The sequence below is a fragment of the Mesorhizobium sp. CNPSo 4688 genome, assembly GCF_057784295.1.
Genome location: NZ_JBWLUY010000003.1, coordinates 280334 through 389455, shown reverse-complemented (window position 1 = coordinate 389455; position 109122 = coordinate 280334). Strand labels below are relative to the sequence as shown.

At 63.2% G+C, this 109122-nt stretch carries 117 protein-coding genes, 1 tRNA gene and 3 pseudogenes (1 of these 121 running past the window's edge); 55 read left to right on the top strand and 66 right to left on the bottom strand.

Annotated elements, in window-relative coordinates; genetic code table 11:
• Positions 1-60 precede the first annotated feature (60 nt).
• Both AC04SH_RS07565 and AC04SH_RS07560 read right to left on the bottom strand, forming a co-directional pair.
• Positions 61-435 (bottom strand): GtrA family protein, encoded by a 375-nt coding sequence (locus tag AC04SH_RS07565; RefSeq protein WP_488574535.1) that lies wholly within the window; start codon positions 433-435, stop codon positions 61-63.
• A 4-nt stretch (positions 436-439) separates the two neighbouring features.
• On the bottom strand, positions 440-1444 hold the full coding sequence (locus tag AC04SH_RS07560) for a glycosyltransferase (RefSeq protein WP_488574534.1): 1005 nt from the start codon (positions 1442-1444) through the stop codon (positions 440-442).
• A gap of 130 nt (positions 1445-1574) precedes the next feature.
• On the opposite strand from AC04SH_RS07560, the gene AC04SH_RS07555 reads away from it, so the two are divergent.
• The 7 genes from AC04SH_RS07555 (at position 1575) to AC04SH_RS07525 (ending at position 9382) form a co-directional block, all read left to right on the top strand.
• Positions 1575-3362, top strand: coding sequence for a GtrA family protein (locus AC04SH_RS07555; RefSeq protein ID WP_488574533.1), 1788 nt, complete (start codon positions 1575-1577; stop codon positions 3360-3362).
• Between the two features lie 100 nt (positions 3363-3462).
• Positions 3463-4812 (top strand): putative bifunctional diguanylate cyclase/phosphodiesterase, encoded by a 1350-nt coding sequence (locus AC04SH_RS07550; protein WP_181059875.1) that lies wholly within the window; start codon positions 3463-3465, stop codon positions 4810-4812.
• Positions 4813-4958: 146 nt separating this feature from the next.
• Positions 4959-5726 (top strand): SDR family NAD(P)-dependent oxidoreductase, encoded by a 768-nt coding sequence (locus AC04SH_RS07545; protein ID WP_352557803.1) that lies wholly within the window; start codon positions 4959-4961, stop codon positions 5724-5726.
• A gap of 68 nt (positions 5727-5794) precedes the next feature.
• Positions 5795-6682 carry a 2-dehydro-3-deoxygalactonokinase gene (locus tag AC04SH_RS07540; protein WP_488574636.1) on the top strand — a complete coding sequence of 296 codons (888 nt, stop codon included), beginning with the start codon at positions 5795-5797 and terminating at the stop codon, positions 6680-6682.
• A gap of 4 nt (positions 6683-6686) precedes the next feature.
• Positions 6687-7328: a 2-dehydro-3-deoxy-6-phosphogalactonate aldolase gene (locus tag AC04SH_RS07535; protein ID WP_488574532.1), complete on the top strand. Its 642-nt coding sequence runs from the start codon at positions 6687-6689 to the stop codon at positions 7326-7328.
• On the top strand, positions 7328-8203 hold the full coding sequence (locus tag AC04SH_RS07530; protein WP_488574531.1) for an SMP-30/gluconolactonase/LRE family protein: 876 nt from the start codon (positions 7328-7330) through the stop codon (positions 8201-8203). Before AC04SH_RS07535 ends, AC04SH_RS07530 begins: the two co-directional genes overlap by 1 nt.
• Before the next feature lie 120 nt (positions 8204-8323).
• Positions 8324-9382 carry a D-alanine--D-alanine ligase family protein gene (locus AC04SH_RS07525; RefSeq protein WP_488574530.1) on the top strand — a complete coding sequence of 353 codons (1059 nt, stop codon included), beginning with the start codon at positions 8324-8326 and terminating at the stop codon, positions 9380-9382.
• 97 nt (positions 9383-9479) lie between these two features.
• Here the strand turns inward: AC04SH_RS07525 and AC04SH_RS07520 are convergent, their stop codons facing one another.
• From AC04SH_RS07520 to dnaK, 6 genes are all read right to left on the bottom strand, one after another.
• Entirely contained in the window at positions 9480-9767 is a 288-nt protein-coding gene (locus AC04SH_RS07520) for a DUF1330 domain-containing protein (RefSeq protein WP_112559048.1), read from the bottom strand.
• 25 nt (positions 9768-9792) lie between these two features.
• Positions 9793-10509: an orotidine-5'-phosphate decarboxylase gene (gene pyrF, locus AC04SH_RS07515; RefSeq protein ID WP_477232247.1), complete on the bottom strand. Its 717-nt coding sequence runs from the start codon at positions 10507-10509 to the stop codon at positions 9793-9795.
• Positions 10506-11096: an NADPH-dependent FMN reductase gene (locus tag AC04SH_RS07510; protein WP_488574529.1), complete on the bottom strand. Its 591-nt coding sequence runs from the start codon at positions 11094-11096 to the stop codon at positions 10506-10508. Before AC04SH_RS07510 ends, pyrF begins: the two co-directional genes overlap by 4 nt.
• Before the next feature lie 45 nt (positions 11097-11141).
• Positions 11142-11747: a phospholipid N-methyltransferase PmtA gene (pmtA, locus tag AC04SH_RS07505; protein WP_488574528.1), complete on the bottom strand. Its 606-nt coding sequence runs from the start codon at positions 11745-11747 to the stop codon at positions 11142-11144.
• A 139-nt stretch (positions 11748-11886) separates the two neighbouring features.
• The gene (gene dnaJ, locus AC04SH_RS07500) at positions 11887-13017 is read right to left on the bottom strand and encodes a molecular chaperone DnaJ (RefSeq protein ID WP_488574527.1); all 1131 of its coding nucleotides are present in this window, start codon (positions 13015-13017) and stop codon (positions 11887-11889) included.
• Positions 13018-13337: 320 nt separating this feature from the next.
• A complete protein-coding gene (gene dnaK / locus AC04SH_RS07495; protein WP_477232243.1) occupies positions 13338-15254 on the bottom strand; it encodes a molecular chaperone DnaK in 1917 nt (638 codons plus the stop codon).
• A gap of 301 nt (positions 15255-15555) precedes the next feature.
• Between dnaK and AC04SH_RS07490 the strand changes: the two genes are divergently transcribed.
• Positions 15556-16545, top strand: a complete 990-nt coding sequence (locus AC04SH_RS07490; RefSeq protein ID WP_488574526.1) for a Bug family tripartite tricarboxylate transporter substrate binding protein — start codon at positions 15556-15558, stop codon at positions 16543-16545.
• A 7-nt stretch (positions 16546-16552) separates the two neighbouring features.
• Positions 16553-18523: a tripartite tricarboxylate transporter permease gene (locus AC04SH_RS07485; protein ID WP_488574525.1), complete on the top strand. Its 1971-nt coding sequence runs from the start codon at positions 16553-16555 to the stop codon at positions 18521-18523.
• Positions 18524-18656: 133 nt separating this feature from the next.
• On the opposite strand, the gene AC04SH_RS07480 is transcribed toward AC04SH_RS07485, so the two are convergent.
• The 7 genes from AC04SH_RS07480 to AC04SH_RS07450 form a co-directional block, all read right to left on the bottom strand.
• Positions 18657-20129, bottom strand: a complete 1473-nt coding sequence (locus AC04SH_RS07480; protein ID WP_488574524.1) for a class I adenylate-forming enzyme family protein — start codon at positions 20127-20129, stop codon at positions 18657-18659.
• Entirely contained in the window at positions 20130-21182 is a 1053-nt protein-coding gene (locus AC04SH_RS07475) for a thioesterase domain-containing protein (protein WP_488574523.1), read from the bottom strand.
• Between the two features lie 100 nt (positions 21183-21282).
• Positions 21283-22098, bottom strand: coding sequence for an inositol monophosphatase family protein (locus AC04SH_RS07470; protein WP_488574522.1), 816 nt, complete (start codon positions 22096-22098; stop codon positions 21283-21285).
• A gap of 73 nt (positions 22099-22171) precedes the next feature.
• Entirely contained in the window at positions 22172-23170 is a 999-nt protein-coding gene (locus tag AC04SH_RS07465) for an LLM class flavin-dependent oxidoreductase (protein WP_488574521.1), read from the bottom strand.
• A 5-nt stretch (positions 23171-23175) separates the two neighbouring features.
• Entirely contained in the window at positions 23176-24003 is an 828-nt protein-coding gene (locus tag AC04SH_RS07460) for an arylamine N-acetyltransferase family protein (protein ID WP_488574520.1), read from the bottom strand.
• Between the two features lie 80 nt (positions 24004-24083).
• A complete protein-coding gene (locus AC04SH_RS07455) occupies positions 24084-25256 on the bottom strand; it encodes an AI-2E family transporter (protein WP_488574519.1) in 1173 nt (390 codons plus the stop codon).
• 290 nt (positions 25257-25546) lie between these two features.
• Positions 25547-26608: an LLM class flavin-dependent oxidoreductase gene (locus tag AC04SH_RS07450; RefSeq protein ID WP_488574518.1), complete on the bottom strand. Its 1062-nt coding sequence runs from the start codon at positions 26606-26608 to the stop codon at positions 25547-25549.
• Between the two features lie 322 nt (positions 26609-26930).
• On the opposite strand from AC04SH_RS07450, the gene AC04SH_RS07445 reads away from it, so the two are divergent.
• Complete coding sequence (locus tag AC04SH_RS07445; RefSeq protein ID WP_112559037.1) at positions 26931-27359, top strand: DUF6481 family protein; 429 nt, start codon at positions 26931-26933, stop codon at positions 27357-27359.
• A 77-nt stretch (positions 27360-27436) separates the two neighbouring features.
• On the opposite strand, the gene sugE is transcribed toward AC04SH_RS07445, so the two are convergent.
• Both sugE and AC04SH_RS07435 read right to left on the bottom strand, forming a co-directional pair.
• Positions 27437-27751 (bottom strand): quaternary ammonium compound efflux SMR transporter SugE, encoded by a 315-nt coding sequence (gene sugE, locus AC04SH_RS07440; protein ID WP_181059856.1) that lies wholly within the window; start codon positions 27749-27751, stop codon positions 27437-27439.
• A 193-nt stretch (positions 27752-27944) separates the two neighbouring features.
• The gene (locus AC04SH_RS07435; protein WP_112559036.1) at positions 27945-28070 is read right to left on the bottom strand and encodes a hypothetical protein; all 126 of its coding nucleotides are present in this window, start codon (positions 28068-28070) and stop codon (positions 27945-27947) included.
• A 215-nt stretch (positions 28071-28285) separates the two neighbouring features.
• Between AC04SH_RS07435 and AC04SH_RS07430 the strand changes: the two genes are divergently transcribed.
• The 4 genes from AC04SH_RS07430 (at position 28286) to AC04SH_RS07415 (ending at position 31538) form a co-directional block, all read left to right on the top strand.
• Positions 28286-29095 carry a transglutaminase-like domain-containing protein gene (locus tag AC04SH_RS07430; RefSeq protein ID WP_488574517.1) on the top strand — a complete coding sequence of 270 codons (810 nt, stop codon included), beginning with the start codon at positions 28286-28288 and terminating at the stop codon, positions 29093-29095.
• A 118-nt stretch (positions 29096-29213) separates the two neighbouring features.
• Complete coding sequence (locus AC04SH_RS07425) at positions 29214-30179, top strand: cation diffusion facilitator family transporter (RefSeq protein WP_488574516.1); 966 nt, start codon at positions 29214-29216, stop codon at positions 30177-30179.
• A 62-nt stretch (positions 30180-30241) separates the two neighbouring features.
• Positions 30242-30646 (top strand): GFA family protein, encoded by a 405-nt coding sequence (locus AC04SH_RS07420; RefSeq protein ID WP_488574515.1) that lies wholly within the window; start codon positions 30242-30244, stop codon positions 30644-30646.
• A 79-nt stretch (positions 30647-30725) separates the two neighbouring features.
• Positions 30726-31538, top strand: coding sequence for a class I SAM-dependent methyltransferase (locus AC04SH_RS07415; protein WP_488574514.1), 813 nt, complete (start codon positions 30726-30728; stop codon positions 31536-31538).
• On the opposite strand, the gene AC04SH_RS07410 is transcribed toward AC04SH_RS07415, so the two are convergent.
• The gene (locus tag AC04SH_RS07410; protein WP_488574513.1) at positions 31535-32788 is read right to left on the bottom strand and encodes a DNA recombination protein RmuC; all 1254 of its coding nucleotides are present in this window, start codon (positions 32786-32788) and stop codon (positions 31535-31537) included. The genes AC04SH_RS07415 and AC04SH_RS07410 overlap by 4 nt on opposite strands.
• A 102-nt stretch (positions 32789-32890) precedes the next feature.
• On the opposite strand from AC04SH_RS07410, the gene def reads away from it, so the two are divergent.
• The 4 genes from def (at position 32891) to truA (ending at position 35765) form a co-directional block, all read left to right on the top strand.
• Positions 32891-33421, top strand: coding sequence for a peptide deformylase (gene def, locus AC04SH_RS07405; protein WP_477232227.1), 531 nt, complete (start codon positions 32891-32893; stop codon positions 33419-33421).
• Positions 33422-33425: 4 nt separating this feature from the next.
• A complete protein-coding gene (fmt, locus tag AC04SH_RS07400; RefSeq protein ID WP_488574512.1) occupies positions 33426-34376 on the top strand; it encodes a methionyl-tRNA formyltransferase in 951 nt (316 codons plus the stop codon).
• Entirely contained in the window at positions 34373-34879 is a 507-nt protein-coding gene (locus tag AC04SH_RS07395) for a GNAT family N-acetyltransferase (protein ID WP_488574511.1), read from the top strand. Before fmt ends, AC04SH_RS07395 begins: the two co-directional genes overlap by 4 nt.
• 130 nt (positions 34880-35009) lie before the next feature.
• Complete coding sequence (gene truA / locus AC04SH_RS07390; protein WP_488574510.1) at positions 35010-35765, top strand: tRNA pseudouridine(38-40) synthase TruA; 756 nt, start codon at positions 35010-35012, stop codon at positions 35763-35765.
• Here the strand turns inward: truA and AC04SH_RS07385 are convergent.
• Positions 35762-36367: a transporter gene (locus tag AC04SH_RS07385; protein ID WP_488574509.1), complete on the bottom strand. Its 606-nt coding sequence runs from the start codon at positions 36365-36367 to the stop codon at positions 35762-35764. The genes truA and AC04SH_RS07385 overlap by 4 nt on opposite strands.
• A 2-nt stretch (positions 36368-36369) precedes the next feature.
• On the bottom strand, positions 36370-37563 hold the full coding sequence (gene dapE / locus AC04SH_RS07380; protein WP_488574508.1) for a succinyl-diaminopimelate desuccinylase: 1194 nt from the start codon (positions 37561-37563) through the stop codon (positions 36370-36372).
• Positions 37564-37677: 114 nt separating this feature from the next.
• On the opposite strand from dapE, the gene AC04SH_RS07375 reads away from it, so the two are divergent.
• Entirely contained in the window at positions 37678-38691 is a 1014-nt protein-coding gene (locus AC04SH_RS07375) for a 2-dehydropantoate 2-reductase (RefSeq protein ID WP_488574507.1), read from the top strand.
• A gap of 72 nt (positions 38692-38763) precedes the next feature.
• On the opposite strand, the gene AC04SH_RS07370 is transcribed toward AC04SH_RS07375, so the two are convergent.
• The 4 genes from AC04SH_RS07370 to dapD all read right to left on the bottom strand — a co-directional run bounded on the left by AC04SH_RS07370 (position 38764) and on the right by dapD (position 41200).
• Positions 38764-39534 carry a hypothetical protein gene (locus tag AC04SH_RS07370; protein ID WP_477232220.1) on the bottom strand — a complete coding sequence of 257 codons (771 nt, stop codon included), beginning with the start codon at positions 39532-39534 and terminating at the stop codon, positions 38764-38766.
• 21 nt (positions 39535-39555) lie between these two features.
• Positions 39556-39927, bottom strand: coding sequence for a DUF805 domain-containing protein (locus tag AC04SH_RS07365; RefSeq protein ID WP_477232219.1), 372 nt, complete (start codon positions 39925-39927; stop codon positions 39556-39558).
• A complete protein-coding gene (locus tag AC04SH_RS07360; protein ID WP_477232218.1) occupies positions 39920-40273 on the bottom strand; it encodes a DUF805 domain-containing protein in 354 nt (117 codons plus the stop codon). The genes AC04SH_RS07365 and AC04SH_RS07360 overlap by 8 nt, the downstream gene beginning before the upstream one ends.
• 72 nt (positions 40274-40345) lie before the next feature.
• On the bottom strand, positions 40346-41200 hold the full coding sequence (gene dapD, locus AC04SH_RS07355) for a 2,3,4,5-tetrahydropyridine-2,6-dicarboxylate N-succinyltransferase (protein ID WP_488574506.1): 855 nt from the start codon (positions 41198-41200) through the stop codon (positions 40346-40348).
• A 225-nt stretch (positions 41201-41425) separates the two neighbouring features.
• Between dapD and AC04SH_RS07350 the strand changes: the two genes are divergently transcribed.
• Entirely contained in the window at positions 41426-42271 is an 846-nt protein-coding gene (locus AC04SH_RS07350; protein WP_477232216.1) for an LOG family protein, read from the top strand.
• Between the two features lie 91 nt (positions 42272-42362).
• Here the strand turns inward: AC04SH_RS07350 and AC04SH_RS07345 are convergent, their stop codons facing one another.
• Complete coding sequence (locus AC04SH_RS07345; RefSeq protein ID WP_477342636.1) at positions 42363-43082, bottom strand: pyrimidine 5'-nucleotidase; 720 nt, start codon at positions 43080-43082, stop codon at positions 42363-42365.
• A 175-nt stretch (positions 43083-43257) separates the two neighbouring features.
• On the opposite strand from AC04SH_RS07345, the gene AC04SH_RS07340 reads away from it, so the two are divergent.
• The 3 genes from AC04SH_RS07340 to AC04SH_RS07330 all read left to right on the top strand — a co-directional run bounded on the left by AC04SH_RS07340 (position 43258) and on the right by AC04SH_RS07330 (position 45803).
• Positions 43258-44019: a GGDEF domain-containing protein gene (locus AC04SH_RS07340; RefSeq protein WP_112559018.1), complete on the top strand. Its 762-nt coding sequence runs from the start codon at positions 43258-43260 to the stop codon at positions 44017-44019.
• A gap of 177 nt (positions 44020-44196) precedes the next feature.
• Positions 44197-44367, top strand: a complete 171-nt coding sequence (locus tag AC04SH_RS07335) for a hypothetical protein (RefSeq protein ID WP_477232215.1) — start codon at positions 44197-44199, stop codon at positions 44365-44367.
• Positions 44364-45803, top strand: a complete 1440-nt coding sequence (locus tag AC04SH_RS07330; RefSeq protein WP_488574505.1) for a GMC oxidoreductase — start codon at positions 44364-44366, stop codon at positions 45801-45803. Before AC04SH_RS07335 ends, AC04SH_RS07330 begins: the two co-directional genes overlap by 4 nt.
• Positions 45804-45961: 158 nt before the next feature.
• Here the strand turns inward: AC04SH_RS07330 and AC04SH_RS07325 are convergent, their stop codons facing one another.
• Positions 45962-46129, bottom strand: a complete 168-nt coding sequence (locus AC04SH_RS07325) for a hypothetical protein (RefSeq protein WP_181059834.1) — start codon at positions 46127-46129, stop codon at positions 45962-45964.
• A gap of 95 nt (positions 46130-46224) precedes the next feature.
• Here AC04SH_RS07325 and AC04SH_RS07320 point away from each other — a divergent pair, with 95 nt between their 5' ends.
• Positions 46225-46719, top strand: a complete 495-nt coding sequence (locus AC04SH_RS07320; RefSeq protein WP_488574504.1) for a MarR family winged helix-turn-helix transcriptional regulator — start codon at positions 46225-46227, stop codon at positions 46717-46719.
• Positions 46720-46767: 48 nt separating this feature from the next.
• On the opposite strand, the gene AC04SH_RS07315 is transcribed toward AC04SH_RS07320, so the two are convergent.
• The gene (locus AC04SH_RS07315) at positions 46768-47400 is read right to left on the bottom strand and encodes a TetR/AcrR family transcriptional regulator (protein ID WP_477232212.1); all 633 of its coding nucleotides are present in this window, start codon (positions 47398-47400) and stop codon (positions 46768-46770) included.
• A 104-nt stretch (positions 47401-47504) separates the two neighbouring features.
• Here AC04SH_RS07315 and AC04SH_RS07310 point away from each other — a divergent pair, with 104 nt between their 5' ends.
• Positions 47505-47909 carry a VOC family protein gene (locus AC04SH_RS07310; RefSeq protein ID WP_488574503.1) on the top strand — a complete coding sequence of 135 codons (405 nt, stop codon included), beginning with the start codon at positions 47505-47507 and terminating at the stop codon, positions 47907-47909.
• Between the two features lie 73 nt (positions 47910-47982).
• On the opposite strand, the gene phhA is transcribed toward AC04SH_RS07310, so the two are convergent.
• A complete protein-coding gene (gene phhA, locus AC04SH_RS07305) occupies positions 47983-48819 on the bottom strand; it encodes a phenylalanine 4-monooxygenase (protein ID WP_488574502.1) in 837 nt (278 codons plus the stop codon).
• A gap of 140 nt (positions 48820-48959) precedes the next feature.
• Here phhA and AC04SH_RS07300 point away from each other — a divergent pair, with 140 nt between their 5' ends.
• From AC04SH_RS07300 to AC04SH_RS07290, 3 genes are all read left to right on the top strand, one after another.
• Complete coding sequence (locus AC04SH_RS07300) at positions 48960-49436, top strand: Lrp/AsnC family transcriptional regulator (protein WP_477232210.1); 477 nt, start codon at positions 48960-48962, stop codon at positions 49434-49436.
• A 112-nt stretch (positions 49437-49548) separates the two neighbouring features.
• Complete coding sequence (gene bchE / locus AC04SH_RS07295) at positions 49549-51096, top strand: magnesium-protoporphyrin IX monomethyl ester anaerobic oxidative cyclase (RefSeq protein ID WP_488574501.1); 1548 nt, start codon at positions 49549-49551, stop codon at positions 51094-51096.
• Positions 51097-51246: 150 nt separating this feature from the next.
• Positions 51247-51645 carry a RidA family protein gene (locus AC04SH_RS07290; protein ID WP_477232208.1) on the top strand — a complete coding sequence of 133 codons (399 nt, stop codon included), beginning with the start codon at positions 51247-51249 and terminating at the stop codon, positions 51643-51645.
• A 25-nt stretch (positions 51646-51670) separates the two neighbouring features.
• On the opposite strand, the gene argB is transcribed toward AC04SH_RS07290, so the two are convergent.
• On the bottom strand, positions 51671-52564 hold the full coding sequence (argB, locus tag AC04SH_RS07285; RefSeq protein ID WP_488574500.1) for an acetylglutamate kinase: 894 nt from the start codon (positions 52562-52564) through the stop codon (positions 51671-51673).
• Positions 52565-52673: 109 nt separating this feature from the next.
• Positions 52674-54170, bottom strand: coding sequence for an amidase (locus tag AC04SH_RS07280; protein WP_488574499.1), 1497 nt, complete (start codon positions 54168-54170; stop codon positions 52674-52676).
• A gap of 147 nt (positions 54171-54317) precedes the next feature.
• Here AC04SH_RS07280 and AC04SH_RS07275 point away from each other — a divergent pair, with 147 nt between their 5' ends.
• The 5 genes from AC04SH_RS07275 (at position 54318) to AC04SH_RS07255 (ending at position 58770) form a co-directional block, all read left to right on the top strand.
• Positions 54318-54857: a sigma-70 family RNA polymerase sigma factor gene (locus AC04SH_RS07275; protein WP_112559010.1), complete on the top strand. Its 540-nt coding sequence runs from the start codon at positions 54318-54320 to the stop codon at positions 54855-54857.
• The gene (locus AC04SH_RS07270; RefSeq protein WP_488574498.1) at positions 54854-55579 is read left to right on the top strand and encodes an anti-sigma factor; all 726 of its coding nucleotides are present in this window, start codon (positions 54854-54856) and stop codon (positions 55577-55579) included. Before AC04SH_RS07275 ends, AC04SH_RS07270 begins: the two co-directional genes overlap by 4 nt.
• Before the next feature lie 226 nt (positions 55580-55805).
• Positions 55806-56363, top strand: a complete 558-nt coding sequence (locus AC04SH_RS07265) for a fasciclin domain-containing protein (protein ID WP_488574497.1) — start codon at positions 55806-55808, stop codon at positions 56361-56363.
• A gap of 215 nt (positions 56364-56578) precedes the next feature.
• Entirely contained in the window at positions 56579-57079 is a 501-nt protein-coding gene (gene msrB / locus AC04SH_RS07260; RefSeq protein WP_477232203.1) for a peptide-methionine (R)-S-oxide reductase MsrB, read from the top strand.
• A 155-nt stretch (positions 57080-57234) separates the two neighbouring features.
• Positions 57235-58770, top strand: coding sequence for an FAD-dependent monooxygenase (locus tag AC04SH_RS07255; RefSeq protein ID WP_488574496.1), 1536 nt, complete (start codon positions 57235-57237; stop codon positions 58768-58770).
• Between the two features lie 99 nt (positions 58771-58869).
• Here the strand turns inward: AC04SH_RS07255 and AC04SH_RS07250 are convergent, their stop codons facing one another.
• Together AC04SH_RS07250 and AC04SH_RS07245 are read right to left on the bottom strand one after the other, a co-directional pair.
• The gene (locus AC04SH_RS07250; protein ID WP_488574495.1) at positions 58870-60471 is read right to left on the bottom strand and encodes a DHA2 family efflux MFS transporter permease subunit; all 1602 of its coding nucleotides are present in this window, start codon (positions 60469-60471) and stop codon (positions 58870-58872) included.
• 22 nt (positions 60472-60493) lie between these two features.
• Positions 60494-61678 (bottom strand): HlyD family secretion protein, encoded by a 1185-nt coding sequence (locus AC04SH_RS07245; RefSeq protein WP_488574494.1) that lies wholly within the window; start codon positions 61676-61678, stop codon positions 60494-60496.
• A gap of 146 nt (positions 61679-61824) precedes the next feature.
• On the opposite strand from AC04SH_RS07245, the gene AC04SH_RS07240 reads away from it, so the two are divergent.
• Positions 61825-62568, top strand: a complete 744-nt coding sequence (locus AC04SH_RS07240) for a TetR/AcrR family transcriptional regulator (RefSeq protein WP_488574493.1) — start codon at positions 61825-61827, stop codon at positions 62566-62568.
• A gap of 9 nt (positions 62569-62577) precedes the next feature.
• Here the strand turns inward: AC04SH_RS07240 and yihA are convergent, their stop codons facing one another.
• The gene (gene yihA, locus AC04SH_RS07235; RefSeq protein ID WP_203277501.1) at positions 62578-63237 is read right to left on the bottom strand and encodes a ribosome biogenesis GTP-binding protein YihA/YsxC; all 660 of its coding nucleotides are present in this window, start codon (positions 63235-63237) and stop codon (positions 62578-62580) included.
• A complete protein-coding gene (locus tag AC04SH_RS07230; RefSeq protein WP_192256958.1) occupies positions 63234-63872 on the bottom strand; it encodes a CatB-related O-acetyltransferase in 639 nt (212 codons plus the stop codon). Before AC04SH_RS07230 ends, yihA begins: the two co-directional genes overlap by 4 nt.
• A 236-nt stretch (positions 63873-64108) precedes the next feature.
• On the opposite strand from AC04SH_RS07230, the pseudogene AC04SH_RS07225 reads away from it, so the two are divergent.
• Positions 64109-64297: pseudogene (locus tag AC04SH_RS07225) on the top strand (EmrB/QacA family drug resistance transporter); the annotation flags it as partial.
• A gap of 133 nt (positions 64298-64430) precedes the next feature.
• Here the strand turns inward: AC04SH_RS07225 and AC04SH_RS07220 are convergent.
• The 4 genes from AC04SH_RS07220 to rpmH form a co-directional block, all read right to left on the bottom strand.
• Positions 64431-64997 (bottom strand): fasciclin domain-containing protein, encoded by a 567-nt coding sequence (locus AC04SH_RS07220; protein WP_477232198.1) that lies wholly within the window; start codon positions 64995-64997, stop codon positions 64431-64433.
• A 379-nt stretch (positions 64998-65376) separates the two neighbouring features.
• A complete protein-coding gene (gene yidC / locus AC04SH_RS07215; RefSeq protein WP_352582845.1) occupies positions 65377-67191 on the bottom strand; it encodes a membrane protein insertase YidC in 1815 nt (604 codons plus the stop codon).
• Between the two features lie 14 nt (positions 67192-67205).
• Positions 67206-67559, bottom strand: a complete 354-nt coding sequence (gene rnpA, locus AC04SH_RS07210; protein WP_488574492.1) for a ribonuclease P protein component — start codon at positions 67557-67559, stop codon at positions 67206-67208.
• A 16-nt stretch (positions 67560-67575) separates the two neighbouring features.
• Positions 67576-67710, bottom strand: coding sequence for a 50S ribosomal protein L34 (gene rpmH / locus AC04SH_RS07205; protein ID WP_008833937.1), 135 nt, complete (start codon positions 67708-67710; stop codon positions 67576-67578).
• 321 nt (positions 67711-68031) lie between these two features.
• On the opposite strand from rpmH, the gene AC04SH_RS07200 reads away from it, so the two are divergent.
• Both AC04SH_RS07200 and AC04SH_RS07195 read left to right on the top strand, forming a co-directional pair.
• Complete coding sequence (locus tag AC04SH_RS07200; protein ID WP_477346962.1) at positions 68032-69549, top strand: ATP-binding protein; 1518 nt, start codon at positions 68032-68034, stop codon at positions 69547-69549.
• A gap of 194 nt (positions 69550-69743) precedes the next feature.
• A tRNA-Arg gene (locus AC04SH_RS07195) sits at positions 69744-69820 on the top strand.
• An 81-nt stretch (positions 69821-69901) separates the two neighbouring features.
• Here the strand turns inward: AC04SH_RS07195 and AC04SH_RS07190 are convergent.
• Both AC04SH_RS07190 and AC04SH_RS07185 read right to left on the bottom strand, forming a co-directional pair.
• Positions 69902-71086 carry an MFS transporter gene (locus AC04SH_RS07190; RefSeq protein ID WP_488574491.1) on the bottom strand — a complete coding sequence of 395 codons (1185 nt, stop codon included), beginning with the start codon at positions 71084-71086 and terminating at the stop codon, positions 69902-69904.
• Positions 71087-71107: 21 nt separating this feature from the next.
• Positions 71108-72406, bottom strand: a complete 1299-nt coding sequence (locus AC04SH_RS07185) for an FAD-binding oxidoreductase (RefSeq protein ID WP_488574490.1) — start codon at positions 72404-72406, stop codon at positions 71108-71110.
• Positions 72407-72610: 204 nt separating this feature from the next.
• Between AC04SH_RS07185 and AC04SH_RS07180 the strand changes: the two genes are divergently transcribed.
• Positions 72611-73516, top strand: coding sequence for a LysR substrate-binding domain-containing protein (locus AC04SH_RS07180; RefSeq protein WP_477232192.1), 906 nt, complete (start codon positions 72611-72613; stop codon positions 73514-73516).
• 201 nt (positions 73517-73717) lie between these two features.
• On the opposite strand, the gene AC04SH_RS07175 is transcribed toward AC04SH_RS07180, so the two are convergent.
• Together AC04SH_RS07175 and AC04SH_RS07170 are read right to left on the bottom strand one after the other, a co-directional pair.
• The gene (locus AC04SH_RS07175; RefSeq protein WP_488574489.1) at positions 73718-74428 is read right to left on the bottom strand and encodes a methyltransferase family protein; all 711 of its coding nucleotides are present in this window, start codon (positions 74426-74428) and stop codon (positions 73718-73720) included.
• Between the two features lie 49 nt (positions 74429-74477).
• Entirely contained in the window at positions 74478-74894 is a 417-nt protein-coding gene (locus AC04SH_RS07170; protein WP_246749729.1) for a GbsR/MarR family transcriptional regulator, read from the bottom strand.
• 119 nt (positions 74895-75013) lie between these two features.
• On the opposite strand from AC04SH_RS07170, the gene AC04SH_RS07165 reads away from it, so the two are divergent.
• Genes AC04SH_RS07165 through AC04SH_RS07150 form a run of 4 tightly spaced genes read left to right on the top strand, consistent with a single transcriptional unit; the run spans position 75014 to position 77160 of the window.
• On the top strand, positions 75014-75295 hold the full coding sequence (locus AC04SH_RS07165) for a hypothetical protein (protein ID WP_488574488.1): 282 nt from the start codon (positions 75014-75016) through the stop codon (positions 75293-75295).
• Positions 75292-75654, top strand: coding sequence for an alpha/beta hydrolase (locus AC04SH_RS07160; protein WP_488574635.1), 363 nt, complete (start codon positions 75292-75294; stop codon positions 75652-75654). The genes AC04SH_RS07165 and AC04SH_RS07160 overlap by 4 nt, the downstream gene beginning before the upstream one ends.
• A 2-nt stretch (positions 75655-75656) precedes the next feature.
• Positions 75657-76076, top strand: a complete 420-nt coding sequence (locus AC04SH_RS07155; RefSeq protein ID WP_488574487.1) for a pyridoxamine 5'-phosphate oxidase family protein — start codon at positions 75657-75659, stop codon at positions 76074-76076.
• A 46-nt stretch (positions 76077-76122) separates the two neighbouring features.
• Positions 76123-77160, top strand: a complete 1038-nt coding sequence (locus tag AC04SH_RS07150) for a YihY/virulence factor BrkB family protein (protein WP_488574486.1) — start codon at positions 76123-76125, stop codon at positions 77158-77160.
• 141 nt (positions 77161-77301) lie between these two features.
• On the opposite strand, the gene AC04SH_RS07145 is transcribed toward AC04SH_RS07150, so the two are convergent.
• The 5 genes and pseudogenes from AC04SH_RS07145 to AC04SH_RS07125 all read right to left on the bottom strand — a co-directional run bounded on the left by AC04SH_RS07145 (position 77302) and on the right by AC04SH_RS07125 (position 80419).
• Positions 77302-77667: a VOC family protein gene (locus AC04SH_RS07145; RefSeq protein WP_488574485.1), complete on the bottom strand. Its 366-nt coding sequence runs from the start codon at positions 77665-77667 to the stop codon at positions 77302-77304.
• A gap of 159 nt (positions 77668-77826) precedes the next feature.
• Positions 77827-78062, bottom strand: a pseudogene (locus AC04SH_RS07140) (DUF899 family protein); the annotation flags it as partial.
• Between the two features lie 12 nt (positions 78063-78074).
• Positions 78075-78851 (bottom strand): C39 family peptidase, encoded by a 777-nt coding sequence (locus AC04SH_RS07135; RefSeq protein ID WP_488574634.1) that lies wholly within the window; start codon positions 78849-78851, stop codon positions 78075-78077.
• Positions 78852-78894: 43 nt separating this feature from the next.
• The gene (locus tag AC04SH_RS07130; protein ID WP_488574633.1) at positions 78895-79584 is read right to left on the bottom strand and encodes a DUF4019 domain-containing protein; all 690 of its coding nucleotides are present in this window, start codon (positions 79582-79584) and stop codon (positions 78895-78897) included.
• Between the two features lie 295 nt (positions 79585-79879).
• Positions 79880-80419: an autotransporter gene (locus tag AC04SH_RS07125; protein ID WP_488574484.1), complete on the bottom strand. Its 540-nt coding sequence runs from the start codon at positions 80417-80419 to the stop codon at positions 79880-79882.
• Positions 80420-80515: 96 nt separating this feature from the next.
• On the opposite strand from AC04SH_RS07125, the gene AC04SH_RS07120 reads away from it, so the two are divergent.
• The gene (locus AC04SH_RS07120) at positions 80516-81232 is read left to right on the top strand and encodes a GntR family transcriptional regulator (RefSeq protein WP_488574483.1); all 717 of its coding nucleotides are present in this window, start codon (positions 80516-80518) and stop codon (positions 81230-81232) included.
• A 26-nt stretch (positions 81233-81258) separates the two neighbouring features.
• Here the strand turns inward: AC04SH_RS07120 and AC04SH_RS07115 are convergent, their stop codons facing one another.
• Positions 81259-82149, bottom strand: coding sequence for a sigma-70 family RNA polymerase sigma factor (locus AC04SH_RS07115; protein WP_488574482.1), 891 nt, complete (start codon positions 82147-82149; stop codon positions 81259-81261).
• A 32-nt stretch (positions 82150-82181) separates the two neighbouring features.
• Positions 82182-82490: a hypothetical protein gene (locus AC04SH_RS07110; protein ID WP_488574481.1), complete on the bottom strand. Its 309-nt coding sequence runs from the start codon at positions 82488-82490 to the stop codon at positions 82182-82184.
• Positions 82491-82640: 150 nt separating this feature from the next.
• Here AC04SH_RS07110 and AC04SH_RS07105 point away from each other — a divergent pair, with 150 nt between their 5' ends.
• A complete protein-coding gene (locus AC04SH_RS07105; protein WP_488574480.1) occupies positions 82641-83006 on the top strand; it encodes a VOC family protein in 366 nt (121 codons plus the stop codon).
• A gap of 98 nt (positions 83007-83104) precedes the next feature.
• On the opposite strand, the gene AC04SH_RS07100 is transcribed toward AC04SH_RS07105, so the two are convergent.
• The 4 genes from AC04SH_RS07100 to AC04SH_RS07085 all read right to left on the bottom strand — a co-directional run bounded on the left by AC04SH_RS07100 (position 83105) and on the right by AC04SH_RS07085 (position 86550).
• Positions 83105-84091 carry a Gfo/Idh/MocA family protein gene (locus AC04SH_RS07100; RefSeq protein ID WP_488574479.1) on the bottom strand — a complete coding sequence of 329 codons (987 nt, stop codon included), beginning with the start codon at positions 84089-84091 and terminating at the stop codon, positions 83105-83107.
• A gap of 81 nt (positions 84092-84172) precedes the next feature.
• Positions 84173-84748, bottom strand: coding sequence for a YceI family protein (locus AC04SH_RS07095; protein ID WP_488574478.1), 576 nt, complete (start codon positions 84746-84748; stop codon positions 84173-84175).
• Positions 84749-84816: 68 nt separating this feature from the next.
• Entirely contained in the window at positions 84817-85395 is a 579-nt protein-coding gene (locus AC04SH_RS07090; protein WP_488574477.1) for a cytochrome b, read from the bottom strand.
• 264 nt (positions 85396-85659) lie between these two features.
• Positions 85660-86550 carry a LysR family transcriptional regulator gene (locus AC04SH_RS07085; protein ID WP_488574476.1) on the bottom strand — a complete coding sequence of 297 codons (891 nt, stop codon included), beginning with the start codon at positions 86548-86550 and terminating at the stop codon, positions 85660-85662.
• Between the two features lie 96 nt (positions 86551-86646).
• Here AC04SH_RS07085 and AC04SH_RS07080 point away from each other — a divergent pair, with 96 nt between their 5' ends.
• The gene (locus AC04SH_RS07080; protein ID WP_488574475.1) at positions 86647-87642 is read left to right on the top strand and encodes an aldo/keto reductase; all 996 of its coding nucleotides are present in this window, start codon (positions 86647-86649) and stop codon (positions 87640-87642) included.
• Positions 87643-87891: 249 nt separating this feature from the next.
• Here the strand turns inward: AC04SH_RS07080 and AC04SH_RS07075 are convergent, their stop codons facing one another.
• The 8 genes from AC04SH_RS07075 to infC all read right to left on the bottom strand — a co-directional run bounded on the left by AC04SH_RS07075 (position 87892) and on the right by infC (position 95021).
• Positions 87892-88494, bottom strand: a complete 603-nt coding sequence (locus AC04SH_RS07075; RefSeq protein WP_488574474.1) for a nucleotidyltransferase family protein — start codon at positions 88492-88494, stop codon at positions 87892-87894.
• A gap of 73 nt (positions 88495-88567) precedes the next feature.
• Complete coding sequence (gene pheT, locus AC04SH_RS07070) at positions 88568-90976, bottom strand: phenylalanine--tRNA ligase subunit beta (protein WP_488574473.1); 2409 nt, start codon at positions 90974-90976, stop codon at positions 88568-88570.
• A complete protein-coding gene (locus tag AC04SH_RS07065) occupies positions 90976-91410 on the bottom strand; it encodes a GFA family protein (protein WP_488574472.1) in 435 nt (144 codons plus the stop codon). Before AC04SH_RS07065 ends, pheT begins: the two co-directional genes overlap by 1 nt.
• Positions 91407-92459, bottom strand: coding sequence for a phenylalanine--tRNA ligase subunit alpha (gene pheS / locus AC04SH_RS07060; protein ID WP_488574471.1), 1053 nt, complete (start codon positions 92457-92459; stop codon positions 91407-91409). The genes AC04SH_RS07065 and pheS overlap by 4 nt, the downstream gene beginning before the upstream one ends.
• Positions 92460-92646: 187 nt before the next feature.
• The gene (gene rplT, locus AC04SH_RS07055) at positions 92647-93048 is read right to left on the bottom strand and encodes a 50S ribosomal protein L20 (protein WP_006201247.1); all 402 of its coding nucleotides are present in this window, start codon (positions 93046-93048) and stop codon (positions 92647-92649) included.
• A gap of 38 nt (positions 93049-93086) precedes the next feature.
• Positions 93087-93290, bottom strand: coding sequence for a 50S ribosomal protein L35 (gene rpmI / locus AC04SH_RS07050; protein ID WP_006201248.1), 204 nt, complete (start codon positions 93288-93290; stop codon positions 93087-93089).
• A gap of 347 nt (positions 93291-93637) precedes the next feature.
• Positions 93638-94276: a methyltransferase family protein gene (locus tag AC04SH_RS07045; RefSeq protein WP_488574470.1), complete on the bottom strand. Its 639-nt coding sequence runs from the start codon at positions 94274-94276 to the stop codon at positions 93638-93640.
• Positions 94277-94484: 208 nt separating this feature from the next.
• Complete coding sequence (gene infC, locus AC04SH_RS07040; RefSeq protein ID WP_112559872.1) at positions 94485-95021, bottom strand: translation initiation factor IF-3; 537 nt, start codon at positions 95019-95021, stop codon at positions 94485-94487.
• A gap of 221 nt (positions 95022-95242) precedes the next feature.
• Between infC and AC04SH_RS07035 the strand changes: the two genes are divergently transcribed.
• The 4 genes from AC04SH_RS07035 (at position 95243) to AC04SH_RS07020 (ending at position 98643) form a co-directional block, all read left to right on the top strand.
• Positions 95243-96013 carry an alpha/beta hydrolase gene (locus AC04SH_RS07035; protein ID WP_488574469.1) on the top strand — a complete coding sequence of 257 codons (771 nt, stop codon included), beginning with the start codon at positions 95243-95245 and terminating at the stop codon, positions 96011-96013.
• 6 nt (positions 96014-96019) lie between these two features.
• Positions 96020-97162: a benzoate/H(+) symporter BenE family transporter gene (locus tag AC04SH_RS07030; protein WP_488574468.1), complete on the top strand. Its 1143-nt coding sequence runs from the start codon at positions 96020-96022 to the stop codon at positions 97160-97162.
• Positions 97163-97279: 117 nt separating this feature from the next.
• On the top strand, positions 97280-97765 hold the full coding sequence (locus AC04SH_RS07025) for a DUF2852 domain-containing protein (protein WP_488574467.1): 486 nt from the start codon (positions 97280-97282) through the stop codon (positions 97763-97765).
• A 119-nt stretch (positions 97766-97884) separates the two neighbouring features.
• Positions 97885-98643, top strand: coding sequence for a M48 family metallopeptidase (locus AC04SH_RS07020; protein ID WP_488574466.1), 759 nt, complete (start codon positions 97885-97887; stop codon positions 98641-98643).
• Positions 98644-98708: 65 nt separating this feature from the next.
• Here the strand turns inward: AC04SH_RS07020 and AC04SH_RS07015 are convergent.
• Together AC04SH_RS07015 and AC04SH_RS07010 are read right to left on the bottom strand one after the other, a co-directional pair.
• Positions 98709-98995: pseudogene (locus AC04SH_RS07015) on the bottom strand (GIY-YIG nuclease family protein).
• An 18-nt stretch (positions 98996-99013) separates the two neighbouring features.
• Positions 99014-99421, bottom strand: a complete 408-nt coding sequence (locus tag AC04SH_RS07010) for a hypothetical protein (protein ID WP_488574639.1) — start codon at positions 99419-99421, stop codon at positions 99014-99016.
• On the opposite strand from AC04SH_RS07010, the gene AC04SH_RS07005 reads away from it, so the two are divergent.
• The 6 genes from AC04SH_RS07005 to AC04SH_RS06980 all read left to right on the top strand — a co-directional run bounded on the left by AC04SH_RS07005 (position 99344) and on the right by AC04SH_RS06980 (position 104988).
• A complete protein-coding gene (locus AC04SH_RS07005; RefSeq protein ID WP_477232168.1) occupies positions 99344-100003 on the top strand; it encodes a phosphoribosylanthranilate isomerase in 660 nt (219 codons plus the stop codon). The two genes, AC04SH_RS07010 and AC04SH_RS07005, sit on opposite strands and share 78 nt — an antisense overlap.
• A 28-nt stretch (positions 100004-100031) precedes the next feature.
• Positions 100032-101282, top strand: coding sequence for a tryptophan synthase subunit beta (trpB, locus tag AC04SH_RS07000; protein WP_488574465.1), 1251 nt, complete (start codon positions 100032-100034; stop codon positions 101280-101282).
• A 2-nt stretch (positions 101283-101284) separates the two neighbouring features.
• The gene (gene trpA / locus AC04SH_RS06995) at positions 101285-102124 is read left to right on the top strand and encodes a tryptophan synthase subunit alpha (RefSeq protein ID WP_488574464.1); all 840 of its coding nucleotides are present in this window, start codon (positions 101285-101287) and stop codon (positions 102122-102124) included.
• Between the two features lie 48 nt (positions 102125-102172).
• On the top strand, positions 102173-103096 hold the full coding sequence (gene accD, locus AC04SH_RS06990) for an acetyl-CoA carboxylase, carboxyltransferase subunit beta (RefSeq protein ID WP_488574463.1): 924 nt from the start codon (positions 102173-102175) through the stop codon (positions 103094-103096).
• Positions 103097-103217: 121 nt separating this feature from the next.
• The gene (locus AC04SH_RS06985) at positions 103218-104543 is read left to right on the top strand and encodes a bifunctional folylpolyglutamate synthase/dihydrofolate synthase (RefSeq protein WP_488574462.1); all 1326 of its coding nucleotides are present in this window, start codon (positions 103218-103220) and stop codon (positions 104541-104543) included.
• Positions 104544-104568: 25 nt separating this feature from the next.
• Positions 104569-104988, top strand: coding sequence for a VOC family protein (locus AC04SH_RS06980; RefSeq protein WP_488574461.1), 420 nt, complete (start codon positions 104569-104571; stop codon positions 104986-104988).
• 17 nt (positions 104989-105005) lie between these two features.
• On the opposite strand, the gene AC04SH_RS06975 is transcribed toward AC04SH_RS06980, so the two are convergent.
• From AC04SH_RS06975 to addA, 3 genes are all read right to left on the bottom strand, one after another.
• Positions 105006-105287 (bottom strand): cupin domain-containing protein, encoded by a 282-nt coding sequence (locus AC04SH_RS06975; RefSeq protein WP_488574460.1) that lies wholly within the window; start codon positions 105285-105287, stop codon positions 105006-105008.
• Between the two features lie 130 nt (positions 105288-105417).
• The gene (gene trxA, locus AC04SH_RS06970; protein WP_023672297.1) at positions 105418-105741 is read right to left on the bottom strand and encodes a thioredoxin; all 324 of its coding nucleotides are present in this window, start codon (positions 105739-105741) and stop codon (positions 105418-105420) included.
• A 73-nt stretch (positions 105742-105814) separates the two neighbouring features.
• A protein-coding gene (addA, locus tag AC04SH_RS06965) for a double-strand break repair helicase AddA (protein ID WP_488574459.1) crosses the window boundary here: on the bottom strand, positions 105815-109122 show its 3' portion. Its footprint extends 214 nt past the window's final position; the window shows 3308 of its 3522 coding nt (coding positions 215-3522); the start codon falls outside the window, past its right edge — the gene reads right to left on this strand; its stop codon occupies positions 105815-105817.

The window sequence follows — 109122 nt, the reverse complement described above, 5'->3', positions numbered from 1 at the left end:
ATGCCGCCGATATACGGAACTCCACGGCTTCTGCCAATCGCGCTTGCTTGGCCCAGACCCTCAGCGGTCGAAGACCAGCCGGGAGTAACCGAGGAAGGACAGCGCCATGGCCACCAGCGAGGCGATCGCAAGTGCCACCAGCGGCGGCATTGCCGGCAGCGCGAACAGGATGGCGCAATAGACGAGATAGTTGACGATGCTGGTGGCGATGCCGACGCCACCATAGCGCGCACCCTCCTGCGTTAGGCCGCGGCTCGACGGCGAAAAGGTCAAATGCCGGTTGATCTGCCAGGTGACGCAGAGCGCAAAGCCGATCGACAGCAAGCGCGCGACGAAGGGGCCGAGCGGCGTTACCGCCAAAAGCAGCCAGAGAGCCGCGGCATCGGCGACGAAGCCGACGGCGCCGGCAAAGACGAAGCGGGCGAGCCTGCCCACGGCCTCAGGCGGCCCGGGGCGTCTTGCCCGGCTCGGCTTTCGGGGTTTCGCTCGTGCGCTCGCGCCGTTCGACCCGGCCCGACGGGACCGAGAGATAAAAAATGCGCTTCTGTTCGGCGCGCCCGCGCGATACCGAATCCAGGATCAGTCCGGTCATCATCGCAAGCATCGACAACAGCAGCAGGCCGACCGACAGCACCCAGGTCGGCATGCGCGGCACGAGGCCGGTCTGGGCGAACTCGATCAGCACCGGCGTCATCAGGGTCAGGCTCGATGCCAGGAAGAAAATGGCGAAGACGCCGAAGAAGCGCAGCGGCTGCGTCTCCTTCATCAGCATGGCGAACATCCAGAGGATCCTGGCGCCGTCGCGATAGGTCGACAGCTTCGACGACGATCCCTCAGGCCGGCGGCCATAGTCGAGCGCGATTTCGCTGACAGGCAGCTTGAGCTGCGAGGCATGCACCGACATTTCGGTCTCGATCTCGAAGCCGCCGGAAACGGCGGGGAAGCTCTTGACGAAACGCCTGGAGAAGGCGCGGTAGCCGGAGAAGATGTCGGTGAAGTCGGTGCCGAACAGCCGCTTGTAGAGGCTGTTGAAGATGCGGTTGCCGAACGCATGGCCGGAACGGCCGGCATCGTCGGCGACGCCGCGCCTGGTGCCCACCACCATGTCGCAGCGCTCGGTCTGAAGGATGTTGATCAGCTGCGGTGCATCTTCCGGCGCATAGGTGCCGTCGCCATCGGCCATCAGATAGATATCGGCATCGATGTCGGCGAACATGCGCCGCACGACATTGCCCTTGCCCTGGCGCGGCTCGCGGATGACGATGGCGCCGGCGGCACGTGCCTTGAGCGCGGTCAAATCCCTGGAATTGTTGTCATAAACATAGATCGCGGCCGACGGCAGCGTCTCGCGAAACCGCCGCACCACCTCGGCGATGGTGAGCTCCTCATTGTAGCAGGGCAGGAGCACGGCAATGGCCGGCTCGTGGCGAACTTCGTGCGGCATTTCCGTCTCCCGATGCCCGGCGGAGCCTCCGGCCGCGCTCAAATGCGGCCTCGCTCAGGCGACTTTACTATTTATTGAAGCTGTTAAGGCTAGGTTTAAGCCGAGCTTCTTTCCGACAAAGGCCGTGATGATGAACGCAGCCAAGGCGGGTGCTTCCTCCTGGAAGTCCGATATGACGCTGGCGCTGCTTGCTATGCTGGTGGCGCTGGCCGTCAATGCCACCACGGGCTTTCGCGAATTGAGCAATGCCGGCGGCGACAATGACAGCCTGCTGCGGCTGGTCGAGGTTCGCGATATGCTGGCCGGCCAGGGCTGGTTCGACCTGCATCAGTACCGGATGGGGCCGGAAGGCGGCTTCGTCATGCACTGGTCGCGGCTGGTCGATGCGCCGCTCGCCGCCATCATCCTCGCCGCTTCGGCGCTGACCGGCAGCATGGCCATGGCCGAGGCGATCGCACAGGTGCTGTGGCCGGCGCTGCTGTTTTTCCTGGCGGTGTTCTTCCTCGCCCGCGCGGCGCGCAGCTTTGCCGGCGCCGGCGCCGTGCTGCCCGCAATCGTCATCGGCGCGGCGGCGCTGCATTTCATCGGCATCTTCTTGCCGGGTGCGCTCGATCATCACAATGTCCAGCTGACGCTGACCCTGGCCAGCCTCAGCCTGCTGCTCGAGGCGCCTACGCACCGCTGGGCGGCGCTGATTTCGGGTCTGTGCGCGGCGCTGACGCTGGCTGTCGGCATGGAAACCGCGCCCTATGTCGCCACCATCGGCGCCTGCATCGCCTTGCTGTTTGTCGTCGATCCCGGCGGCGAGCACCGGATCGCAAGGGACTTCGGTCTCGGCTTTGCCGGGGTTTCGGCGCTCGTCTTCGTCACCACCATCCCGCCATCGGCCTGGGGCCAGGCGCAGTGCGATGCCTTTTCGGCCGTGCAATTCGTGGTGGCGGCAATCGCCGGACTGGGCCTTGCCGTCGTGACGTCGCTCAAGGTGTCCAATGGCACGGCCGGCCGCCGGCTGATCTCGCTCGGCCTGCTCGCGCTTATGCTGGGCGCCGTTGTCGTGGCGCTGTTTCCGCAATGCCTTGCGCCGCCCTACGCAAATCTCGATCCGCGCCTCAAGGAATTGTGGCTCGACCACATCGATGAGGCACAGTCGCTGTTCCATATCGCCGTCAACGAACCGGCCTCGCTGGCGGCGCGCTATGTTACGCCGCTGGTGGCAATCCTGCTGATGGCGCTTCGCCTGCGCGGACCGTGGCGCCGCCAGGACAGCCTCGTTGGCGCCTTGCTGGTTGCCGCCTTCATCGTCAGCGCCTGGCAGGTCCGCGGCTCGACATTCTCGATCACCTTGGCCGTCATACCGCTGTCGGCCTGGATCGCAAGCTGGCGCGAACGGGCGAGCATCAGCCCTTCGCGCAGCGTGTCGCTGCGTATGGCGGCAGTCTGGGTGGTGTCGGTGAATGCCGTCTGGGCCGGCGCTGCCGCCGCCACCTCGAGCGCATTCGAGGCCGACAAGGTCTCCGCCGAGGCCAAGGATGCCGATCCGGCCTGCACGCGCAAGGCCTCCTTCGCGACGCTGGCCGGGCTGCCGGACACCACGGTGCTTGCCATTTCCAATCTCGGCTCGCCCATCCTGGCCTATTCCGGCCACCGTGTCTTTGCCGGCCCCTATCATCGCAACATCGCCGGCGACCTGCTAGCGCTCGATGCCTTCCTCGGATCGGCGGACCAGGCCAAAGCGATCGTGGCGCAGCACCATGTCGGCCTGGTGGCTCTCTGCCGCGGCAGCGCCGAAAGCAAGGTGCTCGCCGCCAAGGCGCCGCAAGGCTTCCTGGCCGGGATGATGCAGGGAAGCGTCCCCGATTGGCTCGAACCGCTGGCCGAAACACGGAGAAACCCGGTCGAACTCTACCGCGTCCGCTAAACCACCATTCGCCAGCGAAAAATCGATTTCGCGATACGGTTCCTAAACGCTTTGCTGCCAGTCTCAGCGTAAATTTCGGACGTCAAAAACAGGGATACCGATGCAAACGACGTTTGGCACCGGGCAGGCAAGCAGGGAAAACACGGATCTGGCGTTCACCGACACGCTGACCGGGCTTGGCAACCATCGCCGCTTCTTCGACAAGGTCGATCGCCTGATCAGCGACCGCGCCGACGATCCCGCGCCGTTCACCGTCGGCATTCTCGACCTCGACGGTTTCAAGCCGATCAACGACCTGTTCGGCCACAAGGCCGGCGACGACATATTGATCCAGGTGGCGATGCGGCTGCGCGCCTCGATGGACAGCCATTCCACCGTCTGCCGCATCGGCGCCGACGAATTCGCCTTCCTCTATCCGATGGTGTTCTCGGAGGAAGCCGCGGCAGAGAAGTCGCGCATGATGATCGAAATCCTGTCGGCGCCTTACGATGTCGGCGAACGCACCGCCAGGCTTTCGGCCTCGGTCGGCTGCTCGCTGTTCTATTCCGGCGACGAAACCACCGAAATCCTCGTCAACAAGGCCGAAACGGCGCTCTACCATGCCAAGCGCTCGGGCCGTGGCCGCGTCGTCGTCTACACACGCGAGATGGAGGAGGCGGCCAAGCGCGTCACCCGCATCGAACAGGCGCTGCGCCGCGCCGTCTCGGCCGGCGAGGTGGAACCGCATTTCCAGCCCATCGTCGATTTGAACACTCGCCGCACCATCGGCTTCGAGACGCTGGCGCGCTGGACCGATCGTGACCTCGGCGTCGTCCCGCCGACCGTGTTCATCCCCATCGCCGAGGAGCGCGGCATCATTGGTCCGCTGTCTCAACTGGTGCTGCGCAAGGCGACCGAAGCGGCGCGCAGCTGGCCGAAGGACCTGTTCCTGTCCTTCAACCTGTCGCCCTCGCAGCTCGTCGACCAGAACACCGGCCTGCACATATTGTCGATCCTCGACCGCACCGGCTTCGATCCGCGCCGGCTCGAGATCGAGATCACCGAAACCGGCCTGATGAACGATCCGGCCTCGGCCGAGAAGATCGTCGAGGACCTGCGCCGGGTCGGCATCCGCGTCTCGCTCGACGATTTCGGCACCGGCCAGTCCTCTCTCGGCCGCTTGCGCGAATTCCACTTCGACAAGCTCAAGATCGACCGCGCCTTCGTCTCCTCCATCCTCGACGACCGTCCGTCGGAACACATCATCCGCGCCATTCTCGCCATGTGCGAAGGGCTCGGCATGGATGTCGTGGCCGAAGGCATAGAGGAGGAGGCGCAGGCCGACCGCCTCGTCCAGTTCGGCTGCGCCGGCGGCCAGGGCTATCTGTTCGGCAAGCCGGTCGATGCCGACGCCACGCTCGGCTATCTCCGCGATTCCTATCGCGGCGCCCTCTACGCCAAGGCCATCTGATCTCCGGTCTGCCGTGCGCCGAGCGGGTTTTGCCCATCGGCTTGCGTCTTTTTGTCTGACATAAGGCGAACAAATCGCCGGTTTCGCCCTTGCTCCCCGGACTTGGCTGGCTAGGATGCGCGCCGACCGGATCGGAGTAAGAAAATATGATGCCATCGGCGGATTTTGCCGACCTCAGGGGAGCCTCGGTGCTGATCACCGGTGGCGGTTCGGGCATCGGTGCAGCGCTGACCGAGGGTTTTGTTCGCCAGGGCGCCAATGTCGCCTTTATCGACATCGCCGATGGCCCAAGCACGCTGCTTGCCGACCGCGTCGAAAAGGAACTTGGCCGGCGGCCGCTCTACCTCAAGACCGATTTGCGCGATGTCGAGGCGTTGCGCGCCTCTGCTGCCCGGGCGGCAGAAGTGCATGGCGACGTCACCGTGCTGGTCAACAATGCGGCGTGGGACGAGCGCCACGATGTCGCTGAAGTCACCGTCGAGTTCTGGGACAACAATCTCGCCGTCAATCTGCGCCCGCATTTTTTCACCGCGCAGGCGGTGGCGCCGGGCATGAAGCGGGCCGGCGGCGGCTCGATCATCAACTTCACCTCGACCTCCTATCTCATCAACCATCCTGACATGCCGGCCTACACCGCCGCCAAGGCCGGCATCCTCGGTCTCACCAAAGGCCTCGCCGGCAAGCTCGGCGTCGATGGCATCCGCGTCAACGCGATTGCGCCGGGCTGGGTGATCACCGAGCGGCAAAGGGAACTGTGGGTCACCGAACAGGGGCTCGCCGCCCATGTCGCCAAGCAATGCATCAAGCAGGTGATGCAGCCCGACGACATTGTCGGCACCGTGCTGTTCCTGGCTTCCGACGCCTCGCGCATGCTGACGGCGCAAATGCTGATCGTCGACGGAGGTTTCCTGTGAGCCCGGCAAGCCAGGCAGCAGCGGGCAAAGGCCCGGCAGTCGCCGCCGTCGACTGGGGCACGACCCGTATGCGGGTCTGGCTGATCGACGAGGCGGGTGGGGTGCTTGCCGAACGTCGCGGCGATGACGGCCTGATCACCGCGCAGCAAAAGGGTTTTGCCACCATCCTTGAGGGACATCTGGCGGCGCTTGGCGCACCTGACACACTGCCGGTCATCATCTGCGGCATGGCCGGTTCGCGCCAGGGCTGGCTGGAAGCCCCCTACGTCACCGTGCCGACGCCGATCGGAGCCATTCTCGCGGGTGCCGCCCGCATTCCTGGCCTCAGCCGCGACATCCGCATCGTGCCTGGCCTGGCGCAGCGCATGGAAGACGCGCCGGATGTGATGCGCGGTGAGGAAACCCAGCTTGCCGGTGCCGGTTTGCCGGCTAATGGCCGCCATCTTGTCTGCATGCCCGGCACCCATTCGAAATGGGTTCTGGTCGAGGACGGCGCGGTCGATGGCTTCTGCACCTGGCCGACCGGCGAGCTGTTCTCGGTGCTGGCCACTCACTCGATCCTGCGCCATTCGCTGGGCGAGACCCCGAAGCCAGTGACCTCGGACAATCCATTCTTCCAGGACTGGTGCCGTAAGGCGCTGGCCGAGGGCGGCGATGTCACCTCGCGGCTGTTCTCGATCCGCGCCGCCGGGCTGCTGCAGGCCTTGAACGCCGATGACGCCGCCGCGTGCCTGTCCGGCCTGCTGATCGGCGGCGAGATCGCTTCAGCGGGTCGCCGTTATGGCGAAAGCGCCACCGCAATCGTGCTGGTCGCCTCGGGTTCGCTGGCGGCGCTCTACAGGCAGGCGCTCGACCTTGCCGGACTTGCCGTACGGACGGTCGACGCCGACGAGGCGGTGCGAGCCGGCCTGATCGAGGCCGCGCGGGAAAATGGCATGATGCCAGAAATGGAGTGAGCGCGTGATCCAGACCGCACCTTTCCCGAAGCTCAAGCGGGGTCTCGTTGCCATTCTGCGCGGGCTGAAGCCCGGCGAGGCTGTCGCCATCGGCCAGGCGCTGTTTGATGCCGGCATCGAAGCCATCGAAGTGCCGCTCAATTCGCCGGAGCCGTTTATGTCGATCGCCAGCATTGTCGCGGCGCTGCCCAAGACGGCACTGGTCGGCGCCGGCACCGTGCTGACGGCAGGCGACGTCGATGCCTTGGCCAAGGCCGGCGGCAGGCTGCTGGTCAGCCCCAACATCGATGTCGAGGTCATGGCCCGCGCCATGCACCATGGCATGGTGACGATGCCCGGCGTGTTCACGCCCACCGAGGCTTTTCTGGCGATCCGGCTTGGCGCCTCGGCGCTGAAATTCTTCCCGGCAAGCGTGCTCGGCGCTGGCGGCATCTCGGCGATGCGCGCCGTGCTGCCGGCCGATACGGTGGTCGGCGCCGTTGGCGGCGTTTCGGAGAAAGACTTTGCCGGCTACAAGTCGGCTGGGGTAACCGCTTTCGGCCTCGGTTCCAGCCTGTTCAAGCCGGGCATGAGCGTCGACGAGGTGGCCACGCGCGCCCGGGCGGCGGTGACGGCCTGGGATGCGGCGTTCGGCGGAGAGGCATGATGGACAAGGTTTCGGTCTTCTCGGATCATATCTGCGAACTCGGCGAGGGCCCGAGCTACGATCCCGCCACCGATACGCTGTTCTGGTTCGACATCGTCAACGGGCTGTTGCTGGAGCAGGGCGTCACCTCAGGTGTGCTGAAAGTCCATGAGCTCGGCCAGATGGCCAGCGCCATCGCCATCATCGACGACAAGCGCCAGTTGATCGCCACCGAGACCGGCCTGCATGTCCGCGATGTCTCGACCGGGAAGCTGACGCTGCACACGCCGATCGAAGCCGACAATGCGCTGACGCGCTCCAACGATTCGCGCGTCCACCCTTGCGGCGCCTTCTGGGTCGGCACCATGGCCAAAAACGAGGGCAAGGGCGCCGGCTCGATCTACTGGTTCTTCAAAGGCGAGCTGCGTACACTTTACACGGGCATCACCGTGTCGAACTCGATCTGTTTCTCGCAGGATGGGACGATCGCCTACTACACCGACACCGCGACCGGCCTTTTGATGCGCGTCGCGTGCGACCCCGCGACCGGCCTGCCGGTTGGCGAATCGAAAGTGTTCGTCGACCACCGCTCCTCGAAGGGCTATGTCGACGGCTCGGTCGTCGACCGCGACGGCGTGTTGTGGAACGCCGTCTGGGGCGGCAAGGCGGTCAAGGCTTATGCGCCCGACGGCACGCTGCTGCGCGAAATCCCGATGCCGGCGACGCAGTCCTCTTGCCCGGCCTTTGTCGGTTTCAAGGCCGACCGGTTGGCGGTGACCTCGGCCTGGAAGGGCAAGGACGACAAGCAACGCAAGCTCGACCCGCAGGCCGGCATGACCTTCCTGCTCGACATCCCCGTCAACGGCCGCTTCGAGCCGCGCGTGCTGATCGCCTGAGAGGCGCCAGTGCTTCGTTGACGGTTGTCACGCAACCGCCCGGCCCGGTCGGTTTCACGCAAGCCGATGGTGCCTGCCGTGCGATGGTAATAGCCTCTATCGCCGGGAGCCGACCATCCGATGCCGCAAAACACGCCGACCCTGATCCTCGTCCATGAGCCGGAAAAGGCCTGTTTCGACCGGCTGGTCGCCGACGGGTTTCCTGCCGAGCGTGCGCTCGAAATTTCGTCCTATCTGGCGCAGTCGACCGACCTTGCGCCCGAATTCGATGAGCTTGCCGCAGCTTGCGAGCGACGCAGCCTCGCCTTCCTGCCGGTCGAGCTAGACGACGCGGCAGCAGCGCTGGCGAAAGCCGATCCGAAAACGGCGCTGGTCTGGACGCTGACCGACGGCATAGCCTATTTCCGCGGCGCCGCTGCGCCCGCGCTTGCCCGTCTGAACGGGCTCAAAACCGTCGGCGCCGACGATGCGCTGTTCGCGCTCTGCCAGGACAAGTTCCGTTCCGGCGCCGTGCTCGGCGCGCTCGGCCTGCCGGTGCCGCAGGCCGGCCTTGCCCGCGACGGCCGCTGGCTGGCCGAGCCGCCGCCATCAGCCGCCGGCTGGTTCGTCAAGCCGAACCGGCTCGGCTCCAAGGTCGGCATCTGGCCGGATTCGCGCTGCCACGAGCTGCAGCACGCGTTGGAGCTTAGCCGGCGTGTCTATGCCGCCTATCGTGACGATGTCGTCGTCCAGCCCTATGTCACCGGCCGCAATGTGCGCGCCAGTTTTCTCGGCCTCGAGCCGGACACCGGCGCCGAAGCACTCGGCATCGCCTTTGTCGATTCCGGCGGCGATTTCCAGACCATGGCTGACTCGATGGCGCTTTACGGCGACACCGGCGAGGCCGCCAAGGCAGCCGGGCTCTACAGCGAACCGGTGCTGGAGCCGGTCGTCGACGCCCAGCCGGCTGCCGCGGCAACCATCCGTCGTATTGCCGAGCGACTAATGAGCGGGCTTGGCCTGCGCGACGTGTTCTCTATCGATTTCCGGGTCGAGGCCGACGATCACGTCCACCTCATCGAGTTCGAGGTCTGCCCCGGTCTACCCTGCTTCGATTTCCGTGCCTATTGCCGAACACAGTGGGGCATGACACTGACCGATGCGATGGCCGCAACCGCCACTAACCGGTTCAAGCGCTAGAGCAATTCCAGGAAAAGTGTGAGCGGTTTTCGTACGGAATTGCGTCAAAACAAGGAGATAGAGCGGTTCGCCGTTTCCCGTGAAACGGTGAAATGCTCTAGACCCCCTCGACCAGCACGATCTCGCCGTCGGCCACCTTCTGGCGGATGGCGACGGCGCGCTGGTATTCCGGCGAGTGGTAGCAATCATGGGCCACGCTGAGCGATTCGAATTCGATAATGACATTGCGGGCCCGGCCCTGGCCCTCAGCCTTTTCGTGCTCGCCGCCGCGCGCCAGGAATTTCGCGCCAAAGCGGTCGAAGGCGAGCTTCGACGCCGCGACATAGTCCTTGTAGCCTTCAGCATCGCGCACATCGACGCGGGCGATCCAATATCCCTTTGGCATGCTTCTTCTCCTGGTTCGAAAAATGTCAGGCGGCGCGCATCTCTTCCAGTATGGCCTCCGCTGCTGCACGCCTGTCGCTTGCAGCGACGATCGGGCGGCCCACAACAAGATGGCTGGAGCCGTTGCGGATTGCCTGGCCGGGCGTCACCACGCGCTTCTGGTCGCCATGGTCGCTGCCCTTGGGCCGGATGCCGGGCGTCACCACCGCCAGGTCGGGTCCGACGATGCGGCGCACCGCTTCCGCCTCCTCGGCCGAGCAGACGACGCCGCCCATGCCGGCATGCAGCGCCTGTTCGGCTCGCCTCAGCACCAGCGTGTGCGGATCGTATTCATAGCCGGCGTCGATCACGTCCTGCTCGTCCATCGAGGTCAGCACGCTGACCGCCAGCAGGCAGAGATCGCTGCCCTTGGCGGCTTCCACCGCGGCACGCATCGCCTTGGGATAGGCATGGATGGTGAGCATGGTCATGCCCATGCGCACGATGTTCTCGACACCCTTGGCCACCGTGTGGTCGATGTCGAGCAGCTTCATGTCGAGAAAGATCTTGGTGCCGCCGCTGGCCAGCTCCCTGGCGAAGTCTAGCCCGCCGGCGAAGGCCAGTTGATAGCCGATCTTGTAGAAGGAGACGACGCCGTCGAGCGCGCGCACCGCCTCTTCGGCCTCCTTCACCGTCGGCACATCGAGGCCGACGATCAGCCTTTCCTGCATGGATTGGGCATGCATGGTCGGCGCGTGGGTCATGCCCGGGTCGACAGCAAATGCGAGGTTTCGATCAGCGTGCGGCATAGATGCTCCATCGATTTGTTCAGTCTCTCATCCCTGAAATTGCCGTCGGCGTCGAAGGCACTGCCGCCATCGGCTACCGAGCATTCCGGCGTCACCACTTCCATCTGGCAGCGCACCAGCACGGCGCGCAGATGGTTGATGCAGCGTATCCCTGCGAAATGTCCGTTCGAAGACGAGCACAGGCCCGCGACCTTGCCGGCAAACGGCCTGAAATTGCGGCCACTATCCGTGCGCACCCGGCTTACCCAGTCGATCGTGTTCTTGAGCAGTGGCGGGATCGAGCCGTTATATTCGGGCGTCGCAATCAGCAGCCCGTCATGGGCGGCGATCAGCCGGCCGAGCTTCACGGCATTGTCGGGGACGCCTTTTTCCTTTTCGAGATCTTCGTCCAGGATCGGCAGCGGATAGTCGGCCAGCGAGATGCGGGTCACCTCGGCGCCCTGCATGGCCAGCTCCTTCTGCGCCACATCGGCGGTCCTGCCGCTGAAGGCGCCGCTGCGCACCGAGCCGGCAAAGACGAGGATTTTCGGAATCACTGCCATTGGCCAACCTTGTCCCGGGACAGGTACAGCCAAGGATCACTCAAATCAATGCGCCTCGCGGCGGTAGATCCACAGCTGCGTCGGCGGGATGTTGCGGAAGATGAAATCGAAATGCTTGACCGTGTAGTCGCCGCGGCCGGGCGGGATCGGCGACAGCGGCCCGTAGGTCAGCTGTACGATCGGCCGTCCCACCGGGATGCGGTCGAGCAGGCTCTCGATATAGGCGATGCGCTGGGGGACCGGGAAGTTGAGCAGCGGCACGCCCGAGACGACGGAATCGAACACCATGTCCCGCTTGTCGCCGAGCGTCGCATTGAGATTGAAGGCGTCGCCCTCGATGACGTTGACACCGGGATAGAGCTGGCGCAGGTGGCGCACGAACTCGGTGGAGTATTCCACCGCATAGAGATTTTCGGGCTTCACGCCCTGGGCGAGGATGGCGCGGGTGATGACGCCTGTGCCCGGGCCGACTTCAAGCACCGGCAGGCCGGACTTCGGATTGACGATCGAAGCCATCTTGCGGGCGGTGATGGAGCTTGTCGGCACGATCGAGCCGACCGTCTTCGGCTTGTCGATCCAGCCTTTGAAGAATTTGAGCTCGTCGTCGAACTTTTCCGCCAGCGCTTTCCGCAATCCCGGACCACGTGCCATGCAAGTTCTCCTCAACCACCCCCCTGCACGCTACTTAGCAGCTAACAGGTCCAAGGCAAGGCGCGATCTGCCATAAGATGTTGATGACGTTCGGGAAGCGCCCGGGCGCGGTCACCCGCACCGGCTGCATACGAGACACTCAGCGCTCGCTGAAGGATTCGAAAAAGTCCTTCATGCGGGCGAAGAAACCGCTCGACTGGGGCGAGTTTTCCTTTGACGACAGCTGTTCGAACTCTTCCAGCAGCTCCCGCTGGCGCCGCGACAGGTTCTGCGGCGTCTCGACCACGGTCTGGATGTAGAGGTCGCCGACATTGGGCTGGCGCAGCACCGGCATGCCCTTGCCCTTGAGACGGAACTGGCGGCCGTTCTGGGTGCCCTCGGTCACTTTCACCTTGGTCTGGCTGCCGTCCAGCGTGGTTACCTCGAAGGAGCCGCCGAGCGCTGCCGTGGTCATCGAGATCGGCACCTTGCAGTAAAGGTCGGCGCCGTCGCGCTGGAAGAATTCGTGCGGCTTCACCGCCAGGAAAATATAGAGGTCGCCCGAGGGGCCGCTGCGCAAACCGGCCTCGCCCTCGTTGGCAAGCCGGATGCGGGTGCCGTCCTCTATGCCGGCCGGGATGTTGACCGACAGCGAGCGTTCCTCGGTGACGCGGCCCTGGCCGGCGCATTTCGGGCACGGGTCCTTGATCGTCTGGCCGCGGCCCTGGCATTGTGGGCAGGTGCGCTCGATCGAGAAGAAACCCTGCGTTGCCCGCACCTTGCCGTGGCCATGGCACATCGAGCAGGTGACCGGCTGGGTACCGGGCTTGGCGCCGGTCCCGGAACATTCCGTGCATGAGATCGAGGCCGGCACGCGAATCTGCGCGGTCTTGCCGGCAAACGCCTCTTCCAGCGTGATTTCCATATTGTAGCGCAAATCGGCGCCGCGCTCGCGGCCGCCGGACGAGCGGCGCTGGCGCCCGCCCATCATGTCGCCGAAAATGTCTTCGAAAATGTCGGCGAAGCCGCCGGCGCCAAAGCCTTGCGCCCCACCATTCATGCCGCCCTGCTCGAAGGCGGCGTGACCGAAACGATCGTAGGCCGCGCGCTTCTGCGGGTCCTTCAGCGTCTCGTAGGCTTCGTTGATTTCCTTGAATTTGTGCTCGCAGGAATGATCGCCGGGGTTGCGGTCGGGATGGAACTGCATGGCGAGCTTGCGGAAAGCGCTCTTGAGCTCCCTGTCGTCCGCGCCCTTTTGTACGCCCAGCGTTTCGTAGAAATCAGCTTTCATCTTTTCCCGCAGTCCGGATGCTCAACGTCTTGATGCATGTCGCGTCGTTTGCCGGCACGTTGTCTCGATTTAGGAGCGGTGCTGCCCGGATGCTAGGGCCGGCGCGGACTTGTCTGTGTTTTTCGGCTACTTTTTCGGCAGGACCCGCACTTTTTTCAGCGAGGGTTGCAAAAAAGCCCGGCTTTGCGCCGGGCTTCCTACAGCGCCGCGCGTCCTCTCGGACGCGCAAAGGACGCTGTAGCACTTTTGATTGGCGCATGATCCTTTCCAAAATCGATTCCGATTTTGGGGTCATGCGCTTTATCTTGCCGTCAACCGGTTCAGGCCGACTTCTTCTTGTCGTCGTCTTCGTCGATTTCTTCGAAATCGGCGTCCACCACGTCGCTATCCTTGGCGGCGTCCGCCTTGGCGTCGGCTTCCGCCGCTTCCTTCTGCGAGGCTTCGTACATGGCCTGGCCAAGCTTCATCGAAGCTTCGGCAAGCGTCTGCGACTTGGCCTCGATATCGGCCGCGTCGTCGCCCTCCGCGGCGGTCTTCAGCGCCGCGATCGCATCCGATATCGCCGTGCGCTCGGTTTCCGAAACCTTGTCGCCATATTCCTTCAGCGACTTCTCGGACGAATGCACCAGCGCCTCGGCCTGGTTGCGGGCCTCGACCACGGCGCGACGCTTCTTGTCGGTCTCGGCATTGGCCTCGGCGTCCTTGACCATCTTCTCGATGTCGGCGTCCGAAAGACCACCCGATGCCTGGATGCGGATCTGGTGCTCCTTGCCGGTGCCCTTGTCCTTGGCGGAGACGTTGACGATGCCGTTGGCGTCGATGTCGAAGGTGACCTCGATCTGCGGCACGCCGCGCGGGGCCGGCGGGATGCCGACCAGGTCGAACTGGCCGAGCGCCTTGTTGTCGGCGGCCATCTCGCGCTCACCCTGGAAGACCCGGATGGTCACGGCCGACTGCGAATCCTCGGCCGTCGAGAACACCTGGCTTTTCTTGGTCGGGATCGTCGTGTTGCGCTCGATCAGCCGCGTGAACACGCCACCCAGCGTCTCGATGCCGAGCGACAGAGGCGTCACGTCGAGCAGAAGCACGTCCTTGACGTCGCCCTGCAGCACGCCGGCCTGAATTGCGGCGCCGAGTGCGACGACCTCATCCGGGTTGACGCCCTTGTGGGGCTCCTTGCCGAAGAACTGCTTCACGATCTCCTGGATCTTGGGCATGCGGGTCATGCCGCCGACCAGGACGACCTCGTCGATCTCGCCGGCCTTCAGGCCGGCATCCTTGAGCGCCGCCTTGCAGGGATCGATGGTGCGCTGGACGAGATCCTCGACCAGGCTTTCGAACTTGGCGCGGGTCAGCTTCAGCGTCAGGTGCTTGGGCCCGGTCGCGTCGGCGGTGATGAAGGGCAGGTTGATCTCGGTCTGCGTCGTCGACGACAGCTCGATCTTGGCCTTTTCAGCTGCCTCCTTGAGGCGCTGCAAGGCAAGCTTGTCGTTCTTCAGGTCGATGCCCTGTTCCTTCTTGAACTCGGCCGCCAGATATTCGACGAGACGCATGTCGAAATCCTCGCCGCCGAGGAAGGTGTCGCCATTGGTCGACTTCACCTCAAACACGCCGTCGCCGATCTCAAGCACCGAAATGTCGAACGTACCGCCGCCAAGGTCGTAGACGGCAATGGTCTTGCCATCCTTCTTGTCGAGGCCGTAGGCGAGCGCGGCTGCCGTCGGCTCGTTGATGATGCGCAGCACTTCCAGGCCGGCGATCTTGCCGGCGTCCTTGGTGGCCTGGCGCTGGGCGTCGTTGAAATAGGCCGGAACGGTGATGACCGCCTTCTCGACCTTCTCGCCGAGATAGGCTTCCGCCGTTTCTTTCATCTTCTGCAGGATCATGGCCGAGATCTGCGAGGGCGACTGCTTCTTGCCGCCGGCTTCGACCCAGGCATCGCCATTGTCGCCCTTGACGATCTTGTAGGGGACAAGCTTCTTGTCCTTCTCCGTCACCGGATCGTCATAGCGGCGGCCGATCAGGCGCTTGACCGCGAAGATGGTGTTTTCAGGATTGGTGACCGCCTGGCGCTTGGCCGGCTGGCCGACGAGACGTTCGCCGTCGCCCGAGATGGCGACGATGGAAGGCGTCGTGCGCGCGCCTTCCGCATTCTCAATCACCTTGGGCTCCTTGCCATCCATGATGGCGATGCAGGAGTTGGTTGTGCCGAGATCGATACCGATTACTTTTGCCATTTTTCTAGTCTCTCCTCTAAGCAGGCTCTCAGGACCCGTAAGGCGTTCCGACGAAAGCCCCTGTTCACAAGAAATTCCGCCCCGGCTACCGGCATTCCGGCGCTGGGCGGCTTGGCGCGTATATAAGAACAGGCGGCATCGGGCGCAAGCATTCTGCGCAAGGCGTCCACGATGCGTCTCCTTGCGCCAAATCGACCCTCCGTCGGGCGGAGGCGGTCGAGCGGGCAGCATTATGGACGAAAAGGCCGCTTCTCATCGTTTTTGCCGCAGCTATAGTGCCGTATCATTTGGGGATTGGATAATGCGTTGGATTTTTGCGCGATTGCTCGCCCTTTTTGCCGTTGCCAGCCTTTCATGGGTCACTTGCCCGCCGGCCCAGGCAGTGGAATTCCAGACAATCACCATCAAGGTCGGTTATGGCGCGGGTGGCGGCTATGACCAGACTTCGAGGCTGATTGCGCGCCATCTCGGCCGGTTTCTGCCCGGGCAGCCCAACATCATTGTGCAGAATGTGCCGGGCGGCGGCAGCCTCAAGCTCACCAAGATGCTCGTGGGCAGCGAACCGGCCGACGGCAGCGTCATCGCCTCGATCAGCGAGGCGATGTTCTACGCCCCGATCCTTGATCCCGAAAACGCGAATTTCGACCCGCTTGCCTTGCAGTGGATCGGTTCGCTGGTCGATGATCCAGCCTATTGCCTGACCAGCAAGCAATCCGGCATCGACACGATGGAAAAGTTCCTGCAGTCGGATTTCCTGATCGGAGCGACAGGCAAGAACAGCACGACCTACATCTTCGCCGCACTGGCCAAGAATGGCATGAAGGCCAGATACAAGATCGTCACCGGTTTCGACGGCACCGCCGATATCGAACTCGCCATGCAACGCGGCGAGATCGCCGGCATGTGCGGGGTATCGAGCTCCCTGCTCAGGAGCGATCGCGCCGCGATCAACATTATAGGCACGTTCGGGCAGGGCGGTTCCGGCGCGACGCCGAGCATTTCGGCAACCATCGCCGACCCGACGGCACGTCAGGCGGCCGATCTCATCGAATCGGCGCTGCACATCCACCATCCGCTCGTCGCCCCGCCCGGCGTGCCGAAAGAGACCGTCGACGCGCTGCGCAAGGCCTATTCCGCGATGGTCGTGGACGCCGATTTTCTCGCCGATGCCACGAAGCTTGGCGACCTCACCCTCACCCCGACATCCGGCGAAGCGATCAGCCAGCTGGTCGCGCAAGAGCTGAAAGCCACGCCTGCGGTCTTCGCAGCTGCCCGGGAACTCGTGAAATAGGCCCAATGTGGATCTGATCCTTACCGCCATTGCGGAGATGGCGCAGCCATTTCGCATGCTCATGCTGGTCACCGGCGTGTTCGCCGGCCTCGTCGTCGGTGTCGTGCCGGGCGTTGGCGGCCTGTTCGCCATGGCCCTGCTGATCCCGATGACCTACAATATGGACCCCTTTGCCGCCTTCGCGCTGCTGCTCGGCATGGGTTCGGTCACCACCACGTCGGACACCATTCCGGCCATCCTGTTCGGCGTTCCGGGCTCGGTCGGTGCCGCGGCAACTGTGCTTGACGGCCATGCCATGGCCAAGAAGGGCGAAGCGGCACGCGCCTTCGGCGCCTCCTATTCGGCCTCGATGATCGGCGGCGTGTTCGGCGCGCTGGTGCTGGCGGCGGCAATTCCCGTCATGCGGCCGCTGGTGCTCTACCTCAAGACGCCGGATTTCTTCGCCATTTGCGCCTTCGGCCTCTCCATCGTCGCCATCCTCGCCGGCAGCCAACCCTTGAAGGGGCTAGCGGCGGCGATGCTCGGCATGCTCGCCTCCTTCATCGGCATCGACAGCATTGCCGGCGTCGAACGCTGGAGTTTCGGCCAGATCTACCTCTGGGACGGCTTGCCGATCTCGTTGGTCTTCCTCGGACTGTTCGGCCTGCCCGAACTGGCCTCGCTGCTCATGCGCGGCTCGATCCAGGGCAACACCGAGCGGCCGACCTATGCCGGCATGTGGCAAGGCATCAGGGATACGCTGCGTGAATGGCCGCTGGTGCTGCGTTGTAGCGCCATCGGCTCGCTGCTCGGCGCCGTGCCCGGCATCGGCATCGCCGTGCTTGACTGGATCGCCTATGGCCATGCCTCGCGCCGGCCGGGTCCCGGGCCGAAATTCGGCCAGGGCAATGTGCGTGGCGTCATCGCGCCGGAAAGCGCCAACAACGCCAAGGAGGGTGGCTCGCTCATCCCGACCATCGCCTTCGGCGTGCCGGGATCGGCTTCGATGAGCATCCTGCTCGGCGCCTTCGTCATCCACGGCCTTGTCCCCGGCCCCGACATGCTGGGCAAGAACGCCGCGATCACCGTTTCGATGGTGCTGTCGATCGCCGTCGCCAACATCGTCGGCGCCGTCACCTGCCTGCTTCTGACCAGGCAACTGGCGCGCATCGCGCAAGTGTCGGCAGCGATCCTGGTGCCGCTGGTGGTCACCTTCATCGTCGTCGGCGCCTACCAGACCAATATGAGTGCCTTCGACTTCCTGCTGGTGATGCTGGTCGGCGCGGTCGGCATGGCAATGAAGGAGCTCAACTGGCCGCGCTCGGCCTTTTCGCTCGGCTTCGTGCTCGGCCCCAGCCTCGAAAACTATTTCTTCCTCGCCTACCAGATTTCCGGCTGGGCCTGGCTGAAACAGCCGCTGGTGCTCATCCTGCTCGGCCTCGCCATTGCCGGCGTGGTCAGGCAGACCGTGTCCTGGATCAAGGCCCGGGGCAATGCCGACGCCTTGCCGCCGGCGTTGCCCGATATCGCCGCCAGCGGTGCGCTGACGCTGCTTGGCGTCGCGGCTCTGGTCACGGCATTGCTCGATTTCCCTTTCGAGGCCGCCATCTTCCCGGCCATCACGGCCGGCCTTCTGGCGCTGTTTTCGTTGTTGACGACTATCCAGACCGTGCTGCGCTGGCGAAAGCCGGTGCCTGCCAGCGGCGCAGATGTAAAGCCGGCCGGCGAATGGCAGCCTTCCGACGGTCCGGCGATGAAGGGCAATCTCACCGTGCTTGGCCTCTGCCTGGCGCTCGCCTTTCTGGTCCTGTTGGCAGGCCACCTCACCGCCACCTTCGTCTTTGTTGCCGGCGGTATCTGTATGCTCGGATCGCGGTCACTGCATGTGGCGCTGGCTGTCGCCGCGGGCACGACGCTTTGCATCTATGCGGTGTTCGATCTGCTGGCGTCGCAGCCCTGGCCGGCGCCCTGGCTGACCGGTCTTTTCAAAGCCTTCTAAGGAACAACCGCCGCTCGTGCAGGTGGCAAGCGACGAGCCTTATTTCGTACGGGCGCTTCCCATAGCTCAAGGCGGATCCGGCGGTCTTTGAAGCTGCCAGAAACCTGTTGAAGTAACCTGTTGAGGTAAAAGCCTACGGTTTGGCGGCAGCCGGCGACAGCGTTTCGACAAGGCGGCGGCGCAGCAGCTTGCCATTGTCGCTGTACGGCAGCGAATTCACCAGCCTGACCTCGCGCGGTCGCCGGTCGGGCGAGATGTTGGCGCGCAGGAAGGCCTCGAATTCGGCCACGCTTGCCTGGTCGGCGACGATGAAGGCGGCGATCTCCTGGCCCATCGTCGCGTCGGGAAAGCCGGCGACCGCAACATCCCTGACCTTGGGATGGGCGCGGATCAGCTTTTCCAGTTCCTGCGGCGCGACATTGACGCCGCCGCGCACGATCATGTCGGCCTCACGGTCGACAATGGTCAGGAAGCCGTCCTCGTCGAGGAAGCCGATGTCGCCGGGAATGCCCCAGCCGGCGCCCATCACCTTGGGGTCGACAAACGGCTTGTTGCCTGCCGACACCACCGCCGAAACCATGGTCGGTGTCCAGGCCTTGATCAGTCCGCTCTCGCCCTTGCCGAGCATGCGCCCGTCCGCATCGAGAATTTCGACACGCACATCCGCGAACGGACGCCCGGCGGTGCTGGGCTTGGCCAGCACGTCGGCGCCGGACAGGGTGGTGATGCCGCCGGTCAGGCTTGACGCATAATTGATGCGATATCCCGGTGAAAGGTTGCGGTAGGCGGCCAGCTTGTCTTCGACGGTTGCCGGTCCGCCGATGCTGAAAAGCACCGCCAGGTCCGGCAGCAGCCGGGTCGAGCGTTCGCCCACTTCGCGCACCAGCCGCGTAATCACCGGCGGCGGCAATGCCGAGCCGCTGGCCTGGAACGACAGCAGTCCCTCGATCAACTCGGACGGCGTGAATAGCGGCGGAAAGAAATTGATCGTCCCGCCATGGCGCAGATAGCTGAACACTTGATGGCGCGTCGCCGAATAGGACATCACCATCGGGGTCAAAAGGCGCATGACCGTCCCGTTCAGCCCGCGCCGGTGCGACGTCACGCGTCCGGCAAGCGCCTCATGCGACTGCAAATAGCCTTTCGGGTCGCCGGTGGTGCCGGACGAGAACATCAGGAAGGCCGGATTGGTGTCGTCGCCGGCCTGGCTGGCATAAGGCGCAGGCGAGGCGTGTTTCCAGTCATCCTGGAAAGCGACGCCTGGATAGACATCGTCCCCGGGTGGGCTGCGGCTTTCGAGGATCAGCGTCAGGACGAAATCGCGCGCAAACTGCGCCCGCTGGCTGCGCGGCGCGCGAAAGTCGGTAATCGAAACCGTGGCGCCGAGCTTCCAGCAGGCCAGGATCGACAGCACGACGTCGATGTTGCCGATCATGGCCAGGCCGACGCGATCGCCTGAACGAATACCGAGCGCGCTGAAATTGGCGGCGAGATGGTCGATCTGGGTCAGCGCTTGCGCATAGGTGATCTGGTCGCGGCCACTGACCATTGCCACGCGGTCGCCATGGCCGGCGAAGGCAGCCAGTACGTCGCGGCCGAAACCCATCTAGCGGACCGGCATTCCGGCCGGCGCGCGCCTGGCGTCGAGGAAGGCCATGATCGCAGCGTCGATCGCGTCCATGTTGGCGGCCCGGAACTTGTCATGGGTGCCCGGCATGACGACCGTTTCCACCCGCGTGTTCTCGCTCGCCCAGTCTTTGTACTGCTCGACCGTGGTGGCGCTCCATTCCGAGCTGGCGACGACGAGTATGTCGCAAGGGTAGGAAGACGGTGAAAAACCCGCGGCAGCGCGCACCAGCATGCTCTTGAAGGCCTTCTGCCTGGTGTGACGCCCAAGCCTGGACTGCCCAAGCCCGACCGCTGCCAGCGTGTCGCGCAGCAGTCGCCAATAGACGACCTTGCGGGTGATCTGGCGCCGCCTTTGTGCGGTCATGCGGTTGTCCGCCATCGGCTTCAGCCAGGCCGAACCCAGCGGCGGCGGGTCGATCAGCAGCAAAGCCGGCCGCTCGCCGGTCGCCTTGAAGGTCAGCCGCCCGACTTCGATCGCCAGCAGCCCGCCAAGGCAGATGCCGCCGATGACACGCGGATGCTGGCCGGTGGCCGAGCTCAACCCGTCGAAATAATTGGCACTGATCTCCTCGACGCTGTCATAGGGTGTCTCGCCGGGCTCGAGGCCCATGCCGCGCACGGCGATGACGGAATAGCGCTGCTTCAGCGCCTTGCCGAAACGGTTGGCAAACAGCGCCGAACCGGAAATGCCATGGATCATGGCGATCGGCTCCTGGCCGTGGCTGCCGGAAACCTGCACCGCCAGCCGCCGCGCCGGGTGCTCGGGCAATTGCAACGCGACCAGCCTGCCGAATTCGCGCGGCGTCGGCGCTTCGAGCAGCGCCGAGGTCTGCAGCTTCACGCCGAACCGGCTCTGCACCGCAAGCACAAGAGTTTCGGCAGCCAGCGAATCGCCGCCGAGATCGAAGAAATTGTCGTCGAGGCCGACCGAGGCCAGCTGCAATTCTTGCGCAAAGATGCCGGCGATCGCCTGCGCCGACCCGCTGCCCAACGCCGTTCGGTCTGGCCGGATGGTGTTATGCATGTTCATCGGCAAGCCCTTGAACCGATGGAATTGCCTTTTCCGGCAATAGTGCATCCCCTGAATGCCTATCCGCTTTTAACCCACAGCCTATGTGTTGAACAGTGGCCTATCGCTGCGCAATACCGGCAGGCGCCGCTCCGAAAGCCTGCGCGCACAGCGCCTGCAGCTTCGGGAACACATGCTTGCCACCGGCGATCACCTGCGTTCCGTGGGCAAGCACCGTCTTCGGGTCCGGCTTCAGCACCATGCCGCCGGCCTCGTCCATCAGAAGCATGCCGGCCAGGCAGTCCCAGGCATTCATGTGTTCCTCGACATAGCCGAGCAGCCGGCCGGATGCCGCATAGGCCAACATCAGCGCGCCCGATGCATTGCGGAAGAAGACGCCGCCTTCTGCCATAATCAGGCCGACGAGCACCGCGACATGCCTGGTTTCGGCGCGGTTCGACAGCCCGGTGCCGACCGATCCTTCCCCGAGGCCGGCGGTGCTGGCCTTGATCGGCCGGCCGTTGACGAAGGCACCGCCGCCGCGGCGGCCGTGAAAAGTCTCGCCTGTCGACGGCTCGTGGATGACGCCGACGACCGCCTCGCCATCCTTGGCGCAGGCGATGACCACACACCAGGCCGGAATACCGCGCACGAAGTTGGCGGTGCCATCGATCGGATCGATGACCCAGACATGGCCCGTCGATCCCTCAACCGCGGCATGTTCCTCGCCAACAATGCCATCCCGCGGATAGGCGGCGGCGATCGCCGCGCGGATGAACAGTTCGACCTCGCGGTCGCCATCGGAAACCAGGTCCTGGTGGCCCTTGCTCTCGATGGTCAGGTTTTCGAGGTCGCGGAAGTATTTCAGGCCGAGTTCGCCGGCGCGTCGCGCCAGATCGATGGCGAAATGCATGCGCTGGTCGAGGTCATGGGTCACGGCAACGCTCTTGGCTGAGGAAGGCGTCTGCCCTTAGCAGACGAGCCTCTCCCGCAAAAGCTTCACTGGCGACTCACGCGGCTTGCGACAGCGATTTGTGCGCCTCGGCCAGGATTTCGAACGAGCGCACGCGCGCCGCATGGTCGAAAATCTGCGCCGTCACCATCAGCTCGTCGGCGCCGGTGCGGCGCACGAAGGCGTCGATGCCTTGCCGGACGGTTTCGGGCGATCCGACGACGGCACAGGATAGCGCCTGGCCGAGCATGGTTTTGGCCATCGGCTCCAGCGTCTGGTCATAACCCTCGACCGGCGGCGGCAGGCGGCCCGGCCGTCCGGTGCGCAGGTTGACGAAGGCCTGCTGCAGCGAGGTGAACAGCAGTTTTGCCTCGGCATCGGTCGGCGCGGCGAAAACGTTGAGGCCGAGCATGACATAGGGCTTGTCCAGCTGTTCAGACGGCTGGAAGCGCGAGCGGTAGATGTCCAGCGCATGGTCGAGCTCGGCCGGCGCGAAATGCGAAGCAAAGGCATAGGGCAGGCCAAGCATGGCGGCGAGCTGCGCGCCATAGAGGCTTGAGCCGAGAATCCAGACCGGCACCTTCTGGCCTTCGCCGGGCACAGCCTGGATACGCTGACCTGCCTCGGCCGGCTGGAAATACCCCATCAGCTCGACGACATCCTGGGGGAAATTGTCTGACGCCTCGAGGTTGCGGCGCAGCGCACGCGCCGTGCCCATATCGGTGCCGGGCGCGCGGCCGAGGCCGAGATCGATGCGGCCGGGGTGCAGTGCCGCCAGCGTGCCGAACTGCTCGGCGATCACCAGCGGCGCATGGTTGGGCAGCATAATGCCACCGGCGCCGACGCGGATCGTCTTCGTGCCGCCGGCGACATGGGCGATGACGACCGCGGTCGCCGCACTGGCAATACCCGGCATGTTGTGGTGCTCGGCCAGCCAGTAGCGCTTGTAGCCGAGCCGCTCGGCATGGCGGGCAAGGTCGAGCGAATTGGCCAGCGACTGCGAGGCGTTGCTGCCTTCGACGATCGGCGACAGGTCGAGCACGGAAAGAGCGGTCATGGGCCTCAAGCCTTTACAATGTTCAGCTGCCTGACCTTGGTTTCGAAGGCGGCGCGGTCGGGGATGATGATGTCGAGCTGGCTTTCCAGAATGTCGGCGAATTCAGCTGCCGTCGCGATCTCGCGTTGCTCGCTGCGGCCGCCGACATGATGCGTCGACAGCCTGGCGTTGCGCAGCGCGTAGCGCCGGTCGGGCAAGGCGCGCGCCGCAACGACGGAGGACAGGAAATGCGAGGTCGGATGGGTCGAGACGAAGTAATTGGCGACCGCATAATCGACCTCATGGGCCGGTTGCATGTCGAAGCGGTAGAGTGTCTGCCAGTCGCCGCCGACATTGGCTTGTACCCGAAAATGATCTGACGTCTCGATGATGCGGAATGTTTCGTGCGGTGTCTGTTGTTCGAGGCCCGGCTCGAACAACAGCGGCGCGGTCATCGTCAGGCCGCCAAAGCCGACATCGGCAATGTAGGTTCGGCCGTCGAGCTCGATCCGCAACAGCATGTGGCTGCGCGCGGTGACGGCGTCCTCCGGCAGACCCCTTAGAACCCGCGCGGCGAGGCCGCTGACCTCGAAGCCCAGCGCCTTCAGCGCATGCATGAGGATCAAATTGTGTTCGAAGCAGTAGCCGCCACGGCGGCGCGCGAAAATCTTGTCCTGCAGCGAAGCGAGATCGAGCTTCACCGCGATGCCCAGCAATGGATCCATGTTCTCGAAGGGGATCGCTTGCGGGTGCTGCCGGTGCAGCGCCTTTAGCGTGTCGAACGACGCATCGATCGAACCGCGATAACTGATCCGGGCGAAATAGGCGTCGAGGTCGAAGGAGGCGTCGGTCATGGCAGGGTCCGGCTTGACCGGCTCGATATAGGCACTCGGCCCGAAGACGACAAACACGAGACGACAAGCAGTACCGGCCTCTATGCCTTGGCCTCGCCATTCTCCTCGGCCGCTTCGTCCTCCACCACGACCGCCGTCTGCTGTGCGGCGAGGAAGTTGCCGACATGGCCGAGGCCTTCGAAATGGTCGCAGAACACTTTGATGACGACCAGCAGCGGCACGGCCATCAGCGCGCCGACGAAGCCCCACAGCCAGGACCAGAAGGCGATGGCGATGAAGATCGCCACGGCGTTGATCTCGAGGCGCCGGCCGACCACCATCGGCGTCACGAACTGGCCCTCGATGATGTCGCACAATAAGACAAAGGCCGGCGCCAAAAGCGCGTAGGAGATGGTGTCGAAGCTGATCAGCGCCATCACCGTGACAAGCACGATGGTCAACAGTGCGCCGACATAGGGCAGGAAGTTGAGCAGAGCGGCGGCGACGCCCCAGACCAGCGGATTGGGCATGCCGAGCGCCCACAGGCCAAGGCCGATGACGGCGCCGAGACCGGCATTTATGATCGTGACGGTGAGCAGATAGTGCGAGATCTCGCGCTCGACGTCATAGACGACGCGCAAGGCCCGCTTCTTTTCGCTGAGGCTGGCGAAGGACTGGATGATCTTCTCGTAGAACATCGTGCCCGATGCCAGCAGGAACAGTGACAGCACGAAGATGATGGTGAAGCTTGTGCCTGCTGCCAGGACATTGCTGGCGGCCGCCGACAGGATGCCGGATTGCGCCACCGCCACTTTCTGGATGCCCGGCTCCTGCGAGGTCTCGGTCATCTGTTCGATCTGATGCGAGATTTGCATGATCCTCTCGAGCGGGCGCCGCAATTGCGCCAGCCGCTCGGTCAGTTGCTGGCCGATCGACGAGGTGTTGTTGAGGAGGTCGATGACCGGACCGCTGAGCAGGTAGCCTGCGATGGCAACGAGGCACACCGACAGCACGACAAGCAACGTCGCCGACACCAGTTCGGGAATGCCGCGCTTGCGCAGGAAGCGCACGATCGGCGTCAGGGTCAGCGTGAGCAGGAAGGCGAGGATGACCGGCATGAAGAAGGCGCGGGCGAAATAGAGCGCGTAAATTGCCATCAGGATGAAAATGCCGATGAGCAGCGAACGCATCAGATGCGTGTCCGCGCGCGCGACGACTCGCGGGTCGTCCGATATGGCTGTGCCGGCGCCCGGAGCAGCGGGTTCGGTTTTCATGGGTACCCCCTCACCGCCAGTAACGCGCCATCAGACGCGTGCATCAGACGCGTGGCTGACTGCTGTCCTCAAACGCAGAGTGCCGGGCAAGGTTCCATGAGCCGGCTTTTGGGGATCGGAGCCAGTCAACACGTCTGGTGCAACGGCCCCGGCGCCACAGTCGGCACGCAACAGACCGTCGCCGCCCAGGAATTGTGCATCGAGTGCATGTTCCGGCCGACGAAGCGACGAGGCCCATCATGCCGAGATGATGGCGGCCGCCGGCTAATGGCAGGCCGCCAGCCTGTCGGTCAGGCCGCCGGCACCGCGAGAGCCGGCGCCGACTTCGCCGTTTCCTTGCGCACGATCGGCGCCACCTTGGTGCCGTAGAGTTCGATCGCCTTCATTATCTTGGCGTGCGGCATGGTGCCGATCGCCATCTGCAGCAAGAAGCGATCGTTGTTGAAGATCTTGTGCTGGGCGACGATCTTTTCCGCCACAGCTTCAGGATTGCCGACGAACAGCGCGCCGTTTGGGCCACGCGACTGATCGAAATGCGCCCGCGACGTGGGACCCCAGCCGCGCTCGCGGCCGATGCGGTTCATCACTTCGGCCTGCGGGCCGTAGAAATCGTCGGCCGCCTGCTCGGTGGTCCCGGCGATGAAGCCGTGCACATTGATGCTGGTGGCAAGCCCCGTGGGGCCGGTGCCGGCACGCTTCGCAGCCTCGCGGTAGATGTCGAACAGCGGCGCAAAGCGCGCCGGCTCGCCGCCGATAATGGCCAGCGCCAGCGGCAGGCCGAGCACGCCGGCGCGGGCAGCCGATTGCGGCGTTCCGCCAATGGCGATCCAGATCGGCAATTTGTCCTGCAACGGGCGCGGATAGACGCCACGGTCGTTGATTGCCGCGCGCAGATTGCCGGACCAGGTGACTTTCACACTGTCGCGTATCGCTAGGAGCAAATCGAGCTTTTCGGCGAACAGTTCGTCATAGTCTTCGAGATTGTAGCCGAACAGCGGGAAGGATTCGATGAACGAACCGCGCCCGGCCATGATCTCGGCCCGGCCGCCCGACAGAAGGTCGAGCGTCGCGAACTGCTGGAAGACGCGCACCGGATCGTCGGAGGACAAAACAGTGACCGCGCTGGTCAGCTTGATACGCTTGGTACGTTCAGCGGCGGCGGCCAGCGCCACCACCGGTGCTGAAGCGGCATAGTCGGGGCGGTGATGTTCGCCGAGACCAAAGACATCGAGGCCGACCTGGTCGGCCAGCTCGATCTCTTCGATCAGGTTGCGCAGCCGCTCATGCGGGCCGATCGCGCCGGGGCCGGGCTCGGGACTGACGTCGGCAAAAGTGTAGAGACCGAGTTCCATGATCTGTCATCCAATGGTTGGGTTTTGCGGCTAGAGCATGTCGCTCAAAAGTGGTCCCGGTTTTGAGAGAACGACATGCACAGAAACAAAAGACCGAAAGCGCGACGCGCTTTAGGTAGCGACCGAGCCGCCTTGCCGCCAGAGGGGAGGATGATGAACAGTGCATGTCTGTTTCAGCCAGCTTCTGTCGGCTTTGGTCGGCAAAAGCGCGTCTCCTGGCTGCAACAGCGTAGAATTTCATGGCTGGCATTCCGTTTTGGCGCTTGAACTATCGGTTTTCGCGCGTATGTAAGCGTCGCGAATTGACTTCAGGGAAGTGGACTTGGCTATCTACAGGGAAAAAGACATTTTCGAGCGGCGCAATGCCGCGAACGAGGCAAAGAAGGCGCTTCTGGAGCGCTTCAAGTCAAAGCCGGCGGCAGATGATCCTGCAGTGCTGGCAAGACAGGCCGAACGCAAGGCGATCCTCGAGGCGCGTGAAAAGCGCGAGGCCGAAAAGGCCAGGCTGAAGCAGGAAAAGCTGGCACGCGAGGCGGTCGAGAAGGCCGAGCGCGAGGCAGCAGCCGAAGCGGCGCGTATTGCCGCCGAAGAGGCAGCGCAGGCTGAAGCGAAGATCAAGGAAGCCGAAGAAAACGAGCGCATCGCCCGTTTGCTGGCTGACGAAGCCGAACGCAAGGCCAAGCGCGACGCACGCTATGCGGCGCGCAAGCAGCGCACCGGCCGGACGCCTCCGGGCTTCTCCGCCCGCTAACGCTTCGATCGAAACGATCGGACATCAGGGTCGCCTTCCAGCGGCCCTGTACGTATTTGTGCGCCGATTTCCTCGGTCTAGGCGGCCAGCTTCAACCCCATGATGCCGCAGACGATGAGCGCAATGCAGCCGAGCCGGATCGCGGTTGCCGGCTCGCCCAGCAGCCAGATGCCGAGCAGCGCCGTGCCGACCGTGCCGATGCCGGTCCACACCGCATAGGCCGTACCGACAGGCAGCGTCTTCAGCGCCAGACCGAGCAGCCCCAGGCTGACGATCATCGACGCGACGGTGAGCACCGTCGGCAGCGGCTTCGAGAAGCCGTCGGTGTATTTGAGGCCGATTGCCCAGCCGATCTCGAACAGGCCGGCGAAAAACAGAAAAATCCACGACATCGGGATGCACTCCATTCCATGAGGATGGCGGGTCGTCCCGGCCGGTTTTTTCGGGGAAGGCGCGAGGTCGTCCTCGCGGCTTCGGTATAGGCGGCTTCGCCTGCCCGATCAACAAAACACCGGCGGCATTGCTCATGCCGCCGGTGTAAAAATCTGCGCCGAAACGGATTGCCCGGATTTCGGTCCGAGCGACTTACTTGTCCTTGAGCCTGATCGCCTTGACGGGAGGCGCCTTGAGCGCCGGAGCCGCGGCGGGCTTCTTGGCGTCCTTCTTCGGCTTGCGGGCTTCCTTGCCCGCCTTCATCGCACCTTTAGCCATGATTCGGTCCTCCAATTGCTGGGACGCCAAGTGAAACAAGAGAAACGCCGGACTGCAAGGGGGCTGGCGCCTGTCGCCGGCGCCAGCGGGCCGCTTTCAACCGCTTTCTAATTTGCTCGTAAACCATGCCGGTCCGTGCCATGGTTGTCTTCGCACTGCAGCATCAGGCCGCGCTTCCTGCCGGGCGATGATCAGGCAGGTCGGTCAGGACACAGATGCGAATTCACATCGGCTGCGAGATGAGCTTCGACTTTCCGCAGGAAACGCCGCTGATCGCGATGCTCAACGTCCATTACTCCCGCGCATCCGATCTCGAGCGTCCGGATTTCCTGACCTCCAATCCGGCCGTGCCGATTCAGAGCTACCGCGACAGTTTCGGCAATTGGTGCAACCGCTTCATCGCGCCACCCGGACGCTTCACCTTCGGCACCGATTCAGTCATTCGCGATCCCGGCACCTTCGAGATGGGCGACCTGATGGCCTGGCAGCACGAGGTGCGCGACTTGCCCTCGGACACACTGCTGTTCCTGTTGCCCAGCCGCTTCTGCGAAAGTGATCTTTTGGCCAATGACGCATGGCGGCTGTTCGGCAACACACCGCTCGGCGTCCCACGCGTCCAGGCGGTCTGCGACTTCGTCCACAACCACATCGTCTTCAGCTACGGCAATGCGCGGCCGACGCGCACCGCGGCCGAAGCCTATCGCGAGCAAAGCGGCGTCTGCCGCGACTTTGCCCATCTCGCCGTCGCCTTCTGCCGCGCGCTCAACATCCCGACCCGCTACTGCACCGGCTACATCAGCGACATCGGCATGCCGAAGCCTTGGGCGAGCATGGATTTCGCCGCCTGGATGGAGGTCTATCTCGGCGGCCGCTGGCATGTCTTCGATCCGCGCAACAATTCCCCGCGCATCGGCCGCATCCTGATTGCCTCCGGCCGCGACGCCGCCGACGTGCCGCTGACCCACATTTTCGGGCCGGGCACGCTGGCCAGCTTTAAGGTCTGGACGGACGAGATCATCGAATAGCGGCGTCTTTTTCTCCAGCCAGCCTTCAAGGGCCTGAACGACCGGGCGTCTGACGCGTTGTGATGCCCGTAGAGCTTCGGTCGCAGGGCCGTTACATTGGGTGCCTTGGAGGGACAGCATGGCAGCGCATGGCGGGTCGAAGACGGTCATCTACGCGGCGCTTGCCGGCAATCTCGCCATTGCGCTGACCAAATTCGTCGCCGCCTTCTTCACCGGCAGCTCGGCCATGCTGTCGGAAGGCGTGCACTCGCTGGTCGACACCGGCAATGGCGGCCTGCTGCTCTACGGCATGCACGGCGCTGCCCGGCCGCCGGACCGCACACATCCGCTGGGCCATGGCCGCGAGCTGTATTTCTGGAGCTTTATCGTCGCCCTGCTCGTCTTTGCGCTCGGCGCCGGGGTGTCGTTCTACGAGGGGGTCATCCACATCATGGCGCCCGAGCCGGTCGCCAATCCCAAAATCAACTACATCGTGCTTGGCCTCTCGATGCTGTTCGAGGGCAGCTCCTGGTATGTGGCGCTGAAGGAGTTCCGCCAGCAAAAGGGCAAGCAGGGCTGGCTGCAGGCCGTGCAATCGAGCAAGGATCCGAGTGTTTACACGATCCTGTTCGAGGACAGCGCCGCGCTCCTTGGCCTCGTCGTCGCCTTCGCCGGCATCCTGGCGGCGGAGGTCCTCGACATGCCCGAACTCGACGGCGCCGCCTCGATCGGCATCGCGGTGATCCTCGGTGCTACCGCCATCTTCCTGGCGCGGGAAAGCAAGGGCCTGCTCATCGGCGAGACGGCCTCGCCGGAAGTACAGGCCAAGGTGCTGGCGATCGCCCAGCAGGATCCGGCGGTGCAACGGGCCAACGGCGTTCTCACCGTCCACCTCGGGCCACAACAGATCGTCGCTGGCCTCAGCATCGAGTTCGAGGATCATCTGACGGCGCCCGAGATCGAAGCCTGCGTCGAGCGCCTGGAGGCGCTCTTGAAGAAAGAGATGCCGGAGATCACCAGGCTGTTCGTCAAGCCGCAGACGACGGGAACCTGGGAACGCCGGCGCAAGGTTATCGAGGCTGCGTCCGATCCGCCTCTGGCCTAGCGCGGCGCCGTTGCCTTCCCGCATCGCTCGGCTAAGATTGAGCGACTTTTGGAGGAGTGACGATGAAAATCGACGGTGGGTGCCATTGCGGCGCCATAACTTATGAAGCAGAGGTCGACCCGGAAAAGACCTCCATCTGTCATTGCACGGATTGCCAGCAACTGACCGGCACCGCCTTTCGTGTCACCGTTCCCGCACCTGAGGATCACTACAGGATCACCAAAGGCACGCCGAAGGTCTATATCAAGACAGGATCGAGCGGCGCCAAGCGCGCCCAAGCCTTTTGCGGCGACTGCGGCTCGCATCTTTACGCTACGTCGGTTGGCGACGGCCCGAAGGTCTATGGGATCAGGACCGGGACCGCGCGGCAACGCGAGGATCTGGTTCCGACCCAGCAGAAATGGCACCGATCGGCCCTGCACTGGCTTCCGGAATTCGAGGGCGTAAGCATCGTAGAGGCGCAGTAGCACCCTGCGTTCCGGTTAAACGCGGCCCAAACAGAATTATGTGCTAGGCTCGCCATCAAACAGAATGCGGGTGGTAGCGATGCTGGAAACAGACAAGATCTTTGCCGGCTCGATTCCAGAAAACTACGACCGCTACATGGTGCCGTTGATTTTCGAGCCGTTCGCCGCGGATATGGCACGACGGGCAGCGGCCTTGTCGCCCGGCGCTGTCCTGGAAGTCGCCGCAGGCACCGGGGTCGTCACCCGCGCATTGGCGCCAAAACTGTCTCCCGGCGCGAGCTATGTCGTGACCGATCTCAACCAGCCGATGCTCGACTTTGCGGCTTCGCGGCAAGCTCCCGACAGTCGCATCCAATGGCGTCAGGCGGATGCACTGGCGCTGCCGTTTGAAGATGCGGCCTTCGATCTCGTTTGCTGCCAGTTCGGCGCGATGTTCTTTCCCGACCGCACCGCCGGCTATCGCGAAGCAAAGCGGGTCCTGAAGCCCGGAGGCCATTTCCTGTTCAACGTGTGGGATCGCATCGAGGAGAATATGTTCGCCAATGATGTGACGAACGCTCTTGCGGAGATCTTTCCGGACGACCCGCCGCGCTTTCTCGCCCGTACGCCGCACGGCTACCATGACACGGCTCTGATCCGCAGCGAGGTGGAAGGCGCAGGTTTCTCCCGTGTGGCGATCGAGACGAGGGCCGAACAAAGCCGTGCATCCTCGCCGCGGCTTCCGGCGGTTGCCTATTGCCAGGGAACGCTTCTTCGCACCGAGATCGAGGCCAGGGATGCGGGAAAACTGGAAGCGGCAACCGATCATGTCGCTGCCGTGATTGCAGCCAGGCATGGCAACGGCGAGGTTGCGGCCAAAATCCAGGCACACGTAATCGTCGCTACGGTCTAATCGTCGCCTTCGACGACACGGAGCCTGAGCTGGCCCGTCTTGGAATCCGCCACCCGCACCCCGGGTTCGGCCTTGGCGGGTCCGCCGCCGCGCACTTCAGGTTCGCTTTCGCCGAACTCCAGCGCCTCGATCTTCTGGCCGCGCCTGGTCACCTTCGATGTCGACACCAGGATCTCGTCAATATCCTTGGCCGACTGGCCGAAGTGCGTCTGCAGCCGGCGCACGCGTTCGTCGACGCGCGCTACGTCTTCCATCAGCCGGATCACTTCGCCCTGGATCAGATGCGCCTGCTCGCGCATGCGGGCATCCTTGAGGATCGCCTGGATGACCTGGATCGACAGCATCAGCAGTGACGGCGAAACGATGATGACACGGGCGCGGTGCGCCTTCTGGATGACCGCGTCGAAATTCTCGTGGATTTCGGCGAACACCGATTCTGACGGCACGAACATGAAGGCGGTGTCCTGCGTCTCACCCTGGATCAAATATTTTTCCGAGATATCGCGGACATGGATCTCGATGTCGCGGCGGAAGGCCTGGGCCGCGACCTTCTGCAAGTCGGCGCCATCGGCGGCGCGAATGGCGTTCCAGGCTTCGAGCGGAAACTTGGCGTCGATGGCCAGCGACGGAGCGCCATTCGGCATCCTCACCAGGCAGTCGGGCCGGCTGCCGTTCGACAACGTCGCCTGGAATTCATAGGCGCCCATCGGCAGGCCGTCGGCGACGATCGCCTCCATGCGCGACTGGCCGAAGGCGCCGCGCGTCTGCTTGTTGGACAGGATCGCCTGCAACTGCACGACTTGGCCGGCAAGCGACTGGATGTTGCCTTGCGCGGTATCGATGACGGCCAGCCGCTCCTGCAATTTCGCCAGGCTTTCATGCGTCGATTTGGTCTGCTCGGTCATGGTCTGGCCGAGGCGGCCGGTCATGGCGTCGAGGCGCTGGCCGATCGACTGGTTGAGTTCGGCCTGCCTTGCGCCGAACACCTCGGCGATGGCGCCCATGCGGCCCTGCATCTCGGCTTGGCTTTGCAGAATGCCGGCCATCCGCGCCTCGGCGTCGCGGGCGTGGTCGGCGGCTTCCGCGGCGGCGATGGTGCGCGCCCTGGCCGACCGCCACAGGGCAACCACCAGCGCCAGGAACAGGCCGAGAAACACGATCGCGCCGAAGGCCAGCGCATGGCCGAGCGTGATCGTCGTGGCGCCAAGCTGGGCCACAGGTTCGGAAAGGATGGAGTTCAGGTCGTTCATGTCGCCAGCATAGCCGATTCGCCGGTCTGGCACAGATCAAAACGTGAACGGGCGCAAACCGCCCCGTTGACGCTTTTCGCATGGCGTCTTAGGTGAGACGCCATGTCGATCAAGCCGCTCATCATCCTTCCCGATCCCATCCTGCGCCAGGTTTCCAAACCGCTCGAACGCGTCGACGCGTCCGTGCGCAAACTGGCCGACGACATGCTGGAGACCATGTATGACGCTCCGGGCATCGGGCTCGCCGCAATCCAGATCGGCGAGCCGCTGCGCATGCTGGTCATCGACCTCGCCAAGGAAGACGAGACGCCGGCGCCGCATGTCTTCATCAATCCCGAAGTGCTCGAAAGCGCCGACGCGCGGTCGGTCTACGAGGAAGGCTGCCTGTCGATCCCGGACTATTATGCCGAGGTCGAACGGCCGGCTTCGGTGCGGGTGAAATATCTCGACCGCGACGGCAAACTGCAGGAGATCGAGGCCGAAGGCCTGATGGCGACCTGCCTGCAGCACGAGATCGACCACCTCAACGGCGTGCTGTTCATCGACCACATCTCGAAGCTTAAACGCGACATGGTGGTCAAGAAGTTCAAGAAGCTCGCCAAGGACAAGGCGCCGGGCAAGCTGGTGGGATAAGAAGATGTCGCTCCGCGTCATCTTCATGGGCACGCCGGAGTTTTCGGTGCCGGTGCTGCGCGCGATCGCCGAGGCGGGACACGAGATAGCAGCCGTTTACACCCAGCCGCCGCGCGCCGCAGGCCGCCGTGGGCTGGAACTGACGCCGTCGCCGGTGCAGCGCGAGGCCGAGCGGCTTGATGTCGCGGTACGCACACCGATTTCACTGAAGAGCGAGGGTGAGCAGGCCGCTTTCCGCGCCTTGCAGGCCGATGTCGCCGTCGTCGTCGCCTATGGCCTGTTGTTGCCGAAGGCTATTCTGGAGGCCCCGCGGCTCGGCTGTATCAACGGCCATGCCTCGCTTTTGCCGCGATGGCGTGGTGCTGCTCCCATCCAGCGTGCCATCATGGCCGGCGATACTGAGACCGGCATGATGGTGATGCATATGGAAGAGGGCCTGGACACCGGCCCGGTGGCACTGGTTGAAAAATGCGCCATCGGACCCGATATGACGGCCGGCGACCTGCATGATCGCTTGATGAACATTGGCGCCACCCTGATGGTGGAAGCGCTGTCCCGATTGGAGACAAATACGCTGGCATCCACCTTGCAGGCGACTGACGGGGTGACCTACGCCAGGAAAATCGACAAATCGGAGACGCGTGTTGACTGGACGCGGCCGGCTGGCGAGGTCCACAATCATATTCGCGGCCTGTCGCCATTCCCTGGCGCGTGGTGCGAGGCCGATATTGGTGGCCGCACAGAACGGCTGAAACTGCTTCGCTCGACGCTTTCGGAAGGCACGCTTTCTGAAGGCATGGGCGAGTCGGGAGGAATTCTCGATGACCGCCTGACGGTCGCCTGCGGAACAGGCGCAATCAGGCTGGTCGAAGTTCAACGGGCGGGCGGAAGGCCCGCTGCCGCGCAGGAGTTTCTGCGCGGGGCCAAGATCGAAAAAGGAATGAAATTCTCATGAGCATGATGTCGATACGCGCGGCAACGCCGCGGGATCGCGAGGCTATTCGCTTCGTCGAGGAACACGCATTCGGCCAGCAGGCGGAGGCCGGTCTGGTCGACGCGTTGGTCACCGGCGGCGACGCCGTTGTCGAGCTTGTGGCGGAAGAAGACGGCCAGGTGGTCGGCCACATCCTGTTCTCCAGGCTGTATGTGCAGAATGGCGGCAAGAGTTTCCCGGCGGTGGCGCTGGCGCCGTTGGCGGTGGAACCTTCGTTCCATGGTTCGGGCATTGGTGGTGCGCTGATCCGCGAGGCGCATATCCGCCTCAAGGACGCCGGCGAAGTGCTCGCCGTTGTCTTGGGCGATCCGGCCTATTACGGCCGCTTCGGCTACAACCATGCGCGCGCCGAAAAGTTCGAGAGCGAATACCAGGGTGAGGCGCTGCAGGCGCTGGCCTGGGGTGACTCACCCGAAAAAGGCAAACTGGTTTACGCCCAGGCCTTTACCGCACTCGCCGCCTGAGCATGATGCCGAAAAGTGTGAAGCGGTTTTCGGACGACATCATGCTCTATCTCTTTGATTTAGAGCCGGATTCAGATTTCAGGTCGATTCGACCTGAAATCTTCCGGCTCTAGGCGAGTGCAGATCGCCCATGCCGCGTTTTCGTCTCGATATCGAATATGACGGCAGCCTCTTCGCCGGCTGGCAACACCAGGCGGATCAGCCTTCGGTGCAGCAGGCGATAGAGCAGGCGATCGAGAAATTCAGCGGCGAGGCGGTGCGGTTGCGCGCGGCCGGCCGTACCGACGCCGGCGTGCATGCGACCGCCCAGGTGGCGCATGTCGACCTCGCCAAGGCGTGGCCCAACGATAAGGTGCGCGACGCCATCAACGCGCATCTGCAGGCGGCGGGTGCGCACGTCGCCATCCTGCAGGCGACGCTTGTCCCCGACGATTTCGATGCCCGTTTCTCGGCCACCGGGCGGCACTATCTCTACCGCATCCTCAACCGGCGCGCGCCGGCTGCGATGGAAAAGGGCAAGGTCTGGTGGGTGCCGAAGCGGCTCGACGCCGACGCCATGCACGAAGCGGCGAAAGTCCTGCTCGGCCGACATGACTTTACCACCTTCCGCTCGACGCAATGCCAGGCCAACAGTCCGGTGCGGACGCTGGAGCGGCTCGATGTGAGCCGCCAGGGTGACCTGATCGAGGTCAGGGCCTCGGCGCGCTCATTCCTGCACAACCAGGTGCGCTCCATGGTCGGGTCGCTGAAACGCGTCGGCGACGGCGGCTGGACGGCTGCCGACCTCAAGGCCGCGCTCGACGCGCAAGACCGCGCCGCCTGCGGCCAGGTGGCGCCGCCCGACGGGCTTTTTCTGGTCGGTGTCGATTACCCCGATGGGTCCTAGGCCGGGGCGGCCGTCGGTACGGTAATACCGAGCAGCGCCACAAGGCCGAACAAGACGGCCAGAGACACCACCAGCATGCCTGTGAAAACGGCGGTGCCGACAGCCGCGCCCTTGCCGATCGCGACGTTGGTCATCCGCCAGGTGAGGACCAGCGACAGCACCACCAGAACCAGCCACACCAACTCGGCGAATGGGTTGCCGGACGGCAGGAAGAGCCTGATCAACGCCGATGGCAGCAGCATCCAGGCGGTGATTGCCGACGCCCAGTTGCTGGCGACGACGTAGTGAACGAAGCGGTCGCCGATGCCGGCACGCGACGCGACCAAGGCAAGCGCGACCAGCGGCAGCAGCCACGAGCCGAGGTCGACGGTTGCCAGGCGGATCAACATGCCCAGCCGACCGGCGAACGCATTCGGGTCGCCGATCTCGTTGGCAGTGCCGACCCAGCCGACGATCATCGCCGGCGCGGCGACGACGATGGCAAAGAAGGAATTCCAGAAGCCGTCCGCCGACAGGTCGAGCAGCCGCAAGCCGTCGACCTTGCCGAGCATCAGCCGCCAGGCGCCGGTAAGCGATGAATAGGTCTCGTCAACCGAAAGCATGATCAGCCTTGCTCGAACCAGTCTTCTATGAAGCGCTGGTAGATCTGGGTCAGCGTTTCGAGGTCGGCCAATGCGACGCGTTCATCGACCATATGCATGGTCTTGCCGACCAGCCCAAACTCGACCACCGGGCAATAATCCTTGATGAAACGGGCGTCCGAAGTGCCGCCTGAGGTGGAGAGCGCCGGCTCCTTGCCGACCGCCGCCTTGATCGAGCCACGCAGCGTGTCGATGAGTTTGTCGTCGCGCGTCAGGAAAACGTGGCTCGGCCGGTCGCGCCAGACAAGCTCATAGTCGACGGGGGTCTTCTTGCCGGTCCGGTATTTCTTGCGCTTGGCCGCCTGGTCGAGGCGGTTGTGGATCTCTGCCTGTACCGTCTCGGCCGTCCAGCTGTCGTTAAAGCGGATGTTGAAGGTGGCGGTCGCCTTGGCCGGGATGACATTGGTCGCCGGATTGCCGACATCGATCGAGGTCACTTCCAGATTGGTCGGCTGGAAATCCTTCGTGCCCTTGTCGAAGACGGGGTGGAGCAAGGCCTCGACCAGGCTCATCAGGCCGCGCACCGGATTGTCGGCAAGCAAAGGATAGGCGACATGGCCCTGGCGGCCGTTAACGGTGACGCTGCCCGACATCGAGCCACGCCGGCCGATCTTGATCATGTCGCCGAGCGCGTCTGGATTGGTCGGCTCGCCGACGATCGAGGCATCCCATTTCTCGCCCTTGGCCGCCGCCCAGTCGAGCAGTTTTGTCGTGCCGTTGATGGCCGGGCCTTCTTCATCACCGGTGATCAGCAGCGAGACCGAGCCTTTAGGGCCGCCCTTGTTCTCGACATGGCGCGCCACGGCGGCGATGAAACAGGCGATGCCGCCCTTCATGTCGACGGCGCCGCGGCCGTACATCTCGCCCTTGGCGATCTCGGCGGCGAAAGGCGGATGCGTCCACGACGCCTCGTCGCCCACCGGCACCACGTCGGTATGGCCGGCAAACATCAGATGCGGCCCATTGCCGGAGCGGCGCGCATAAAGGTTCTCGATATCGGGCGTGCCGTCTTCGGAAAACACCGGGCGTTCGACGGAAAAGCCGAGCGGTTTAAGCATGCCTTCCAATGCGGCCAGCGCACCGCCCTCGGCGGGTGTTACGGAAGCGCAGCGTATGAGGGTCGCGAGGTTGGCGGCGGGATCGGTCGGCAGTTTCATGGGCAAAGCGATAATCGAAAGCGAAAGGCCTGTCACGGTCAGAGATGATGACCGGTCCTGCCGCCGACATTATGGTTTTCATGTCGTATAGTGCAGGCCAACACGGGATATCGCATGGCCAACGCCCAAAAAACCATCGTCATTGCCGGCGCCGGCAGCATCGGCTGCTATGTCGGCGGCTGCCTGGCGCTGGCCGGACGCAAGGTGGTGTTTCTGGCGCGGCCGCGCATCGCGGAGGCCTTGCTGGCCGGCGGGCTGCGTGTCACCGACCTCGACGGTCGCGACCGATCCGTCAAGCCGGAGTCCGTCACTGCCGACCCGGCCGCCGCCCTGGCCAATGCCGACGTGGTGCTGGTGACGGTCAAGAACGGCGCCACCGAGGAGATGGCAGCGCTCATCGCCGCGCATGCTCGCGGCGATGTCGTGGTGGTCAGCCTGCAGAACGGTGTCGGCAATGCCGACCGGTTACGCGCCGGGCTGGGCTCTCGATCGGTGCTGGCCGGCATGGTGCCGTTCAATGTCGTCCAGTCGGCCGAAGGCAACGTGCCGCTTCACGTGCATCGTGCCAGCGAGGGCAAGGTGATGATCGAAGACAATATGGCCGGCCTTGCCGACCTTCTCGATGTCGAAGGACTTGCCGTCGAAACCCATGCCGACATCAAGGCAGTGCAGTGGGGCAAGTTGCTGATCAACCTCAACAATGCGCTCGTCGCGCTGTCCGGCCTTCCGCTGGCGAGTGAACTTGCCGACCGCCGCTGGCGGCTGATCCTGGCCGGTCAGATCGACGAGGCGCTGGCGGCGATGAAAGCATCACACATCGCCCCGGCGCGGGTCGGCGGCCTGCGTCCCGGCCTGTTGCCGAAACTGCTCCGGCTGCCGGACTGGCTGTTTCGGCTGGTGGCCCGCCGCATGCTCGCCATCGACCCGCAGGCGCGCTCGTCGATGTGGGACGACCTCCAGCGCGGCCGGCCAACCGAAATCGGCGACCTGCAGGGAACGGTCCTGAGCCTCGCCGAAAAGGCCGGCACGCCGGCTCCTTTGCTTAAACGGATCACCGCTCTGGTGCGGCAGGCCGAGCAGGAAAAGCGCGGGTCACCCGGGCTGACGCCGGAAGCCGTCACGGGATAGGCTGCTCGCCGTAAGCGTCAGACCGTGGCCCGCACATGAGCCCGGAAAAGCAGCCTCGCCGGCACCGCTGCGTCACAGCTTTGGCGCGCGCCTCCGAGCCGGCGCCTTGCTCGCCGGGCCCGGCGCCGGCAGCGGTTGCACCGCCGGGTGGTTCTCGATCAGCGTGATCTTCTGCCAGATCTTGCGCGACAGGTTGGATGCCAGGTTCTCGACGTCGTTGACGCCGTCGATGACCACATCGTCATTGACCGACTGTGCGAACAGCGCTGCGATCTTGCCGGTGATCGACAGCATTTCCGAGCAATAATCGAGGTAGCGCGCCAGGTCCGCGGCATTGGTGATACGCGCCGGCGAATGCGCGGTCGGCCTGAAGTTGGCAGACAATGCGGCCGGATCCTTGGTCAGCTGGTGCATGTCGATGACATGGATCAGCGATCTCAGCCCATGCAGCTGGCGAAACACCCGCTTGCGCTTGATGCGCTCCTCGGTGCGGATCAGCGCCAGCAGGCCGAGCACGGCGAGGATGATCATGTTGATCGTGGCTTCGATGCCTTGCACCGACTGCACCGCGTCGTCTGCCTGCGAGATATGGATGAGCGGCAGGATGGTGCCGACGAACAGGAAAATCAGCGCGCCGGCGGCGACGGCGGCGACGATGGCGCCGCGCAGCCACCAGATCGGCGCCTCGAGCGCCTGCGCCGCCTTGGCCAGGTCGCGCGACAGCGACACCAGTTCGGCGGCGACGCCGCGCAGACCCGCCTCGGGAAAACGCTCGGCGACGCGCCCTTCCAGCCGCTCGGCGGTGTCGATGATCAGTTTCGGATCAAGCGTGCGGTAGCGCATGGCGAGATATCCGGTCGGCCCTCAGGGTTGTGCGGGAGAATTGGTGTGCCGGCCGTAGCGATTGGGCCCGGGATCACTTCTGAAGCAGGCAAGAATGAGAAGAAGAATCGGGCCGATGATGAGAGAGATCAACGCGTAGTAAGTCGGTTTGCCGAAATCATGGAAACGCTTTGCCGTAACCGCGAAGCTCGACCAGGTCGAAATCAGCACAACGGTCCAGAACACGGTGGCCCACACTTGGCTATTTGCGGTGCCGGGCTCCAGTCTGGCAAACTGGTAGAGCGGGAAAAACTGGGCAAGCAGCAAAAGCAGGCCGGCCAGCGCATACGCACCGGGGCTGACGCGGCCTGAGGTTTTGAAGAAAAGCCAAATGAGGTCTATTTTTTCAGGCAAGCGGATCCGGTCCGTATTGATTGGCGCCCCTGTTGCCTTCGAGGATGCCCAGCTCGACGATAAGCCAGATCGCTCCGATGAAAGGCACCAGCGCGATAAGTGTCCACCAGCCCGACTTGTTGCGGTCATGCCAGCGCTTGGCGTAGACGGCGAAGACCAGATAGAGCGTGGCGATCACATAGATCAGGTAGACGAAACCGTAAGGCATGCTGTTGAACGTGGTGCCGATGATGTTGTCGATGATCATGGCGATGATGGCGCCGACGAATATCACACCAACGCAAGCCCAGAATTTGGCGCGGTTGATACGGCCTTCATAGCTCGTCAGAAGATACTTCCAGTCCATGTCACCCCTCCATGCGGAATCAGCGCGACGGAATGTCGCGCCGGCGGAAGGTGCGTCCGTTTACAAAAAAGATCAATCGCGCAGCAATTCGTTGATCGAGGTCTTGGAACGGGTCTTGGCGTCGACGCGCTTGACGATCACGGCGCAATAGAGGCCTGGGCCTGGCTCATTGTTCGGAAAGGCCTTGCCCGGCATCGAGCCGGCGACGACAACGGAATTGGCCGGCACTTCGCCGTAAAACACCTCGCCGGTGGTGCGGTCGACGATCTTGGTCGACTGGCCGATGAACACGCCCATGCCGAGCACCGAGCCCTCGCGCACGATGCAGCCCTCGACCACTTCCGAGCGCGCGCCGATGAAGCAATTGTCCTCGATGATGGTCGGGCCGGCCTGCATCGGCTCCAGCACGCCGCCAATGCCGACGCCGCCCGACAGGTGCACGTTCTTGCCGATCTGGGCGCAGGAGCCGACCGAGGCCCATGTGTCGACCATGGTGCCACTATCGACATAGGCGCCGACATTGACGAAGGACGGCATCAGCACCGCGCCCGGCGCGACATAGGCCGAACGGCGCACGATCGACGACGGCACGGCGCGGAAGCCGGCCTTCTCGAAATCGACAGCGCTCCAGCCGTCGAACTTCGACGCCACCTTGTCCCACCATACGGCCTGGCCCGGGCCACCCTTGATGATCTCCATGGGATAGAGCCGGAAGGAGAGCAGCACCGCCTTCTTCAGCCACTGGTTGACATGCCACTTGCCGTCGGTCTGGCGCTCGGCGACGCGGACCGTGCCGTGGTCGAGCAGGTCGAGCGCGGACTGGATGGCGTCGCGCGTTTCGCCGCGGGTCGCGGTCGAAATCGTGTCGCGCTCCTCGAAGGCCTTCTCGATGGTCTTTTCGAGGCTTGCCAGATCAGGCTTCGACATGAATTCGCTCCGTTACCACGCTGTTAAGGCCATCGCCTTAACCTGTTTTGAAAATCGCGCGGACCCCTGGCAGGCTTTGCCTGCCTGGGTCTTTGCATGTAGCAGGTTCTTGTCGCAAAACCGCCGAACACTTTTGCGGAACCTGCTTATGTTAAGGCGTATTGGGGGTCAATCGCGCGTGCGCCACGGGACGGCGCAAGTGAACTGTTGGGACGGGTAAAGCATATGACTCCTATGGAAAAGGCGGGATGGACGCCGCTGCCGCATTCGGACGAGGATCTGGAGCGCTCGAAAAGCGTGCCCGATACGCCGCAGACGCGCGCCGACACCTATCGTCTGGCCTGGAACGATCCCGACTTCATGACGCGTCGCGAATTGCGCGCGGTGCGGTTGCAGCTGGAACTCCTGAAGCCCGAAATGATCCTGGCCGAGCGCGGCATCCGCTCGACGGTGATCCTGTTCGGCGGCGCGCGCATTCCCGAACCTGGCGGCGAGGCCTGGGCGGCCAAGAACGAGACGCAGAAGAAGAACCTCGAGGAAAACAGCAAATACTACGAGGAGGCGCGCAAATTCGCCCGCCTCTGCGCGAAGCAGTCAGCCACGTCCTACTATCGCGAATTCGTCGTCGTCACCGGTGGTGGGCCTGGCGTCATGGAGGCTGGCAATCGCGGCGCAGACGATGTCGGCGCGCCATCGATTGGCCTCAACATCGTGCTGCCGCACGAACAGGCGCCGAATGCCTATGTGACGCCGGAACTGTGCTTCAACTTCCACTATTTCGCCATCCGCAAGATGCATTTCGTCATGCGCGCCAAGGCTGTTGCGGTGTTTCCGGGCGGCTTCGGCACCATGGACGAGTTCTTCGAGACGCTTACACTGATCCAGACGGGCCGCATGGAGCGCGTGCCAGTGATCCTGTTCGGCAAGGCGTTCTGGAAACGCGCCATCAATCTCGATTTCCTGGCCGAACAGGGCACCATCACGCCCGGCGACCAGGACATTATCGACTTCGTCGACACCGCCGATGAGGCGTGGGAGATTATCAGCCGGTTCTACAAGCTAGGGGAGTAGGGCAGTAAGAGAGTAGGGGAATTTGATCTGGATGCGGTGAGTGCAACCGCCGTATTCTCCTACTGCCCTACTGCCCTACTGCCCTACTGCCCTACTGCCCTACTGCCTCACTCCCCGCGACTATTCCCGTCAGGAAACCGGCAAGGTCGTCGGTGACGAAATCGACGTCGTCCTCATTGGCCGGATCGCGTTCCCAGATCTCGGCAAAGGTCGGCTCGAAATTGCGCGGCACCACCAGCACTGTGGTCATCCCCAGCGATTTCGGCACCTCCAGATTGCGGGCGAGATCCTCGAACATCACCGCATTGTGGCCGGTGACGGCGTGCAGTTCGGCAAACTTCTCATAGGTCTGGCGCGACGGCTTCGGCGTCAGCCCCGCGGCGACGATGTCGAAGATGTCGTCGAAATGGTCGAGGATGCCGAGTTGGCGCGCGGTCCGCTCGGCGTGCCTGCGGTCGCCATTGGTGAAGATGAACTTGCGCCCGGGAAGCTGGCGGATGGCGGTGCCGAGCACCGGATCGGGCACCAGCCACGAATAGTCGATGTCGTGCACCTTTTCGAGGAAGTCGTCGGGGTCGATGCCGTGCCGCGTCATCAGCCCGTTCAGCGTAGTGCCATATTCGAGGTAGAGTTCCTTCTGCAGCTTGCGGGCCTCGTCACGCGGCAGCGTCAGCAGTTCTCCGACATAGGCCGTCATCTTGACGTCGATCTGTGAAAACAGATTCGAATGGTGCGGATAGAGCGTGTTGTCGAGGTCGAACACCCAGTCGGTGACGTGAGCGAAGCGGGCGGGATCGGGCGACGTGGTCATGGCGTCCTTATGGCACGAAATATCGGCCGTTCGAACCCCTTTCTGATGGCAGGCTTATCCACAACCTGTACGCATCTAGAGTTGTAAAAATGGGCTCACCATTCAAATTTTAGCCATCGCCGAAAGGTGGCCTTCAGGGCTTGCTGGCACAGAGACGGTTCAGTGGGAGCCAGCGATGAGTCGCATACTTTTAAAGTCCGCCGCCGTCGCGTTCGGCTCGGTAGCCGTCTCGCTTTTGCTGACGCTAATTGTCGTTCCCGCCATGGGTTTTCCGGTCAGTCGCACCATCTGGCTGACGTCGACGGTGTGCCCGCTGGCGCTCGCCTGGATCGCCTGCGCCAGCACCTTCTGGCAGAGCGACAGACTGAAAGGCGCGCATCGCGATCTTGCCCGCGCGCATGCCCAACTCGCCGCCGCGCATCGGCGCCTGTCGGAGAAGGCGAGCCGCGACGACATGACCGGCATGCTCAACCGCGAGAGCTTCTTTGCGGCGCTCGACGGCTCGCGGCGTAAATCCGATCGCGGCGCGCTGCTGATCATCGACGCCGACCATTTCAAGGCGATCAACGACAGCTTCGGCCATCTGACCGGCGATGACGCGCTGCTGCTGATCGCCAGCGCCATCGAGCGTGGCGTGCGCAGCGGCGACGTGCTTGGCCGTATCGGCGGCGAGGAGTTCGGCGCCTTCCTGGTCGGCGCCACCGGCGCGGAGGCCAGGCGTGTCGCCGAGCGCATCCGCCGCGAAGTCGAGCTGATCCGCTTCCGCCCGGTCGACGAGCGGACTGTGCCGCTGACCGTCAGCATTGGCGGCATCACTTGCGGTGAGGATGCCAATGTTTCGGAACTGATGCGCGCTGCCGACCTCCGGCTCTACGAGGCCAAGCACCGTGGCCGCAATTTGTCGATCCTCGACCGGGACATTTCCGAGGCCGCCTGAGGCTCGCGCTCATGCTCGCTAAGGATTTGCTAACATCGTTGTCACGCAACCACGCCGTTTACCCGGTTGTAAGCTGTTTCCCGGCTAGAACTGGCACGGAAATGGCCTGTCTGGCCGGCACGTGTGCCGTTCAGGGAACGCCATGCGTGGATCGAAGCCCCCATCGAGAGACGTGTCATGAGCTTCTTCATCAAGAAAATATCACGCCGCACCATCGTGCAGGCGCTGATTGCGATGCCGGCGTTACGGCTGTTTCGCAAGCTGCCTGACAGCGACCGCCCCCATGCCGACCCCGACGAGATCGTCGAGGTCAATGGCTGGATCCTGAAGCGGAGCGACCTGGCATGATCTTCGACAGTTATGAGGTGTATCGCGCCTCGGATTTCAAACCCAGGGTCTGCATCCTCGGCTCAGGCCCTGCCGGCACCACCATCGCCAGGAAGCTTGGCGCCGCCGGTATTCCGGTCGTGGTGCTGGAGGCTGGCGCGCGCGAATTCAGCGACGAGTCGCAGGATTTCTACCGCGGCACCACGGTCGGTGATCCCTATTTCGATCTCGACATTACCCGGCTGCGCTTCATGGGCGGCTCGTCGAACCACTGGGCCGGCTGGTGCCGGGTGCTCGACAGCCAAGATTTCGAACCCAAGGCGTGGGCGCCGGACACCGGCTGGCCGATTAACCGCGCCGACATCGAGCCCTATCTGAGTGAGGTGCATGACATCCTCGAGCTTCCGGACTTCCGCCCCGATGTGCCGATTTCGGACGACATACGCTGGGTGCAGCTGATCAAGAGCCCGGCCGTGCGCTTTGGCGAGAAATTCGCCGATGAGCTCGACAAGAGCAAGACCATCGCCGTCGTGCTCAACACCTATGCCACCGAACTTGCCGGCGACGGCAAGCGGGTGACCGGCGCCAGGCTGTGGTCGAACGGCCAGGATGCCGGCGCCTTCAGCGCCGATTATTTCATCGTCTGCACCGGCGGGCTGGAGAATTCGCGGCTGCTTCTATGGTCGAACCAGCGCTCCAATGGCGGCGTGGTGCCGAACGCCACCGCGCTTGGCCGCTACTGGATGGAGCATCCGACTTTCGAGGGCGGCAATGCCATCCTGGCCGACTACAGCGAGTTCGAGGTCGACGCCGTCAACGAGGCCTTCTTCTCGCCGACGCTGGCCGCCATGGAGCGGCTGCAGATCATGAATTTCGGCATCCGCCTGATCGAGACGCCCTATGCCGGCGTCAAGAGCCTGATTGCCGACTTGGCCTGCACCGCACCCGACGCCGCCGAATGGGTGGCCTACCAGCTCAGCCAGAATCTGCGCTGTGCGGCCCAGCTTTACGTCGCCTGGGAACAGGCGCCGCTGGCTTCGAACCGGATCGAATTGTCGAAGACCGACGTCGACCATGCCGGCGTGCCGCGCATCGAGCTGCACTGGAAGAAGTCGCCACTGGAGCGTCGCACCATTCTGGAGGGGCTCAAACTGTTCGGCACGACGTTGATCGAGAAGGACCTCGGCCGCGTCCGCATCATGGACTGGCTTGCCAATGGCCAGGACTACCCGACCGACGAGGAACTGGCCGGCCACCACCATATGGGCGGCACCCGCATGGGCACCGATGTGACCAAGAGCGTCGTCGATGCCAACTGCAGGGTGCACGGCATGGACAATCTCTTTGTCGGCGGCTCCTCGGTGTTCTGCACCTCGGGCGAATGCAACCCGACGACGACGATCACAGCGCTTGCCTGCCGGATGGGTGATCATCTCAGCAAGATCATCACGGTGTGACGCAGTCATCACGTCTAATGTTCCAAGAAGCAGGCGGCGCCGGCGCCTGTGACGGCAGCCGGCGCCGCCTTGGCGCGCCTTTGGGAAGATCGTGCTGAGTTGTAGCGATTTACGCAATTCCGGACGGAAAACCGCTACACACTTTTCCTGCAATTGCCCTAGAGGCCGTAGACGGCGATGCGCACGAGCACGGCGGCCGCGGCCAGTGCCACCAGCAGGATGCCCAGGCCGATGGGCGAGCCCCAGCCATACCATTTCATCGCCATCTCGGCATATTTGTACTCTTCCTCATGCGAGAGCGGCGCGCGCTGTTGAATCAAGCTCATTTTTCACTCCTTGTCGGCGGCTGGCCCCTTGCTATGTCCGGGCCGCAGCCGCATATTGATGCAATGGTCTAAATGTTAGACAGATTGATAGTTAGATGATCGAAATAAATTCGTCAAGCCGGAATCGTGACGACATGACGACGGCCATCGGCCTGGCCATCATGCAGTGGCAGGACGCGACGCAGGCCTATGATGAAGCGGTGGGGGCAAGGCTTGGGCTGAACATGGCCGAACGCCATTGCATCGGGCTGCTTTACGGCGGCCCGCAATCGGCCGGCGCCATCGCGATCGCAACCGGGCTGACGCCGGCTGCCGTGACCGCGCTGATCGACCGGCTGGAGGCACGCGGCTACCTGACCCGCACGCGCAGTCTCGAGGACAGGCGCAAGGTGGTGATCGAGGCGACAGACGCGACGCGCGACCTGTCGGAGCGCTACTACGGTGCCATCGCGCGCGAAGGCGAGAAGGTCGTCGCCACCTTCAGCGACGCGGAACTGGCCACCATATCGCGCTTCGTCCACGCCGCACTCGACCTGCAGCGCGACCAGCTGGCGCGACTGAAGGCCGAGGGGACGGACGCCGAGCTATAGGGATGCCTATGTGTTAGGGGTATCACTGCATATGTCGGCAGGACGAGACTATTTCGGCTGGACCCCATAGGCGGCAAGAAACGCCTCCACCGAGGCATCCGCGTGTCGTTCAAGTTCGGCCTTGGAACGCCGGTTGCTTCCCGTGAACATGGCTTCGTTCATTGGGATCCAAAGAAGCATTCCAAAAAAATGGCTGGCTGCCAGATGGGGATCACTGGTTTGTATCAGTCCTCGACTGGTGAGCTTTTGAAAGCAAGACGCCATTGAGCCAAGCATGCGCTCGAAGCCCTTTTCGTACCAACTGCGGCCAAGCTGCGGCATTCGGTCCGCGTTGGCGATAATTAGGCGCCGCAGCTTCAACAACTCTTCATCCATGAGGACCGCCATCAGACGTCGGGCAAGCTGCTGCAGCCCACCTTCCATGAATTTCGCCTCGGAAAGCAGCGTCGTCACGGACTCGATGATGTCGTTGGCTTGTGTAGCGGTCGACAGAACGACTTCGCCGAACAGCGTCTCCTTGTCTGTGAAATGCTTGTAGACGGTCTGCTTGGAAGCTCCCGCCCTGGTGGCGATTTCTTCCATGCTGGTTCCATCATAACCCTTAGCGATGAACGCCGCCGTGGCCGCCTGGATGATTTCACGATCCTTGCGTGCCGATCTCGTCTCACCGTCGATTTTCATCGCGCTCCCCTTGGCCGGTACTAGACGGTACCGTTCCCGCGTGATAGCCATGAAAACGGTACTGGACTGACTAGTACCTGTCAACGAAGGCAAGGCTTAGACCGATGACCAAGATGATCTTCCTCAATCTACCGGTGCGCGATCTGCAGGCAGCGACAAAGTTCTATCTCGCGATCGGGGGCACGCTCAATCCGCAGTTCTCGAACGACCAGGCCAGCTCGATCATGTTCTCAGACTCCATTGGGGTTATGCTGCTGACGCACGGACATTACAGCCAGTTCACGGCACGGGAGATAGGCGACGCCAAGCGTGACAGCCAGATGCTGATCGCGCTCACCACAGACAGCAAGGACGAGGTCAATGCGATAATCGAGAAGGGCGTGGCGGCCGGCGGCCGCGCCGATCCCAACCCTGCGCAGGATCTCGGTTTCATGTTCAACCGCCACATCGAAGACCCCGACGGCAACGTCTGGGAGTTCCTGTGGATGAACCCGACCGCTATGCAATAGCCTGGCGGGATCAAAGCGTCTAAAGCGCGTCGCGTCGACATGCGACGCGCTTTAAACACCGGTTCCGGATTTGCTAGACCGTCGCAGGGTCGAGCGCGGGCTGCCCCTTGCGGCGGGTAACGATCGCCTTGAAATCGGCGGTCCGGAACGCATCGCGCAACACGTCGAAGGACGGCAGCACGAAATAGGCGCGCTGGAACTTGTCGATCTCGTAGCCGGTGCGCATCACCGTTTCGAGGTCGAAGGGCACGAGATGCGCATCCGGGCTCGCGACGGCGAACTGCAATTCGGTGAAGGACGACATCAGCCCGGCGCCGAAAGCCTTCAGCGGCTGGCCCTTCTCCTGCATCAGCCCGTATTCGGCAGTGTACCAGTAGAGGCGGGTGATCATCTCATCGCCGCCCAGCGCAATCACGCTCTCGGCCTTCTCGCCATACATCTGCATGAAATCGGCAAACACCGGCTGCGTCAGGATGGGCACATGGCCGAAGAAGTCGTGGAACATGTCGGGTTCGACGATGTAGTCGAGTTCTTCCTTGGTGCGCAGCCAGTTGGTCACCGGAAAACGCCGGTTGGCGAGATGGTCGAAGAAAGGCGCGGCCGGAATGAGGCCGGGAACGGCGACGATTTCCCAGCCGGTCAACTTGCGCAGCTTCTCGCTGACCGCGCCGAAATCCGGAATCCTGTCCAGCAGGCCGAGCGTAGCGACGCCGTCGAGATAGGAGTGGTGCGCCAGTTTTTGGGTCAGCTTGGTCTGGCGGTCGCACAGCGTGCGCCACACTGCCTGTTCCTCGGCGCTGTAATCATAGCCTTGCGCCACGGTGAAGTCGGAACGGCACACCGAATAGTCGCCGCGCAGGCCTTGGGCCGCGCAATCACGGGCATACTCGGCAACGCTCATCGTCGTCATGGCTCTTCTCCTCTGATCATGACACTTCGAATCTGTTCACCGAATCTAGCGGCAGCCGGCGAGGCAATTCAGCTTTGATGATGGCTTGGAGGAAGGATTCGAGGTAAAAGTCACCACGCGAAAGCTGAAGGAGAGTGAAAATGCCTCAGTTTGACGATTTCGAGATCAAGATGCTCGACATCCTGCAGCGCGACGGGAGAAAACCCGTATCCGAGTTGGCGCAGGAGATCGGCCTGTCGACGACACCATGCGCCCGCCGCTTCGAGGCGCTGCAGGAGGCCGGCATCATCAAGGGCTTCGCCGCCGTGCTCAGCCGCCGCGCCGTTGGCCTAATGGTCGAGGTGTTCATCGAGGTGCGGCTGGTCAGCCACAGCGACGGTTCGCCCGAGACCTTCATCGCCGCTGTGCAACGCATGGACGAGGTATCCTCATGCTGGACGATGACCGGCGACCACGATTTCCTGCTGCATGTCATGGTGCCCTCGGTCGACGAGCTCAACGCCTTCGTCATGCACCGGCTGATGCGGCTCGCCGGAGTGCGAGACGTCCACACGCAGCTGGTGTTGCAGAACATCAAGGGCCCCGGCCACGTGCCGCTCGCCCATCTAAGGCGATGAGCGCGGGCGTCGCCATTTCTGCCGAAAAGCTGCACGCAAACTGCTGAATGGAGCCCAATTGCCGATCTGAAACGCCGGCTACGCCATGCGGACCACTGCTCCGGGGTCCGTCATGAACATCGTGCTGATCAATCCGCCGCACACCGCCATCGGCAGCCGCGTGCCTGACGACCATCTGCCGCCGCTTGGCCTTCTGGCGCTGGGCGGGCCGCTGCTCGACGCCGGCCACATGGTGCGGCTCGTCGACGCCGAATTCGGGCCGATGCCATTGGACACCCTTGTGCACGATGCTTTGAGCGGACAGCCCGACGGCATCCTGATCGGCCATTCCGGCTCGACCTCGGCGCATCCGACCGCATTTGCCATCGCGCGCATGGTCAAGGCGCTCGAGCCGGCGACGCTGGTCATCTATGGCGGTGTGTTTCCGACCTATCACTGGCGCGACATACTGGCGGCGACCGATGTCTTCGACTTCATCGTGCGCGGCGAGGGCGAGGCGACCATCGTTGCCCTCACCGAAGCGCTGGACAAGCACCGGCCGTTGGCCGAAGTCGCAGGCATCGCCTATCGCGACGATCTCGGCCGTCCCTTCGCGACGCGGCCGGCCGGCACCATCGCCGCCCTCGACGATTACCGCGTCGGCTGGGAACTGATCGATCATCGCCGCTACAGCTATTGGGGCGGCAAGCGCGCCGTGGTCATGCAGTTTTCGCGTGGCTGTCCGCATCTGTGCAACTACTGCGGCCAGCGCGGTTTCTGGACCCGCTGGCGGCATCGCGACCCCAAGAAATTCGCGCAGGAGATCGCCTGGCTGCATCGCGAGCACGGCGTCGAATTGATCAATCTCGCCGACGAAAACCCGACAGTGTCGAAGAAGGCCTGGCGCGCTTTTCTCGACGCATTGATCGCCGAGAACGTGCCGGTGCTGATCGTCGGCTCGACCCGCGCCGACGACATCGTGCGCGATGCCGACATCCTGCATCTCTACCGCAAGGCTGGCGTCATCCGCTGGTTGCTCGGCATGGAAAACACTGACGAGCAGACGCTTCAATTGATCCGCAAGGGCGGCAGCACCTCGTCCGACCGCGAGGCAATCCGGTTGCTGCGCCGGCACGGCATATTGTCGATGGCGACCTGGGTTGCCGGCTTCGAGGACGAGACCTTTCGCGATTTGTGGCGCGGCTTCCGCCAGCTGCTTGCCTATGACCCCGACCAGATCCAGGCGCTCTATGTCACGCCGCACCGCTGGACGCCGTTCTTCCGCATCGCCAGGGACCGCAAAGTCATCCAGACCGACACCCGGCTGTGGGACTACAAGCACCAGGTGCTACAGATGACGCGGCTGAAACCGTGGATGCTGTTCTTCTCGGTCAAGCTGATCGAGGGCGCGGTGCAGTCGCGGCCGAAGGCATTGGCGCGCATCCTGTTCCACAGGGATCCGGAGCAGCGCCATTCGATGCGCTGGTACACGCAAATGGGCCGCCGCGTCTGGTTCCGCGAGGTCTGGGCCTTTTTGGCTCGCGACCGCCGCCTCAAGGATGGTCCCACGCTGGCTGAGTTCTGGGGCGCGCCGCAGGATGCCGAAGAGGAATCGATGATTATCGTGCGGCCGCCGCGAAAGCCGGCCGAAGCGGCAGTCGCGATACCGCCGGGCGCCTGACAGGCCTGCTGCCATTTTATAGATATACGCGACGTATGTGTATTGACATACGCGACGTATGCACCCATCTCAGGGATACGGGGCGTATGTAAAGGGCCCGGAGCGCAGGCCGACATCGTCGCGAACCTGCCTTGTCCAGATGGAGTGAAAATGACAAAGCGTGACGCTATCTTCCCTGCCGGCCGGCAGGCCCTCTACGAGATCAACCGCTATTCTGCGGCGATCCGCTCAGGCGACCTTCTCTTCGTCTCGGGTCAGGTCGGCAGCCGCGAGGACGGTTCGCCCGAGCCGATCTTCGAAAAGCAGGTCCAGCTGGCCTTCGACAATCTCGCGGCCGTGCTGAAAGCCGCCGGCTGCACATTCGACGACATCGTCGACGTGACCACCTTCCACACCGATCCGGCCGCGCAATGGGCCGCGATCGATGCCGTTCGGCTGAAGGTGCTCGGTGAACCGCCCTACACCAACTGGACCGCGGTCGGCGTCAACTGGTTAGCCGGCTTCGACTTCGAAATAAAAGTCATTGCGCGCCTGCCCCAACCCGCCTGATCGACCGGCTGCGGCCAGCTGCGGTTCAGGGCACGATCAGCGTGCCGGCGCCGTGTTCGGTGAACAGTTCGAGCAGCACCGAATGCGGCGTCTTGCCGTTGAGGATGACGACGCCTTCGACACCGCGCTCGATCGCCTCGATGCAGGTCTCGACCTTGGGGATCATGCCGCCCGACACGGTGCCATCCTTGATCAGCGCCTTGGCCTCGGCCACCGTCAACTCGTCGATCAGCTTCTTGTTCTTGTCGAGCACGCCGGGCACATCGGTCAGGAACAGAAGGCGCGTCGCCTGGCAGGCGCCGGCAATGGCGCCGGCAAAAGTGTCGGCATTGATGTTGTAGGTATGGCCGTCGCGGCCGGGCGCCACCGGCGCCAGCACCGGGATCATTTCCGAGCGCGCCAAAAGGTCGAGCAGCGTGCGGTCGACCTCGACCGGCTCGCCGACGAAGCCGAGATCGAGCACGCGCTCGATGTTGGAGTCCGGGTCGATCATGGTCTTGCGCGCCTTTTCGGCGAACACCATGTTGCCGTCCTTGCCGCACAGGCCGATCGCCCATTCGCCCTCGGCATTGATCAGCGCCACGATTTCCTTGTTGATCGAACCGGCCAGCACCATCTCGACGATCTCGACGGTCTTCTGGTCGGTAACGCGCAGGCCGCCTTCGAACTTCGATTCGATGCCCATCTTGGAAAGCATGGCGCCAATCTGCGGGCCGCCGCCATGGACGACGATCGGGTTGACGCCGGACTGCTTCAACAGCGCGATGTCGCGGGCGAAGGCCTTGCCGAGCTCGATATCACCCATGGCATGGCCGCCATATTTCACCACCACGGTCTTGTGCTCGTAGCGCTGCATATAAGGCAGTGCCCGCGAAAGCAGGGCGGCCTGCATTTCGGCGGTGGCGGTTATCTCCGTCATCGGCGTGGTTCCCTGGATGTGGGTAAGGACGGCGGCGTCTTAGCGGGAATTGGCGCAAGCCGCAAACGGCTTTGCTGTCATAATGATGAAATCGCAGAGGCGGCGCGATCTAGCCCGGCACCTTCAGCGGCGCCCGCCGCGTCAGCCAGCCCGAAATCTTTTCCATCTGCGCCGCGAAGGACAAAAGCGTCTCCTCGTCGCCGGGGCGGCCGACGGCCTGGATGCCGAGCGGCAAGCCGGCATCGGTGACATGGACAGGCAGTGCGATCGACGGCTGGCCGCTGACGTTCTGGATCGCCGGCCAATGGGTGAACCACAGGCTCTTGTCCATCAATTGACCGAGCAGCGGCTTGAGCTTCAGCAGCCGGGTAAGGTGCAGCTTGTCGAGCAGGTTTTCGATAAGCTCGTCGGCACCCTTCGGGTCCATGGCGCCGCAGGCGAGCGGCGGATGGGCAATGATCGGCATCAGCACAGCGTCATATTGCGCCGTCTCGGTGATCAACTGGCGCGAAATGGCGTTGAGCCGTTGCAGGCCGGCATAGATCTCGCCGGCCGAGACGATCTCGCCGAAGCGCGCAATGACGCGCGTGGCGCGCTCGATATCGCCCAGGACCGGGCGGCCGACGCGCAGCGCCTCGTCGCGCATCGTACCGGCAACCGCGGATGCGACGGTTTTGGCGAAATCGGCCATGAACTCGCGATCGATATAGGGCAGGTCGATCTCCTCCACCGTGTGGCCGCCATCGCGGGCCAGCGCTATCGCCATATCGAGCGCGGCGAGCGTCTCGGCCGATATCGGTAGGCCGAGCGGAGATTTCCGGTAGACGGCGAGCTTGAGCTTGCCTGGATCGCGCGCCGCGGCGGCGGCAAAGGTCCCTTTCGGCGCCGGCGCGGCGTAGGGCGCCAGCGGGTCGGGTCCGTGCGTCAGGTCGAGCAGCAGCGCGCAGTCGCGCACCGAGCGGCTGACGGCATGGTCGACCACCATGCCGTACCAGGCTTCGCTGATCAGCGGCGTCTGCGGCACGCGGCCGCGTGAGGGTTTCAGGCCGACCAGCCCGCTGCAGGCCGAAGGCACCCGGATCGAACCGCCGCCATCCGAGGCATGCGCCGCCGGCACCACGCCGGCCGCGACCAAAGCCGCCGCACCGCCGGACGAACCGCCGCTGGTATGGCCCGTGTTCCACGGATTGCGGGTGATGCCGAAGGCGGCCGATTCAGTCATCAGCCTCAGCCCTTGTTCGGGCGAGGTGCTGGTGGCGACCGGAATGAGCCCGGCAGCGAGATAGCGCTCGGTCATCACCGAATGGAAGTCGGCGGTGAAAGCCGGGATGCGGCTGCCGGTATGCGTCGGCACGCCCTTGATGGCAATGCCGAGGTCCTTCAGCGCAAAGGGCACGCCGGCCAGCGGCAGGGTGCGGTCGACGGATTTCGCCCGCGTCCTGGCCGCATCGTAGAGCGGTTCGGCAATTGCGTTGATTTCAGGACGGGTGGCCTCGGCACGCGCGATCGCTGCGTCGACAAGGTCTTGTGGCGAGATCTCACCTTTGTGCACCAGCTCCGCCAGGCCGGTTGCATCGTTTTCCCACAGCATGCGTTCGGCCGACATTGCTTTCCCCTTTTGGTGAGAAGCTAACGACAGCGGATTTCCTTGGCAACAAACCGACATTTACTGACGATCCGGCCGGGACGACGTCTGCGTTGAGAGCAACAATTCTGCCTTTGCAAATAAATCGCTATCGCCTAGCTTGTCGGCATGACGCCGCAGGACATCTCCACCCTGATTGTCCGGACTTCGATGAAGGATCGGGCTGCGTTTGACCTGCTCTACCGGCAGACCAGCGCGAAACTTTTCGGCGTGTGCCTTCGTGTATTGAAGGACCGGGGAGATGCGGAAGAAGCGCTGCAGGAAGTCTTCGTCAAAGTCTGGACCAAGGCCGATCGTTTCGCCGTTTCTGATCTCAGCCCAATCTCCTGGCTGGTAGCCATAGCCCGCAATCATGCGATTGATCGCATCCGATCGCGGCGCAAGCCTGCTGCCGATATCGATGCCGCGCTCGACGTGGCTGACCCGGGTCCGGGGCCCGAGGCCATGGTTGTTGCGGGCGGCGAATCCGAGCGCATCTACCAGTGCCTCGAAGAGTTAGAACAAGACCGGGCGCAGGCCGTTCGGGGGGCTTATTTGAACGGCGAAAGTTACGCCGACCTGGCGGAACGTCACAAGGTTCCTCTGAACACGATGCGAACATGGCTGCGCCGCAGCCTGTTGAAACTTAGAGAATGTCTGGAAAGATGACCCTGGCAGAAGAAAATGGACCGGAACGTGGAGGCGACGACCTGCTCGCAGCCGAATACGTTCTCGGTGTGCTGCCGGCGGACGAACGCCAGATAGCCTCAGGACGTATTGACGCGGAGACCGGCTTCGCTCGTCTCGTCGATTCCTGGGAGGTTCACCTTTCGCCGATGGCCGCCGTCTATGCGGAAGTCGAGCCGCCGGCCACGGTCAAGCCGGCTATCGATCGCCGGCTGTTCTCCTCCACCGCAGCGTCGACCACCGCGGCGCCGAGCGGCAGCCTGTGGGCGAGCCTCGCCTTCTGGCGCGGCCTCACCGCGGCGGCTCTCGCCGCACTGGTGCTCTACGTCGCCGTTCCCTACGTCAGGCCGCCGGTCGTCGTGCCGCAGGAGCGCCTCGTCGCCTCGCTGACTGCCGATGGCAGCGATGTCAAATACCTCGTCGTCTACGACGCCGCACGCCGCGATGTCGGCCTGTCGCTGGTGTCGGGCGAACGCGCCGCCGGCAAGGACTTCGAGCTGTGGATGATAGAAGGCAAGAATGCGCCGGTCTCGATGGGCATCATTCCCGCTGGCCAGACCACGCACATCCCGGTTACCCCGGCCGTGCAGCAGAAGCTGGCGCAAGGCGCCGTGCTCGCCGTCAGCGTCGAACCGACGGGTGGTTCGCCGACCGGACAACCGACCGGACCGGTGGTTGCCGCGGGCGATCTGAAGGGCATCTGATAAACCTCAAGGTGATGACGTGGTCATGAAGAACAGCAGAAGTATATCTTCCGCTGTTTTCGTTTTGGCCGCCGGTGGCAAAAATTAATGGTTCGGTCCCCCGAAAATGTAATTTGCCGACAAAATAAAGAATAATTTTTTCCGGCGCGCGGAAACTCAAGCAGTTCTTCTCCGTATCTCCTCATGTTCCTGAAAGAGGAACAATAACCCGAGGAGTTCGAACACTATGCGTAGAATCGCCACCCTTTTGCTCGCCGGTACCATTGCCGTCTCCGCCCTCGCCACCGCTGCCTATGCCGAGAATCCGATGGTTGGCGGCGCCGCCATGTTCGCCAACAAGAACATCGTCGAGAACGCCGTCAATTCGAAGGACCACACGACGCTGGTCGCGGCCCTCAAGGCTGCCGGCCTGGTCGAGACGTTGCAGGGCGCCGGCCCGTTCACCGTCTTCGCGCCGACCAATGACGCCTTTGCAGCCCTTCCGGCCGGCACGGTCGAGACGCTGCTCAAGCCCGAAAACAAGGACAAGCTCACCAAGATCCTCACCTGCCATGTCGTCGGCGCCAAGGCGATGGGCGCGGATGTCGCCGCAATGGCCAAGGCCGACGGCGGCACCCACAAGGTCAAGACGGTCGGCGGCTGCGAGCTGTCGCTCAAGGCCGATGGCGGCAAAGTCACCGTCACCGACGAGAACGGCAATGTCGCCAATGTGACGATCGCCGATGTCGAGCAGTCCAACGGCGTCATCCACGTCATCGACAAGGTTCTGCTGCCGAAGATGTAACAAAGCGCCTGCCGCCGACGAACAGTTGGTCAAGGCTCCCTGCAGATTGCGCGGCTCGCGCCCCGTGGGCCGCGCAAACGACCGAGCGCTCCATCCCGTCCGCTATAAGCGCGGAGCCGGTGTGGAGCGTTCGTTTGCAGAGGCCACCGTCACCGGCTTTTGATTTTCCAGTGGCGGCCAAATTTGGCAAAACAACTCGCAGGAGGATTTGTGTCATGAACCGTCGAGATTTGCTTTTGAGCGGCGCCGCCATCGCTGCCGTGGCCGGCGCGGCGGCAACGTTGCGCATGGGCGGAACCCAGACCGCCAGGGCAGCCGAAACTTTCGAGGTCACCAAGACCGACGCCGAGTGGCACGCCATCCTGTCCGACGAAGCCTTCAACGTGCTGCGCAAGGAAGGAACTGAGTATCCAGGCACCAGCCCGCTGCTCAATGAGCACCGCAAGGGCATTTTCGCCTGCGCCGGCTGCGACCTGCCGGTCTACCCCTCGGAAACCAAGTTCGATTCCGGCACCGGCTGGCCGAGCTTCTGGCAGGAAATCCCCAACGGCATCGGCAAGACCGAGGACCGTTCGCTCGGCATGACCCGCACAGAAGTCCACTGCCGCCGCTGCGGCGGCCATCTCGGCCATGTCTTCGACGACGGTCCGGCGCCGACCGGCCTGCGCCACTGCATCAATGGCGTTGCGCTCAGCTTCAAGCCGGCCACTGCCTGACCGTCCAGCGTCTCTTGGCGATGTCAGGAATTTGGGAGGCGGTGCAACGACCGCCTCCTACCTGTGAAAATGGGGCCAAAACTCTTAAAATCAAGAATTGGCAGATGCCTTTTTATGCGTAGATTCCGCAGCCCTTAACGAGAGGGCCAGAACCTATGCAACCAACTGAAGAACGCGCTCGCCATAGCGAGCGCAAATCGACCGGTCGTGCTGATGCCGACCGGTCGCAAATCTCCCATCCTGTGGTGATCGTCGGAGGCGGGCCGACCGGACTGATGCTGGCCGGCGAGCTGTCCTTGGCCGGCATCGACGCCGCCATCGTCGAGCGGCGCGTTGGACAGGAGCTCGACGGGCTGCGCTCCGGTGGCCTGCACGCACGAACCATCGAGATCTTCGACCAGCGCGGCATTGCCGACCGGTTTCTGGCGCAAGGGCGGACTGCCCAGGTCGCGGGCTTTGCCGGGGTTTCACTTGACATCAGCGACTTTCCCACCCGGCACAATTACGGGCTCGCTTTGTGGCAGAAGCACATAGAGCGCATCCTTGCCGACTGGGTGGAGGAGCTTGGCGTCACGATCTACCGTCGCTGCGAGGTGACGGCTTTCGTGCCGGACGACAGTGGCGTCGACGTCGCGCTCAGCGATGGCCGGTCGCTTCGTGCCGATTACCTCGTCGGCTGCGACGGCGGCAGAAGTCTCGTGCGCAAGGCATCGGGCATCGAGTTCCCGGGTTCGGATCCGACGACCAGCAACCTGATTGGCGAGGTCGAGGTAACAGAGGAGCCGAACTGGGGCATCCACCGCGATGCAACAGGTATTCATGGTCTCACCAGGCTGGACGACGGGACCGTGCGGGTAATGGTGACCGAACGCCAGGTCGGGGCTGTCGCGCCGCCCACGCTGCGCGATCTGAGCGACGCGCTCATTGCTGTCTTCGGCACCGACTATGGCGTCCACAATCCGGCATCGCTGTCCCGTTTCACCGATATGGCCCGGCAGGCAGCGTCATACCGCCAGGGGCGGGTGCTGCTGGCCGGCGACGCCGCCCACGTGCATCCGCCGGACGGCGGACAGGGCATGCAGCTTGGTGTGCAGGACGCGGTCAATCTGGGCTGGAAGCTCGCCCAGGTGGTCAGGAAAACGGCGCCGGAAAGCCTGCTCGATACTTATCAGGCCGAGCGTCATCCGGTTGCCGCCAGGGTGTTGCAAAACACCATGTCGGCGGTCGTGCTGCGCCGTGAAGACGAACGCATAAAGGCGCTGCGAGGCACCGTGTCTGAGCTTCTCGCCATGGAAGAGCCGCGCAGGCATTTTGCGGGCATGATGTCCGGTCTGGATATCCGCTACGATGTCGGCGAGGGCCACGAATTGCTGGGACGTCGCATGCCGGATCTCGACCTCGTCACCGCCGACGGGCCGCTGCGGGTCTTTGCGCTGCTGCACGACGCGCGACCGTTGTTGCTCAACTTTGGAAAACCCCGCGCTTTCGACATCGGCCCATGGGCGGATCGGGTTCGCTCGGTCGACGCTGGATATGATGGTGCATGGGAGCTGCCTGTGCTGGGCGCGGTCGAAGCTCCCGGCGCCGTATTGGTTCGGCCCGACGGTCATGTGGCCTGGGTCGGTGGTCCGACATCGGCGGGCCTGACCGACGCGCTGACCAGATGGTTCGGGCCGGCTGCCGCGGCATAAAGGTCGTGAAATCTCGGTAGTACTTAATCGTGACCCCGGAAATCGGGGGTTGATTTCCGGGGTCACACATGAGGGCGCCAGGCGGGGGAACCGACGCGCTCAATGGCCTCCGCCGCCACCGCCCGCAGGCGGCGCCGGCTTGGAGATGACCATGGTGAAAACAGCCATGATCGCGAACAGGGCGGTCAGCATGGTGAACACGTCCATGAACGACAGCAGCGACGCCTGCTGGTGGGCCATGCCCGACAGTTTGGAGATCGCCGCCTTGGTGGCGTCGAGACCGGGCGTCTGCTGGAAGTCGAGCGTCATGTTCTGCAGCTTCTGCTGGGCCGCCGCACTGCCCCATTCCACGTGCTCGGCCAGCCGGGCGTAGTGGAACGCGCTGCGATCGATCAGCACGGTGTTGATGATGGCAAGGCCGACCGCGCCGCCGAGGTTGCGGGTCAGGTTGAACAGGCCGGACGCGTTCTTCAGCCGGTCCGGCGGCAAGGTGCCGAGCGCGATGTTGTTGATCGGCACCATGCACAGCATCATCGAACAGCCGCGCAGGATCTGCGGGATGAGCAGCTCATAGAAATCCCAGTCTGCCGTCAGATGTGTCATCCACCAGGTGCCGGCGGCGAAGCCGAGCAGCCCGATCATCATCATGACGCGCAAATCCATCTTGCTCGACAGGATGCCGGAAATCGGCGCGGTGACGAACATCGCCAGGCCGCTGACGAATAGCGCCTCGCCGATCATCAAGGAATCGTAGCCGCGGATGCGCCCAAGGAACACCGGATAGAGATAGGTCAGGCCGTAGAGGCCGATGCCGATGACGAAGGAGAACAGCGAGCCGAAGGCGAAATTGATGTTGGTGAAGGCCCTGAGATCGACGATCGGTTCCTCGGCGGTGAAGGCGCGCCAGAAGAACAGCACCGCACCGACAACCATGATGATGGCGCAGATGAACACTGCCTGTTCCTGCAGCCAGTCATGGTTCGGACCTTCCTCGAGCACATATTCCATACAGCCGAGGAAAGCCGCCATGCCGGCAAGGCCCCACCAGTCGAATTTGCTGAACAGGCCGAGATTGGGCTTGTCGAAATCGATCAGCGACCAGGTCGCGGCGGTCACCAGAATACCCGGCACGACATTGACCAGGAACAGCCAGTGCCACGATAGGGCATGGCTGATATAGCCGCCGACGGTCGGGCCGATGGTCGGTGCCAGCGTCGCCACCAGGCCGATCATCGGCGACACCATGGCGCGGCGCGACGGCGGGAAGATGGTGAAGGCAGCGGCGAACACGCTCGGGATCATGCCGCCGCCGATAAAGCCCTGGATGGCGCGGTAGACGATCATCTGGTCGATGTTGGTGGCGGTCGCGGCCAGCGCGCTGGCCGCCGTGAAGCCGGCCGCGGCGCCTGCAAACAGCACGCGCGTCGACAGCATCCGGCTGAGGAAGCCGGACAGCGGGATCATCACGACCTCGGCGATCAGATAGGCGGTCTGCACCCACGGGATTTCATCGGAACTGGCGCTGAGGCCCGCCTGGATCTCGGCCAGCGAGGCCGAGACGATCTGGATGTCGAGGATCGCCATGAACATGCCGAACACCATCGCCAGGAAGGCGATGAGGCGGCGCGTCGAGATGGTGGTCGGCACCGCCGGCATGGCAGGTGCCGGCACGGCTCCAGCAGTGATGGTTGCGGTTGCCATGGAGTTCTCTCCCGGCAGCCGCTCAGTTGGCCGCGGCCGGAGCCGTGCGGCTGTCGACGGCGACGATGACGCTCAAGCCCGCGCGCAGCCTGCCCGCCTTCAGCACATCGGCCGGAACTTCGATGCGAACCGGGACGCGCTGCACCACCTTGGTGAAGTTGCCGGTGGCGTTTTCCGGCGGCAGCAGCGAGAACACCGCGCCCGAAGCCGGTGCCAGCGACGACACCGTGCCTTCGAAATCATGGCCGTCCGTGGCGTCGACCGAGACCCGCACCTTCTCGCCGGGCACCAGCTTGGCCAGCTGCGTCTCCTTGAAATTGGCGACGATATAGAGCTTGTCCATCGGCACCACGACGGCGAGCTTCTGGCCGGGGCTGACGAGGTCGCCCTGCTCGACCGAGCGGTTGCCGACGACGCCGTCATACGGCGCCTTGAGCACGGTGAAGGACAGATCACGCGCTGCCTTGTCGCGGCTCAGCTGCAGCGAGGCCAGCGTGCTGGCCGACTCCGCGCGCTGCGCCTCGAACACGCCGATATTGGCCTGTGCGGCGGCGATCTGCGCATCGGCGCCGACAAGGGCTGCATTGGCCTGGTCGAGCGCGGTCTGGGCATCGTCGAGCTGCGCCTGCGTGCCGACATGGGTCTTGACCAGTTGCGCGGCGCGCTGCTGGGCACGGGCGGCGTTGTCGGCGGCTGCCTGGTCGGCGACCTTCTGCGCCTGCGCCTGCTGCAGCGACGCCTGTGCCGCCTTGGTCTGCGCATCGATGCGATCGAGCGTCTTGGTCAGGGTGGCGATCTGGGCCTCTGCCTGGGCGACGGCAATCTTGTAGTCGCCGTCATCGATGGTCAGCAGCGGGTCGCCGGCCTTGACTTGCTGGTTTTCTGAGACTTCGACCTTGTCGACATAGCCGGAAATCTTCGGCGAAACGAATGACATGTCGGCCTGGACATAGGCGTCGTCGGTCGAGATCAGGAACCGGCCGTCGGTCCAGTAGTTATAGCCATACCAGGCGCCGGCACTCAGCAGCGCGAGCCCGATAATCGGCAACATCAGTGAGCGCGCCGAGCGCTTCTTCTTCTCGGGGGTCTCGGCCAGAACTTCGGCGGCAGGCTTGGGAGGCGCTTCCGGAGCTTCGATCACCGGCGAGACCTTGGCGGCGGGGAAAGGCCGGACTTCGGCGGTCGTGGTTGGGGTGTTCGAGGACATGATATCTCGCTACTGTCGCTATATAAGGAAATCGTGTTATACTGAACCGTTCGGTTCGATGTGGACGTTGACATAGCGTTAAAGTGGGCCCATATCAAGGGCAATCGAACCAGTCGGTTCGAATTATTTTGCGAGGTGTGACTTTTATGGCCGACACGTTAGCCGACGCCGAAAATGATTCGTGCGATGTACTGGACAGCGCGCGTCGCGGCCGCCCGGCGGCGGGCCAGGATCCGGTCAAGCGCAGTCAGATCATCGAGGGCGCCCGTCGCGTGTTCATCGACAAGGGCTTCGAAGCGGCGTCGATGAACGACATCACCCGCGAGGCCGGCGTCTCGAAGGGCACGATCTATGTCTACTTCGCCAACAAGGAAGAACTGTTCGAGGCGCTGATCGAGGAAGAGCGCGGCACCATCTTCAAGAACATGTACGATATGCTCGACCGCGCCGACGATCTGCGCCAGACGCTGGTGAAGTTCGGCACGGTGCTGTCGATGAAGATCACCTCAGCCAAGGTCATCCAGGCGCAGCGCACGGTCATCGGCGCCTCCGACAGGATACCCGACATGGGCGCGCGGTTCTATGAGCGCGGCCCCAAACGCGGCCACGACAAGGTGGCTCAGTTCCTTAATGCCGCCGTCGATCGCGGCCTGCTCAAGATCGCCGACGTCGATCTTGCCGCCTATCAGTTCACCGAACTGTGCCTGGCCGGCCTGTTCCGCCAGTGCATCTTTGCCTACCGCACCAAGGCGCCAAGCCAGGATGAAATCGACCACATCGTGCGGACGGGCGTCGACGTGTTCCTGAAGTACTACGGCACCGAAAAGCTTGCCGAGGAAGAAAGCCACCAGCTGATCGCCCTGGAGGCGAAGGCCAAGGCAAAGGCCTAGCTGGCTCGCTCAGCCGCCATTGGCGGCCAGCACGATCGCCGCGCGTAATTCCTCGAGACCCTCGCCCTTTTCCGATGATGTGGCGAGCACGAACGGAAACGCCGCCGGCCGCTTCTTGATTTTCAGCAGCGTCTCCTCGATCAGCCGCGGCACGCCCGCCGCCTTGATCTTGTCGGTCTTGGTCAGCACGATCTGGTAGGACACCGCCGCCTTGTCGAGCAGCGACAGCACTTCGTCGTCCTTGGCCTTGATGCCGTGGCGGGCATCGATCAGCACATAGACCCGCTTCAGCGTCACCCGGCCCTTGAGATAGTCGAAGACCAGCTTGGTCCAGTCGTCGACCTTTTCCTTCGGCGCGCTGGCATAACCGTAGCCCGGCATGTCGACCAGCGCCATCGGCGGCAGGTCGGTGCCTTCGCCGGAAAACCCACCCGGCACGAAATAGTTGAGCTCCTGCGTGCGCCCCGGCGTGTTGGATGTGCGCGCCAGCCCGTTATGGCCGACCAGCGCATTGATCAGCGACGACTTGCCGACATTGGAGCGGCCGGCGAAAGCGATTTCCGGCGGCCCTTCCGGCGGCAGGAATTTCATCGCCGGCACGCCGCGGATGAATATCCACCCTTTGGTGAACAGCTCGACGCCGATAACCGTATTGCCCAACGCGTTCAAACCGCTGCCTCCAGCCTGGAAATATCGGCGCCCCTGATGGCATTGAGGTTGCGGCCGATCTTGTCCACCGGCCAGTTCCACCACGCCACTGAAAGCAGTCGCCGCACGGTCCTGTCGTCGAAGCGCATCTTCACCACCTTTGCAGCATTGCCGGCGACGATCGCATAGGCCGGCACGTCATGCGTCACCACCGATTTCGCCGCCACGATGGCGCCATGGCCGATCGACACGCCGGGCATGATCACCGCATCCATGCCGATCCATACATCATTGCCGACCATCGTGTCGCCGCGCACTTCCTGCGACCACGTTTTCGGATCGAAGCCGTGCTCCCAGCCATGGCCGAAAATGTTGAACGGATAGGTCGAGAAGCCGGACATCGCATGGTTGGCGCCGTTCATGATGAAGCGCGCGCCCTCGGCGATGGCGCAGAACTTGCCGATGATGAGCTTGTCGCCGATGAACGGATAGTGATGCAGAACGCACCGCTCGGCGAATTTGTCCGGCCCGTCCGGATCGTCATAATAGGTGAAGTCGCCGATCTCGATATTCGGTGCCGTGACCAGCGGCTTCAGGAAGCCGACCCGGGTATGCATCGGGATCGGGTGCTTGATGTCTGGGTTGGGTCCGTCCATGGCGAGGTCCGTTGAGAAGTGGCAGCCGGGCGCAGGCGCAATCCGCGTGCGCCGTTCAAAATAGCGTGATCCGCCCTATAGCACCAATCGTCCGATGAGCGAGCCCTGCGGGGCTTCGACGGTCACTTCGTACCGCGGCAGATGACGATCGGATCGGACATCGAGCGGTCGAAACCGGCGCCCTGATAGACCTGGACGTTCGCGGCCCGGGCGGCAGCAGGAAGCTGCCTTCGACGATGAACCCTTACACCGCCGCCGGCCGCGCCGCGCTCGACGGCGTCGTCACGCTGCAGGCGACGATCATCAGCTACATGAACGACTTCAAGCTGATGATGATCCTGTCGCTCGCCGCCATCCCGCTGATGCTCTTGCTGCGCAAGCCGGCGACACCGGCCAAGGTCGACCACAGCGCCGTCGTCGAGTGAAAAACCAAACCGGGGCCCTGCGAAGGACAAGCAGGACCCCGGCCGTGTCGAAGACGGCTTCCGCGACACATGGCGGGGATGGCAAGCCGGGAAAAGCCGTAGCGACTTGCCGTGATCCCTTTTCCGGAAGCCGTTACTTCGGCAACAGCACGTTGTTGACGACGTGGATGACGCCGTTCGACTGGTTGACGTCGGCGATCGTCACCTTGGCGGCGCCGCCGGATTCGTCGACGATGTAAAGCGAGCCGCCCTTGACCTCGGCGGTCAGCGTGTCGCCGGAAACGGTCTTCATTTCATACTTGCCGCCCATCGCCTTGGCCTTGGTCATCATCTCCTTGGCCGAAATCTTGCCGGAAACGACATGCGCGGTCAGGATTTTGGTCAGCTTGTCCTTGTTCTCGGGCTTCACCAGCGTGGCGACAGTGCCGGCGGGCAGCTTCTTGAAGGCGGAATCGGTCGGCGCGAACACGGTGAACGGACCGGCGCTCTGCAGCGTGTCGACAAGACCGGCGGCCTTGACGGCTGCCACCAGCGTCTTGTGGATCGGCGAGTTGACGGCGTTCTCGACGATGTTCTTCGTGGTCGACATCGCGGCGCCGCCGACGGCGGGATTGGCGAATGTGTAGGCGGTCGTGGCGGTGAGGCCGGAAGCCGCGAGGACGGCAGAGATGCAGAGAGCTTTGAGGATGGACTGTGTCATTGGAGAACCCTTCCATTGCGACAATTGTTGATTCGATTGTCGGGGAGAGTTACGCGGCATTGCCCGGGATAGTTTCGAGAACAAATGCAAAAAAATAATAGAAACAAATAGTTACACGATAAGTCGGCCACCAGCACCAATGTCCCCGCGACATAGGTCACGAGGATGCGGCTCCAGCGAAGCAATTTTCCAATGAAGGGTGATCCGTCCTGAACGTTCTGGGCGATACAGGATGAGACACGCCCTTCACGTGCTTCAGGTTTCGCCCTTCACGGGAACGTGATGCGCGTTTCGTCCAACAAAAACCCCGAAGGTTGTGTCCAACTTTCGGGGGTCAGTTCAACAGGCCGGGGCTTTTTCGATTGGAATGGAGCGCCGGCTACTCAGCCGGCGATGGTTTCTTTCGAAACAGCGCCGCCAGATTGTCCCACAACTCGATCTTGGCGCCCTGGCGCTTCATGATCACGCCCTGCTGCAGGATCGACAGCGTGTTGTTCCAGGCCCAGTAAATGACGAGGCCGGCCGGGAAGCTGCCCATCATGAAGGTGAAAATCACCGGCATCCAGGTGAAGATCTGCGCCTGCGTCGGGTCCGGCGGCGTCGGGTTCATGCGCATCTGCAGGAACATGGTGATACCCATGACCACCGCCCAGGCGCCCATATGCGGCAGGAATGCCGGCGGCGCGAAGGGCAGCAGGCCGAACAGGTTGAAGATCGAGGTCGGATCGGGCGCGGCCAGATCCTGGATCCAGCCGAAGAACGGTGCGTGCCGCATCTCGATGGTGATGTAGAGCACCTTGTAGAGCGAGAAGAACACGGGGATCTGCAGCGCCACCGGCCAACAGCCGGCGAGCGGATTGATCTTCTCGGTCTTGTACAGCTCCATCATCGCCTGTTGCTGCTTCATCTTGTCGTCCGCGTATTTCTCGCGGATCTCGAGCATCTTGGGCTGCACCTTCTTCATGTTCGCCATCGACGCGTAGGATTTGTTGGCGAGCGGGAAGAAGATGGTTTTCACCACGACTGTGGTGGCCAGGATGGCCAGGCCGAAATTGCCGAAGAATTTGTACAGCGTGTCGATCAGGTAGAACATCGGCTTGGTGATCCAGATGAACCATCCCCAATCGATCAGCCGGTCGAACAGCCTGATCTGGCGGTCCTGGGCGTAGGCGTTGATCTTGTTGACTTCCTTGGCGCCGGCAAAGATCTCGGTCTCCACCGTCGCCGACTGACCGGCGGCAATGGTGATCGGGTCGGTGAGGAAGTCCGACTGATAGCGCGGGCGGCCATTGTCGTAATAGGCGTAGTGCGGCTGGAACGGCTGCTTCTCGGTCGGCACCAGGGTGACCGCCCAGTATTTGTCGGTGATGCCAAGCCAGCCATCGGTCGACTTGCTCGGCGTGTAGAGCTTGTTCTTCTCGATGTCGGCGTATTTGTGCTCCTGCAGGCCTTCCGTGCCGGTGACGCCGATCAGGCCTTCATGCAGCACATAGGAGCTGGCAACCGCCGGCTTGTCGAAGCGGATGACGCGGCCATAATTCGACAGCGTGACAGGAGCCGAGCCCGAATTCTGCACCGCGTCGGAAACGGTGAACATGTAGTCACCATCGACCGAGATCGTGCGCTTGAAGGTCAGGCCCTTGTCGTTGGTGAAGGTCAGCGTCACCGGCGTCGCCGGCGTCAGCGTCGCATTGCCGTCGACGCTCCAGACGGTTTCCGGACCTGGCACCGCGCCGGTCGTGTCGCTGCCGACAAAGCCGATCTCGGCATAGTAGCCGGTGGGCAGCGCCTGCGGGTTGAGCAACTGGATCTGCGGCGAGGTCTTGTCGACCGTCTCGGTGTAGTGCTTGAGCTTGAGGTCGTCGAGGCGGCCGCCGGTCAGGTTGATCGAGCCCGACAGGCTCGGCGTGTCGATCTTGACGCGGGCAGTCTTGGCCACTTCCTGTGCGCGGCCTTCCGGCGTCGTGACGTAGGTGCCGGGCGCATTCGGAATGGCGCCGGGCGCCGCGGGCGCCGTCGTGCCGCCGGGATTTGCGGCCTCGGCCGCCTTCTTCTGCTCCGCCGCCCGCTGCTCTTCAATGCGCGTGGCTTCGGCTTGCCGCTCGCTGCGCGGCAGCACATAGAAATATTGCCACAGCCCAAGGATCAGCACCGACAAGACGATGGTGATGTAGAAGTTCCGGTTGTTTTCCATCGAAAGCCCTTGGCCTATCGTGTTCCGCTGAGACGGCGGGAGAGCTCGGCCTTCAACTGGCCGAACGGAATGGTAAGCACGTCTTCACGTCCGACGATGACATAGTCATTGCCGGGCGCCATGTCACTTGCGGCATGGGTGCGCACGGCTTCTTTCAGTCGCCGCCTGATGCGGTTGCGCACGACTGCATTGCCGACTTTCTTTGTGACGGTGAAGCCGACGCGCGGCGACAGACCGTCATTGCGGTCGAGAACTTCAACGAGAAAAAGCCGCCCGCGCCGCTTTTCACTGCGGCGGACGGCCAGGAATTCCGCACGTTTCAGAAGCCGCTTGGGGTTTGGTCCCACTGGCTTGCCGGTTGCGGGCAACGATCTCGTCTTCCGTTCAGGCGCTGAGCCGCTTGCGGCCGCGGTTGCGGCGAGCTGCGACGACGCCGCGACCACCCTTGGTGGCCATGCGAGCACGAAAACCGTGCCGGCGTTTGCGGACGAGTTTGGACGGTTGGTAGGTACGCTTCATTTGTTTTAATACCGCGGGGTGCGGCCCTTCTTGATTCTGTCACTGTGTAACAGGAGCTTTGCCGGGCCGGTATTGGCGCGATCGAAACCGCGCCGGGACGAATGGCCCGAGCGTGAGCGGCTTATAGAAAGAAGGGTTTTGGGAGTCAATCCAGCGCGAACACCAGTTCGTCGCGGCGCGAACTATGAGTTCGTCACGGCGCGAACGACCAGTCCGAGGCGGTTTTATTGCTGGTACCATCGTCCAACGAAGGATGAAATTGGCAAAAAAGCCGCAATCGCCTAATCTCAACCGATCAAGCGTTTGTGAAGACAGGCCTTAATGAGCGAACTTGCCCCCGCGGATGAAGGGACCGGCCCGGCGAAAGCCGACGCCAGCCCGGCGTCCGCTCGCCCGGCTCCGAGCCGTTCGGTGCCATTGGCGCGCGGCCTGTCGACCAAGCTGCTGTTGCTCACCATCGTCTTCGTGCTCCTGGCCGAAGTCCTCATTTTCCTGCCCTGGATCGCCAGCTACCGCCTGGCCTGGCTGAAGGAGAGGCTCAGCACCGCCGCCGCCGTGTCGATCGTGCTGGTGCAGGGCGAGCCCAATTCGCTCTCCCGCGCCGCCCAGAACGACGTGCTGATGGCGATCGGCGCCAAGGCGATCGCGGTGCGCGACGGCGGCGTCTCGCGCCTCCTGGTGGTGGCCGAGATGCCGCCCCAGGTCGACGAGCATATCGACATCGCCAATGTCGGCATGATCAAGGGCATGACCGGAGCGCTCGATACGCTGTTCTTCGGCGGCAAGCGTATGCTGAGGGTCTTTGGCCCGGTCGGCGAAAGCGACAAGGAATTTGAGCTGATCATGCCCGACTATTCCTTGCGCAACGCCATGCTGCGCTATTCGCGCAATGTCGCCTTCGTCTCGCTGCTGATCTCGCTGTTCACCGCCATGCTGGTCTATGCCGCGATCGACCTGATCATGATCGGCCCGATCCGCACCATGACGCGCTCGATGCTGTCCTTCTCCGAAGCGCCCGACGATCCCGGGCGCATCATCCATCCGGCCGCCCGGGCCGACGAGATCGGCGTTGCCGAACGCGAACTGTCGCAGATGCAGGAACGGTTGCAAAAGATGCTGTCGGAGCAGAAGCATCTTGCCGATCTCGGCCTCGCCGTCTCCAAGATCAATCACGACATGCGCAACATCCTGGCCTCGGCGCAGCTGATGTCGGACCGCCTGCGCCTGGTCAAGGACCCGACCGTGCAGGCTTTTGCGCCGAAGCTGTTGCGCGCGCTCGACCGCGCCGTGTCCTATTCCGAAGGCGTGCTGGCCTATGGCCGCACCCAGGAGCCGGCGCCCTCGCGCCGCCGTTTGCGGCTGCGCCAGCTGGTCGACGACGTCCACGGCCTGCTCGACATCGAGGACGGCATCGAATTCGTCAACGCCGTCGAGCTCGCTTTCGAGGTCGACGCCGATTCCGACCAGCTGTTTCGCGTGCTCACCAATCTGTGCCGCAACGCCGTGCAGGCGATGGCAGCCGACTCCGAGAGCGCGCTGGTGCGCCGGCTCGCCGTGTCGGCCGAGCGCATGGGCAGCGTCAGCCGCATCATCGTCACCGACACCGGCCCCGGCCTGCCGCCCAAGGCGCGCGAAAACCTGTTCGCGGCGTTTCGCGGTTCGGCCCGTAGCGGCGGCACCGGCCTTGGCCTGGCCATCGCCCATGAACTGATCCGCGCCCATGGCGGCACGGTGGAGCTGGTTGAATCGATCGGCGGCCGCACTACCTTCGCCGTCACCATCCCCGACCAGCCGGTCCGCCTCGACCAAGCCCGCAACGGCCTGCGCCGCCCGGCCTAAGGTGTGTCGGCGTTCAAGCGAGGCCGGCCTGCGCTGAATCTCGTCGCACCTTGATCTGCACCGTCGAAAGCGTCTGCGACAAAACTTTTGCGGGATCGGCTTGCTTTTCGGAAATTCAGTCGTTAGGGAACACGTCTCGTCGCGGCCGGTCGCCAGGATCGGATCGCGGGGCTATGCAAGTCATGGCCTGTTGCGCGCCCGTAGCTCAGCTGGATAGAGCACCAGACTACGAATCTGGGGGTCAGGAGTTCGAATCTCTTCGGGCGCGCCATTTGACTCTAAATCGTCCTGACTTGCGAACGCCATAGACCGCCGTTTCCCGTCATCGAGCGTACCGGCGGTCCCAGCACGACTAGCCGCCTTGCCTGGATGGAACCACCATCGGCTGTGGGAGGCGGCTGATCCGGTGGAATGACCAAAGGAGGAGAGGGCAAAGGAGGAGCGCGGCAGCGCCGAAATCGAGCGCGACGGCCGCGGTGCCGGCCCAGGTTGCAAGTTTGCCGCCGATCGCCGGCCCAGCCAGCATGCCGGCATAGTAGACGGTGTAGAACACTCCCATCCCGATCGACCGCGTCTTCTGATTGAGCACGCGCGTCGGCAAGCTCATGATCGCGCCGGCAGGCAAGCCGCCTGCGATTCCCATGGCGATGATGAGGGCTAGCACTGGTCCGCTTCGCGACAGAAGGAGCATCAGAAATGCAAAGCCTACACAGCCCGTAGCGAGAACCGCGCCGCCGCGCTTGCTACGATCGGTCAGGAAGCCACCCAGGGGGACCGAAAGCGTGGCCAGCCAAAGCACGACGCTGATCGTCGATCCCGCTGCAGAGTTGGACCACCCGCGCTCGACGAGCATCGACGGACCGAAGCTGAAGACCATTGCGAAGCCGACATTGTAGAGGCACCAGATCAGGCCGGCGGCGATGAGGGCATAGGTTGTCCCGGCCGAAATGCCAGAGCGCTCGGCGCCACCGGCGGGCGATACCTCCGGGGTGCGATAGATGAAGGTTATCAGGCCGATGCCGACGATGACCAGAACCGAAACGGCAATGCCCACGGCGGTCACCCCGAATGTCGTTCCGATTGCCGGCAGCAGCATGAGAGCGATAGCGATGCCCGCTGGCCACGAGTTGATGTAGATGGCCATGGCCGTTGCGATTTCCCGGCCGGCAAACCAGTCGGCGACCATCTTGGTCATCAGGACGTTCAGGAGAACGCCGCCAGTGCCGCTTATCAATCGGCCGCCGATCTGCAGGCTCCAGAACGGCGACGCCGCCATCAGCATTTCACCTGCCAGCATCATCAGAAGGCCGGCGAGAACGGTCGCCTTATCGCCATAGCGCTGGCCGATGGTCGCGCCAGGCAGGGCCAATGCGACTCCCGGTGCAAGATAGAGGCCGATTAGAATGCCGATGTCGGCCAGGCTCGCACCGACGCCATCGCTGATAAGAGGCGCGACGGCGCCGACGCTCTGAAACTGAAACGCCATTGCGGCGCGGGCGACAAACAGGACAGCGAGGATCGTCCAGCGGCTGCGCACGGTTCCCCCTGATATTCCGAACTATTCGGGCCTGATATTCTGGTTCAGTCGGAAGAAATTGGTCGGGTCGTATTGCTTCTTGATCGCGGCGAGGCGTGCATAATTGCCACCGTAAGCATCACGCACGCGCTCGTCACCCTCATCACCAAGATTGTTGGCATAGACACCGCCAGTGGAGAATGGCCTGACCGCATTCCACAGGTCGCGCGCCCAGCGGATGTTCACCTCATCATCGACCGGATCGTCCCAGATCGCGATCGGGAAGCAGTCAAGGGCCGCATCGCGATTGGCGTAGGGCGAGTGCGATGCGGGCACGCGAGCGATGGCGCCGCCGACCTGCTGGAAAACCAGCAGCGAGGAGCGATTGGGAGCCCTCGCGTAAGCGTCGAGCAGGGCCTCGATCGCGCCATCGCTGATCTCGCGCATGAACTGCGCTTTCCAGTAATAGCGTCGCCCGCGTGGAAAGAGGCTGTCGCCCGCCGATTGGATCTGAAGATAAGGAATGGCTTGAAGGCGACTGTCGATGGGGAATCCGAATTTCATCAGCGGCGCGATGGCTGGTTCGCCCGCTTCGGGCGACCCGACATAGCAAGCCGAGATGTTGAAGGCACGCTCGCCCGAGGGCAGCGTGACGAGCGCGGCATCGACGCTCACCTCGTCCGGGGCGTTGCGGGAGAATTTATCATAAAACCGCATGGCCTCGCGCGCATGATTGTAATCGTGAAGCACCGAGCCCACGAGAAGCGCCGGGCCGAGCGGGTGCAGCCGGTATTCGAATGCCGTCACGATGCCGAAATTACCTCCGCCGCCTCGCAAGGCCCAGAACAGATCGGGATGCTCGCTGGCGCTTGCCCGCAACAGCCGTCCGTCGGCGGTGACGATTTCAGCCGCGATCAAATTATCGCAGCTCAGGCCGTGCTTTCGCCCGAGCTTGCCGAAGCCTCCGCCCAGCGTGAGGCCGGCAATACCGGTGTCGCCGTTGACCCCCATGGTTGTGGCGAGGCCGTGGGCCTGCGTGGCTGCGTCGAACTCGCCGAGGGTCAGACCAGCTTGGGCCCTGGCAATGCGACGCTCAGGATCGACTTCGATCTTCTTCATGCGGGATAGATCGATCACCACCCCATCGTCGCAGACGGACAGGCCGGCGACGTTGTGGCCGCCGCTGCGAACTGCCACGAGACAGCCTTGTGACCTGGCATAGGTCACGGCATGGACGACATCATCAGGGTCAGCGCAAAAGACAATTGCAGCAGGGTGTTTGTCGATCGCCCCATTCCAGACCCTGCGCGCCTGGTCGTAGGTAGCGTCCGTCGGCAACACCAGTTCGCCCCGTAAGCCTCGCCGTAGCTGTTCAATCGCCGCACTCGGAGAATGAGATCGGCCCGATAGCGCCTCGGTCTGTCGTGGAATCTCCATCGATATCGCCCTCGGTTCTGGCAGGACTATGGTCTCACAGAGACGCAACCCTCTGCAAAAGCGAAATTCTTAGCTGCTAGATGAGAGGAATTCATCTACACTGCCGGCATGAGAAACTACCCGCCTCTCCGCGCTTTGCACGCCTTTGAGGCCGCCGCTCGGCACGGCAGCTTCAAGGCCGCAGCGGCGGAACTCGGCGTGACGCCGACAGCGATCAGCCACCAAGTCCGCCTGTTGGAAGATATATGCGATCGCAAGCTGTTCCAGCGCCGACCGCGCCCGCTGGTGCTGACGAGCGCGGGAGCGCGACTGTTTCCCATCCTCCGCAACGGCTTTGATCTTCTCTCCGGCTCCCTTGCCGCAGTCGCCGAGCCGGATTTTCAAGCGCCATTGCGGGTGACAAGCCCAAACGCTTTCGCGAGTCGATGGCTGGTGCCTCGATTGCCGAAATGGCGAGAGGCCAACCCGGCCGTACCACTGGATATCATCGGGACGGACGCAGTACTCGATCTACGCGCCGGCGCCGCAGATGTGGCGATCCGCTACACACGTCGCCCGCCTCTGGGCTTTGCTATGCAGGAGATATGTCGCGATTCCTTCTTTCCCATTTGCAGTCCCCGACTATTGGCAAGCGACGAGCGAACGATTGAACGTGCTGCCGATCTCCTGCGTTATCCCTTGATCCATTTTGACTGGATGAACCGGGATCCGGACGCTCCCACCTGGACCCGGTGGCTAGCAACGGCCCGCTCGATCGATCCAGATCTAATCCCGCACAAAGCTTGGGATTTGAGCTTCCGCGAGGAACTGCATGCGATCGATGCGGTGGTCGCCGGGCAAGGCATTGCGATCTGTAGTGACGTCGTGGTTGGCCGTGAACTGGAAAACGGCTCGCTCGTCAAAGCGCATCAATTATCCTTGCCGGGCTACAGTTTTTATATTGTTTGGATGCCCCACAGTCCGAGATCCGCGGTGATAGAGTCCTTCCTGGCGTGGATGAGAACCGTCGCATGAGACTTGTCGAACCTGGGATATCAAGCGCAAATACGCGCTGTTTGCGCCACTGATATTCCTGAACAAAGGCGCGATCTCTCGCGACCTCCGCTACCTCAAGACCGAGCTCGAGCGTGCCTGCCTAGACCTCTTGTTTTTGCGTAGTTTCGGATGGAAAACCGCTTCACACTTTTCCTGGAATTGCTGATTGGATTCCCGCCCTCACCAGAAGCCGGGGACCAATCTGTGCCGCACGCGACGGGAATAATCGTCATATCCGGGAAGTTCGGCCCGCAGCAGCCGGTCTTCCCAAGCGGTGCGCAAGACGAGCAGCGCCGACGCCAGCGCGGCGGGCACCAGGGCCCAGAACGAAGCCAGCGCAAGCGCCATGCCGAAGAACAGGAACAGCGCGGCGATGTAGCCGGGGTGACGCACGAAACGGTATGGGCCAGCATCGATCACGCGCTGATGCCGTTCGGACTGGATGCGGACACCCGGCTCGAAGTATGGGTTCACCGCTTGTGCCCATCCGGTCACCGCGACGCCCGCCAGCACGGCGATGTAGCCGCAGAGCACCGCCCAGACGGGAACAGCCGACCAATGAAAGCGCCCGGCGTCGAGCGCCGCCACCGGCAGGATTGCCACCATCGCCGGCAGAATGACCGCGAGCAGCGCCTTGTCCCAGCCTTTCGTGCCCGGCTGGAACCGGCTACGCGCGCGGTAGATGATCGGATTGACCCGCGCGATCACCAGCGCCGACACGCCGAACGCCGAAATCAGAACGGCAAGGAACACCCATCCGGGCCACCAGGCAATCGTGCCGACCGGCACGAAGATCAATCCCAGCAACCCCAGCGGCAGGCCGATCGCATAGGCAATGCCTGTGCCGCGCGACATCGCGGGCGGCTCCCGGGGCGTCTTGGTCTGTTCCATGGCGCTAGCTCCTTCGGCGGATTTGTCTCCGGACTGGAATGCCGACCGATCACGTCGATCGGGATCGCGGCTTCTTCGCGCGCCACTGCCCCAGCGCTGTCTCCATCGCCTGGCGTATCGCCAGGTAGAACGCCGCCATTTCGTCGAGGCGATCGCGCGCTGCTCCCGACGCGACGGCGTCCGTGCTGTTCCTCATGAGATCGGCGAGCGCGTCGAGCAAGCGGTTCTGTTCGGTCAGCATGCCCTCGTAATTGTCGGACACCGCGTACAAAGCGCGCTTGCTTCCGCGCTCGCCGTGGCGCTGGGCGAGCCTGTAGGCTTCCAGCAACCGCGCCGCGACGCTTGCGCTGCTTTTGCTGATCTCGAGGTCTGCCGTGATGCGGTCGAGGCTGACCGGTTCGGCGCAAAGCAGCAGGTAGCCGTAGAGGCGCGCCGCTGTCTGGGGCACGCCCCAGGGGATCAGCAACCTGGCCGCATTCTCGATGAAGCGTTGTTCGGCAGGGCGATTGTTTGACATATTCGGCATATCTCGAATATAATGCCTTTAAGGATGATGGATGACAAGGGCCTGCCCTGGAGCCGGTTATGCTTCCCTATCTTGTGGCTGGGATCGTCATCGTCGGTTTGCCGACGATCTATGCGGCGGTGCGATTCCGCGAGTATCGAAAATTTCTGGCCGGCGCGTTCTTCGTCAGCAGCGGCATGCAGTTCTACTTTTATCTGGCCAAGATTCCGATCCCGCTGATGTGGACAAACGCCATTCAGTCCCCCGAACTCAGTGGCGTGCGCGGGACGATCCATTTTGCGCTTTTCCTGATCTGCCTCTACTTTGGCTGGTTCTTCCGCCGCAATCGTAGCACCGACTGAGTGTTCCGCTCAGGTCTTCAGGACGTTGGCAGCCATCGCACGGCCTCGATTCGCCCGCCGGCGATGCCGCCGCCGTGAAAAGCTGCCTTGGCGGGGTCGGCAGCCCTGCGATCCTGGTCGGACATTCCTATGGCGGCTCGCTCATCATGCACGCTAGGGCTGATCCGCGCGTGGCGGGCTGGTTTACATCGCGGCGCTGGCGCAACGCTGCACCGGCCTTTGGCTGGCGGAACCCCAAGCAAGATCTTTCAATGAATTGGAACAGATGCGGCCGGCTGCCGTTTGCTTTCTTTCGTCCATTGAAAGGAAGTCCAATGGCCAGCCCTGCCGAACTCGAAGCCAGGTTCTGGAAGTCGTGACAATGATGATCGGCCTCGATGGGTCCAAGGTCATCCCGCGTCCGATGACAGCCCAGATTGAGGATCGGAAGGGGTCGATCTGGTTCTTCACGGCCACAGACACCGAGCTTGTCGAGGGCCTGAAAGGTGGCAGCGGCGCGACAGGTACCTTCACATCGAAGGGTCACGACCTGTTCGCCACAGTGCAAGGGAAGCTTTTTCTGGACAACAACCCAGTGGTCATCGATCGGCCTTGGAATCGTTTTGTCGCTGCCTGGTTTGAAGGCGGGAAAGACGACCCGAGGCTGGCACTGCTGAGGTTCGACCCGCAGGAAGCTGAGATCTGGCTCGACGGCTCAAGCGTGACTGCAGGCATAAAAATGCTGCTCGGGTTCGATCCGAAAGAGGAATACAAGGACAAGGTCGCCAAAGTGTCCCTGTGAGGAGCTGCAACTTTCATGGCGATGCGGAGTGTGGGGCTGTTGAGCGATGGACACCAAGTCCTCGTTGATCGATACCGAAGCGGCCAATCGTGCGTTGGCAACGTCTGAAGCCAGCAAGGCCGCCATAAGGGCAGAGGATGGGGACCGTGGTCGCGATGCGGCCTGGCCGTCACAGATTCCTGCACTCGGCTGGAGGGACATCTTCTGGCGGCTCTGGGAAGAGTTCAACAAGGACCGGGTCTTGCTGGTCGCGGCCGGTGCCACCTTCTATCTGCTGCTGGCGCTGTTTCCGGCGCTGGCCGCCTTCATCTCGATCTACGGTTTTGTCGCCGATCCTGTGACAGTGGCGGACCATGTCGCCTATCTCGGCGGATTGCTGCCGTCGGAGGGACTGGATCTCATTCGCGGACAATTGCAGGCTTTGGCCAGTCAGAAACCGGGAGCGCTCGGAACAGGTCTCTTCGTCGGCCTTGCGATCGCGCTGTCGAGCGCGAACAGCGGAATGAAGGCGCTCTTCGATGCGATGAACATCGCCTATGAGGAAAGCGAGAAGCGCAGCTTCATCACGCTCAATCTGATGTCGATCCTGTTCACGATGGGAGCCCTGGTGATCGGCATCGTGCTGTTGCTGACAGTTGGCGTTGTCCCGGCCTTGTTGCGCTTCTTCTACCTTGACGCCTGGACAGAGACCCTTGTTGCGGTGTCTCGCTGGCCGATCCTGACAGGCTTCATCCTTACAGGCATTTCCCTGCTCTACCGTTTCGGGCCGAGCCGCGAACATGCGAAGTGGCGATGGCTGAGCTGGGGTGCCTTGATTGCGACCGTCGTCTGGATCGCCGCATCGTGGCTGTTCTCGTTCTACCTGCAGCATTTTGCCAACTACAACGCCACCTACGGATCGCTGGGCGCTGTCGTTGGCTTGATGATGTGGACATGGATTTCAGTCATCATCCTCATCGCGGGCGCCGCAATCAATGCCGAGATGGAACATCAGACGGCAATCGACTCGACCACGGGGCCCGCTCTGCCGATGGGAGAGCGTGGCGCGGTGGTTGCCGATACGCTGGGCAAAACAGCTGATTAGGTGCTGGATCGCCTATCCGGCAAAGAACCGACGCGCCGTAGAAATCGGGGCGCCGCGCGGGACATCGGCCATTCTCCGTGTCGTGGAGAATTCTACCCAACCCAAGTCCTGCCAATCGGAGGGTCAGCCGCGCATGCAGCTTCAATCCTTCTTGAATTCGAACAACTCGATGACATTGCTCGACGGATCTTCGAGCAAGATGGCGCGGCCGGCTCCGCCATCGCTTATATCGCCGCGGAATCGTGCATGAGCCCGACGCAACCGCTCAATCAGAACGTCGAGCTCGTTCGTAACGATCATGAATCGGTTCCACCCGCCAGGCCTCGGATCGCCGCCCGCCTGACCACCGCTTCCCGCGCCTGGGGCGCTGAGATAGAGCGTGAATTCGTCGCGCAACAGCGCGGCGAACTTGCCCGGATTGTGCTTGTCGACCTTGAAATCCAGATTGTCTCGATAGAATTCGACCGCCTCGTCGACGTCGGCAACGATATATCGGACGGAAATCATTCAAACTCCTCCCGTCACAATAACCCCGCGACGGTATATTCAGTTCCTTCCAACGGCCGGGCCGCGCCTTCACATAGCGCAGAGCCCTGGCCCTTTAGTAGATGTGACCGTTTATTAGGTGATCTTCGGGTACCAGTCGGTCCCGCGGCCTTCCTGCGTTCAGTCCAGGACGTTCCATAGCATCATCAGGTCCGGCTCGGTTGTCGGGTCCTTGCCCGGATCGGCCGACTCGAAACCAAGCTCCGCACCCCAGAAATGCCGGATGGTGCCGTCGCGCCGGGTGAAGACGTTTTCGGCGGCGGTGTCGGTCCCGTCCTCCATAATGGCATGGTAGTCCCGGCTGAAATTCCCGTTGAGGTCGGCATAGAGGGCAGGTTCTTCCAGCCGCGCTGCTGGCACGACGAGCCTCAGAAGCAAGCGGTACCTTGAAAGGTCATTCCGAATGCGTTTGTGCCGAAGCAAGCGCCCCCAGACGGAGTGGTCCCATCATTTGGGTAAGGTCCGAGACGCCCTGCGGCGGTACAGCAAAAATGGGGAGGGGACTGCGTGTCTTCTTCGGGCGCCGAACTCTTAACGAGTATCGTCTGTCTCCAGTGGAGAGCACTTTTGTAAGTCGTCCTGCTGATTTCATACTGGCCAGGCTCCAACTCGTTCGCTCCGGCCGCGAGGTAGGGATTATGAGATTGGTCAAACGGAAAAGGATCGTTTACGATCAAGGTCGCGCCATCGTCATCATAGCCTACAATAAGGGCAACGTGCTGAGAGACGCCAAGACTGCCTCCAGACGGCGATATGCCAGCAATCATCGGGTTTCCATCGTCTATCTCCTCAACCACTTCGTCTTCCGTCAAGGCACGGGCTCGATGGGTTGCGGAAACGTCGTCCGCATTCAACCCAAGGAGCGCTCTAACGCGCTTAGGGTATGCTTCAATTGCTTCAACCAGTGTTCGGGCGCTGCCGGCGGGTACCTGACAAAGAGCGCAATTCGACACGCACATCTGCGCACGTGTACCAAATGCAATTGTACCTACAATCCCACACTGATAGTCGCCGCCGCCATTCGCGTTCGGAACGTCATAGTGCTTCATCAGCATTTCCGTCACAGCGATCCAGCACCAGACTGGGCTTTCCTGCGCCACCGGATCAATCGGGAGCGTTTCGCTTCGAGCGGGTAGCACGAACATTACAACGATCGTTGCAAGCGCTAAAATCCGGCTCATAACACACCTACTGGCACGGTATAATCGTTGGGCTGATTTGATAGCTGGTGACTGTCCACGTCTTGTTTTGGGTCGCGCGCAAGACGACTTGCTCGCCACGGCACTGTGAATCAGCATGGAATCTGGTTCTGAAAAGATAGGATCGGTACAGACCTACTGGGAATCCCGGCGGTGATTCAGCCCGGTTCGTTCCCATCAAGACACGTGAATCTACGGCACCAAGTGGCTTTCGAAAGTTCTCGTAGACTGTTTTCCAGTTTTCAAAATCAGCAGGTGACTTACCGATCACTTCCTGATCCATTTCAGCCCAGGACCCAGCTACATCTCCATTGTCGATATCGGCGACAAATGAAAGCGCGAGCGGTTTGGCGTCCGCGCTAGGTTCAATGAGGGTCACAGCGGAGCGAGTGATCGCCGGTTCTTGAGAATATACCAAGGCCATTAGCGCCAACGCCCCTCCTGCGCGGAGCACGCCCTTAAACTGAACCTCGATGGATCCAGGGAGCATTGCGCCAACGCCGCCAGCGGCTAAAGCGAGCGTTGTAATGAAGACCCTTGCTTGGAATGGTTCCGGGTTTGGAAAAAACACAGCAAAACTGAGCATTATACAAAGGAAAACAACGCCAAACGCGAAAGCGAGGGCAATGTCGACGGCTATTTGACCTTTGACAAAACGGCGTGGCGCTCGCGCGCGCATCTCAACCAAAATACACCCCCCAGTGCTAATGGATATGCCGAACGATACCGTTTTGTAGTAGATTTACAATAGTCTGACTACGATTTGTTGGCGGGATGGCGAGGTGTATTTCTTGCCTAAATTGCGATCACCAAATGGCGCAACAATGTATAGTTAACACTTAAGTAAAAAAAATCTACAGTCAGGAATAGAGAAAGAGTATTTGGCTTCGAGTTTTGCTTGAAATATGCAGCAGACATCGAAATATTTCACCGGAACCGGCGAAAAGGGATAATTAGCAATTCTTCAACGTTGTCTACCCAATCGGCCGCGCCCCTGCCAGATACCGCTCATTGTCGAACGGCTCGGCCTGGTTGCTGTCCGGGCTCCACATATGGCGGTCAATCTCCGTCAGATCGCCGAGATAGACATGCAGTGCGCCGGAGCGGGCGCTGCCGGTGTTGGCGACCGCATGCACAGTATCAGGGGTCATGTGCACCACGGCGGGGGCCGCGATGTCCTGCCGTTCGGGGGTATCGATCTCGCTGCCGTCGACGGGGTAGATGAAGTTGGTCTCGCTGCCCTTGTAGATGCCGATCAGCGCATCCATCAGGTGGTTGTGCGCGGGATACTGCAGGCCAGGCGACAGCGTGATGTGGTAGATCGTCAAGTCAGGGCTGGCATGCAGCAGCACCTCATCGTCTTCCTCTTCATGGGCGAGCACGCCCGATGCATGAAAGCGGTCGGTGTGTTCGCGCAAAACCGCCCTGACGCGTTCGAACGGATCAGGCCCTTTGGCGGCGTTGACGATATCGGCGGTTACGGCGTAGAGAGGCGAGTCGGCGGCCAAAGACATTGTCAGTTATCCCTCTTAAGAAGCTTAATACTCATAACTGAGATGCTCAGCCTAGCGAATGCCGGAACCAGCGTCAACTGCCTAGGAAAACCTGACATGATCGCCCCGAAATCCGCAGCCGCGTCACCCTCGACCGCCGACATATTGCGCAGCGAGGAGGCCTACGAGCAGCTGAAGAGCGATATCGTCGCCTGCGTGCTGCGCCCCGGCGAAAGCCTGACCGAAAAGCAGATCGGCGATCGCTACCAGATCAGGAAGGCGACGATCCGCTCGGCCCTTGCCCGGCTGACCCAGGAAGGGCTGATCAAAAGCGAGCCCAGGCGCGGCTACGTCATCGCACCGCTCAGCCTGCGCGACGTCAACGAGATTTTCGATGTCCGCAGCCTGATCGAGCCGGAAGTGTTCCGGGTGGCGGCCGCCAACATCACCGAGCGTGGGCTCGACGACATCAGGCTGGCGGCGCAAAAGGTGCTGAAGCCCGAGACGCTGCGCAGCCAAGTCGCCTTCCTCGCCGCCGACCGCGCCTTTCGCCTTGCGCTGGCCGAGCTCTCGGGCAATCTGCGGCTGGCGCGCCTGCTCGACCAGATCCTGGACCAGTCGGAGCGTGTCCTCCATCTCGGCTTCAAATCGCGCGACTTCACGCAAGTGATCATTGGCCAGCAAAAGGAGCTCGTCCTTGCCTGTGAGGTGGCCGAGGTCTCGGCCATCGCAAAGCTTGCCCGTTCGCAGTGCCTGTCGCTCAAGAAGCAGGTGCTTGAGGCCCTGCTTGCCGGCTCCAAACTGCAGGACGCCAATTTGCAAAGCTTCGCCTGAGGCCGTCGCTCATCAGCTGGTGGTACTTATTCGTCGACGAAGCGGATGTCCGCGTCGGCGAGGCAATAGGGCGCATAGCGGAAATCTCGGATATGGCTGACCTTTCCGTCGTGCCAGTCGACCAGCATGAAGCCACGCACGGCGTCATCTCCCGCTTGCGGGTTGCGGATCAGGATCGCCGGCCTGCCGTCGACGAAGCCCAGCGAAAGCGCCCAGTCGCTGACGCGGTCGTAATTGCCGAAATAGTTGGAAACCTGCGCCTTGCCGCGCATGCGGGTGCGGTTGACGACTTCGAGCTGGATGTCCTCGGCGATCAACGCGCGTACGGCGTCGAAGTCTCGCGCGTTGAACAGGTCGACATAACGGCGCAAGCGCCGCTCGTCGTCGACGTCGAGTTTTGGGGCGGGCGTCTGTTCGTCCTGCGCCGCCAACAGCCGTAGCTGCGCCCGTCCGCGATGCAGCGCCGCCTTGGTCGCCGCCAGCGTCGCGCCGGACACCTCGCAGGTCTCGTGCAGGCTGAGGCCAAGCACGTCGACGAGGATCACGGCGCTGCGCTGCGCCGTCGCAAGCTGCATGAAGCTACGCAGGCTGGCAGCGGTGGCGAGCCTGACATCGGCGCTGGCGGAGGGGTCTTCGATCGTCGTCATGTCGGTCTCGCTCATGCGCGACTGCTCCCGCTGGCGCCGGCGCAGATGATCCTGCGCGGCATTGTGGGCGATGCGAAACAGCCATTGCTCGGGACGCTCGACAGACGCGCCACCGTCAATGGCCTGCAGCGCCTTGATCAGTGTCTCCTGGACGATGTCCTCGCCATCGATCACCGAGCCGGCCATGCGGGCGCAGTAGCGGTGCAGCTTCGGCCGCAAGGAGCCAAGCATCGCCTCCAGGGCCACGCGGTCGAGTTTTGCTGTGTTCATCCTGTCCATTCCCAAAATGCCGGTCTTGGCAATCAGGCCGGCACGTCCTCGCCGGCCAGCATGCGATAGTTGCCGACGATCCTTGCCGGCGATCGGGCAAGCGGCGTCGAACGCCGCCCGGCATGATCGGCGCTGAAGGCCTTGAAGGCGGCGAGCCCGGTCAGGCCGTCGCCGTCCTGGCTGACAAGATGGACGAACTCGCCATTCTCCAGTTCCAGGACGAGGTAGCGCACGGATTGCGGCCTGGTTTCGGCAAGCGCCTCGAACACCTTTGCAACCAGCATACGGTTCTCGGCGATGCTTTCATCCTTCACGCCGTAGCGGATGAGATTGTAGCCCATTGTCGTCTCCTGTTTTTCAAGTCTGCAGGGAGAAGACGTTTCGTGGTGTCGAAAAGATTCTCCGCCGCAGCGAATCTTTTCGATCGTCCATGTCGTCTTTCCCCCGTGGACGGCTGCGCGGCAGCCATCGAGGAGCAGGAGAGACCCATCATGCACATCCAGTTTGCCGAGTTGCCTGTCATCGACCAGGACCGCGCCAAGGCCTTCTACACCGAACACCTTGCTTGCCAGCTCATAGCTGATCAGCCCATGGGCGACAGCGGCTGGCGCTGGATCGAACTGGCATTCCCCTTCGCCGTCACCAATTTGCATTTCATCAGGCGCGCCGATGATGCGCCGGGCGCTCAGCCCGTAATGGTTCTGGTCGACGACAATGTCGAGGCGACGGTCACCAGGCTGAAGGCGCGCGGCGTCGAAATCATCACCGAGCCGCAGGAGGCGCCCTGGCAGCCGGGTCGCACTGTCGCCGAGTTCCGCGACAGCGAAGGCAACCGCATGGTTGTCGCCAGCAAATGAGCGGCGCGCCGGACCGAATTCCGAGACCAACAGGAGAGATGGACATGACCCCCCGATCGTCGACGCTGAAAGTACCGGGCGCGGCTCCGGCCCCGTGATCAGACGGCCTCCCAGCCTTCCTTGCCGCCGGCGCGGAAGATGGCGTCGATGACCTTTTGGTTGAGCACGGATTCCTCCAGCGTGAACACGCGCTCCTTGCCGCCCTCGGCCGCCCTGGCAAAGGTCTCGACCTCGCGCCGGTATTGCTGCGTGCCGGGAAAGCGGAACACCTGCGCCTCGGTGTGGTTCTGGTTGTGCAGTTCGATGCGGTGATGGTCGTAGAGCCCGGCATTGAACGGCGAAAACACCTCGATGAAACCCTTCTCGCCGTGGAACACCATCACCTGCCGCGCCGCCATCTGTGTCGACAGATAGAAGGACAGTTCGAAATCGCCGAAATCGGCGCGGATCGAGGAATAGATGTCGGTGCCGAATTTCTTGTCGCGCTCGATTGTCGCCTGCACGCGCAGCGGCTCCTTGTCTGTGCAAAACCGTGTCGACACCGTCGGGTAGACGCCGATGTCGGGCAGCGCGCCGCCGCCGAGATCGAGCTGGTTGCGCATGTTGGTGGGGTCGATATTGTAATAGGAGAACGCGCCCTGCACATGGCGCAGCCGGCCGATGGCGCCGCTGGCGATGAGCTCGCGCACCTTGATCCATTGCGGGTGGTAGATCACCATGAACGCTTCGCAGACCAGCACCTTCTTCTGGTCGCGCAGCTTGATCAGCGGCAGGATATCCTTGGCGTCAAGAGCCAGCGGCTTTTCCACCAGCACATGTTTTCCTGCCTCGATCGCCTTGGCCGTCCATTCCACATGCTGCGAGGTCGGCAGCGGAATGTAGACGCCGTCGACCTCTTTGGAAGCCAGCAGTTCCTCATAGGAGCCGAAAGCGTGGCGGGCGCCAAAACGCTCGCCCAAGGCCTTGGCCTTCGACAGGTCGCGGCTGGCGATCGCCGACAGCACGCCATTCTCTGCCTCGACAATTGCCGGCAGTAACTGCTCGCGGCCGATCTTGGCCGTCGACAAAACACCCCATCGGAACATCAGGCTTCTCCTATCGATTTACAGGTGGGGAGGTTTGCCCGAAATCGGGAGAAAAGCCAATGCGCGGAGCGCTAGTCCTTGCTAGCCCTTCTTCCCCGTCAACGTCATGTCGAAGTCGACGATGTTGGAATAGATCGGCGTGCCGACATCCATGCCGTAGCGTGAGCGCAGCACCTTGCCGGTGACGTGAAATTTGATCGTGCCGCCCTTCAGCCCGCCGAGCTCGGCGATGAACTTTTCCGCAAACGTCTTGCCGCGCGCCGTCAGCCGGCCGCTGACCAGCGCCGTGGTGTCGCTGGTGCGGGTGACGCTGGTCGAGCGGAACTGGATTTCGGGATTGTTGGCGGCATCGAACACCGCGTCGGAGCGCAGGAAGGCATCGATGCGGCCCTGCCCTGTACCGACGCTTTCGGGATAGATGGTGAAATTGACCTGCGAACGCCCGACATCGCTGTTGTCGATACGGATCGAGCCCTTGAACCGGCCGAAGGCGCCGTTGAGCCCGCCGCCGCCGACCTTGCCGATGGAAAAGCGGATGCTGGAGCTGGCCGGGTTGACCGTATAGCTGCCGGCTGCGTCGTTAAGGTCGACCGCGGCCAAGACAGGCATGGCAAGGCAAGCGGCCATAGCCGCCAATCCGAAGATGCGCGCATACATGGGTTTTGTCCTTCTGGGGCAGGCAAAGTCCTGCGTCTTTTCCTCCATGAACGAATACGCGGCGCGCTCTATTCCATGTCGGGCGCTGACGAAGGCGTGATCATGCGCGTGAGCACGTTGTCGCGCAGCCAGAGATGATGGCGCAGCGCCGCCAGCGCATGCAGCACGACCAGCGCAATGCCGGCATAGGCGAGATACCAGTGTGCGGCTGCCCAGAAGTTTTCCGCCGTGTCGGACAGGCCGAGCGGCAGGTTCGGCATCACGAACAGGTTGAACGGCATGCTGGGGATCTCCAGCATCGACACCGAAACCAGCGCCCAGCCGGACAAAGGCAAAGCGAGCTGGAAGGCATAAAGCGCCAGATGCGCCAGCGGCGCGGTGCGACGCTCCAGCGCCCCGGTCGAGGCCGGCAAAGCCGGCGTCACATTGCCGAGCCGCCAGGCGATGCGCAGGATGATGAGGCCGAGCAGCAGAAAGCCGAAGGATTTGTGCAGCTGGATGAGCTCGAAGGCGGTCCGCTGGCTGTCGATCCGCACCATGACAAAGCCGAGTATGAACTGGCCGATGAAGATGATGCCGATCAGCCAATGGAGGATGATGGCCACCCAGCCGTAGCGCGTTGGAGAGTTGGTGATTGATGCTTGCATGATAAGAAAACGCTTCCAAATAGCGCTTTCTTCCAGACGACAGCGCTGCCCCTCATTGCCCTGCCGGGCATTTCTCCCCGTAAACGGGGAAGAAAGTAGCAGTACCGCCAGCGGCGCTCTTCCTGCCACGTTGGTGATTGGCGAAAGCGTCGATGAGAGCGTCCCTCGCCCCGTTTACGGGGAGAGGATGCCGGCAGGCAGGTGAGGGGCAGCGCCGCCGTCAGCAGTCCCGTGCTGAAGCGACCATTTCGCTCCTGCTCGCCCTTACCCACCCACCTTGAAGAAATCCACAAACGCCCGCAGCGCCGGGCGCATTTGCCTGCGACTGGGATAGTAGACGAAGAAGCCGTCGAAAGGCGGGCACCAGTCTTCCAGCACGCGGATCAGCCGGCCGTCGGCGAGCGGCGCGCGTACATAATCATCGAAGACGAAAGCGAGCCCGGCGCCGTCGATGGCCGCCTGGGCGATCAGATGGTCCTCGTCGAGGATCAGCGGTCCTTGTGCGGCGATCTCGATCGCCTCGCCGTCCTTCTCGAATTCCCAGCGGTAGAGGATACCGCTGGAGAAGCGGAAGCGGATGCAGCGGTGGTCGGCCAGCTCGCGCGGGTGACGCGGCTTCGGCATTTTTTCGAAATAGGACGGTGCACCGACGACGGCACCGCGAAGGTCCGGCCCGATGCGCACCGCGATCATGTCGCGTTCCAGGCTCTCGCCGAGCCGCACGCCGGCGTCGAAGCCACCCTCGACCACATCGGTAAAGCGGTCCTCGATGACGATCTCCAGCACGATGTCGGGATAGGCCGATGCAAAGGCGCCGAGTCTGGGCGTCAGCGTCAGGTGCGCGGCCGTGCGCGGCACGGTCAGCCGCAGATTGCCGGCCGGCCGGTCGCGCGCCTCGACTGCGGTTTCCAGCGCCAGATCGATCTCCGACAGTGCGGGCCGTAGCCGCTCCAGCAAGTGCGCCCCTGCCTCGGTCGGCGCGACGCTGCGCGTGCTGCGCGCCAAGAGCCGTACGCCGAGCCGCGCCTCCAGGCTGGACACAGCATGGCTCACGGCCGAGGGAGCTATGGCCAGTTCCCTGGCGGCGCCGCGAAAGCTGCCGCATTGGGCGACAGTGGCCAGCACCGCCAGTTGCGAAAGATGAGCGCGGTTCATTGATCTATCTCTTGGAACAGCCCGTACGAATAAGAGACGATTATCGAACGTGGTTCAAGCCATTACCTCAGTCGCATCGCAACAAGGAGACACGTAATGCAAACCCGCAAGCTAGGAGCAGAATTGAAGGTCTATCCCGTTGGCCTCGGCTGCATGGGCATGAGCTTCGCCTATGGCGGTCAAGCAGAGGCCGACGCAATCGCCACGCTGCGCCGCGCCGTCGACATCGGCGTCACCTTCTTCGACACGGCCGAAGTCTACGGCCCCTATGAGAACGAGATCCTGCTCGGCAAGGCGCTGAAGCCGGTACGCGACAAGGTGACGATCGCCACCAAATTCGGCTTCAAGATCTCCGAGGAAGGCTCAGGCATCGAGCGCATGGTCGGCGTCGACAGCCGCCCCGAGCACGTCAAGGCGGTCGCCGAGGCCTCGCTGAAGCGGCTCGATACCGATGTCATCGACCTCTACTACCAGCACCGTGTCGACCCCAACGTGCCGATCGAGGACACGGTCGGCGCCATGGCCGAACTGGTGCGCGAGGGCAAGGTGCGGGCGCTGGGCCTGTCGGAGGTCAGTGCCGCCACCATCCGCCGGGCGCATGCCGTGCATCCGATCGCTGCCGTCCAGAGCGAATATTCGCTGTGGAGCCGTGATCCGGAAGACGAGGTGTTCGATGTCTGCCGCGAACTCGGCATCGGCTTCGTCCCCTACAGCCCGCTCGGCCGTGGCCTGCTCACCGGCACAATCGCCAAGCCCGAAGCCTTGAGCGACGACGACTGGCGCCGCACCTTGCCGCGCTTCCAGGCCGACGCCATGGCCGCCAACGCCAAGGTCATCGCCACGCTGGAAAGGCTGGCGGCGGAAAAAGGCGTCACCTCGGCGCAACTGGCGCTGGCCTGGGTGCTGCACCAGGGCGATTTCATCGTCCCGATCCCCGGCGCGCGAAAGATCCACCATCTGGAGCAGAACACGGCGGCAGCCGGGATCGAGCTGAGTGCGGCTGAGGTGGCAGCGATTGGCGATGCGCTGTCGCCGGACAAGGTGGTCGGCAAGCGCTACACCGAGGAGTTGCTGACGCTCGTGAATGGGTGAGGGCCTTCACCCTCCCCCTTGTGGGGGTGAGAAGCGGTCCGCGCAGCGGACGAGAAGCCAATTGCTTGGCTTTTCGAGCTTCGAACGCCCTGAGCCAGCGAAGGGCCGGGCTGATAATTGGCCAGCCCGGCCGGGTCCCCGCTGCTTCGCAGCGTCCCGGCGTTCGCTGGCCTTTCATCGTGCCACTGGCACGATGAATTCGCCTGCGGCGAACCGGCTGCTTACCCCCACAAGGGGGAGGGTAAAGTCTCACCATGCCACCACCTCAATCTCCGGCCAGCACGCCTTCGCCCGCGCCCCCTTGGCCTCATGCGTCTGCTGATTGTCCATCACCCGGTTCGGCGTGATGCGAAACGAGAAGACGTCATCCAGCCCAAACGGCGCCACCAGCTCGAACTGCCCATCAGCATCGTATCGAACCCCGACCGCATGCGTCTTCGAGGCAAAATGGCTGACGGATTCGCCGGAACTCGTATAGCGCGGGCAGGGCTGGCCGAATTTCTGCGGATACCACAGATGCACCCGCGCCTGGTTGCGCACCTCGACCGGCAGCGCCAGCCCTTTGAAATGCTGCGCCGCCCGGCGAATGACGACGTCCTCAGCCTCGTAAGACAGGTCGCTGTCATCGAAGTAGAAGAGGTCGACGTCTTTGATGCCGTAACCCGATGGCCTGCCGGTCAGATGGTTCCAGACGCTGTTGTAGAGCGCGCCGGACACCACCAGCCAGTCCGGCAATGCAAGCGCACGAGCCCGCGCCAGCGCGTCGCGGACCAGCGGGTCGGCCGAGACGATAGCGAGGAACGCGGCCCGTTGCGTTTCAAACGAAAGCCCGGAATAGCGCAGATGGCTCATCGCCCTTTGGAGGGCGATTCGCCATTGCTCGGCAATCCTCAAAAGGCAAATGCGTAGAGCGGCGTCAGCTGCTCTACGTCCTCAGCACGCCGCCCGTCTGCTTGCCGACATTGTCGACGATGCGCTTGGCCAGCGCTTCGAAATCCTCGTCGGTCAGCGTCTTTTCGACCGGCTGGATCGAGACTTCGATGGCGATCGACTTCTTGGCGGCGCCGAGCGATGCGCCTTCGAAGACGTCGAACACCGAGACGCCGGTGACCAGCTTCTTGTCGGCGGCGAGTGCCGCACGGACCAGCGTGCCGGCCTCGACCGTCTTGTCGACGACGAAGGCAAAGTCGCGCTTCACCGCCTGGAAGGCGGAGAGCTCCAGCTTCGGCTTGGTTTTCGTCGGCTTGGCCTTGGGCTCGGGCACGGCGTCGATATAGACCTCGAAGCCGCAGATCGGCCCGGAAACGTCGAGCGCCTCCAGCGTCTTCGGGTGGAATTCGCCGAACGTGCCGAGCACGGTCTTCGGTCCGAGCTTAATCGTGCCGGAGCGGCCCGGGTGATACCAGGCCGGGCCGCCGGGCTCGATCTGCAGCCGGTCGACCGGCGCGCCGCAGGCTTCAAGCGCCGCAATCGCGTCGGCCTTGGCGTCGAACACGCCGACAGGGCCGGAATTGCCGGCCCAGCTGCGGCCGGAGCCGTCGAGCTTGGCCGTGCCGCGCCGCACGCCGGCGGCAACGCGCCGCTGCTGGTCGGGGCCGTCGCCCTCATAGGTGCCGGAGACCTCGAACAGCGCCACATCGCCAATGCCCTTGTCGGCATTGCGCTGGGCGGCCGACATCAGCCCCGGCAGCAGCGACGGCCGCATGTCGGACATGTCGGCGGCGATCGGGTTGGCGAGCTTCAGCGCCGTCTGGCCGCCGCCGAACAGTTCGGCGTGCCTGGCAGGGATGAACGACCAGGTGACGGCTTCCATCATGCCGCGCACGGCGAGCGAGCGCTTGGCGGTGCGGGTGCGCACCTGCAGCGTCGTCAGGATCTTGGAGTTAACCGCATCATGCGCGCCAAGCGGCTGCGGCGCGATGTTGTCGACGCCGTGGATGCGCATGACTTCCTCGACCAAATCGGCTTTGCCATCGACATCCGGGCGCCAGGACGGCACCGCGACATCGACGACCTCGCCCGAACCCTGCGGCTTGAAGCCGAGGCGCGAAAGGATGTCGAGGCTTTCCGCCTTCGGCACCTCGATGCCGGTCAGCCGCTTCACTTCCGACAGCGGGAAGGCAATGATCTTCGGTTTGTGTCCGGCGTAGCCGACGACCTCGGTTTCCGTCGGCTCGCCGCCGCAGAATTCCAGCACCAGCTTGGTCGCCAGCTCGACGCCCGGCACCATGAATTCCGGGTCGACGCCGCGCTCGAAGCGGTAGCGCGCATCGGTGATGATTCCGAGCGTGCGGCCGGTGCGCGCCGTGGTGATCGGGTCCCAAAGTGCGGATTCGATCAGCACGTCGGTGGTGTTTTCATCGCAGCCGGAATGCTCGCCGCCCATGACGCCGGCGATCGATTCGACGCCATTATCGTCGGCGATGGCGCACATGTCAGGCGTCAGCGTGTATTCGCGTCCGTCCAGTGCCATTACCTTTTCGCCGTCTTTGGCGCGGCGCACGACGAGATTGCCGGTGACCTTTTTCGCATCGAACACATGCAGTGGCCGGCCGCGGTCGAAGGTGACGTAATTGGTGATGTCGACCAGCGCGCTGATGGGCCTGAGGCCAATGGCGATCAGCCTTTGCTGCAGCCATTTCGGCGACGGCCCGTTCTTGACGCCACGCACCAGCCGCAGCGCGAAGCCGGGGCAGAGCTCCGGCGCCTCGATCTTCACCTTGACCGGCGTCTCGCCTTTGCCCTTGATCGCCTCGACCGGCGCGGTCTTGAGCCGGCCAAGCCCGCTTGCCGCCAGATCGCGGGCGACGCCGTAAATGCTTGTCGCATCCGGCCGGTTCGGCGTCAGATTGATTTCGATCACCGGATCGTCGAGATGCGCGTAAGCCGCGAAGCTTGTGCCGACCGGCGCATCGGCCGGCAGGTCGATGATGCCATTATGCTCATCCGACAGCTCCAGCTCGCGCTCCGAGCACATCATGCCATGGCTTTCGACGCCACGGATCTTGCCAACCGTCAGTGTCACATCGATGCCGGGCACATAGGTGCCGGGCGTAGCGAAAGCGCCGATCAGGCCGGCCCGCGCATTCGGCGCGCCGCACACCACCTGCACAGGGGCCTTGCCGTCGCCGGTATCGACCGTCAGCACCCGCAGCCGGTCGGCGTCGGGATGCTGCACAGCGGTCAGCACCCTGGCAATGACGAACGGCTTCAAGCTGGCCTTGTCGTCGACATGCTCGACTTCGAGACCGATCGAGGTCAGCCGCTCAACGATTTCGCTAAGCGTGGCGTCGGTCTCCAGATGATCCTTGAGCCAGGATAGGGTGAGTTTCATCACTGTGTTCCGTTTTGTCTGTGCCCGTCAGGTCTGGGCACGCTTGTCTTCAAATGGCGCGGCAAATCGTCGGGCATATGCAGGAAAGGCAGCTGCTCGCGCACATGGGCATGGTGCGTCGGTTTGAAATAGGCCGGCATGTCCATCGACCCGAGCATGAAATAAATGTGATCTTCCAGCCGCTCGTCGACATAGGCGATCGGCGAGCCGCAAATGCCGCAGAATGAGCGCGTCACCGGCCCGTTCTCGTACATCTTCAGCGCCTTGCCGGTGAAAGCCACCTGCTCGGTCAGAAAGCCGACAAAGGCCGACACCGGTGCGCCGCTGGCCCGCCGGCAATCGCCGCAATGGCAATAGCTGATGTGGTGCGGTTCGGCCGAGGCCTCGAACCGCACCGCGCCGCAGCGGCAGCCGCCGGTGTGCGGCGCCGTCATGCGGAGAGGCCTCCGAACAGCGTCGGCATGTCGAGCGGTCTGAAGCCGTAATGCGACAGCCAGCGCACATCGGCATCGAAGAAGGCGCGCAAATCCGGCAGGCCGTATTTCAGCATGGCGATGCGGTCGATGCCCATGCCCCAGGCAAAGCCCTGATACTCGTCGGGATCGAGCCCGCCGGCGCGCAGCACATTGGGATGTACCATGCCGCAGCCGAGGATCTCCATCCAGTCGGTGCCTTCGCCGAAGCGCACTTCGCCCGGCCGCGAGCGGTCGCACTGGATGTCGACCTCGAGGCTTGGCTCGGTGAACGGGAAGAAGGACGGCCGGAAGCGCATCTTCACCTGCGGCACCTCGAAGAACGCCTTGCAGAACTCTTCCAGGACCCACTTCATGTTGGCGACATTGGCCGTCTTGTCGATCACCAGCCCCTCGACCTGATGGAACATCGGCGAGTGGGTGGCGTCCGAATCCTGCCGGTAGGTCTTGCCCGGAATGACGATGCGGATCGGCGGCTTCTGCTTCTCCATGGTGCGGATCTGCACGGGCGAGGTATGGGTGCGCAACAGCTTGCGCTCGCCCTTCTCGTCCGGCTGGAAGAAGAAGGTGTCATGCATCTCGCGCGCCGGATGCCCTTCGGGGAAATTCAGCGCGGTGAAATTGTAATAGTCGCTCTCGACATCGGGACCTTCGGCAATGGCGAAGCCGAGATCGCCGAAGATCGCCGCGATCTCGTCGATGACCTGGCTGATCGGATGGATGCGGCCGCGCTCGGCCGGCGACTGCCGCACCGGCAGTGTCACGTCGACCGTCTCGGCGGCGAGCCTGGCAGTGACCGCCACATCCTTCAGCTCGGCCTTGCGCGCCGTCAGCGCCTCGGTGACGCGGTTCTTCAGCCCGTTGATCGCCGGGCCATTGACCTGGCGCTCCTCGGCGCTCATCGCGCCCAGCGTCTTCAGCATTTCGGAGACCGAGCCCTTTTTGCCGAGGGCTGCAACGCGCACCGCTTCGATCGACGCCTCGTCGCCGGCCGAAGCGATGTCGGCCATCAGGGAGCTTTCGAGAGTTTCCAAACCAGTAGTTACGTCGTTCACGGTCAAACTCGCTACGTTGGAAGTCAGCCTTAAAGTGAAAATCACTTTCAAGGTGAAGGTTCAGGCATAAGAAAAACCCGCGCCAGCCGTGCCAGCGCGGGTTCCCCAGATCAGAATTGCAAATGCTTGGGAAGCGCTGGTCTTAGGCGACAGCGCTTTCAAAAGCATTCGGCGTGGTGTTCTTCAAATATTCGAGCGCGACCTTGGCCTTGGCGACCAGCGCGGCGAATGCCTGCGGCTCGTGGATGGCCATGTCGGACAGGATCTTGCGATCGATCTCGATGCCGGCCTTGTTGAGGCCGTCGATGAAGCGGCCATAGGTCAGGCCATGCTCGTGGGTCGCGGCGTTGATGCGCTGGATCCACAGCGCGCGGAACGAGCGCTTGCGGTTCTTGCGGTCGCGGTAAGCGTACTGCAGCGACTTTTCCACCGCCTGCTTGGCGATGCGGATGGTGTTCTTGCGGCGGCCGTAGAAGCCTTTCGCGGCTTTCAGGACCTTCTTGTGCTTGGCGTGCGAGGTGACGCCTCTTTTTACGCGTGCCATGTCATGATCTCCTTAAAAACGCTGTTCCGACCGAATGCTCAGAGGCCGTTCGGCAGAAAATTCTTGATGACCTTCTTGCCGTCCGGTTCAGCCAGAACCATCGTGCCGCGGGCATTTCGAATGAACTTGTTGGAACGCTTGATCATGCCGTGACGCTTGCCGGCCGCAGCCGACAGAACTTTACCCGTACCTGTGATCTTGAACCGCTTCTTGGCGGCCGATTTGGTCTTCATCTTGGGCATTTTGCTACTCCGTATTGGTGGCGCACAATCGCGCTTCTTGTTCGCTTCGGGCGGACCAAAAGCCCGAAAAGCAAATGAAACCGCCACGGCATGCCCTGCCGGGCGGTTTTTTGGAACGCGGTCCTATACGTCAAAGCAGGCGCGCGCGCAACACCCGAAGGGCTGCGACGCTCTGTCCGTGATTCATGGCGCAGGCTTGAGGTCGGATAGGTGGGTTGAGATTCGGGTCAGGCCGAGTCGAAAACGACTGATGCCGAGAACCGGGGCGGAGCGTACTTAAGTACGTGAGCACCGGAAGCGCAGGTATCAGCCGTTTGCAGGCCGGCCTCACCTGAATATCAGCCTACCTAGGGCAGTCGGAACAGCACCGGCAATATACCCGACTGTTGAGCGCCGTCGATGGTCTCGAACACTGGCAGCGCCACCAGAAACACCAGCCCGTCCAGCAAGGTGGTCAGCAAAAGCCGCGGCTTGAAGCTGCCGGTATCGCCTTCCTGGTAGAGCGACAGTTTGGGAAAGAAGCGCGGCACCCGCTCCAGATAGGCCTGGTAAGGGGCGCCGAGCACTTGCTTGAGATATTTCTCTTCGCGCAGGATGACGATGTGGAAGGCGCCGGCGCACAAAAGCGCAAACAGGATGATGCCGGAGAACGAGCCGATCTGCGCTCCGACGCCGGCTGCCGCGACAGTCGAAAACACATAGAGCGGGTTGCGGGTGATCGAATAGGGCCCGCCGGTCACCACTTCGGAGGATTTGCGGCCGCCGATATAAAGTGTCGACCACAAGCGGCCGACAACGCCGAGGAAGATCAACAGCACGCCGAACATCTCGATCGTCTCGTGCACTGTGGTGTCCGGCGGAAAAGTCGACTGGCCGAACAGCAGTGCGGCAAACAGCACCACCACCAGCACGGCAAGAACCATCCTGCGCATGTGTTGGTAGCCGCCCAGCTCCTTGACGGGCGCAGGATTGATTTCATTGGCCATGCCGGGAATCCGATCGTGGAAAAGCTTTGCCGGCGATCGCGGCGTCTGCCAAGAAAACAGGCGTCCCGCCGATCGCCGGGACGCCGTGGGCCATGATTCAGGCGGATTTAGAGCGCGACGCCACGCCTGAACAGAACGTCATCCAAAGCAATTCCAGGAAAACTGTGAGACGGCTTTCCGCCCGGAATTGCTTCAAAACAAAGAGATTCTAGCGCGGCGCCAGCACCATCATCATCTGGCGACCTTCGAGCTTCGGCTCAGCTTCGACCTTGGCGATGGTCGACACTTCCTCGCGCACCTTGTTCAGGAGCTGCATGCCGAGTTCCATATGCGCCATTTCGCGGCCGCGGAAGCGCAGCGTCAGCTTGACCTTGTCGCCTTCCTCGAAGAAGCGCCGCACGGCCTTCATCTTGGTCTCGTAGTCATGGCTGTCGATATTCGGGCGCATCTTGATCTCCTTGATCTCGATGACCTTCTGGTTCTTGCGCGCCTCGGCCGCCTTCTTCTGGTTGGCGTATTTCAGTTTGCCGAGATCGAGGATTTTTACGACGGGCGGCACCGCATTGGGCGATATCTCGACCAGATCGAGCCCGGCCTCTTCGGCGAGCAGCAATGCGTCGTTGATGGAGACATCGCCTCGGTTCTGGCCTTCGGCGTCGATGAGCTGGACCCGGGGAACCCGGATATCACGGTTGGAGCGCGGGCCATCCTTGGTGGGCGCCGCTGCTTTGAAAGGTCTGCGAATGGTCGTGGTCTCCTTGGCCGTTTCGTTCAGGGTTTCAAATCTAGAAATATTCAGGACGCGCCAATGTGGTGAGCGCGCGGGCGGAGTCAATAGCACAGCGCTAACGGAAAATCACCCTGAACGCGGGCCTGCACCAAACAAAGGATATAGCGGGGCACTTTCCGCTTCGCCTTTGCCTGTGCCAAAAGACCGGCGAGGAAAATCAGGACTGACAGATCGCCATGACCGCGACCACCCCGACCCTGCTGGATGTCCAGGGAATCAGCATCGCGGTGCGCCATGAGGCGGGCGCGACGCCCGGCATTGTCTGGCTCGGCGGCTACAAATCCGACATGCTTGGTACGAAGGCCGAGACGCTGTCTGATTGGGCAGCCGGCGAAGGCCGAGCTTTCCTGCGTCATGACTATTCCGGCCATGGCGAATCCGGCGGCGCCTTTGCCGACGGCACCATCTCGAAATGGCTCGGCGAGAGCCTCGCCGTCTTCCGGCGTTTCACCAAGGGCAAGCAGATCTTGGTCGGCTCCTCGATGGGTGCCTGGATTGCGTTGCGCATGGTGCAGGAGCTGCGCAAGGCGGGTGACAGCACGATCGTTGGCTTGGTGCTCCTTGCGCCGGCGCCGGATTTCACCAACGAGCTGGTCGAGCCGGCGCTGACTGCAGCGCAAAAACGCGACCTCAAGAAGAAGGGTTTCTTCGAGGAGCCGTCGGACTATTCCGCCGAACCTTACATCTACACACGCGCGCTGATCGAGGACGGTCGCAACAACCGGGTGATGACCGGGCCGATCGACACCCATTGCCCTGTCCACATCCTGCAGGGTCTGGCCGATGCCGACGTGCCGGCAAGCCACGCGCTGAAGCTGGTCTCCCTGCTGCCGGCCGACGACGTCACTTTGTCGCTCATCCCCGATGGCGACCACCGCCTGTCACGGCCGCAGGACCTCGACATGCTGCTGAGAGCCGTGGGCGACATGGTCCAGCGGGCGGGTTAGGCAAGAATGCGCATTTCCATTCCGATATCCGCCTTTGTCGCGGCAATCGTCGGCTTCGGCGGCACTCTGGCCGTCGTCATTGCCGCCGCCAAGGCGGTTGGCGCCACCCAGGCCGAGACGGCGAGTTGGGTGACGGCGCTGTGCCTGGCGATGGCGATCGAGTGCCTATGGCTGTCCTGGCGCACGAAGATGCCTGTTATCACCGCCTGGTCGACACCGGGTCTGGCGCTGATGGCGGCGTCGAGCGGCTTTACCATGGCCGATGCCGTTGGCGCCTTCATTGTCACCGGCATCCTGTTGATCGCCACCGGCCTGTTCAAGCCCCTGACCCAACTGATCGCCAAAATACCAGCCTCTGTCGCCTCAGGCATGCTGGCCGGCATCGTCGTCACCTTCGCACTCAATGCCGTCAAGACCATTCCCGTGGACCCCTGGCTTATCCTGCCGCTGATCGCGGCCTTCTTCGTCATTCGCCTGTTCAACCCGGCGCTCTCGGTGCTGGCGGTGCTGATCGGCGGCGGCACTGCCGCCTTCCTCACCGGTCGTGTCGGTGGCCTGCCGGCGCCGGAACTGTCGACGCTGACGCTGATTGCGCCGCATTTCAGCGCCGCGGCCATCATCGGCCTGGCGCTGCCACTCTACCTCGTCACCATGGCCTCGCAAAACCTGTCGGGGTTGGCTGTGCTGCGCGCCGCCGGCTATCACCCCGAACCCGGCCCGCTGATCGGCGTCACCGGCTTGTTCTCGCTGCTGTCGGCGCCGTTTGGCGGCTCGACCACCAATCTGGCGGCGATTTCGGCGGCGATCTGCACCGGCCCGGATGTCCATCCCGACCCGGCCGAACGCTGGAAGACCGGCCCGTTCTATGCGCTCGCCTATCTTGTCTTCGCGATTTTCGGCGCCTCGCTGGTGGCGATCTTCGCGGTGCTGCCACAGAGCCTGATCGTGCTGGTGGCCGGCCTGGCGCTGATGGGTTCGCTCGCCAATGCGCTGTCGATCGCGCTCAAGGACGAGGACCATCGCATGGCCGCCACGGTCACCTTCGTGGTCACCGCTTCAGGGTTGACCTTGTTCGGCGTCGGCGCCGCCTTCTGGGGCCTGGTCGCCGGACTGGTCGTGCTTTTCCTCGAAGCACTCAAAAAGCGATAATCATTTCAGACCCTTGTCCGGTTTTGGCCGGCATTGTCTTGAATCGCCGTTTTTGCCTTCCCATCTCGATTCGACGCAGCCGTTCTTGGCTGTCTCCAACCGAAGGAATGGGAGAAAATGAACACATCCGCATTGATCCGCCCGGCCTGGACGCCGGCGACCATCGCGCTGATGGTGATCGGCTTCATGGTGTTCTGGCCGCTTGGCTTCGCCATGCTCGCCTACATCATCTGGGGCGACCGGCTTGACGGCTTCAAGCGCGACGTCAACCGCGCCACGGACGGCATCTTCGCCGGCTGCCGCCGCGGTTCCGACAAGGCCGCGCGCTGGGGCCATGGTTCGGCTCGCACCGGCAACGTCGCTTTCGACGACTGGCGCGAGAAGGAACTCGAGCGCCTCGCCGAAGAGCGCCGCAAGCTCGACGAGATGCTGAGCGAGTTCGACGAATATGCCCGCGAATTGCGCCGCGCCAAGGACCAGGACGAGTTCGACCGCTTCATGGCCAACCGCAACAAGTCGACGGCACCGACGACCACGGGCACGACCGAAGCGACCAAGCCCGCGACCCCCAAGCGCAAGGGCCCAAACCTGCTTGACGACTGAGATCCTGCGACAGGTCTCGGCATGACAGACGGCGTCGCGCAAGCGGCGCCGTTTCTTTTTTGTTCTCTTTTTGCGTTCGCTCTACTGGCCGTTTTCCTCGAATCGCGTATCGTTCAGCCATGTCCTTCGGCTTCTTTCGCAACCTGACCAAACCAAAGCCCTCGCCCGTCGAAGAGCGAGAGCATATCGTTGCCGGCCGCACGCTGCCGCTCAGGATCGTCGAGAGCGCCCGGGCACGGCGGCTGACGCTGCGCATCGATTCCGGCGGCCAGGGCCTGCGCATCACCGTGCCGCCGGGTCTGCGCCGCGGCGAGGTGGAGAAATTCCTGCACCGCCACCAGGACTGGCTGGAACAGCGGCTGGCCAAGGTGCCGACACGGCCGCAGGTGCGGCCCGGCATAAAGATCCCGATCCGCGGCGTGGCGCATCGCATCGTCCATGAGCCGTCGAAGCGCGGCACCGTCACCGTGTCGCGCGACGAGCGCGGCCCGCTACTGATCGTGCATGGCGAGCGTATACATCTGCCGCGCCGCATCGCCGATTTCCTCAAGCGCGAGGCCAAAAAGGAGATCGAGAAGCTGGTGGTCAAGCACACCGAAGCGCTCGGCAAGCGTGCCAAGGCGATCCGCTTCAAGGACACGTCGAGTCGCTGGGGCTCCTGCACCTCCGACGGCAATCTGTCGTTCTCCTGGCGCATCATGATGGCGCCGACGCCGGTCATAAACTACCTCGTCGCGCATGAGGTGGCACATCTCAAGGAGATGAACCACGGCCCGAAATTCTGGAAACTGTGCGAGCAGCTCTGCCCCGACACCGACCGCTGCAAGGACTGGCTGAAGCGCAACGGCGGCGCGCTGCAGGCGATTGTTTTTGACTGAGCCGTTCGCTTCGATCCATGCCGTGATGGTGGTGCAGTGCTCCGGCGGTGCAAGAAACCGAGTGCCTACCACCCAGTTCCACGAAAGAGCTCAAACCACTCGGGATTGGCCTTTTCGATCAATTCGATCTTCCACTGTCGCGGCCAGCGCTTCAGCGACTTCTCGCGCTGGATAGCGTCCGTAATGTCGAAGAATTCCTCGTACCAGACCAGCCGTTGTACGCCGTAGCGGCTGGTGAAGCCCGCGCCCTGTCCAGATCTGTGCTCCGGCATGCGACGGCCAAGATCGTTGGTGACGCCGATATAGATCGTGCCGCGCTTCTGGCTTGCGTCATATAGAGGTAGCCGGTCATAGCTTCCCGCCGTCGGCGCTAATCGTCATTCGCCGCGTTAAGCTCCTCCGGCCGCAACCCTTCATCGCCGTGGCGCGGCCATGGCAGGAAGTTCTGCTCGAACGCATCGCTGCCGAAATAATCCAGCGCCCGGTGCGCTTCCGCGCCGTCGAAGGCAGCTTTGTCTATCAGATGCGCGATGACATCGCGCGCCTGGGCAATCTTCTGCCTGAGTTCGGCTATGCTCTGGTCGGCCATATCATCTGCTCCCGCCTTGGCTTCTCCTTCAATAGGTAGCGCCTTTGGCGTTGTCGGCAAACAGCATGCTTTTTCTCGACTCTTGCGGCTTTTCGTGCCAATCCCCGCGCCATGGCGCTCGACATCAAGATCTGCGGGTTGAAGACCGATGAGGCAATGGCCGCGGCATTGGCCGGCGGTGCCAGCCATGTCGGCTTCATCTTCTTCGCCAAGAGCCCGCGCTATGTCGAGCCTGCGCAAGCCGGTCGCCTGCGCCAGGCGGCGATCGGCAAGGCCAAGGCGGTCGCCGTGACGGTCGATGCAGACGACGCCTTCCTGGACGAGATCGTCGACAAGATGCGCCCCGACATGCTGCAGCTGCACGGCGCGGAAACGCCTGCGCGAGTAGCCGAGGTGAAAGCCCGCTACGGCCTGCCGGTGGTGAAGGTGTTCTCGGTCAGCGAGGCCGCCGATCTCGATCGGATAAAGCCGTTCATCGGCATTGCCGATCGGTTCATGTTCGACGCCAAGCCGCCGAAAGGCTCGCAACTGCCGGGCGGCAATGGCGTCGCCTTCGACTGGCGTATTCTGGCCGGCCTTGACGCCGGGCTCGATTACATGCTTTCCGGTGGGCTCAACGCCGCCAATATCGGCGACGCACTGAGGTCAGCCAATCCGCCCGCAATAGACATTTCGTCGGGCGTGGAAAGCGCTCCGGGTGTCAAGGATCCGGCGCTGATCGAGCAGTTTTTCCGGGCAGTCAGGACCGCGCGCGACGACCGCGCCGCCTGAACAATTCTTTCGAACCAGGAGATCGGCGATGGACCAGCCGGCGACACCCAATTCCTTCCGCACCGGACCCGACGAGCAGGGCATGTTCGGCATTTTCGGCGGCCGCTTCGTCGCCGAGACGCTGATGCCGCTGATCCTCGACCTCGAGCGGCACTGGAACGAGGTCAAGAACGATCCGGACTTCAAGGCTGAGCTGACCGATCTGTCGACCCATTATGCCGGGCGGCCCTCGAAACTCTATTTCGCCGAAGGGCTCACAAAACATCTTCGTGAGGTTTCCTCGGCGAAGGGCCTCGGGGGCGGCGCAAAGGTCTATTTCAAGCGCGAGGATCTGAACCACACCGGTTCGCACAAGATCAACAACTGCCTCGGCCAGATCCTTTTGGCCAAGCGCATGGGCAAGAAGCGCATCATCGCCGAGACCGGCGCCGGCCAGCACGGCGTGGCGGCAGCCACGGTCGCGGCGCGCTTCGGCTTTCCCTGCGTGGTCTATATGGGCGCCACCGACGTCGCCCGCCAAAGCCCCAATGTGTTCCGCATGAAGCTGCTCGGCGCCGAAGTGCGGCCGGTCACCGCCGGCCACGGCACGCTGAAGGACGCCATGAACGAGGCGTTGCGCGACTGGGTGACCAATGTCGAGGATACCTATTACCTGATCGGTACCGCCGCCGGCCCGCATCCCTATCCCGAGCTGGTGCGCGACTTCCAGTCGGTGATCGGCACCGAGGCCCGCGCCCAGATCCTCGAGCAGGAAGGCCGGCTGCCGGACACCATCATTGCCGCCGTCGGCGGCGGTTCGAACGCCATCGGCCTGTTCCATCCCTTCCTCGACGACAAGGAAGTCCGCATCATCGGCATCGAAGCCGGCGGCCGCGGCCTCGACGGCATCGAGCATTGCGCCTCGATGAACGCCGGCGCGCCCGGCGTGCTGCACGGCAACCGCACCTATCTCTTGCAGAATGCCGACGGCCAGATCCTGGACGGCCATTCGATCTCGGCCGGGCTCGACTATCCCGGCGTCGGCCCCGAGCACTCCTGGCTGCGCGATTCCGGCCGCGTCGACTATGTGCCGATCCTGGATGACGAGGCGCTGGAAGCCTTCAAGCTGACGACGCGCGTCGAAGGCATCATCCCGGCGCTGGAATCCGCCCACGCCATCGCCCATGCGGTGAAGATCGTGCCCGCCATGGACAAGGACCAGATTGTCATCGTCAACCTGTCGGGACGTGGTGACAAGGACGTGCACACGGTGGCCTCGATGCTGGGCATGGAGATCTGATCATGGTGACCCGCATCGACCGCCGCATGGCAAAACTGAAAGCCGAGGGCCGCCCGGCGCTCGTCACCTATTTCATGAGCGGCGACCCGGACTATGACACCGCTTTGTCGATCATGAAGGCGCTGCCGAAGGCCGGCGCCGACGTCATCGAAATGGGCATGCCGTTTTCCGATCCGATGGCCGACGGTCCGGCGATCCAGGCAGCCGGCCTGCGAGCGCTGAAAGGCGGCCAGACGCTGGTCAAGACGCTGCAGATGGCGGCGGACTTCCGCTCTGGCGACAATGAGACGCCGATCGTGCTGATGGGCTATTACAACCCAATCTACATCTACGGCGTCGACCGTTTTCTCAGGGATGCGATCGCCAGCGGCATTGACGGGCTGATCGTCGTCGACCTGCCACCGGAGATGGACGAGGAGCTTTGCATTCCGGCGTTGAAGGCCGGCATCAACTTCATCCGCCTGGCGACGCCGACCACGGACGACAAGCGCTTGCCAAAAGTGCTGCAGAACACGTCGGGCTTCGTCTATTACGTGTCGATGACCGGTATCACCGGCTCGGCTCTGGCCGATACCGGCAAGGTCGCCGCCGCGGTCAAGCGCATCAAGGGGCACACCGACCTGCCTGTCTGTGTCGGCTTCGGCGTCAAGACGGCCGAGCAGGCGCGCATCATCGGCGCTAATGCCGATGGCGTCGTCGTCGGCACCGCGATCGTCAATGCGGTGGCCAATGTGCTGGGGCCGAAGGGCGAAAAGACCGCCGACCCGGCCGAGGCCGTCGCCACTTTGGTCAGCGGCCTGTCGCAAGGCGTGCGTTCGGCCCGCCTTGCTGCTGCCGAATAGTTCTCCTACCTTTTTAGCCAACTCTTCGTCAGGACAGGAGCCGAAGCGATGAACTGGATCACCAATTACGTTCGCCCGAGGATCAATTCGATGCTCGGCCGGCGCACCGACATGCCAGAGAATCTCTGGATCAAGGATCCCGAGACCGGCGAGATGGTGTTCCACAAGGACCTGGAATCCAACCAGTTCGTCATCCCGTCCTCCGGCCATCACATGAAGATCTCGGCCAAGGAGCGGCTGAAGTTCTTCTTCGATGACGGCAAGTACGAGCAGCTTGAGAACCCCAAGGTCATGCAGGACCCGCTCAAGTTCCGCGACGAGAAGCGCTACACCGACCGCCTCAAGGACGCCAAGGCCAAGACCGGCCTGGAAGACGCCATCATCAACGCGCTGGGCACGGTCGAAGGCTTGCCGGTGGTGGTGACGGTGCAGGATTTCGCCTTCATGGGCGGCTCGCTCGGCATGGCCGCCGGTGACGCCATCGTGCATGCTTTCGAGGTCGCCCTGCAGCGCAAGCGGCCGCTGATCCTGTTCGCCGCCTCCGGCGGCGCGCGCATGCAGGAGGGCATCCTGTCCCTTATGCAATTGCCGCGCACCACGGTCGGCCTCGATCGGCTGAAGGAAGCCGGCCTGCCCTACATCGTCGTCTTGACCAATCCGACCACCGGCGGCGTCACCGCCTCCTATGCCATGCTGGGCGACGTCCACATCGCCGAGCCCGGCGCGCTTATCGGCTTTGCCGGCCCACGCGTGATCGAGCAGACCATCCGGGAAAAACTGCCGGACGGTTTCCAGCGCTCCGAATATCTGATGGAGCACGGCATGGTCGATATGGTGGTGTCGCGGCTGGAACTGCGCTCAACGATTGCGCGGCTGTTGAAGATGCTGCTCAAGGTTCCCGAGCAAAAGCCGCTGGAGCCGGAAATCCTGCCGCCGGCCGTCATCCCGACGGAAGCCCGGCCGCAGGCCTGACGCGACATTCCTGGCCGCTATCAGTGATTGCGCGCGATGTTTCGCGCGGTATCCTCTTGTTACGCATGATCCTTTCCGAAAACCGATTCGTGTTTTTGGGCCCATGCGGTAGGATTCCCTTATGACCACACTTGCCGCAGACCGCGAAATCGACGCCTTGATGGCACTGCATCCGAAAGGCTTCGATCTTTCGCTCGACCGCATCACCCGGCTGCTCGACCGCCTCGGCAATCCGCAGGACCGGCTGCCGCCGGTCATCCACATTGCCGGCACCAACGGCAAGGGCTCGTGCGCCGCCTTTTCGCGCGCGCTGCTCGAAGCCGGCGGCCATCTCGTCCATGTCCACACTTCGCCGCATCTGGTGAACTGGGCCGAGCGCTACCGGCTAGCGGCCGAGGGTGGCGGCAGGTTGGTCGATGACGAGACCTTTGCCGAGGCCATCGCTCGCGTCGCCCGCGCCAATGAAGGCCAGAAGATCACCGTCTTCGAAATCCTCACCGCCGTCACCTTCATCCTGTTTTCCGAGCATCCGGCCGCCGCCGCCATCATCGAGGTCGGCCTTGGCGGCCGCTTCGACGCCACCAATGTCGTGGCCCGGCCGGCGGTGTCGGTGATCATGCCGGTGTCGATGGACCACGAAGCCTATCTCGGCGACCGGGTCGAGCTGATCGCCGCCGAAAAGGCCGGCATCATGAAGCGCGGCTGCCCGGTGGTGATCGGCGCGCAGGAGAGCGAGACCGCGCTGCAGGTGCTGATCGAAACCGCCGAGCGGTTGGATTGCCCGACCTTCGTCTACGGCCAGGATTTCCTCGCCTTCGAGGAAAACGGCCGCATGGTCTATCAGGACGAGGACGGCTTGATGGACCTACCGCCGCCGCGCCTGCCCGGACGCCACCAGTTCGCCAATGCGGCGGCAGCGATTGCCGCGGTCAAGGCCGCGGGCTTCGAGATCAGCCACCGCGCCACGGAGAAGGCGATGGCCAAAGTCGCCTGGCCGGGCCGCATGCAGAAGCTGGCCCAGGGCAGACTGGCAGAGTTGGCGCCCGCGGGCGCCGATATCTGGCTCGACGGCGGCCACAATCCGGGCGCCGGCATGGTCATTGCCGAGGCGCTGGCCGAGCAGGAGGAAAAGAACCCGCGACCGCTGTTCCTGATCTCCGGCATGATCAACACCAAGGACCAGAGCGGCTATTTCCACGCCTTCAAGGGCCTGGTCCGTCACGTCTACACAGTGCCGGTCAGCCTCAGCGACGCGGGCGTACCGAATGACGAGCTGGCGGTCCGCGCGACGGAAGCCGGCCTCACCGCCGAACCGGTCAGCTCCGTCGCCAGCGCGCTGATGCTGCTGCGCGACACCTGGGATGGCCCGGCGCCACGCATCCTGATCGGCGGTTCCTTGTATCTGGCCGGCGCAGTGTTGGCCGAAAACGGGACGCCGCCGACCTGAAGTCAATGACAGCAAGGAGTCGCGTATGATCAAGGTGAAGCAGCTCGCTCACGTCTGTATCTTCGCGCATGATCTGGAGGCGACGCGAGCCTTCTACCGCGACGTGCTCGGCCTCGATACGCAGTTCAATTTCCTGCGCGACGGCAAGGTCTTCGGCTTCTACCTCAATTGCGGCGGCCGCAGCCATGTCGAGGTGTTCCAGAAGAACGGCACTGCATACAGCGAGCAGAACCAGATCAACCATTTCTGTCTGGAAGTCGAAGATATCGACTCGGCGATCGCCCATATCAGCGCGAAAGGCGTCGACGTCACGGCCAAGAAACACGCCTGCGACGACACGTTTCAGGCATGGATCCGCGACCCCAACGGCGTGAAGATCGAGCTGTTCGAATACACAGCCAAAAGCGCGCAATTCGCCGGCGGTGACCGCATCGCCGACTGGTGACTTGCGCTGCGACGCGCCTATTTCAGCTCGATCTCGATGAAGGCGTATTCGCCCTCATTGGCGCTTATCACGTCGTGCTCGACGCCTTCCTTGCGGAAATAGGGGGCGCCCTTATTCATATCGGCGAAGGACTCGCCATCCTTGGTCACCAGCTTCACCTTGCCGTCCATCAGCGGCACCACGACATAGTCGTGGCCATGGCGATGCCAGCCGGTGTTGTCGCCCGGCTGGAAGCGGTATTCGGTGACGATGACGCGCTCATTGTCGATGAAAACGGTGGCCTTGGCGGATCCGGTCATTCTGTCTCTCCTGTCCTGCCTCAAGCAGAGGACATGGAGCCGCGCGGCGCGAGGGCCAGAGATGTCAGGCGATGACGCCAAAGAAAAAGCCCGGCGAGGGCCGGGCTTCGATCTCGGAAATTCAGTCAGATCAGGCGAGGCTGCCGTTGATCCAGTGCGACAGCGCGGTCTTCGGCGCCGCGCCAACCTTCATGTCGGCCACTTCGCCGCCCTTAAAGATCATCAACGTCGGGATCGAGCGCACGCCGAACTGCGCGGCAAGCTCGGGGTTCTCGTCGATGTTCAGCTTGGCAATCTTGATCTTGTCGCCGAGCTCATTGGCGATTTCTTCCAGCGACGGACCGATCATCTTGCACGGGCCGCACCATTCCGCCCAGAAATCCACCACGACGGGCTGCGAGGCGTTGAGCACATCGGCCTGGAAATTGCTCTTGTCGACCTTGACGGTGGCCATACGAAAATCCTTTCGAAATTTATCTCGCACCAAATGTGGTGGTTGAGCAGCCCTTCTTCAAGCAGAACTTGTGTCACGCTCCCGTGAGTCGGGCAAGGGCATCGTCCATCGCTTCGGCCGGCAGTTCGATCAGCCTCGGCGCCTCGGTAAACAGCAGCGCCGCTCTCACCGCGCGGCCGGGATAAAGCGGCTTCAGCAGCGCGCGATAGAGCGCCAGCTGCAGGATATAGGCCGGCGGCACCTGCGCCAGCGTCATTGGCGCCGGCCGGTTGGTCTTGTAGTCGACGATCGAGACCTTTTGCGGCGTCACTGCCAGCCGGTCGATCTTGCCGGAGATCGAACGCAATCTGCCCTTGACCTCGAGGCTGCCCATGACGGCGACTTCGGCGCGGGACGAGGGCGAGAACAGCTCGGCAAAACGCGAATCCCCGAGGATCGCCATCACTGAGGCCAGCGCCTTGCTGCGTTCGGCTTCAGTCCAGTCGGCGCCGGCACGGCTTAGATACTGCCCCGCCGCGCCTTGCCGTTCGCCTTCGACGAAGCCGGGCAACATCTGCAGCAATTTGTGCAGCGCCAGTCCGCGCATCACCGCAAAACCGGGCTCCGCTTCATCGTCCAGCACCGGCGAGCGGGTGTCGACGACAGCTTCCTTGCCCTCGTCGATCAGCGCCGAAGCGCCGGAAGGTGACAGCGGGCGCGGCAGCTCTTCGTAAGGCGGCAAGGGGCGGAACAGGTTTGCCGGCAAGAACGGCAGAAGCGGTTGCGGCAGCCGCTTATCGTCGGCAGCAGCCAGCGGCACCGGCGGCAGCTTGGTCATGACGAAGCGATGAACCGGCTCGCCACTGGCGGGGTGGCGGCGCTCCGTGCTTTCGGGCGCACCTGTCAGCGCGCGGCTGACGATCGAATGCCAGGTGCCGGTGCTGGGCGAACGCTTGCCGTGATAGCCGCAGACGATCAGCCGGTCCTCGGCGCGTGTCATGCCGACATAGAGCAGGCGGCGGTATTCGTCGTCGGCAAGCTCGCGCGCCCGGGCCGAGGCCGCCTTGGAAAAGCCGTTGGCGACATCGCTGGCCGAGCGCCAGAGATAACCCTTGCCGTCAAAATTGCGGCCCGAGCCGTCGAACGGCATCAGTCGTGGCAGATGTTGGTCGCTGAACGGCGCCGACCCGCCATCGACCAGGAAGACAACGGGCGCTTCCAGGCCCTTGGCGGCGTGGACCGTCATGACGCGGACCTCGTCGCGCGTCTGGTCCATCTCGCGCTTGATCTCGGGACCGGTGTTTTCCAGCGTCGCCAGAAAGGCCTCTAGTCCCGGCAGGCCGGTGCGTTCCTCGGCCAGGCAAAAACTCAGGAATTCATCGAGGATGTCGCCGGCCTCCGGTCCGAGCCGAGCGATCATCTTCTTGCGCAGACCGTCGCGCGCCAGCACGCCGGCATAGAATTCGAACACCGGCCGGAACGCCGCCTCATTGGCCCAGCCGTCGAGCCGGGTGACGATAGCGGCCAGTGCGGGACTGTCGCCGGCATGCTGTCGCAGCGCCGTTATCAGCGATGTCGCGGCCGGCCTTCCCGCGCCAAGCGCAAAAAGCGTCTCCTCCGACACGTCGAAGATCGGGCTGCGCAGCACGGCGGCAAGCGAAAGATCATCCTGCGCCTGGATGAGGAAATGGCCGAGCGCGATCAGATCCTTCACCGCAATATGGCCAGGCAGACTCAACCGGTCGGCGCCGGCGACAGGAATGTCACGGTCCTTCAGCGCGCGTGACAGCGCATGCACGAAGCGGTCGCGTTTGCGCACCAGCACCAGAATGTCGCCGGCCCGCAGCCTGCGGCCCTTGCCCTCGATGATCTCGCGGTCCTTGAGCCAGGCCTGGATCGTCGCCGCCACATGTTCGGCAACGCGCACCGCCGGTGCGCTGGCGTGGTTGACCGGCAGCGTCCAGTCGTCGGGTTCCTCGACCGCATCGGCGCCAAGCGACGGCCAGACCTCGACATAGCCCGGCGCATCGTTGCGGATCGCCTTGTGGTCGAGCGGGTCGGGGTCGTGGCTGATGCCGCGCCGCACGCCCGGATCGGCAAAGACCCGATCTACGGCGGCCAGCACATCGTCGGTCGAGCGGAACGACCAGGTCAGCTTGAGATCGGCAAACGAGGCTTCGGCATCGCGCACGCGCCCGGCAAACAGAAGCCGGCTGTCGGCAAAGGAATCGGGCGCGGCCCCCTGGAACGAATAGATCGACTGCTTTTCGTCGCCGACGGCAAACATGGTGCGATTGGCGCTGCCGCGCTGGCCGTGGCCGGCGAAGAACTCTTCCGACAGCCGTTTCACCACCTCCCACTGGTCGGGGCTGGTGTCCTGCGCCTCGTCGAGCAGGATGTGGTCGATGCCCTGGTCGAGCTTGTATTGCACCCATGGGCCGGCATCGGGCCGCGACAGAAGATTGACCGTGCGGGTGATGAGATCGTTGAAGTCGAGGAAGCTGCGGCCGCGTTTCAGCCGCTCGTAGCGCACGATCAGCCAGTCGGCGATGGTCAGCGCCGCGACCGTGCCTTCCAGCATCCGGAACAGCGCCAGCCGGTCGGACACCTCGACGATCGCCCTGACCGCCGCCAGATAGCGTTCGGGAAGGTCGGGCAGCCGGTCGAGCAGCGCCTTTTTGAACAGCTTTGCCGGCTCGTAGGGGTCGCCGTCGGCCTTGAGGAAAGCCTTGCTCAGCATCTGCAGCCGGCGGATTGGATCTTCGTCGGCGAAGGCCGCGCGGGCATAGGGCAGCAGATTGTTAAGCACAGCGCGCGCATCGGCGCCTTCCGCCGCGCCGGCGAACACGGCAAGGAAATCCGGCGGGAAACCAGGCAACGGCCAGGCGGACGCCGCTATATCTTCGGCGCTTTGCCCGGAGTGAAAATGGAACTCGTCGAACAGGGCTTGAAAGCCGTTGCCGTCGCGCCTGACCGCGTCGATGAAGCCGCGCAGCCCATCGCGCTTGCGCACGATTTCGGTCAGCAGCGCGTCGAGTCCGTGTTCGCCGCCGCGCTCCAGCACGGTGGCGAAGGCCTCTGCCAGCCCGGCGTCTCCGGCTGAGGTGCCCGAAATCATGTCGCGGCGGGCGGCTGCGAACAGCGATGCCTCCATTTGCGGGTCGAGCAATTCGAAATGCGCCGGGATGTTGGCCTCCAGCGGAAACTGGTGCAGCACCGATTCGCAAAAGGCGTGGATGGTCTGGATCTTCAGCCCGCCCGGCGTCTCCAGCGCCTCGGCAAACAGCCGGCGCGCCCGGCGCATCGTGTCGCGGTCGGGCCGGCGATCGTCCAGCGCGGTTATCCTGGCGGCAAGCTCGGCATCGCCAAGCCCCGTCCAGTCCGAGAGCGTCGAGAAGACGC

Excerpts from the sequence above, each read along its gene's own strand:
- AC04SH_RS07560 (WP_488574534.1), bottom strand. The coding sequence starts at position 1,444 with ATGCCGCACGAAGTTCGCCACGAGCCGGCCATTGCCGTGCTCCTGCCC.
- AC04SH_RS07555 (WP_488574533.1), top strand. The coding sequence starts at position 1,575 with ATGAACGCAGCCAAGGCGGGTGCTTCCTCCTGGAAGTCCGATATGACG.
- AC04SH_RS07550 (WP_181059875.1), top strand. The coding sequence starts at position 3,463 with ATGCAAACGACGTTTGGCACCGGGCAGGCAAGCAGGGAAAACACGGAT.
- AC04SH_RS07545 (WP_352557803.1), top strand. The coding sequence starts at position 4,959 with ATGATGCCATCGGCGGATTTTGCCGACCTCAGGGGAGCCTCGGTGCTG.
- AC04SH_RS07540 (WP_488574636.1), top strand. The coding sequence starts at position 5,795 with ATGCGGGTCTGGCTGATCGACGAGGCGGGTGGGGTGCTTGCCGAACGT.
- AC04SH_RS07530 (WP_488574531.1), top strand. The coding sequence starts at position 7,328 with ATGGACAAGGTTTCGGTCTTCTCGGATCATATCTGCGAACTCGGCGAG.
- AC04SH_RS07525 (WP_488574530.1), top strand. The coding sequence starts at position 8,324 with ATGCCGCAAAACACGCCGACCCTGATCCTCGTCCATGAGCCGGAAAAG.
- AC04SH_RS07520 (WP_112559048.1), bottom strand. The coding sequence starts at position 9,767 with ATGCCAAAGGGATATTGGATCGCCCGCGTCGATGTGCGCGATGCTGAA.
- pyrF (WP_477232247.1), bottom strand. The coding sequence starts at position 10,509 with ATGACCCACGCGCCGACCATGCATGCCCAATCCATGCAGGAAAGGCTG.
- AC04SH_RS07510 (WP_488574529.1), bottom strand. The coding sequence starts at position 11,096 with ATGGCAGTGATTCCGAAAATCCTCGTCTTTGCCGGCTCGGTGCGCAGC.
- pmtA (WP_488574528.1), bottom strand. The coding sequence starts at position 11,747 with ATGGCACGTGGTCCGGGATTGCGGAAAGCGCTGGCGGAAAAGTTCGAC.
- dnaJ (WP_488574527.1), bottom strand. The coding sequence starts at position 13,017 with ATGAAAGCTGATTTCTACGAAACGCTGGGCGTACAAAAGGGCGCGGAC.
- dnaK (WP_477232243.1), bottom strand. The coding sequence starts at position 15,254 with ATGGCAAAAGTAATCGGTATCGATCTCGGCACAACCAACTCCTGCATC.
- AC04SH_RS07490 (WP_488574526.1), top strand. The coding sequence starts at position 15,556 with ATGCGTTGGATTTTTGCGCGATTGCTCGCCCTTTTTGCCGTTGCCAGC.
- AC04SH_RS07480 (WP_488574524.1), bottom strand. The coding sequence starts at position 20,129 with ATGGGTTTCGGCCGCGACGTACTGGCTGCCTTCGCCGGCCATGGCGAC.
- AC04SH_RS07475 (WP_488574523.1), bottom strand. The coding sequence starts at position 21,182 with ATGAACATGCATAACACCATCCGGCCAGACCGAACGGCGTTGGGCAGC.
- AC04SH_RS07465 (WP_488574521.1), bottom strand. The coding sequence starts at position 23,170 with ATGACCGCTCTTTCCGTGCTCGACCTGTCGCCGATCGTCGAAGGCAGC.
- AC04SH_RS07460 (WP_488574520.1), bottom strand. The coding sequence starts at position 24,003 with ATGACCGACGCCTCCTTCGACCTCGACGCCTATTTCGCCCGGATCAGT.
- AC04SH_RS07455 (WP_488574519.1), bottom strand. The coding sequence starts at position 25,256 with ATGAAAACCGAACCCGCTGCTCCGGGCGCCGGCACAGCCATATCGGAC.
- AC04SH_RS07450 (WP_488574518.1), bottom strand. The coding sequence starts at position 26,608 with ATGGAACTCGGTCTCTACACTTTTGCCGACGTCAGTCCCGAGCCCGGC.
- sugE (WP_181059856.1), bottom strand. The coding sequence starts at position 27,751 with ATGTCGTGGATTTTTCTGTTTTTCGCCGGCCTGTTCGAGATCGGCTGG.
- AC04SH_RS07435 (WP_112559036.1), bottom strand. The coding sequence starts at position 28,070 with ATGGCTAAAGGTGCGATGAAGGCGGGCAAGGAAGCCCGCAAGCCGAAG.
- AC04SH_RS07430 (WP_488574517.1), top strand. The coding sequence starts at position 28,286 with ATGCGAATTCACATCGGCTGCGAGATGAGCTTCGACTTTCCGCAGGAA.
- AC04SH_RS07425 (WP_488574516.1), top strand. The coding sequence starts at position 29,214 with ATGGCAGCGCATGGCGGGTCGAAGACGGTCATCTACGCGGCGCTTGCC.
- AC04SH_RS07420 (WP_488574515.1), top strand. The coding sequence starts at position 30,242 with ATGAAAATCGACGGTGGGTGCCATTGCGGCGCCATAACTTATGAAGCA.
- AC04SH_RS07415 (WP_488574514.1), top strand. The coding sequence starts at position 30,726 with ATGCTGGAAACAGACAAGATCTTTGCCGGCTCGATTCCAGAAAACTAC.
- AC04SH_RS07410 (WP_488574513.1), bottom strand. The coding sequence starts at position 32,788 with ATGAACGACCTGAACTCCATCCTTTCCGAACCTGTGGCCCAGCTTGGC.
- def (WP_477232227.1), top strand. The coding sequence starts at position 32,891 with ATGTCGATCAAGCCGCTCATCATCCTTCCCGATCCCATCCTGCGCCAG.
- fmt (WP_488574512.1), top strand. The coding sequence starts at position 33,426 with ATGTCGCTCCGCGTCATCTTCATGGGCACGCCGGAGTTTTCGGTGCCG.
- AC04SH_RS07395 (WP_488574511.1), top strand. The coding sequence starts at position 34,373 with ATGAGCATGATGTCGATACGCGCGGCAACGCCGCGGGATCGCGAGGCT.
- truA (WP_488574510.1), top strand. The coding sequence starts at position 35,010 with ATGCCGCGTTTTCGTCTCGATATCGAATATGACGGCAGCCTCTTCGCC.
- AC04SH_RS07385 (WP_488574509.1), bottom strand. The coding sequence starts at position 36,367 with ATGCTTTCGGTTGACGAGACCTATTCATCGCTTACCGGCGCCTGGCGG.
- dapE (WP_488574508.1), bottom strand. The coding sequence starts at position 37,563 with ATGAAACTGCCGACCGATCCCGCCGCCAACCTCGCGACCCTCATACGC.
- AC04SH_RS07375 (WP_488574507.1), top strand. The coding sequence starts at position 37,678 with ATGGCCAACGCCCAAAAAACCATCGTCATTGCCGGCGCCGGCAGCATC.
- AC04SH_RS07370 (WP_477232220.1), bottom strand. The coding sequence starts at position 39,534 with ATGCGCTACCGCACGCTTGATCCGAAACTGATCATCGACACCGCCGAG.
- AC04SH_RS07360 (WP_477232218.1), bottom strand. The coding sequence starts at position 40,273 with ATGGACTGGAAGTATCTTCTGACGAGCTATGAAGGCCGTATCAACCGC.
- dapD (WP_488574506.1), bottom strand. The coding sequence starts at position 41,200 with ATGTCGAAGCCTGATCTGGCAAGCCTCGAAAAGACCATCGAGAAGGCC.
- AC04SH_RS07350 (WP_477232216.1), top strand. The coding sequence starts at position 41,426 with ATGACTCCTATGGAAAAGGCGGGATGGACGCCGCTGCCGCATTCGGAC.
- AC04SH_RS07345 (WP_477342636.1), bottom strand. The coding sequence starts at position 43,082 with ATGACCACGTCGCCCGATCCCGCCCGCTTCGCTCACGTCACCGACTGG.
- AC04SH_RS07340 (WP_112559018.1), top strand. The coding sequence starts at position 43,258 with ATGAGTCGCATACTTTTAAAGTCCGCCGCCGTCGCGTTCGGCTCGGTA.
- AC04SH_RS07335 (WP_477232215.1), top strand. The coding sequence starts at position 44,197 with ATGAGCTTCTTCATCAAGAAAATATCACGCCGCACCATCGTGCAGGCG.
- AC04SH_RS07330 (WP_488574505.1), top strand. The coding sequence starts at position 44,364 with ATGATCTTCGACAGTTATGAGGTGTATCGCGCCTCGGATTTCAAACCC.
- AC04SH_RS07325 (WP_181059834.1), bottom strand. The coding sequence starts at position 46,129 with ATGAGCTTGATTCAACAGCGCGCGCCGCTCTCGCATGAGGAAGAGTAC.
- AC04SH_RS07320 (WP_488574504.1), top strand. The coding sequence starts at position 46,225 with ATGATCGAAATAAATTCGTCAAGCCGGAATCGTGACGACATGACGACG.
- AC04SH_RS07315 (WP_477232212.1), bottom strand. The coding sequence starts at position 47,400 with ATGAAAATCGACGGTGAGACGAGATCGGCACGCAAGGATCGTGAAATC.
- AC04SH_RS07310 (WP_488574503.1), top strand. The coding sequence starts at position 47,505 with ATGACCAAGATGATCTTCCTCAATCTACCGGTGCGCGATCTGCAGGCA.
- phhA (WP_488574502.1), bottom strand. The coding sequence starts at position 48,819 with ATGACGACGATGAGCGTTGCCGAGTATGCCCGTGATTGCGCGGCCCAA.
- AC04SH_RS07300 (WP_477232210.1), top strand. The coding sequence starts at position 48,960 with ATGCCTCAGTTTGACGATTTCGAGATCAAGATGCTCGACATCCTGCAG.
- bchE (WP_488574501.1), top strand. The coding sequence starts at position 49,549 with ATGAACATCGTGCTGATCAATCCGCCGCACACCGCCATCGGCAGCCGC.
- AC04SH_RS07290 (WP_477232208.1), top strand. The coding sequence starts at position 51,247 with ATGACAAAGCGTGACGCTATCTTCCCTGCCGGCCGGCAGGCCCTCTAC.
- argB (WP_488574500.1), bottom strand. The coding sequence starts at position 52,564 with ATGACGGAGATAACCGCCACCGCCGAAATGCAGGCCGCCCTGCTTTCG.
- AC04SH_RS07280 (WP_488574499.1), bottom strand. The coding sequence starts at position 54,170 with ATGTCGGCCGAACGCATGCTGTGGGAAAACGATGCAACCGGCCTGGCG.
- AC04SH_RS07275 (WP_112559010.1), top strand. The coding sequence starts at position 54,318 with ATGACGCCGCAGGACATCTCCACCCTGATTGTCCGGACTTCGATGAAG.
- AC04SH_RS07270 (WP_488574498.1), top strand. The coding sequence starts at position 54,854 with ATGACCCTGGCAGAAGAAAATGGACCGGAACGTGGAGGCGACGACCTG.
- AC04SH_RS07265 (WP_488574497.1), top strand. The coding sequence starts at position 55,806 with ATGCGTAGAATCGCCACCCTTTTGCTCGCCGGTACCATTGCCGTCTCC.
- msrB (WP_477232203.1), top strand. The coding sequence starts at position 56,579 with ATGAACCGTCGAGATTTGCTTTTGAGCGGCGCCGCCATCGCTGCCGTG.
- AC04SH_RS07255 (WP_488574496.1), top strand. The coding sequence starts at position 57,235 with ATGCAACCAACTGAAGAACGCGCTCGCCATAGCGAGCGCAAATCGACC.
- AC04SH_RS07250 (WP_488574495.1), bottom strand. The coding sequence starts at position 60,471 with ATGGCAACCGCAACCATCACTGCTGGAGCCGTGCCGGCACCTGCCATG.
- AC04SH_RS07245 (WP_488574494.1), bottom strand. The coding sequence starts at position 61,678 with ATGTCCTCGAACACCCCAACCACGACCGCCGAAGTCCGGCCTTTCCCC.
- AC04SH_RS07240 (WP_488574493.1), top strand. The coding sequence starts at position 61,825 with ATGGCCGACACGTTAGCCGACGCCGAAAATGATTCGTGCGATGTACTG.
- AC04SH_RS07230 (WP_192256958.1), bottom strand. The coding sequence starts at position 63,872 with ATGGACGGACCCAACCCAGACATCAAGCACCCGATCCCGATGCATACC.
- AC04SH_RS07220 (WP_477232198.1), bottom strand. The coding sequence starts at position 64,997 with ATGACACAGTCCATCCTCAAAGCTCTCTGCATCTCTGCCGTCCTCGCG.
- yidC (WP_352582845.1), bottom strand. The coding sequence starts at position 67,191 with ATGGAAAACAACCGGAACTTCTACATCACCATCGTCTTGTCGGTGCTG.
- rpmH (WP_008833937.1), bottom strand. The coding sequence starts at position 67,710 with ATGAAGCGTACCTACCAACCGTCCAAACTCGTCCGCAAACGCCGGCAC.
- AC04SH_RS07200 (WP_477346962.1), top strand. The coding sequence starts at position 68,032 with ATGAGCGAACTTGCCCCCGCGGATGAAGGGACCGGCCCGGCGAAAGCC.
- AC04SH_RS07180 (WP_477232192.1), top strand. The coding sequence starts at position 72,611 with ATGAGAAACTACCCGCCTCTCCGCGCTTTGCACGCCTTTGAGGCCGCC.
- AC04SH_RS07175 (WP_488574489.1), bottom strand. The coding sequence starts at position 74,428 with ATGGAACAGACCAAGACGCCCCGGGAGCCGCCCGCGATGTCGCGCGGC.
- AC04SH_RS07165 (WP_488574488.1), top strand. The coding sequence starts at position 75,014 with ATGCTTCCCTATCTTGTGGCTGGGATCGTCATCGTCGGTTTGCCGACG.
- AC04SH_RS07155 (WP_488574487.1), top strand. The coding sequence starts at position 75,657 with ATGATGATCGGCCTCGATGGGTCCAAGGTCATCCCGCGTCCGATGACA.
- AC04SH_RS07150 (WP_488574486.1), top strand. The coding sequence starts at position 76,123 with ATGGACACCAAGTCCTCGTTGATCGATACCGAAGCGGCCAATCGTGCG.
- AC04SH_RS07145 (WP_488574485.1), bottom strand. The coding sequence starts at position 77,667 with ATGATTTCCGTCCGATATATCGTTGCCGACGTCGACGAGGCGGTCGAA.
- AC04SH_RS07135 (WP_488574634.1), bottom strand. The coding sequence starts at position 78,851 with ATGTTCGTGCTACCCGCTCGAAGCGAAACGCTCCCGATTGATCCGGTG.
- AC04SH_RS07130 (WP_488574633.1), bottom strand. The coding sequence starts at position 79,584 with ATGCGCGCGCGAGCGCCACGCCGTTTTGTCAAAGGTCAAATAGCCGTC.
- AC04SH_RS07125 (WP_488574484.1), bottom strand. The coding sequence starts at position 80,419 with ATGTCTTTGGCCGCCGACTCGCCTCTCTACGCCGTAACCGCCGATATC.
- AC04SH_RS07120 (WP_488574483.1), top strand. The coding sequence starts at position 80,516 with ATGATCGCCCCGAAATCCGCAGCCGCGTCACCCTCGACCGCCGACATA.
- AC04SH_RS07115 (WP_488574482.1), bottom strand. The coding sequence starts at position 82,149 with ATGAACACAGCAAAACTCGACCGCGTGGCCCTGGAGGCGATGCTTGGC.
- AC04SH_RS07110 (WP_488574481.1), bottom strand. The coding sequence starts at position 82,490 with ATGGGCTACAATCTCATCCGCTACGGCGTGAAGGATGAAAGCATCGCC.
- AC04SH_RS07105 (WP_488574480.1), top strand. The coding sequence starts at position 82,641 with ATGCACATCCAGTTTGCCGAGTTGCCTGTCATCGACCAGGACCGCGCC.
- AC04SH_RS07100 (WP_488574479.1), bottom strand. The coding sequence starts at position 84,091 with ATGTTCCGATGGGGTGTTTTGTCGACGGCCAAGATCGGCCGCGAGCAG.
- AC04SH_RS07095 (WP_488574478.1), bottom strand. The coding sequence starts at position 84,748 with ATGTATGCGCGCATCTTCGGATTGGCGGCTATGGCCGCTTGCCTTGCC.
- AC04SH_RS07090 (WP_488574477.1), bottom strand. The coding sequence starts at position 85,395 with ATGCAAGCATCAATCACCAACTCTCCAACGCGCTACGGCTGGGTGGCC.
- AC04SH_RS07085 (WP_488574476.1), bottom strand. The coding sequence starts at position 86,550 with ATGAACCGCGCTCATCTTTCGCAACTGGCGGTGCTGGCCACTGTCGCC.
- AC04SH_RS07080 (WP_488574475.1), top strand. The coding sequence starts at position 86,647 with ATGCAAACCCGCAAGCTAGGAGCAGAATTGAAGGTCTATCCCGTTGGC.
- AC04SH_RS07075 (WP_488574474.1), bottom strand. The coding sequence starts at position 88,494 with ATGAGCCATCTGCGCTATTCCGGGCTTTCGTTTGAAACGCAACGGGCC.
- pheT (WP_488574473.1), bottom strand. The coding sequence starts at position 90,976 with ATGAAACTCACCCTATCCTGGCTCAAGGATCATCTGGAGACCGACGCC.
- AC04SH_RS07065 (WP_488574472.1), bottom strand. The coding sequence starts at position 91,410 with ATGACGGCGCCGCACACCGGCGGCTGCCGCTGCGGCGCGGTGCGGTTC.
- pheS (WP_488574471.1), bottom strand. The coding sequence starts at position 92,459 with ATGGCCGACATCGCTTCGGCCGGCGACGAGGCGTCGATCGAAGCGGTG.
- rplT (WP_006201247.1), bottom strand. The coding sequence starts at position 93,048 with ATGGCACGCGTAAAAAGAGGCGTCACCTCGCACGCCAAGCACAAGAAG.
- rpmI (WP_006201248.1), bottom strand. The coding sequence starts at position 93,290 with ATGCCCAAGATGAAGACCAAATCGGCCGCCAAGAAGCGGTTCAAGATC.
- AC04SH_RS07045 (WP_488574470.1), bottom strand. The coding sequence starts at position 94,276 with ATGGCCAATGAAATCAATCCTGCGCCCGTCAAGGAGCTGGGCGGCTAC.
- AC04SH_RS07035 (WP_488574469.1), top strand. The coding sequence starts at position 95,243 with ATGACCGCGACCACCCCGACCCTGCTGGATGTCCAGGGAATCAGCATC.
- AC04SH_RS07030 (WP_488574468.1), top strand. The coding sequence starts at position 96,020 with ATGCGCATTTCCATTCCGATATCCGCCTTTGTCGCGGCAATCGTCGGC.
- AC04SH_RS07025 (WP_488574467.1), top strand. The coding sequence starts at position 97,280 with ATGAACACATCCGCATTGATCCGCCCGGCCTGGACGCCGGCGACCATC.
- AC04SH_RS07020 (WP_488574466.1), top strand. The coding sequence starts at position 97,885 with ATGTCCTTCGGCTTCTTTCGCAACCTGACCAAACCAAAGCCCTCGCCC.
- AC04SH_RS07005 (WP_477232168.1), top strand. The coding sequence starts at position 99,344 with ATGGCGCTCGACATCAAGATCTGCGGGTTGAAGACCGATGAGGCAATG.
- AC04SH_RS07010 (WP_488574639.1), bottom strand. The coding sequence starts at position 99,421 with ATGGCTGGCACCGCCGGCCAATGCCGCGGCCATTGCCTCATCGGTCTT.
- trpB (WP_488574465.1), top strand. The coding sequence starts at position 100,032 with ATGGACCAGCCGGCGACACCCAATTCCTTCCGCACCGGACCCGACGAG.
- trpA (WP_488574464.1), top strand. The coding sequence starts at position 101,285 with ATGGTGACCCGCATCGACCGCCGCATGGCAAAACTGAAAGCCGAGGGC.
- accD (WP_488574463.1), top strand. The coding sequence starts at position 102,173 with ATGAACTGGATCACCAATTACGTTCGCCCGAGGATCAATTCGATGCTC.
- AC04SH_RS06985 (WP_488574462.1), top strand. The coding sequence starts at position 103,218 with ATGACCACACTTGCCGCAGACCGCGAAATCGACGCCTTGATGGCACTG.
- AC04SH_RS06980 (WP_488574461.1), top strand. The coding sequence starts at position 104,569 with ATGATCAAGGTGAAGCAGCTCGCTCACGTCTGTATCTTCGCGCATGAT.
- AC04SH_RS06975 (WP_488574460.1), bottom strand. The coding sequence starts at position 105,287 with ATGACCGGATCCGCCAAGGCCACCGTTTTCATCGACAATGAGCGCGTC.
- trxA (WP_023672297.1), bottom strand. The coding sequence starts at position 105,741 with ATGGCCACCGTCAAGGTCGACAAGAGCAATTTCCAGGCCGATGTGCTC.